We start from the raw sequence: 102,529 nt of genomic DNA, 5'->3' as shown, positions 1-102,529 counted from the left end.
AATGGGTGGTGCCTTTAGGGTGCAAATTAACATTAGTTAAGCCTAATTTGTAGGCCGTATAAAAAACGAACCGAGAGGTTCGTTTTTTAATTACAGGAAGCGAAGAGCAAATGCGAGAAGCTAGTGTGTCTGAGTTTCAAACTTTAATGTCTAGTTTCAAACATTAATATCCAGTTTCAAACATTAATATACTCGCACAAAGAGAAAACATACTTCCCCAACTATCACTCCACCGTCACACTCTTCGCCAAATTCCTAGGCTGATCAACATCTGTACCTTTGATTAAAGCAACATAATAAGACAGCAGCTGCAGCGGAATAGTGTAGACAATTGGCGCTATCGATTCCATGCAGTGCGGTACGTTGACTACGCGCATGGTTTCATCCGATTCGAAGTGGGCGTCTTTATCGGCAAACACATACATGATACCGCCACGAGCGCGCACTTCTTCAACATTTGATTTAAGCTTTTCGAGTAGCTCGTTGTTTGGCGCTACGACAATTACTGGCATGTCAGCATCAATTAAGGCTAATGGACCGTGTTTGAGCTCGCCAGAAGCGTACGCTTCGGCGTGAATGTAGGAAATTTCTTTAAGTTTCAGTGCGCCTTCCATTGCGATAGGATACTGGTCGCCTCGGCCTAAAAATAAGCTGTGGTGTTTATCTGAAAACTCTTCTGCAAGCTGGTCAATTTCGTCCGCCAAAGTCAGCGTTTCTTCTAATTTGCTAGGTAACTCTGCTAAGGCCTGTAAGATGCTTTTTTGCAGCTCTTCAGGCATCTTGTTATGCTTACCAATGGCCAGCACTAACATTAAAAATCCGGCTAGCTGCGTTGTGAATGCCTTGGTAGACGCCACACCTATTTCTGCACCAGCTCTGGTCATAAACGATAGTGATGACTCACGAACTAATGACGATCCATCTACGTTACAAATAGCTAAGCTCGACATATAACCGCTTTCTTTAGCTAATTTAAGCGCCGCTAGAGTATCGGCAGTTTCACCCGATTGAGAGATGGTAATCAACAAGCTATTAGGTTTTACTACCGATTTACGGTATCTAAACTCAGAGGCAATTTCGACATCGCACGACACTCCAGCATAAGCTTCAAGCCAATACTTGGCTGTCATTCCTGAGTGGTAACTGGTGCCGCAGGCAATGATTTTAATATGTTCGGTTTTTGCAAAAACTGCTTCAGACCCTTCGCCAAAGACATCTTCTGCAATACCGTCTGGACTAACTCGGCCAGCTAAAGTATTACGAATAACCGCTGGTTGCTCATAAATTTCTTTTAGCATGTAGTGACGATAGCCAGCTTTATCACCCGCATCATGCTCGACGTTAGATTCCACGATATCGCGTTTAGCTTCTTGTCCGTCGGCCGCAATAATTTTCACGGTAGTGCGGGTAATTTCAGCCACATCACCTTCTTCTAAAAAGATAAAGCGGCGGGTAACAGGCAACAATGCCATTTGATCAGAGGCAATAAAGTTCTCACCAATGCCTAAACCAATCACCAACGGTGAGCCCGAACGAGCCACTACCATGGTTGATGGGTCATGTTTATCAATAATGACTGTGCCGTAAGCACCATGAAACGTTGGCACTGCTTGCAATACCGCTTGTAACAGTGAATCGGTATTTTTACGGAGTTCGGCTATGGTATGGGCAATGGTTTCGGTATCTGTGTCAGAATTAAACGCGTAGCCTTTGCTAGTTAAGTCGCTGCGCAAGGTTTTGTGGTTTTCAATGATGCCGTTGTGCACCACTGCAAAGCGGTCTTCGCTGATATGTGGATGTGCATTGGCTTCAGTTACGCCGCCATGCGTGGCCCAGCGCGTGTGCGCAATGCCCGTGGCGCCAACACCATTCACATCGTTTATCGCGTCACTTAGCTCTTTGACTTTTCCAACACGACGAGTCACGTTTAGACTCTCATTATGAATGAGCGCCACGCCCGACGAATCATACCCGCGATACTCTAAGCGGCGTAAACCCTCTAATAATATCTGCACCACATTACGTTCGGCTACTGCGCCAACGATTCCACACATAGTTTACTTCCTGTCTGCGTTATTTTTTACTTGGTTTTTGCCAGTTAGATATATTGCGCTGCTTACCGCGTGCAATAGCTAGATTATCGGCCGCTACGGCTTTTGTAATAGTGCTGCCTGCACCAACGGTCGCGCCTTTTTCGATAGTCACCGGCGCAACCAAGGAGCTGTTAGAGCCAATAAACACGCCGTCTTGAATATTAGTTTTAAATTTATTCACACCATCGTAGTTACAGGTAATGGTGCCTGCACCAATGTTTACGGCTTCGCCGATTTGCGCATCACCAATGTAGCTTAAGTGGTTTACTTTGGAGCCTTTACCAATATTGGCTTTTTTGATTTCAACAAAATTGCCAACCTTCACGCCGGCACTTAAATCGCTGCCTGGGCGCAAGCGTGCATATGGGCCAATCTGGCAGTTTGCTTGGGTTTTAGCTTGTTCGATATGGGAGAAAGCTTCGATATTAGTACCGTCGCCAATTTCACAGTCTTTCAGCACGCAGTTAGGCCCAATACTCACATTGTTGCCAAGCACTACCGTACCTTCAAACACGGCATTGATGTCAACGCTTACGTCTTTACCCACCGTCAGTTGGCCGCGCACGTCGATGCGTGCAGGGTCGGCAAGACGAACACCTTGTTCCATTAATTCATCAGCAATTTTTAGTTGATAAGCGCGCTCAAGAGCAGCTAACTGCTTACGATTGTTAATCCCTTCTACTTCTTTTTGCCAATTCGGCTGAGCCGACTGAATACGTTTACCTTCAGACGCCGCCATAGCGATAACGTCGGTCAAGTAATATTCGTTTTGGGCGTTGCTGTTGGATAATTTGCCCAACCAGCGCTTGAGGTCTTGGCCTGACATGATCATCATGCCGGTATTAATTTCGGTGATTAGGCGCTGCGTATCGGTGGCGTCTTTGTGCTCCACAATCTCAACGATGTTGTCACCATTGCTTTGGTCACGAACAATACGGCCCATACCGGTAGGGTCGTCTAAATTTACGGTTAGCAAGGCTAAGTCGCAAGACTGTTTGACGGCAACTAACTGCTCGAGAGTTTGCTTAGAGATGAGCGGGGCATCGCCGACAAGAATCAGCACGTCATCGGCATCGCCTACGAATGACTCAGCCTGCATTACTGCATGGCCAGTGCCAAGCTGCTCTGCTTGCAAGCACCAATTTAGTTGATGATTCGACAAAGCCGATTTGAGTAAATCGCCTCCGTGACCGTAGACTAGGTTGATGCTGTCGCAGTCGATACTTTTAACGGTATCAATGATGTGTTCGACAATAGGTTTGTTGGCTAAAGTATGCAGGACCTTGGGTAGGTCTGACTTCATTCTAGTGCCTTTCCCTGCTGCTAAAATGATCACGGATAACGCCATGAAGCTTCCTCAAAATCAAAGAGTGCAAAGTGTAGCCAAAGCGAAGCTACTTGTCAGTATCTTTCGTGTTTTTAAGCGGAGTCAGCCGACTTTTTAACAGCCACTAAACGTTTGATTACCGACCATGCATTTGTTGCCATCATCACGCCCAATAAAATTAGACTGCCGCCAATAATTGATGCCATAGAGAGCACTTCATCTAGAATAACCACGCCCCAAAAAATCCCAAACACCGGAACTAAATACCCCACGGTCATACTGCGAGATGCTCCAATTTTAGAAATTAAGTCAAAATACAAAACGTATGCGAGGCCGGTACATACAAAAGCCAATATTAAGGCACTGCCCCACTGAGTGGCATTGGGCATCGTTGTGGGCATATGATAAATAGCCAGAGGGGCAAGCACGATAGCGGCAAATATCTGACTGCCCGCAGCGATAGCAAAGGGCTTTGCTTGTGATACATAACGTTTTAAATAAGAGGCCATTAAACCATAGCAAAAGGTAGCAACTAGCGCGGCTAGCACCGGCAATAACGAAGCAACGCCGTGGCTTTGCAAATCGGTTTGATCCATCGAAATCGCGATGACACCAGCAAAACCCAAGGCAATGCCCGCTATTCCGACCCAGCCAATCGACTCTTTGAGATATAAATAGGCGATGAGCACACCAAACATCGGCGCGGTGGCATTCAAAATCGCGGCCAGCCCTGCATCCATATGCAGTACGGCGTAATTGAATAGACAAAAAGGAACCGCCGTATTAAACACACCCACAAGCAGCAGCTTTGGCCAATGACGAATGATATCCCCTCCCTGACGCTTCAACAACACCAGTGGCAGTAAAAACAAGCTAGCACCCAATGCCCGCAGCTCAACCAAAGCGAACACGCCAAAGGCAGGAACCGCCTCTTTCATAAGCATAAAAGAAGAACCCCACACTGCGCTTAGCAGCAGCAATTGGGCAAAATCAGACGCTTTCAATAAACATTCTCTGTTGGTTAGACTCTAGGGATAATAGAAAGGATTTACGCGACATGCCGCCAGCATATCCGGTGAGCTTTCCGTTGGTGCCGATTATTCTATGACATGGCACCACAATAGCAATAGGATTTTTACCATTTGCGGCACCTACGGCTCGACATGCCTTTACGTTGCCGATCATTTTGGCGATATCTAAATATGAAGCAGTAGTGCCGTAGCTTACATCCATGAGTGCTTGCCACACAGTTTGTTGAAATTCAGTGCCGTTAGCAGCTAACGGTAAATCAAAATCCATGCGCTTTGCGTCAAAATACTCGGTGAGTTGCTGCTTACCCATCGCTGAGACATGATTTTGGTTTTCTTGAATTGGCTCATCGGCAAACTGTATGGCCGTAATCGCTTGCGCATTGGCGAATATTTGCACATATCCTACTGGCGTATTGAGTTGGCTGCGGTTTAACTGGGGAGACGTATGCGTTAATTGATTCATATTAAAAACTCTTGCAAGTGATATGGTAGAAGGCTCACGATAAATTCCACAAAGTCAGCGTAAGATAACTTCGCCATGGCGCAGCTTGCGCGTCATTAAGTGCTTGGCCGCCTTGCGCAAATGCCGCAATTTGCTGTTTGATAATTAAATCGGTATTTAGCCAAACGTCGGTATCGTCGCTTGCTCTGAGCCTAACGTAATTGACTGTCCATGGGCCAATCCCTTTTATGGCTAACCACTGCTCAAACCCGGCGTCTTCATTTTCAGCCATCATGCTGGCAAATTCGATCAGGGCCAATTTTCGGGCGGCCGGCATTTTTAAAAAAGCGAGGTCTGATTGCGCGATCAATTGCGGCGTTACAAATCTGTCAGAATCACCGCACAGCCCTTGCTGCAGACGATTCACTTGCGTAATCGCAGCTTGCACTGAAACTTGCTGACCTAAAATCGCTCGTACACCGGCTTCAAAGCGAGTACAAATACCAGGAATGCGCAATCCCGTATTTATTTGTTTAGGCGACAGCCCGGTATGTTTGAGCGCCTCGAAAATAACATAGGGGTTTGCCTGCAAATCTAAGATTTTACTGACGCTACTGATGATTTGACCGGTTAGACCAACAAACTGTGAGTCAAAGCTCACGTTAAAAGCATGTTTACTGGGCTGATGCTGCATATTCACTCTAAGGTGTTGGTTTCCAATGCTTAGCGTTTTACTTAAACTGTTATCGCTTATCATTTCATTGTTGGCAATCAGACGACGCTCAAAGAAGCCCCGAACTAAGGGCCAGTCGTAGTCGCCTTGATACGACAGCAATAGCGATATTTTGTCCTTACTTGGAGCGGCCGTTTCATTTGATTTGCGATTGGCTTTGCCACTTGCACTGCCAATCAGCTTGTCGCTATTGTGCTTTGTGGCATTTAAACCCTTGCGTATTTGTGTAGGCGTCAAGCCAGTGGTAGTTTTCATATGATGCTGAAGCTGACGGGCACTTGTAAAACTCGCGCCTTGTGCAACTTGCTCAACGCTCATGCTAGAACTCTGCAACAATCTTTTTGCGAGCAACACCTGATGGAAAATCCGAAACTGCTTGGGTGCAATTTTAAAATGCGTTTGCATGATTTTATGTAAATATCGAGGGCTCACGCCCAGACGCTTGGCGATTGATTCAACGCTGCTGCAAACATCCTCGGTAAGCAGTTTGGCCGCTCGTTTTGCGGTCGTTTCAACACCCTGCCAAGCAAACGACTGTGGCGCACTATCGGGACGACAGCGCAAGCAAGGCCTAAAGCCTTTATGCATGGCCTCTATGGCAGAGTATGCATAGTCTACATTATGCTCAAGGGGCGCTCGCACTTTACAGATCGGACGACAAAAAATACCGGTGGTATTTACCAAAACAAAAAATTTGCCGTCGAATCTCGGGTCGCGGGCCATCCGCGCTCGTTGACATTGTTCAATCGTTAACATCAGATATCATTTAGTGGTATGCTTTTGTAATGAGTCGACAGTGTACGATGATAATAAAAAAAGACACGTTGTTTTCGGAACTCATTGTTAAATTAGCCGATTAAAATTGGCATACCAATAAGAGCAAAAATTAAGCAGCCATTAAATGACCATACCTCGCATAGTTTTAATTTTGATTGCACTGAACCTGAGTCTCGGTTTTTTTGCAAAAGCTTGGGCGCAAACCCCCGACATCGATTTGCAGTGGACCCACGACTTTGCAAATAAAGTGCGGGCCGAAGCCAAAAAGCGGAATATTCCAGGCTTTACGTTTGTTGTGCTTCAGCGAGGCAAGCCTGCCACATTTTATGCCTTTGGAAAAACAGAAAGGCGCGGCACTGCGATTGACACCGATACCGTATTTCGACTCGCGTCGGTTTCCAAAACATTTACCGCTACTTTAATTGCTGCGGAAAATCCTATTGCAACAACCTTGAGTTGGCAGACACCATTAAGCGCGCTAACACCAGAGTATGACTTTAATAAATACCCAGATAAACCGCTTCTGCTAAGGCATATCATTGGCCAATCAACAGGGTTTATGCCAAACGCCTACGACAACCTCATTGAAGCCAACTATAAGCGCACGCGTGTGCTGGATGAGTTTCAAGATCTTGAACCTTTGTGCGAACCCGGCTACTGCTATACCTATCAAAATGCCTTGTTTGGAGTGATAGAAGAACACTACGCCATGCGCGACACCTCTTACGCACAGCAGTTGCAAAAACAAATATTAAGGCCTCTCAAAATGAATGCCACGATAGGCAGAGACGCACTAGAGTCATCGGCAAATTGGGCGAAACCGCATGCGGCTATTGCCCGCAACAAGTGGGCGAAGGTTAATGTCAAAGACGATTATTACCGCTTTGCGCCTGCCGCTGGTATCAACGCTAGTGCAAAAGATATGGAAATTTGGCTACGCGCAATGCTTTTAGAGTATCCCGATGTGATCACCTCCGACATGGTTACCGAAATGACGCTCCCCAGAGTGCAAACAAAAGGTGAAATGCGCAGACGAGGATGGCGACAACACTTGCGTAGCGCACATTATGGCTTAGGCTGGCGTGTTTATAATTTTGAAGGTGTGCAGTTAAATTACCATGGCGGCTGGGTACAGGGCTATCGTGCAGATGTGTCATTTTCACCTGAATTAGGCGTAGGCTATGCATTTTTGATGAATGCCGAAAGTAATTTGATCAACGAAGTTACTGCCGATTTTTGGAAACAAACCATTGACGCCTATCGCGCTAATTAATTAGTCGTCGATGCCGATAATATTGTTCATCGACAATTGTGTAAATATTTTTGCTAATATAAATATTCAGCACGTAATCCGAGCAGAAAATTGAACCTAGATCATTCATCCGATAATCATGAAAATAGCATTAGCCAACGAACCAAGGCCGATGTCATCGACTTGATGTTTTCTCAATCTAGCACCGTGCTGCTCGGGCACCTGGCAATTATCTGTCTTTATGGCCTTTGGCTTTCTCCTGCCGTAGACAGAAGCTTGTTACTGAGCTGGGTGATCATAAGTTTAGTGATCAGTGGCGCTCGATTTGGCTTATCTGTTGCCTATCAAAAATACCATCAAGAAAAGTTGTCACAAGCATTGTGGGTAAGGCTTTGGTCTGTATTGACCGTCATGATGTCACTATCATATGCATATGTGTTTATTGTGGTAACTCCGGTCGAGAGACCTGAATACCTAGTGGGCGTTACCGCTATGCTATTTCTTATTACTGGCAGTACAGCACTGAGTTACGCCGCCAGTATTTATGCTATCGCCCTTTTGATTTTGCCGGCCTCTGCCATTACCGCCATTTATATATTGGCTCTGGGCACAAGAGAAACATTAATTGCTGGCCTTGTAATTATAATGTTTGCAGCGGTCAACTTACTGCTGGTTCGCAAGGTCAATCGCGCGTTTATAAAATCTATAGAGCTTAATTATCAGAACAAGCAAGAAATTGAAAAACGCAAAGTAGTAGAACGACAACTCTATGAAATTTCCCGGCGGGATTCACTCACAGGCCTGTTTAACCGCCGCTACTTTGACGAGATGCTTGAGGTTGAGCTCGGGCGCGCCTATCGAAATCACACATCTTTATCACTGGTATTACTCGATATTGATCATTTCAAAGAATATAACGACCATTATGGTCATGTAGCGGGTGATAGCTGTTTAGTGAACATCGGGCATTTAATCGAAGCTCAAACCAATCGAAAGGGAGACTTGGTTGCCCGCTATGGTGGTGAAGAGTTTGCGGTGATTTTACCCGGAATTGATGCAAAAGGAGCGCTAGCTTTTGGGCATAGATTGCAAAATCACGTGCAAAACCAACGTATAGAGCACAAAGCCACCAAACTCACCAGTTTGAAAAGCGTGACCATTAGTCTTGGTGTAACCTCAGTGCTGCCGGTAATGAAAATAAAGCCCAGTCATATAATTGACCAAGCTGACAAAGCCCTGTATGACGCCAAAAAGGACGGCCGAAACCGCGTTAAAGCCTTTAGCCCCTTTGGCATCGATCATCAGGGATTGATTTAGTCGTCAGTATTCAGATAGGTGTACCCTGCCAAACACTGCTCATAAAAATCTGTCCACTTTACACCTTCTCTAGGCTTGATATTACCTGCCGACACTTCTTTATCTATCTGCTTTTTAATATCAATAGCCATTGAACTCGGGTGATATTGCATTACCGACAATACATGCTCCACACTTGAGCCTTTAACGAATTCTTCGATGTAAAAGTCTTGTGGATCATCATCATAACTAAAGATATGCACTTCATTTAAGCGACCGAATAAATTGTGCATGTCGCCCATTACATCTTGATAAGCGCCGGTTAAAAATAAACCAAGATAAAACGGCTCATCTGCAGAGTAATCAGGCATAGGGATTACATTGTCAATGGCTTGCTCAATTACAAATTTATCGATTTTACCGTCGCTATCGCAGGTAATATCAACCAATGAACCATTGTTAACTGGGCGAGTGTGCAGGTTCGTGATAGGCACCACCGGCAAAATTTGATCGATGGCCCAACTGTCAACCGCCGATTGAAAAATCGAGAAGTTGCAGAGGTATTGCGATGACAACGAAAAGTCCAGAGACTGCACTTCTTCCGGCACAAACGAAGCATTTCGGTAGAAATGCTGAACTTTACGCATAATCTGCCAATACAGGGTTTCAATCTTTCCAAGCTCTTCGAGGCCAATGACTCTCAGCTTAAAGGCCGCCGATGCCTGCTCTTTATATTGAGTGGCGTCGTTGTAGACTTCTTGAAAATTAAGCTCACCGTTTAAATTCTCAGATAAATCACGAATATTCTTTAGCAGTATATGGTCTTTCTCACTCGCAGTAGTATCAACTTGCGCGCCGTCTGGCTTGATTTCGCCCACGACTTCAGTAATCACGCAGCTGTGATGGGCGGTAATCGCCCGACCGCTTTCAGTGACAATATGCGGGTGAGGAACGCCCTCTAGGTCGCAGACTTCGCGCAAACCATATACCACATCAGCCACATATTCTTTTACGCTGTAATTGCGCGAAGAATCAGCCGTAGATTGGCTACCATCGTAATCAATACCTAAACCGCCGCCTACATCCACATACTCCAGCGCAAAGCCCATCTTAACGAGCTCAGCATAAATACGCGCACTTTCGTTTACCGCATCTTTAATAGCACGAATTTCAGGTAACTGTGAGCCGATGTGAAAATGCAGCAGCTTGAGTGTGTCAGCCATCCCTTCTTTTTCTAGAAGGCGGGAAGATTTGATAATTTCTGACACGCTGAGACCAAATTTGGCGCGCTCGCCACTTGAGCCCTGCCAGCGTCCTTGACCCTTAGACTGCATTTTGGCGCGAAGACCAATAATAGGCGATATGCCTAATTTTTTAGATACTTTAATTAGCATAATTAGTTCGCTGAATTTCTCTATTACCACAACCACTTTTCGGCCCAGTTTGCGGCCCAGTAATGCTAATTTGAGAAATTCTTCGTCTTTGTAGCCATTTAAAATAGTGAGGGCATCTTCATTCGTGTTATACGCTAATACCGCCAGCAGTTCAGGTTTTGAACCAGCTTCTAAGCCATAATGATAAGGTTTGCCTGCATCGACGATTTCTTCGACAACTTCGCGCATCTGGTTTACTTTGATTGGGTAAACACCGCGATAATTGCCTTGATAGCTTGCCTCTTTGATCACTTCGGCAAAGGTTTCATTTAAGGTAACTACTTGCGAGCGCAATACATCATGAAAGCGCACTACAACCGGAAATTGAATGTTTTCTTCACGAATTTCGTCAATAACGGCTTTCATGTCGATGCGGACGTCATTCAAGCGAGGCTCGGGTATTACGTGCACATTGCCGTTTTCACCGATTTCAAAGTAACCGCCGCCCCAACTCGATACACCATATACTCTTTCAGCGTCTGCAATTGTCCATTGTTCTTCTGGCTTGTCATGCTCTTGATTCATTGCCGCACCTACTATTGTATGAGGCTTTAATTTAGGTGCGTATTATAGCGATACAATATGAAGTTACCACTCGAACTGATATTAAAAGTAAACTTTTAAGTGAAATAAATATTTTGATGTATTGTTTCGATTCCAAGCATTGCCTGCGAACTGTGTAAATATTATGTAAAATTTTGATGGATTTGATTAACATCTGTATGCTTTAGCAAGCTATGAGCGCTAAACTAAGGGAAATCGAATGCGGGATGCAAAAGCTGGACGAGAAAAACATCGCTTGATGGTAGTTGATAGCGCGGAGCAGTCTGCAGATAGCTATGCAGCCCTGCTTGGCGAATACTATGAACTTATTTTAATGCCATCCTTAGATAGCGCATGGGAAGCCGTTAATAGATCACCGCTCCCAGATGCCATTTTAATCGACGCAGATAAACAAACCGAGGATGCATTAGCGTTTTGCCATCGCATCAAAGAAAACCGATACTTTCAGGACGTGCCGGTTATATTGCTCAGCCTCAATTCAAATCCCAATCTTCACTCACAAGCATTCTCAAGCGGCGCTGCCGACTGTATTGTAAAACATGCACATATTTCAGAATTGCTTGCTCGACTTAAACGCCATATCACCCAATACCATAAAACGATGCGCTTAGAATCCTTGATCTATATCGATCCCCTGACACATTTGCCCAATGCAGCGAAGTTCAAAGACGTGCTGAAACAAGAATGGGCTCGCTGTGCACGCTATTGGCATCATCTATCGCTACTACTCATTCGCGTAGACAATTTACCGAGTTTAAAGGGAGGCATTAATAGGGACGAATATTATGCCATCTCCGCCAGAATTGCCGACAATCTGTGCAAAGTAGGCGCTCGACCTGGTGATTTGCTGGCCTCAGTTAACGAAAATACCTTTGGGCTGCTGTTATCTGACTGCGGTCCACAGGGTGCTAATATGAAGTCAGCGCAGATCATGCAACAGTTAAAAACACCAAATGCGATGTCGACACATCAAACTTCAGTTGAAAACATGCGATGCACGATCGCTTATACCATTGCGGCTCCGGCTGGCGGCTCTTCGGCTCAAGAATTGATGAGCACAACTGAAAACTTGCTACTTGCCTCGCAGCAAGCGGGAGTGTTCAAAAACGATAAAATGTTAGGTGTAGAGGGTTTGTAGGGGTAATTACTGATGCATGTTTGAGTGGTTATTTGACCTTCATATCACTTACAGATATTAAATCAACTTGCGCCATAAACAATGGGGTTTGCTGATTAACAAAACCAAAACAGTCAAAGCGCTGAATGCCGCCGGGTAAATACTGCGGCTGTTTGACCAATATATTTAAGGCATCATTGCTACGCATTTCTTTTAATTGAACCTTATCTATGCTGAGATGCTGGGATGTATATATTAATGGGTTTTGCACCAAATCATAATTGGCTGCCTGCGCTCTCTCCAGCATGGCTGATGACAATAAAGACAGTGGGTACATTTGTGGAAAGGTGACTTTATTTGCAAACTCGTCGATAAAAACCGTCTGATCGGCAAAGGCGCTTAACAAAAAGTTTTTAGCGTTACCAACAATCATCCATTTGCGTTTTAAAAAATATTGATTGTCCAACACAAAACTTCTATCCGGCAAATCTTTGAGCTGCGACACTAAGATTTCAGGTAAATCCAAATTTAGCGTTGGGTATTCACCGTCACGCTTAAACCCTATCATTGCGGGTTTTCCATTCGCTTTTAAACACACACGAGTAGAAAACTGCTTGCCATTTTCGTTTTTAGATAGACGACCCTTCTTAAACTCGACATCTATTTTGTCTCCAACCATCACGCAATTTGCAAATTTTAGTTCAAAACTGCTGAACCTGAGCATATCTACGGTAACATGCGGGCTGTTTTTGGGAATATGGGTTTCAATTAAACAACCTAGTTGGAAACCAAGTGCAATGGGGCCTGTAAACGGGTTTTGCTTTATCCAGCCCCAACGAAATTGATCGTGGAATAAATTAAAGTCATCCGTTGAATTTCGTGCCATATCTATCTGCACTTGCGAAAGGGTATACATCTGGCCTCCAATTAACGTTTCTGATGTATAGGTTATCGCTCAAAAACGTATTTTTGTTAGCTCAAATTTAAAGATATTGTGCAAGTGCATTACTTGCTTGTGCGCCTAGCCTCTACCAGCTAGCAATCGCCTCTGATTCATACATTCGCCACACAAAGCCAACGCCAATGCTGTAAGTGATATCTTTTTCAAACAAAGGACTGTCTTCATTGGCTGCACCCGCATGAAATCTTGCGCTGCCGCCTAAAAAGCCCCTCATATTCTCAAATATTGGAAACGACAAACCCGCAGATAGCTGCGAGCCTAAGTAGCCGCCCGTTGCGTCAAAAGCGTTACGATTAGCGGTAACAAACTCATCATCGACCTCGTAAAAATAATCTTGTAAATCCTCTGTTGCAAACACTGCACTGAACGATAAGTTAAGCGCCGTATCAGGAAACAAGGTACCGCGCTGCTGATAAGACAATTCAGGTTCAAAAACGTAGCCTCGGTGATCAATACGTTTTATATCTGTAGAAAATACAGCTCTGGCCTGTAAACGCAGATTGAGACGACCTTCTCCGCCACTATCAAACTCAAAATCTTTCATTCGATACAGTAACTGCGGGCCAATTTCGAGCAATAAATCTAATTCAGGCATGCCTTCACGAGCGGTATTATCGTCACTGTCAGCAGAAAATGCGCCGCCCACAGAAATGTCGAGCTCAAAGGTGCTGTCTTCTACTACCACCGCGCGAGCTCCGCCGCCACCGCCGATTCGAAACACGTCTCCCCGGTAAATGACATACGGCGCTGCCAATGCAACGAAGTTACGTTCGCTTGATGCGGGATAATTTGGCACTTCAACAAACCCGCCACCCGCACCAAATTCCCACAGCGGCTGTGCTTCATCTCCGGCTTCAAAACCAGTCAGGTTACGGTCTGGAGAATCGGTTTGTTGAGCAAGTGAAATAGAGCTGAACGCTAAGACAATTGTACAAAAAACTGCTTTGCTGAAGGATGAGGCAGTATGTTGGGTGATTGGCATGTAGCCTCTTTTAATAATATTGACTAAGTTGTTTACTGACATGAGCTAAAAAAGGCACATTTTCTATTTGCCTTTTACATGAACAGCATCTCATCTACAGCAGAGATACGGTAATACTGAATTTGCCTAGCCTTTGGAATATCAACACATCATTACCAACTGCCTTTATTTTCCATCGACAACCAAGGCTCCTGCGCAGCGAGAGACTCTCCCGCTTGCAACAACTCGATGGAAATACCATCGGGCGACTTAACAAAGGCCATGTGCCCGTCACGAGGAGGGCGTAAAATGTCTACACCGCCGTCCATAAGTGCTTGGCACAAGGTATAAATATTTTCTACGCGATAAGCCAAATGCCCAAAATTTCGACCGCCATCATAGTCTTCGGTATTGTCCCAATTGTAAGTCAGTTCAAGCAAAGGCGCTTTGCGCTGTTCGGCTAACTCGATATCTTCAGGTGCACTCAAAAATACGAGGGTAAACCGCCCTTTTTCACTGTCGTAACGATTGAGCTCTACTAAGCCTAACAGTTCACAAAAAAAGTGTAGGGTTTTGTCCAAATCTTTAACTCTGATCATGCTGTGAAGATATTGCATCCTGTCTCCTTTTATTAAGTTCATTGCGCTGAGATATTTGCACTGACTTGCAGCTACTCAGTGCAGAGTAAAACAATAGCGTTTTTAGCCGACTAAACATAGACCCAAAAGATAGAAATCGGATCCTTTGCGTTCGGGTTCTGTAAAAGACAAAAAAAACGGCATCCAAAAGATGCCGCCAAATTACGCAGGGAGGTAATAAATTGAATGGCTCAAAATGAGCTTAATTAGACGCATACCAAGGCTTGCTTATTTCCTCGCTCATGAATTTCGTCTTGGTTCGTATCTTGACTAGGGCGCACACGGCCTTGCAGGCTGATAAATAAGGCTCGGTTCAATGTTTGCTGGGCACGCTGCGGACAAATCAAAATCGTGGTGGGCGTGCCAATGGTGCCATCTTCGTAAAAACGCACAATCTTATTTGGCCCACGCATAAATACACCACTAGGCATCTTTGGCGTGGCGTGGATAAGGGCTTCATTTTGATCGCGCATACCATTGTGGTTGTGATCGGCAAACAGCATTTTGGGCAAATTCCAATCGTTCACATTGCAGGTACGTAAATCGTCCGACGGACAAAGTGCCGCGATTATGTGCTGGTCGACAGCGTGATGACGGGTATATTGCAGTACGCTGCTCATATAATTAACCTGCGCAGTAATGCGATGCTTGTCAATTATACTCACCGCGCTTGGTGCGGCGAACCCAAACACTATACTCAGTAATGCCAATCCAATGAGTATTTCTACAAGCGTCAAACCCAATTGGGGGCGAGCAAATCCCTGCTTTGCTGTCATCTGATATTCCCTAATCAAATATATTCAAGATAACGCAAAGCATACAAAATCAGATTAGCGGCTGAAACTGTCCTTTAGGTGTAAATATGCATACTACTCGACTGCGTTGCGCTAACCGCACTTAATCGTTCGCTCACCGATATGATAAACATTATTTACCAACACATAGCTAGCAGACAGAATCGCAGATGTAGGTACTGAAATGAGTGCTAAGGTTTCATCGGTCCAAGCATAAAAACTTGTATCGTTTTCCAAAAGATTCACCAGTTTTAACACTTTCTTATCGCTCGATAGTTCACATTTATATTTTTGCGAGTAGTCAGTTTGCGGGACCACTACACAAGCAGAGATACTCAAAGCCATTATTATTAACACTGCTTTTTTCAAGACACAAAACCCCAAAGTAAAATTGAACGCGAGTATACAAGATTTTGGAGTGCTTGGTTATATTCGGTTATCTCCGGCTCGGCTCACTTCGCTTCTTCATCAAGCAGTAATCGAACCTCATCAATAAACTCAAAACGCGCCTTGTTTAGCTCAGGCTCGGTAGCGTTTTTCCAGTTGCCGTTAAAGGCCACAACAAGTTGTCGTTTGGGGTCGATAAAAATGGTTTGCCCAAAAATACCGCGCGCAGTAAAGCTGCCATCATCGAAAGTCCACCACTGAAACCCATATCCTCTGCCTTCGCGGCCAATGTCGGTTTGCTTACTTGTGGCCATTGCCATCCAGCCATCCGGTAAGGTCGCGCTGCCGTTTATCTTGCCATCTTCTAATACAAACAAGCCGTAGCGAGCAAAATCTCTCAGGCTGGCCTGTATGCAACACCCTGAAATGGCCAAACCGTCGGAACTCAATAGCCAGCTGGCTTTATCTGCCATACCAAAGGGCTGCCATATTTTTTCGCTTAAATATTGCGCAAGAGGGCGACCCGTCGATTCCCCCACCAAGATTCCAATGAGGTTTGTTTCTCCGGTAGAATAGTGCCATTGTTGACCCGCTGGGTGCGCCCTGGGCAGTTTACGCATATAGCTCACGATAGAGGGTAAACCGTCGCTGGCGATATGATTATTAAATTTTGCTACATCAGACTGCGGATCTGAATAGTCTTCATTCCACTTTACGCCCGAGGTCATGGTTAACAACTGGCGAATGGTCACGTCGTCATAGGCTGAACCTTTTAAGCCCTCAATATATTGTGACACTTTATCATCCAGACTACCTATGTAGCCGTCTTTTAAAGCCATGCCCACTAAACTTGAGGTAAGCGATTTTGCCACCGAAAAACTGGTCCAGCGCTTATCAGGTGAATGCCCAATGCCATAGCGTTCGAATCGAATTTGCCCCTTATGCAATATTAATGCACCAGCCAAATTCTGCTGTTCAAAGAAAAGGTCCATATTGGTGGCTAATGGAAGTGGCGCTCCTATCGGTAAATCTCGAGGTGTGTGACTTGGCTCGATAACATTAGACTTGATCAGTTGCGGCAACTTATCGGTCATCTTAAAGCCAACATCTCGCTGGCTCTGTGACCAAAATAAAACGTTGGCGTCTTGAGGTGGATCTAACAACAGAGCACGCCAGTCTGGGCCAATCGCCCACCAAGCGATGCCGGCAGCAATCATTAAACACATAGCAAGCACGCCTAGCCATTTTAAAATTGTTATCATCAATCGGTCCTATAATTTAGTAATGAGTCTTCGACTTAGTGAAGGCAAAATCAACGCCTAATGCCCTTTACTCAGATGTTTATATAGTTGCGTATAAGCTTGCAGTATCGCTTGGGATTTCTCAATGTTGCCGCCCTTATCCGGATGATTTTGATGCTGCAGCCGCCGATATGCATGTTTAAGCGTCAACACATCAACATTATCCAGCGATGGCATTTCCATGGTACGACAAGCTGCTTCAATTTCAGTTTCGCTGAGCGCAGCCCCTAAATCCGTCCCCGCCATCTTTTCCCAAAAACTGTTTAACAAATTCTCCACATCGTCTGCATCTGTCTGAGAAAAATTGGTCCAATCCAGATAGTAGTCAGCAAGCGGGTCTTTTGTCTGTATTATATTGGCTGCTGATTTTAAGGTGGGTTTTAGCACAATTTGAGTAAGTCCGATATCCAATTCACCGACGTTTTGCGCTCTCCATCGTTGCCGCAAGTGATAAAGGCTATGAAACAATACAAAATGCGTCTGAAACAGTACCAGTGGATCTTGTAGAGCTTTGTTGTCAAATAATAGGAACGGCGGCGACTGCAGCGCCCTAATCAGTTCGAATTCACTGATACCGACTATAAACTGCGAACGAAATGTCTGAAGCACGTTTATTAATAAAGATTGGAACTCATTGGAGGATAATGACAAAATACATTTCACGTAGTAAAAAGGCACTGGAAATATTACCAGCCAGTTAGACTCTGTCAAATGCACCAATAACATTGACTTATTTTGGCCACTACTTCATAACGGAGCCCTTTGAAATATTAGAAGCCCTGTTCAGGTCTATCTAATAACAAAGGCGATCCGCAAGCGCCTATTAGAATGCTGTAAATATTAATCGCCTGTGCTTGCTACAATGAACGATTTAACGATTTAACGATTTACTAAATATAGTACAAATAAATGCTGTAAATAAGGAATGTTTTAAAACATGGTACCTTTTTCGCTAGGCTCACACGCCCTAGAATCAACAAGCAATTCGGCAACAACGATAGCGCAACACAGAACCCCAGATTTACGCAGTGGCGACCTTGCTGAAAAACGCAAAGAAATAGCCCGTTATTTTATCAATACCTTTGACACCTACACGCATTTGTTTCAATGTATTGCCAGTGAAGACGGCTTTTACAAGCAGTCTATAAGCCTGCGCCACCCGCTAATATTCTACCTTGGGCATACCGCGACATTCTTTATCAACAAGTTGATCCTCGCAAAAATGATCAATCAGCGCGTCAATCCAGCATTTGAGTCTTGCTTTGCGGTGGGCGTTGATGAAATGAGCTGGGACACCATTAACGACGATGACTTTGAATGGCCAACGGTGAATGAAGTATTGAGTTACCGTAATGAAGTCAGGGCCATTGTTCTGGCGCTCATCAACAGCATTGAATTGAGTCTCCCGATTGACTGGGAAAGCCCTTGGTGGCCCATCATTATGGGAATTGAGCATGAGCGTATTCACCTTGAAACCTCTTCGGTATTGATTCGTCAACTCGATATCTCAAAGGTGAAAAGCCACCCGCAGTGGTCAGCTTGCACCGTCAGCCATACTGCGCCGGAAAACGCGTTAATCACCGTTCCAGCCGGTGATGTTAAATTAGGAAAAGCCTTTGACGCCGACCGCTATGGCTGGGATAACGAGTATGGAACCCACCAAGCACTTGTCAAAGAGTTTCAGGCTAGTCAATATTTGGTAAGTAATCAGGAGTTTCTGGGTTTTGTAGAGGCCGGTGGATACCAGCAGGCAAAATACTGGAGTGACGAAGGGTTCGCTTGGCGAGAATACAGTCAGGCGCAGCATCCGAGCTTTTGGTGCTTACACAATGATGCATGGCACTTGCGGGTGATGACTCAAGAAATACCCATGCCTTGGGATTGGCCGGCAGAGGTCAACTATCATGAAGCAAAGGCATTTTGCCAATGGAAATCAGAACACACTGATAAATCCATACGCATGCCCACCGAAGACGAGTGGTATCGCTTATGCGCAGTTGCAGGTATATCAGAGCTCAGTGAAGAGCCTGCCAATGCCAATTTGCATTTAGACCACTATGCCTCGGCATCGCCGGTGACTCAGTTTCAACACGGTCAGTGGTTTGATGTCGTGGGTAACGTCTGGCAATGGACTGAAACGCCTATTTACCCCTTTGATGATTTCAAAGTACATCCCATATACGACGATTTTACCACCCCTACTTTTGACGGCGAGCACAAGCTCATTAAAGGCGGGTCTTGGATCTCAACCGGCAATGAAACACGTCTAAGCGCGCGATATGCGTTTAGACCTCACTTTTTTCAGCACGCGGGGTTTCGATACGTCTGCGCAGAACACAAGGCTACACACACTATGGCTTATTATGAAAGCGACCAGTTGCTTGCCCAATATGCAGAGTTTCACTTTGGTGATAATTGGCACTCGGTAGAGAATTTTCCAAAAGCACTTGTAGGGCTAGCCCTGTCAGCTAAACAAGACTTAAATACCAGCAAAGCCCTAGACCTAGGATGCGCCTGCGGACGTGCAAGCTTTGAATTAGCCGATACATTTGATGCGGTAGACGGTATCGATTTTTCTAGCAACTTTATCCGCCTTGGCGTTGAAATGGCCTCTCAGGGCTTTGTAAGATATGCCCGCCCTGAAGAGGGTGAGCTCGTCAGTTATCACACTCGCAGCCTCGAGACTTTAGGGCTTGAAAAAACCGCTCAGCGTGTGTCTTTTCATCAGGGCGATGCCTGCAATCTCAAGCCAGAGTTTAGCGGCTACGATTTAGTGTTAGCCGCGAATCTCATCGATAGGCTGTATCAACCCTCAAAATTTTTACAGAGTATTGGGGAGCGTATTAATGATGGCGGCCTACTTGTCATTGCCTCACCTTATACTTGGCTCGAAGAGCACACGCCAAAAGAAGAATGGATTGGTGGCTTTAAAAAGGATGGTGAAAATTACACGACCTTAGACGGTCTAAAAGACCAGCTTTCAGGAGAGTTCAAACTGATCTCAGAACCACAAAAACTACCTTTTGTGATCCGTGAGACCCAACATAAGTTTCAACACACACTGTCTGAAGTCACTATTTGGGAGAGATTGCCGCGCTGATAAGTGCGTCAATTTCATTACCAATAGCCTCATGCTCCACAAGCTTTTCAAACCACTGACTAGCGATATCGTTAGTCAGCAAACCGAATATTGCGCCAAGCACCATGCCTCGATGAACATTGTCACCGCCTAAGTTGGTGTTTGCTAACAGTCCTTTAAATGGCTCGTTTCGGTATTTATAGGCTAAATAAAGCACAACCGGCCAGGAATCTGAAATATAGCAAGCCGATGAGAAAATGTGCCCTACTACTTGCTGATCGGGCAAGTCTCGTTTAACCAATCCTGCAACATCAAAGCTTTTATGCTGTTTGCCCGCCGCCGCCAACAGTATTTTTAAGTTGTCTTCGTCAGGGTTATCCATCAAAGAGCACAACAAAATAACGTAGCGATCACTGACTCGCATTAATTCTTCATCAGGGTGTGTCAATGCAATATGCTCGCGACAGCTTACCTGAATGTCGCTTATATCTGCGCCGCTCAGCTTCAAGCGAAAAACTAAGGGTGCTAGCGTAACCAAACCACCAATAGACGCGGTGTCATGAGTCTTCATGGCACATTTTAGCGGTGCGCGGCCCTGCACATAATTAGCAAAGAAACCGCGATGGTAAGATTCGGCATAGGTGTCGTTATGCAAAGGTGTGCCAGCGGTCATAAATGCAATGTAGTCGGCCACAAATGCTTCTTTGTCATAAGCATGCTCATTAGCAATCATCGAGCGCATCAAAACGCGCGTACACTGCGCATTTAAGGTATTTTCGCCTGCCGCCATTCCTTGATGATAGTGAACATTGGGTACGTCCCAATGTTGCGCTTTGCCTTTTAAAATAACCTCTCCCACAATTTTAGGCGCTGGTGCGTTACGTGATGACTGTCGACCGCCGCTGCTCGTTGAGTGCAAGGACATAATAGACGAAGGATGGAATTGAGGTGCTGCTTCAAACTTCTGAATACCTCCGTCAAACGCCCGCTGTATATCCATTGTGCGATAATACCAGTGCACCGGCATCGCCAAAGCATCAGCGATAAAGCTTGTTCGAAGGGAGCTTTGTGCGCGACCGATCATTTCAGAATCTACAATCATCCAATGGTTTCCTCAACAATTTACACATTCATTTGCTATTTATCATTCACAACGAGTAAGTCCAAACAGCGATAATGCCAAGATGCTAGCACATTCGTTTTTTAAGCCTTGCCTTTGCTGCACAATCAGTAACATTCTGCGCCAATAATCTTTTACAATTTACAGACATCCACAGCTACACACTCAGGTAACTTGCGGGCGATATGGGCAAAAAAAAGAGCAGATAAATCTGCTCTTTCTACTACTTAAATAGTTTGCTTGCCTTTGTCAGTTGCCCATCGGCAAGTTATTCAGCAATGTATGGCAATTATTCGCAATCGGCTACGTTACCGCCAGTCGCTTTCTTGGCTTCGATACATGCCATTTTAACTTTTTCAGCTGCGCTATCTTTTAACTCGCTCGCTTTTTCTGAAGAAGCTTCAGCCATTTCGCTAGCTGAATCTTTTGCGTCTTCAAACATTTCTGAAGCAGAATCTTTTGCGTCAGCAGCCATTTCAGACATCGCGTCTTTGCCTTCAGAAAGCATATCAGATGACTCTTCACCAGCTTTTTCTAGCTCGGTCATCATTTCTTGTTTTGCTTCTTCAACTGACTCTTCTTTGGTCTCTGAACAAGCAGCTGTGAAAAGTAATGTAGACAACAATAGTAGTGCAATTTTAGTTTTTGAAACTAACATAAATAATCCTTTTTTTTGTAAGTAAGTGGAATTCACGCGCATATTGTATCCTACTTTCTGTGCGAGCGAACACGTATTTTCTGTAAGCATGATAAACATGGCCTGCTGAAAGTTCATAAAGACTCAGGTCATAGCGAAGCGGTCCTGCATAATGATAACGCTAGCGATCCGCTGCAAACCGGCTTCAACGGCAATACGTTTTTCATCAGGGCAGTTAAACAAATTCGCGAGGGCTTGATTGGCCTTATCCATATTGTAAATTGGCTGGTCTTTTGCTGCCTGAGAGGCAAAGGTATCATGATAAAATGCCAACATAGGGTCATGTTTATCTCGCGAAGGTGGCGTGGTAAATGGATGCTTTTGACGATTATATACCTCCGGCAATAACACATCTTTGGCAGCTTCACGCAAGACATGCTTTTCACGAATACCTTTCACCTTCATGTTCACCGGTATACGGGCCGCGACTTCTGCTAGCTTATGATCAAGAAATGGTACCCTTCCCTCAATTGAATGAGCCATCTCCATGCGATCACCTAGATAATTCAGAATAAAGTTTGGCAATACGGTTTTTGCGTAAATATAAAGTGACTGATTAAGATGATCACGACCGGTAACCCTCTGTGCAATCGGCAAACGGTCTAGACCTGTTGCCACTGAGAAGCGTCCTTGCATCTGCGCATATACCTCATCTGTTAAAAATCCCGAGGCGCTGTTTTTCATTACCATGGCTACATTAAGCGTTGCAGGAGACCAACCTAAGCGGCGCTGGATCGCTTGCATTTCGTCTCCTTTTGCAAGAGCCGGCATCACAAATGAGCGTGTTGCTTCGTTTGAACCAAACATTTCATCCAAGAATGCCGCTTTTTCACTGTCACTCAAATCAGGATTGTTGTTAACCGCATCAGTTCTAAAAAACGGATACCCGCCTAACATTTCATCAGCGCCCTCACCGGTAAAAACCACCTTAATACCAGCTTTTTCGACAGCTTGACTGAGCAAAAATTTAGCCACACCATGCCCGTTGAACATTTGCGTTTCAGAATGCCAAATAGCATCGGCATAGGCATCTGCGATATCTCGACCAGTAATGGCAATAGGATGGTAGCTTGCTCCTACATGCTTAGCCGTTGCCTCGGCAATTGCAGCTTCATCAAAAAGGGGATTATCAAAAGTCAGGGTAAAGGCGCGGATGGGTTTGTCCATGCATTGCTGAGCGAGACCCAACACCGCACAAGAGTCAATCCCACCGCTAAGATAAGAGGCTACTTCAACATCCGCCACTAGCCTTTGCTGAACGGAGTCTTTGAGCGCGGCTCGGAATTCTTCGACCACTTCTTGTTCACTTCGAGTGTCCTCTCGCATTTGTGCGACTGTGGGAATTTCCCAATCCCAATAGGTATAAATGCGAACCACACCATCTTTAGCCACTGCATAGCTACCTTGAGGAATAGCATAGACACCCGCAAATTCGGTGCTTTCATGTGAACGGCCAAGGCCACCCGTGGCACCTTCTAGATCCCATTTTGCGGGCACACCTAAAGCGAGCAAGGCTTTTATTTCTGAAGCAAAATACACATTGCCATTAATCGCTGCATAGTAAAGCGGCTTGATCCCAAAACGGTCACGTATAGCAATCATCATTTGCTCTCGCTCATCTGCAATAATTACCGCAAATTCTCCGCGCAATTTTGCAGCGGCCTGCATACCCTGTTGATGATACAAATGCAGTACAATTTCGCTGTCGCTGTCGGTGGCAAAGCGATAGCCTTCATTGCGTAATTTATCGCGGATGTCACGATATCCGTAAAACTCACCATTAACCACACTATGAATGGCACCATCCGGGCTTGCCATGGGTTGTTCACCGTTGTTTAAGCCAATAATCGACAGTCGAGTGTGCCCAAGCACCCATTTACCATTGCTGGAAGTCCAGCTGTTCGCGCCATCAGGGCCCCGATGGTGAAGTGACTTAAGCGCTGCTTCGCAGAGCCCCGGGGCTAGCCCCTTGCTTGTCATTGCTGCAAAAATTCCGCACATGCAGAAGTCCTTTTATGAATGTTCTGCTCAAATCTTATTGAAATTAAACAGCATTAAAGAGAAATACGAGCATAACATTTTATTAACATGTGACAATCATTGGGTATTCAGCAGTAATAATCTCGTTTGATGAATGCATATTTTGAACAAGGATGCTCAGGATAGATTGTGTACTTGCATCATATTTGGTAGTTTCGCTTCATCAAAAATATGCAATGAGAAAGCTATCTATATGCAGCTTGCTGCTTTAATCCACTCTGACAGCCAACAACACATCGACACTTTGCACCATGCTTTTTTACAATTGAACGATTGTGAGCAATGTGTACTGAGTATTTTAGCGGTCATATATAAACCTATTGGCATTACCAAGTTAGATCAAGTAGTAAACGCGCTAGTCGAAAGTGGCTTTTTGACTGGCGAGAAAAAACACTACCGCTTATCAGTGGAACAAAGAGAATCCCTGGCCAAACAGTCATTTATTATACCCAATCGAGAGGGCATACAAATCAATGCGCTTTTAGCCAATCGCTTGGTCCTTGAAATTGATAATATGCCTAACGAGTCGGGCATGTTCTCACGCTCAGGCGACGACGTTTCAGCCAAGCATGAGGCTCATTTGCAAAGCAAGGCGCAAGCAAACTCAGGCATAGTTCAACAAATGCAGGCACCGTCAGGCAAGTTGCTCGCGATATTGCTTGCCGCAGAAGAGATAGTGCCGGTTGTTAATAGCTATAGCTGGCAAAAAAAGGACGTAGACAGGCGTCGGCTGATTCGAGACTTTTACTATTTACACCTAATGGAACAATTTGCAGCAAGCTTAGCATGCAATAAAAACCCGCAAATTATTGATCATGCTCAAAACCAAATTTTAGTTGAAATCTTCTTTGTGCCGTTTTCTTTAGAACAGTATTTAGCCCTACCTTCGTTTGTTCAATACCAAGCTTTAGCCACGCTTATTCGCGTATTTCAAAGGCAGGGAATACGCTGCGACTATCCGATTCACATACTAGAGCAAGTATGCGCCGCGCACCCCGACCCTAACACTGAGCAATACAACATCGAATGCAATCATCTGTTAGCTGAGCAGTACTTATATCAAATGCGCTTTAACGATTTTGAGCGTATTCAAAGGCCTCAGGATAATAGTTGCTATGGCCTACAATTGAAGGGCGCTTACTGCTTTTTGACTGGTCAAAACGAAGACGCTTTACAAAGCTACGAAAAAGCACTTGCCGCCAAAAATAAATTCAGTCGACGTAAAAAACAGTATTTACCAGGGTTACTTGGATATTTTTATAAACTCGCGCTGATGGTGCAGGCGAATCAAAGTGATGTCAGCTATTTTCATAACGCTTTGCAGCAAGCCGAGTTTGAAATAGGCGATCGCACCCTTAATCATGAATTTTCTTCACTCGCACATGGCCTGATAAAAAGCATTCATAGCCTCTCGACCGCTAGCGAATACACTAGCCATATCAAATATAACAGCGTCACTGAAAATATGGATTTTTTGTGTCATCAGCTCGACTATTTTAACTATTTGCTGGCGCAGGTTTGGTGTAATAAAAGCCAATTTTCTGAGCATGCTGAATTAGCGCTGCAGCGCCAAGGCAAATTTGAGCAGCTTGGCTATGCCTTGTTCACTCAATTCAGCGAACAACTGGCGGTCAGTTTTAGCGGCCGTTCACAGCAAGATAGGCAGAGCTTGCCCGCACATCTTATTGATATCACGTTACTGATAAAAACCAAATCCCAGTGGGACATCGCTTTAGACAAACTTATTGCGCTTAACCCGAGTACAGAACAAGTACCCGAAGTACTGCCACAAAAGCCATTAAAACCTATTCGACTGATTTGGGAGCTTAGCGACAGCTATGAATACAATATCCAAGGGCGAGAACAAAAGCTCAGTAAGTCAGGTTGGAGTAAAGGCCGAATCGTGTCGCTAAAGCGGCTTAAGACCGAAACCGATCTTTTTGATTATTTGAGCGATAGCGACAAGCTAATTTGCCGCAGTATTCATGCCCAACAAGGTTGGGGCTACTATGCAAAAACAGAATATTCCCTGCAGGGTTTGAGCGCATTAAGCGCAGCAGTAGGCATTGATAATTTGTATCTTGCTGAGGATTTGAGTCAGCCTATTGAACTGGTCAAACGCGAGCCTGAACTGATTGTTAGCCAGCAAGGAGACCAGCTATGCCTGAGCATTGCTGACTTACCCGAGGACATAAGCGGCAATCTTCAGGAGAATCTTAGCACTTACAAAAAACAAAGCCCTTACTCGCTAAAATGTGTGTCACATCAGCAATATCAGCTCACGGTGTTTTCGCCCGAACATATTAAAGTTGCGCAAATTATTGGCGAAGACGGCTTGCTGATCCCCATCACTGCAAAACAAAAAGCCTTAGACGGTATCTCCGCCATTGCGCCATTTTTGAATATTCAGTCGGACATTGCAGAGCTCGACACAGGCTTAGAAACCCTAGACTGCGATGCAAATTTAATGGTAAACATCGAGCCGACTAAAACGGGGCTAGCCTTTACCTGTGTAGTAATGCCTTTTGGCGAGAGAGGTCCAGCGTTTATTCCAGGGCTAGGCAATGCCAGCTTAAGCACGGATATTAACGGCAAGCGAGTGGCAACCCAGCGAGACTTAATGCGCGAGCAGGCTTTATTAGATCAGCTTGACCAAGCTTGTCCGGCATTTTTGCAAATGTCAGGCAATACCCTAGCGCTAGACGATTGGCATACCGCTCTCGGCGCGCTAGAGCAACTGGAAGCGGCCATTAGTCAAGCTGCTATCAACTTGGTTCTGCGCTGGCCAAAGGGTAAGAAAATAAGCTTAAGTAAAAAGCTCGAAAGCCAGCATTTGCAGTTAGCCCTCACCAAAAAAAGTGAATGGTTCGATATTACCGGTAATTTGCAAGTCAATAACGACCAAGTACTGGAGCTTCGCAAACTTCTTGAGTTAGTCAAAACCAGTAATGGTCGCTTTATTGAATTGGGCAGCGAACAAATACTGGCGCTCTCGGATGAGTTACGCCATAAGCTTGACCTAATTAATCAAGTCACCGATGACGGTAAGTTTCACCCTCTGGCGACCCTGCAAGTCGAAGAGGCCACCGCTGGCATGCGTATGAAAACCCTGCACGCCTGGGATGAGCAGAGCGCACGAATGCACGAAGCAAACACTATTGAGCCAAAGCTACCTTCTACTTTTCAGGCTCAACTCAGAGACTACCAATTAGCCGGTTTTGACTGGGGCATGCGGCTGGCGCATTGGGGCGCTGGAGCATGTTTAGCCGACGATATGGGCTTAGGCAAGACCTTACAAGCGCTAGCCATCTTGCTAGCAAGAGCGAATAAAGGCCCGAGTTTAGTGATTGCACCCACCTCCGTTTGCTTTAATTGGCAGCAAGAAGCCTTAAAATTTACCCCTACCCTAAATATCAAATTGTTTGCTGACTCAAGCACCACTATACAGCGCGAAGTCTTACTCAATGAATTAAGTGAATTTGATTGCGTGATCATTAGCTATGGCCTACTGCAAAGAGAAAGCGAGCTACTTAGCCAAGTGCATTGGCACACCATTGTTGCCGACGAAGCTCAAGCTCTGAAAAACCCCTTAGCGAAACGCACCAAAGCCGCCTATGCACTAAGGGGCGACTTTAAAATGATCACCACCGGTACGCCCATCGAAAATGACCTAACTGAACTATGGAGTCTATTTCGTTTTATTAACCCTGGACTGTTGGGCAATGTTAAACGTTTTGCTCAGCGATTCTCTGCGCCAATGGAAAATGCAAAAGAAGACCCGCTCGCCGCTCGCAAGGCCAGTCAGGGCCTCAAAGCACTTATCCAGCCTTTTATACTTCGCCGCATGAAAAATCAAGTGCTCACAGAATTGCCCCCGCGCACCGAAATCACGATCCCTGTTGAAATGAGTAGCAAAGAGCTGGCATTTTATGAGGCACTAAGACTTAACGCGATCGACAATATTAGCCAAAGCGGTAAACAGGCAAATGCTGGTGAGCAACGCATCCGCATGCTGGCAGAATTAGTGAAACTGCGTCAAGCATGCTGTCACCCAAAACTCGTGATCACAGAAAGTGATATCCCAAGCGCCAAACTCGCTGCACTGGATGAATTATTAGACGAACTAAAGCTAAATAAACATAAAGCGTTAATTTTTAGCCAGTTTGTAGGACACCTTCAATTAATCAAGCAACATCTTGAAGCCAAGGGTTTTAACTACCAATACTTAGATGGCTCAACGCCGCAAAAAGACCGACAAAAACGCGTAAATGCCTTTCAAAATGGTGAAGGTGATGTATTCTTAATCAGTTTAAAAGCTGGCGGCTTTGGCCTCAATTTAACTGCCGCTGATTACGTTATTCACATGGATCCATGGTGGAATCCTGCCGTAGAAGACCAAGCTTCCGATCGCGCGCACCGCATGGGTCAAATACGCCCAGTTACCATTTATCGCTTAATTACCCAAAATACCATTGAAGAAAAAATCGTGGCACTGCATCAGCATAAACGTGATTTAGCTGACACACTGTTAGCCGGCAATGAGGCAGTAACTAAACTATCGGTTGAAGATATGCTGAACTTACTAAAAGACACGTTTTAGTCATACTTTTGCTAACCTAAATATAAACGAGTCAAGAGCATTGATTTATTGCGAACTTAACCTAACATCAGCGCAGTAGTGCTAACATAAGCATGGTCAACAAATGACAATGCTTAGCGCTAGGTTTGGTGGGCTTTGTTCAGTATTGGCAGAGCAAACATCATAGCTTGAAGGCATTGTAATAATGCAAAAGTGGAGAAATGAAGCAAATGAACGAAACAAGAGCACAGTTCAGAGAGCTACTGCTGGAATGGTTCACGCAGCATCTGCCGGGTAATCCATTTTTATGGTATGACGCAGTTGTATTAGTGTGGATCAGCATATCGGCAGTGCTGCTGCATTTTCTTGTTCGTGGATTTTTTAAACAAGTCTTAAACAAGCGCTACGGCGAAGGCAGCAATGCTCAAACCCCAAGCCGCACGTCACTTTTACGGCTTAAGTTAGCCACCCGCGTTTCGTTCATGATACAAGCCTTAATCGTCCAGCTGCAGGCGAAGTTATGGGTGCCTGATGGCGTAATATTTTTGCGCGTAATTGAAGTAATGACCGACCAATGGATTATTTTGTTCGCACTGCTTTCTTTGTTTACCCTGCTAGATATCTTTCAGGCGATTTCGGACAAGCGCTCAAGCAAAGCGTCCTTTCCGCTTCGAGGCCTCTTACAAACCATTAAATTAGTCGCCAGCGTGCTCACCGTAATCCTTGCTACGGCGATGCTGATGAACAAGTCACCATTGATTTTATTCAGCGGCCTTGGCGCACTTTCAGCCGTGCTGCTGTTGGTATTTAGAGATGCAATATTAGGATTAGTGGCCGGCATTCAGCTTTCAGCTAACAATATGCTGGCGGTAGGCGATTGGCTTGAGATGCCTAAATATGGGGCTGATGGCGAAGTCATTGATATCGCGCTAACGACTGTCAAAGTGCGAAATTGGGATAAAACCATTACCACTATTCCCACCTATGCATTAATTTCTGATTCGTTTAAAAACTGGCGCGGCATGGCCGAGGCCGGTGGCAGAAGAATTAAACGAAGCGTACATATTGAAATGAGCAGCATCTCGTTTTTGAGTCATGAACAGCTCAACAGGCTAAAAAAAGCCGACTTATTAAGTCAATATATTACCGATAAAGTATCGGTAATTGAAAAAGACAACAGCGAGAAAAAAGCCGATATGAGCATTACGCTAAATGGCAGACGCTTAACCAATATAGGGACATTTAGGCACTACTTACTGGCACTGCTGAAACAACACCCGAGCATTCATCAAGGTATGACGCTGATGGTTAGGCAATTAGAGCCTGGCAGCCAGGGTTTGCCCGTGCAAATTTATGCCTTTACCAACACCACCGACTGGGGTCAATATGAAGGTATTCAATCGGACATTTTTGATCATATCTTAGCAATACTACCGGAGTTTAATTTGCGCGCCCATGAAGCACCCAGCGGCAATGATGTGCGTATGTTAAGGTTGCCTCAATAGTCGTGCCTAACGCTCTATACACCGATTTATCTAAATATTACGATTTAATGTGCAGTGACATCGACTATCGCCGGCAGAGTGAATGGGCAATGCGCGCGCATCATTTACTCGGTAATTCAAGTAAACTCCACCTTGATTTAGCATGCGGCACTGGTCAGCATATTAAGTGTTTTATTGACAACGGATATGACTGCAGGGGCCTAGATATTCATCAGGGGATGCTCGATATTGCGAAAGAGCGCTGTGGCTCTGCACATTTCGTTTTAGCTAATATGACAAACTTCATCCTCGATGAACCGGTCGACTTAATTACCTGTTTTCTCTATTCGCTGCATTACTGCCAAAGCATTGCTGACCTAAAAAGCTGTATTCAAAGCGTGCACCGAGGGCTTAATAAGGGCGGGATGTTTTGCTTTAACGCAGTGGACAAAGATACTATTTGCAATCATAGATTTGAGCACCACAGCGTACAACATGACAATAGCGAGTTTGTATTTGCCTCGGCATGGCATTACATGGCCAACGCAGAGCAGCAGTCGCTTTCTATTCGCATTCAAAAAACTCAAAACGACGAGCGGCAAGTTTGGCAAGACACCCATTCGATGGTGGCCTTTAGTTTTGAACAGTTACATGACTTGTTACGACCGTACTTTGATGTCTTAATTTTTGAGCATGACTACACGAAATTAATTGAGTGGGATAAGCACTCTGGCAACGCCACTTTCGTTTGTGTCAAAGCATAGCAACTATTTACCTCACTAGAGGAATATCAATTCATTAAAACCACTGTTTAAGGATGTCACTTCTGGTTACACTATGGGTTTTAACGCATTCATAGTTTGCAATGACCACGCCCTTTCATTATTCGACCACCTACGTATTAGACAAAAGTCACTTTAGTGAGACTTTTGATGAGTCTGTAACGACGAACAATCCTAAGACGGCTTATTTAAAATCCATCGGATTGGCCTTATTCGGTATCGCCCTATTATTGCTTACCGAACTTAGCGGCTATGCGGCATGGTTTGTTATTGTTTTAGGCATAGTCGAAGCTCTCAGCGTTTATTTTAAGAAACCTTGGTGGTTAGCCAGACAAATGATCAGCCGCGCGGCAAATGAGACGCTTACCTTAACCATCGATAACGAAGGCGTGAGCAGTTCGTCCGATTCGGTAGAAAGCAAAATACTCTGGGAAGATGTTACGCAAGTTGAAGGCACAGCACAGGGTTGGATGCTGCATCACGCAAACGGCAGAAACTATTTATCAAAAAGATGTTTATCAGATGCAGCCAATGATTTTCTGCGCCAGAAAGCTTCGCTTGAGTCTAAAACGCTATGAGCCATTTTATTATTGCGCTGGTGCCGGTGCTCGTATTGATATTTATTGGCTATGGTTTAAAGCGCATCAATTTTATCAGCAAAGACGTATGGTCCGGCATCGAAAAGCTTACCTACTACGTGATGTTTCCGGCCTTGCTGATTCAAAATATCGGCAGGCAAAATATTCACGGCACGCCGTGGCAAGACATGTTCTTAATTGTGTTTATCGTATTGGTCCTAGCCACCGCGGCGCTGCTATTATTGTACAAAGTGCAGCCAACAATGACGGCCAAGACCTTCACCTCGGTATTTCAGGGCGGCATTCGCTTTAACACCTACATCGCGTTTTCTATTTCAGCGGCATTTTACGGCAAAGAGGGTTTAGGTTTAGCCGCCATTAGTGCTGGCTTTATGATTGTGTTAGTTAACTTTTTATGTGTGGGGGTGTTCGTATTTTTTGGCAGTAATGCAGCCTCTAGCGGCAAAGCCTTTATTAAACAAATTTTGCTGAATCCACTGATCATTGGCTGTGTTGTGGGGTGGAGCTTAAGTTTATCGGGAATTGGTTTACCCGGCGTGAGCGCTGATATTCTCGAAGTATTGGGTCGAGCGGCTTTACCAATTGGTTTAATGGCGGTAGGCGCCGCTTTAAAACCACGACTGGTAGTAGGCCACTCTAAAGCAATCATCAATGCCAGCATTATGCAATTTCTGCTCAAACCGGCCTTAGTCATTGCATTGTGCAGCATCCTCGGATTGTCGACAATCGTCACTGGCGTATTGCTGATTGCTTTTATTTCGCCTACCGCGTCGAGTGCCTATATTCTTGCACGGCAGCTAGGCGGGGATGAAGAGGCTATGGCTTCTATTATTACTTTACAAACCATACTCGCATTTGTAGTGATGCCGCTGTGGGCATTTGCTTTTTTAGTTTAAGCATTTTTTACTCAGCATTGAAAAATAGCGTAAGCAGCACAACTAAACAGACTAATCTAGGTAAAAGCACCCTGAGCATAGAGTGACCAATACTTTTTTCGAGGCTACCACCGCTTTGATCATGAGCACCAGCGAGTATGATTATTAATGACACGCAAACACAAGAACAACATAAAAACAGGATGCCCCAATAAAAATGTCAGATTCTAGCGCTTCAATAAGGTTTAAAAACGGCATTGCTATGCCCAACCGCTTCATGTTAGCCCCCTTAACCAATACCCAAAGCCACGACGACGGCACATTATCAGACGATGAATATCGCTGGCTAACCATGCGCGCAGAGGGTGGCTTTGGTTTAACGATGACTTGTGCTTCTCATGTGCAGTTTGTTGGCAAAGGCTTCCCTGGGCAATTAGGTATTTATGCAGATGCGCATATTGAAGGTCATACACGCCTAGCCTCAACCATCAAGGCAAATAACAGCCTAGCGCTTATCCAACTGCATCATGCTGGCATGCGCTCCCCTGAAGATGAAATTGGTCAGCAGCCGGTGTCTGCTTCAGACATTCAGAAGCATAATGCTCGAGGCCTCACATTATCGGAAGTAGAGCAGCTTCGTGATGACTTTATTGCCGCAGCTGTTAGGGCAAAGGCATGTGGCTATGACGGCGCCGAGGTGCATGGTGCGCATGGCTATATTTTGACGCAGTTTATCAGCGCCGAAATTAACCAGCGACAAGACCGCTATGGCGGTAGCTTGCGCAACAGAGCAAGGCTATTGCTAGAAATAGTAGACGGAATTCGCAGTACCTGTGGCAACGATTTCTTATTGGGCGTGCGCCTCTCACCAGAGCGTTTTGGTATGCAGTTAAGCGAAGTCAAAGCGCTATGCGAAATATTGATAAACGAACACGACATCGACTTTTTAGATTTATCCCTGTGGGATGTGTTCAAGCAAGCGCATGATGAAACGCAGCAGCATAAAAGCTTACTCGCGCATTTTTTAGACATTGATTACAAAGATGTAAAGCTCACCGTAGCTGGCAAAATAAACTCTGGGAAAGACGTGCATGCACTGCTAAACCAAGGGGTAGATTTTGTGACTATTGGGCGAGCCGCAATTTTGCACCATGACTTTCCAAAAAGAGTTATAGCCAATCCTGATTTTGAACCTATCGCGCTGCCGGTTACCGAGGCGCATCTGTCAAACGAAGGGCTAAGCGCTAAGTTTATCAAATACATGAGAGGCTGGGATGGGTTTGTGGCTGAAGCAAACTAAATAACCTGATGTGATGGATAAGAAACAGCGTTCAGCAGTGCTAACTATAAAAACCCCCGAAGGTTCTATTAACGTTCGGGGGTTTTTATAGGGTGTAGCGCTTTATTCGAGGCTAAAACGCTTCCTCTCGTTTTAGGGCGTATTTTTAGTTACGCAGTCGAAAACGCACTATTCCAAGAGTTTTCGACCTCTTTTAATGCAGTCTTCAGAAGGGCTCCAAAACCATCCACTTGGGTCCCACGCGCGACCATGGGACAAATAGATGCAGTTGGAATACACTTTTTTAGCCAATTCTATTTCATCGAGCTCTTCCAGCGATCTAGCCTTTACCCAAAGCGCTGTTGCGACATCGTTTAAGAGATAGTTTTCTTGAATTTTTCTTTTTTCAGACGGACTAAAGTCACCCAATGGCGGCGCTTTTGCTTTTTCACCATTGAATTTTTGTTGAAGCGTTACCGCACCAGATGCCCATTGATTAAAACAGGCGTCAACATTGGCGACGGCTTCTACATATTTTTGTTCGGAAAATAAATTAAGCGAGGTATTTGCCCAAAAAGCCGAATCCCCCAGATTTGCATCAGTCGACACACAAGGATTTGCGTTATTCTGCGCGTCTTGTGCCATGGTTTGCATTGGTATGAGCAGTATACCTGCCAACATAAAAAACAGACGAATAAACAATGTTAGCTTCATCAGATGTCTCCTTTATCTCAATTCAGTCATTTTCGGCCGGCAGGAACGATTACATGCCTAACTTGCTTCGATTTGATCTTAACGTGGAGAGCACTCTATCTAGCGCACTAAAATAAGGCAATGTTTGATAGCATTTTTTTTACATTTGCAGAGAAAAAATAAGGCTGAACGGGCTGAAAAGGTACCTGAATTATACACACTAACAAGTTCAACTATTGACTCCCAAATTACACACAAATCTTATAAGACGTTTATTTATCTGTTCAGCAGAGTATTTAAAGTTGCCGTTGAATCTATTTTGGGCAGGCTTTTATTTCTACTAAGTTCATTTGAACGGCTAAAAAGTTCACTTAGTCTAGTTTATGTTGTTCACAATACCTTACCCTTTTAATATTACGATTGTGAAAATTAAGTAAAGATGCCGTAAATTCATGTTAACTTATCGCTGATTCAGTACTCTGCGTGACCAGTTTCCAAAGGCCAAAAAAAGTTTTATAGGGAAGAACAATGAAAGTTAGTACACAACCATTCAAGCTAAAAAGACTAGTGCTCATTACCGGATTGGTTTTCGGTATGTCTGCATGTAACACCGATGACTTAGCCCCACCTCCTCCTCCGCCACCGGTTAACAGTGCTCCTCAAATATTGAGTATGCCAACTACTGGGGCAAATGAAGGTCAACCGTATATTTACACGCTAACGGCTACCGATCTTGATGCCGATTCACTTAGTTATTCATTAAGTACATCAACTTGGTTATCCATAGACCCTGCGACTGGTGCGGTAAGCGGCACGCCTACAGCTGCTGACGTCGGTGATAATGAGGTGACGGTTTCCGTTTCAGACGGTACCGATACCACCACGCAGACATTTACCGTTGTAGTAGTTGCAGCACTGCCAAACAATGTTGCTCCCGTTATCACGAGTTCACCCTTGCTTATGGGTGCAGTAGATAGTTCGTATTCTTACACTATAACTGCAACCGACGGCAACTTTGATGATTTAGACTTTGCGTCAGTCACTTTGCCGGCTTGGGGGATGTTTGATACATCTACCGGCATCTTATCTGGTACGCCCGATATTCCTGGTAACTATCCGGTTGAATTAACGGTAAGTGACGGCGAAGAGACGGTTAGTCAGAGCTTCACTATCTCGGTTACCGGTCCTGACGTTATCACTACCGAACTGACCGTATTTGAAAACATGATATTGCCTGAATGGCAAGCTTGGACTGACAACGGTGGCCCATTCGAATTAGTTACAGTAGATGGCGATCCAGAGCGTGACCAAGCTACAAAATTCACATTAACTAAAGAAAGTGTTGCAGGCTTCACGGCTCGCGAATCAGGTGGCGCGGTTGGCGGTATGCCGTTTGATGCATCTGGTTTCGTTGCAAATGGTCAATTGACTTTTGAGCTGCAACTGCTTGTACCTACGACGGTTCCGGTTAACGCTTGGTTCTTAAAACTTGAAGCCGGCAGCGGCGCGAGCTTTGCAGAAGTGAGACTTTCTTCTAGCCTTGAAGGGCATGCTGCTCCACAACTAAACACTTGGCAGACCTATACCTTCCCACTCTCTAGTTTGATTTCTGGCAGCTCGTTAAACGCCAGCGCAATAGACTTGTTCATGGTTTTCCCTAGCTACAGCGATGCAGCAGGCGCGTCTTATCTTATCGATAACTTTAAGCTAGTAAGCGTGATCAGCGGCAATCCTGGCGGTGGTGATGGTGGTACCGATCCAAACGGTCCAGAGCTACTAACGAACGGTGACTTCGAAAATGGTCTTGCCAGTTGGAAAGCGGATATTGGTTCGGTTGTTATGGACGATGGCGACAACGTATTTTTCGTTGAAATTGCCGCAGCGTCCGGTAACGTGTTCGATATAAACCAAAGCCAAATCTTTGATATAGAAGAAGGCGAAACCTATGTGTTTTCTTTCCGAGCAAAAGCTTCGCAAGCACGAACCATGATTGCAGGTTTAGGGCTTAACGGAGGTGACTTCACTAATATCTCTGAAACCGTAAGCTTGACTACAGAATGGCAAACCTTTACGACCGAAGTCGAGGCCATTGGCATCGGCGGCGTTGGCAGTCGTGTATTGTTCGACATGGGTGTTGGTATAGGTGACATTTTCATTGACGATGTCAGCGTAAAAGTAAAAGACGGTGCTCCACCACCTCCTCCAGTAGATAATGGTGCTGAGCTGCTTACTAATGGTGATTTTGAAGATGGCCTTGCTAGCTGGAGACCAGATGTCGGCTCTGTAATAGTTGAAGACGGCAACAGCGTATTTGAAGCAATCATCACTAGTGCATCTGACAATGTATTCGACATCAATCAAAGCCAGATATTTGATATTGTCGAAGGTGAAACTTACGTGTTCACATACAGAGCAAGAGCATCTGAAGCACGCACTATCATCGCAGGCCTAGGTCTAAACGGCGGAGACTTCACCAATATCTCTGAAACCGTAAGCTTGACCACAGAATGGCAGACCTTTACCACCGAAGTCGTTGCAGTAGGTATCGGCGGTGTTGGCAGTCGCGTATTGTTCGATATGGGTGTTGGTGTAGGTAATGTTTATCTGGACGACGTCAGCGTTAAAGTAAAAGGCGGCGACGCTCCTGCTGGTCAATTGTTGACAAATGGCGGGTTTGACGATGGCTTAGCTAGCTGGAGAGCAGACGTTGGGTCAGTCATTATGGAAGACGGCAATAGCGTGTTCGAAGCAATTGTGAATGTAGCCACCGATAACGTGTTTGATATTAACCAAAGCCAAGTGTTCGATATTATCGAGGGTGAAACGTATCGCTTCTCTTATAGAGCAAGAGCATCTCAAGCGCGCACTATCGTGGCAGGCTTAGGCCTAAACGGCGGAGACTTCACTAATATCTCTGAAACGGTAAGTTTAACAACTGAATGGCAAACGTTTACCACTGATATTGTAGCAGTTGGCATTGGTGGTGTTGGCAGCCGTGTACTATTCGACATGGGCGTTGGCATCGGTAACGTTTACCTTGATGACGTTAGCGTAATGTTGGTTGAGGGTGAGTAAATAGGGGCATTATTTGCCAAAGGGATTGGCGGCGTTTTCGTCAGTCCCTTTCTCATACCTAGAGCTATTTAAGAGATGAGTGGCAGTATATTTTTTACCCACTCTGACGCTTAAAGGAACCGCTTAAACGCATTCATCATTAGTTTGTTAACGTTTGCGTTACAATTTAAACAAATATGTTGCATTGGAATGTTTTCCAAACATTTTAATATGGTAGAGACTCAATAAGGGAAGCAAGTTGGCGTGTAGTAAGCCATAAAAGTGTCCAGTCTTTAATTAGGCTCAAGCACTGGCACGACAACCTTGTAACGTTTTAGATTTACCACATAAAAGAAGAGTATTAAGGACACACATGAATACTAAAAGATTTAACAAAACCCCACTAGCGGCCAGCCTGTCGCTGATACTCGGAGCTAGTTTAATGGCGCCGGTTGTTGCTCAAGAAGCAACAGATAATGCAGCCGATACTGAGATCATCGAAGTAACAGGTATCCGCGGCAGTATGATCAAGTCTATGGACATCAAACGCTCTTCAAGTGGTATTGTCGATGCAATCAACGCTGAAGAAATTGGTAAATTCCCTGATACCAACCTTGCGGAATCTTTACAGCGTATTACGGGCATATCGATTGAACGTACTAACGGTGAAGGCGCGCAGGTAAGTGCTCGTGGTTTTGGTCCGGATCGTAACCTAGTAACACTAAACGGTCGTCAAATGCCAACCACCACAGGTGAGCGTAACTTCGATTTCTCAAATCTTGCAGCAGAAGGCGTGAGCGGTGTAGAAGTTTACAAAACTTCGAAAGCAGACGTCCCGACTGGTGGTATTGGTGCAACAATCAATATTCTGACGCACAGACCGCTTAATAGTCCTGGTCAGCAAGGTACGTTTGCAGTAGAAGCTTGGGATGATGCGACATCACAAATTAACGGCGCCACTCCTCAAATATCTGGCTTGTATTCAATTACTAGCGATGATGGTAAATTTGGTGTTGCACTTTCAGCCAGTTATTCAGAGCGTGACAGCGGCAGCCAACAGGCGAACGTAAACTTCTTCAGAAGTTTTCCTGGCACTCTATCTACGGGCCCGGGTGTTCCTGACGATGAGACACAAACTAATCGCTATGGCGAAAACGACATCTTTTCAGTTCCTCAAAATACCTCTTACCGCTTTGAAGAACAGCAGCGTAAAAGAACGAATGCGCAGCTTACCTTACAATACAGACCGATGGATAATCTTACCGCTACGCTAGATTACACTTATGTCAGTAAGCAAAATGATACGCAGAACAACATCATTTCTGCTTGGTACACCTATGGTGACACCATCAACATATGGTCTGACGGTCCAAACGTTTCACCATTGATTTACTCAGAGCTACACAATACTCCTACAGGCCCTGCAGATCTTGCAATTGGTGCTTCAGCGTTTAGTGTGAAAGAAGGCAGCGATTCAATAGGCCTAAATCTTGAGTATGAATATTCAGACAACCTTTCGTTTAGCTTTGATCACCACGAATCAAGCGCGGAAGCAATGCCTAACAGCCCGCTTGGCTCAGCTAACGAAATACAACTTCGTGCGCTTGTTCGCCAATCAACGGCAACTGACTTCACAGGCGAAAGACCGGTATTGTCAATCGTAGGTGCTAGCACAGCGACCGCCGAAGATTTTCAGGTTACCGGTAGTGTATTTACTAATAACCTAAATGAATCACACATCTCACAATCACAGTTTCACGGTGAATATATCCTTGAAGATGCAGGTACTATTGATTTTGGTATTGCGCTAACGCACTCTCAAAACCGCGCACGCAGCAAGGGAATCATCCGTAACAACTGGGGTGGTGAGGGTCCTACAGGATTGTTTAGTTCAGACCAGTTCACCAGCGTCAGTGTTGCTGACCGATTCGACAACATGAGCGGCGGTAATTTTGACGGTTATACCGGCGAAGTTGAAATATTAGCTAATTACTTTGAGTTTGATTTTGAGGGTGTTAGAGACATTGCTGCAGCTAATTTGGGCGTTCAATCTGCACAAGTCGGCGATTGCGGAAACTCATTCTGCCCATCAAGCGATTATGCCTCAGACAGAGACCAGTACACTAAAGAAGAAATGGCGGCAATTTACCTTCAGTACAATTATGAAGGTGAGTTTGGTGATATGTACTACGATTTCCACCTCGGTGTGCGTTATGAAAAAACCGATGTAACTGCTACTTCAGCTGTTCCTGATTTTGTGCCTTCAGCACTTTGGGTTGGCGTAACAGAGGTAGGTTTGGTAAACAGGCCTAGCAGAACTTACGGAACAAGAGATGCTAGCTACGACCACGTATTACCGAGCTTCAACTTTAACTTGTTCCCGCATGATGATGTTGTATTGCGCTTTGCATACAGTGAAACCATTGGACGTCCAAGATACGGTCAAATGATCGGTGGTCTTAACGTTAACGCGGGTGCTCGAGTGGACGGCGGTATCGGTTCTACTGGTAACCCAGGCCTATTGCCACTTGAGTCAACAAACATTGACCTGTCAGCTGAGTGGTATTACGACGAAGGCAGCTACGTGTCGTTTGGTTACTTCACCAAAGATGTAGAAAACGACATCTTAACGCTTCCAGAAGACTTCACCAACGGTATATTTAATCCGGCAGATGGTCCTTATGCAGAAGAAGCAGCACTCGCTTTAGATATAAACGGCGACCCAATCGGCGACAACCTGCAATTGCAGCGTGAGTATATCTTTGCCACCTATGGTGCAACTGACCCTAACGTTTATATGGACAATGGCAACATTGTAATTGCTGGTAATCCATTAACAGACAATTTGTTGAATTTCAAAATTGAAACACCACAAAACGTCGAAGGCAGCACTGGTTACTCAGGTTTCGAATTTGCTGTGCAGCATTTGTTCGGTGAAAGCGGCTTCGGTGGTATTATTAACTACACCGTTACCGACACTGACAACCAACACGACGACTTTTTACTTACGCCTCAGTTAGCTGAGCTAGGTATCAGTGACTCGGCGAACCTTGTCGCATTCTACGAAAAAGATGGACTATCTGTTCGTGCCGCTTACAACTGGCGGAGTAAGTACATTGTATCGCTAGTGCAAGATGGTTCAGCAGGTCCTGGTCCTCGTTATATCGAAGAGTATGCGCAAATCGATTTAACAGTGAGCTACGATATTCCGCAAGTTGAAGGTCTAAGCGTCTTCCTTAACGGTATCAACATCACTGAAGAAAATCTTCGCGTAGTGGGTCGTAACTCTAATCAGGTACTTGCCGCTATTCAGCAAGGCGCTCGTTGGGGTTTAGGCGTACGTTACTCTTTCTAATCACTGCGGTATGTGATAAGTAAGACGATACTAGCCGCATCAAATATTCCCGTTATTTGATGCGGCTTTTTTATATCTAACAATCTAACAATTACCGCATTTTTCCAAAAGCGCCTAGTGCTTGTGAACTGTTTCATTAAATTTACACAGCTTCTTTGATCGGTAGTATCTGCACAGTCGTTTAATACTGCTTACAAGAGTCATCAAAAGTGTTGTTTTATGGTATCGTCTGATGCAAACGCTAGACCCTTTTTGAAACGTGCTTGAGGTCGGGTAAAACCATGCAAAAACCCTTGAAAAAAATTGTCATTGTTGGCGGTGGCTCTGCAGGATGGCTAAGCGCTGGCATCATTGCCGCGGAGCATGCCGCAGATCAAGATTTAACGTCACAAAACAACCTTGAAGTCACCTTAATTGAATCGGCAGATGTACCGACCATTGGCGTGGGTGAAGGCACTTGGCCGTCAATGCGCACCACCTTGAAAAAAATGGGAATTTCCGAAACTGAGTTTTTGCTAGCGTGCGACGCAAGTTTCAAGCAGGGCTCAAAATTCACAAATTGGCACACCAATACCAACGAATATTACTACCATCCTTACACTTTACCCCATGGCTTTAACGAAACGAATCTTGCGCCATTTTGGCAAGCATACCGAGACCAAATAAGTTTTGCTGATGCGGTATGCACGCAGAGCCACTTGGGTGAACGCGACCTGGCGCCTAAACAAATTTCTACGGCCGAATATGATTTTAACGCCAACTACGGCTATCACCTCGACGCCGGTAAGTTTGCTACGCTTTTAAAAAACCACTGCATACAAAAGCTTGGGGTCAAACATATTGTTGACCACGTAACAAAGGTCAATAGTGCCGAGAATGGCGACATTGATTCTATATCGAGTAAAAGCCATGGCGACATCTCAGGCGATTTGTTTATAGATTGCACCGGCACATCGTCTCTATTGCTGGGCAAGCATTTTGGCATTCCTTTTGTTAGTCAAAAACATGTTTTATTTAACGACTCTGCACTCGCTGTTCATGTGCCCCATCAAAGCCCCGACAGCCCGATAGGCTCGTTTACTTGCGCAACGGCACAAAGCGCTGGATGGATATGGGATATCGCACTGCCCTCACGCAGAGGAGTCGGCTATGCCTACTCTAGCGCATATATTAGCGACGAAAGCGCCGAACAAGAGCTGCGTGCCTACATCGCCCCCATCATGGGCGACAAAGAAGCACACAACATTGCTATTAGAAAAATCAGTTTTGATCCGGGCCACCGTGAAAAGTTTTGGCATAAAAACTGTGTAGCTATTGGTTTATCAGCAGGTTTTATAGAGCCCCTAGAGGCCACTGCCTTAGCCTTAATAGAGCTCTCTGCGAAAATGGTCAGTGAACAACTACCAGCCAATCGTCTAGCGATGGATATTGTGGCAAAACGTTTTAACTCTAAATTCTTGCATCGCTGGCAAAATATCGTCGATTTTCTTAAATTACACTATGTATTAAGTAAGAGAAGTGATTCTGACTACTGGCGAGACATCAGTGACAATTCACAACTGCCTGAGAGCCTGCAAGAGCAACTAACCCTATGGAAGACTCAAGCACCGTACTATTACGACGCAACACATACCGAAGAAATGTTTCCTTCGGCGAGTTATCAATATATCTTGTATGGGATGGGCTTTGTAACGGAGGAGCCTCGCAAGAAACGGCTAGATTTGACTAAAAGAGCCGAACGCCTATTTAATGATAACGCGAAACACACTAAACACCTTTTGGCGACCTTACCGACCAATCGAGACTTACTCAACAAAATAAAACAATTTGGTTTACCTAAGATTTAACGATGACTTGGCTTTAAGGCAAAAGAAAACGTTCAACAACAAGGAAATTAGGACAAGATGGCAAACAACGTATTACTCAACAGTATCGACCATAAAGATGTAAAAGTGATCACCGAGCGCTCGCCCAAATACGGTGACAACTTATGGTATAGCCTAACTTTTCCTGCAGAGTTTAGAAGTGCACAAGCCTATTATCCAATTTTCTTTAACAAAGACCCAAATACCGGGCAGTTTTTTGCAGTCGCCATGTTTGGTTTTCAAGACCAAGAGAACTTGTTTTTACAAAATGGAAAATGGGATGCGGCCTATATTCCGCTTACTGTTGCTCGTCAACCATTTTTGATTGGCAAGCAAACCGTAAATGAAGACGGACAACAAAAAGAGCAGCGCGTACTGCACATCGATATGGACCACCCTAGAGTTAATCTAGAACACGGTGAAGCTTTGTTCTTGGAGTTCGGTAGCAATACACCCTATTTAGACGCAATCGCCGATATGCTCGAGGCGATCCATCACGGCATAGTTGATAGCAAAACGTTTATCGACTTGTTGCTTGAGCATGAGCTGCTTGAGCCCTTCACCTTAGATTTAGAGCTAAACGACGCGAGCAAGCACCAAATGAGCGGGTTTTACACCATATGCGAAGAGAAACTAAATGAGTTAGACGCACAAACCCTTGCCTCTTTGCACGCCAGAGGTTACTTGCAGGCCATCTACATGGCGATAGCGTCACAGTCTAATATCCGCGGCTTGTTGAATCGCAAAAACCAGCAGCTTGGTCTGTAGCGTTGTAAAGCATAGGCTAAGGGGATTCTGGTGTTAACAATAGACAAAAAAGTAAAAGAAATTAATCACTGCAAACCTGGTGACATTCCTGATTTTGTCTTCAACTCAAGCCAGCCCCTGATTCTTAGAGGCTTTGCTAACGATTGGCCCATAGTGTCAGCAGGTAAAGAGTCTGCAACTAAGGCGGCCGATTATCTGCGCGGTTTTTATTCAGGCAATCCTGTCAATGTAAGTTTTAGTGAGCCTGAAAATAAAGGTCGAGTGTTTTACGACAGCAATATGACGGGTTTCAATTTTAGTAGCGCCAAAGTAAATTTGAACGAGGTCTTAGACAAACTTCTTTCTCATGTTAACGATCCTGCGCCGCCAACAGTGTATGTAGGTTCAACAGAGATAAATGGATGTTTACCGGGCTACACTGCGCAAAATAATGCGTCAATAGACCATCTTCATCCACTCACCACTATATGGATAGGCAACCGCAGTAAAATAGCCGCACACTACGACTTTCCGAATAACTTAGCGTGCTGCGCTGTAGGACGACGAAAATTCACATTATTTCCGCCTGAGCAAGTCGCCAATTTGTATGTAGGCCCAATGGGCTTCGCGCCCGGCGGACAAGACATCAGCGTAGTTGATTTTGATGCGCCAGACTTTGAAAAATTCCCAAAATTCAAAGAAGCGTTAGCCTCTGCTCAAGTCGCTGAACTCGAACCCGGAGACGCACTATTTTTACCCGGCATGTGGTGGCATCATGTACAGAGCTTTGAGGCCTTTAATGTATTGGTTACCCACTGGTGGCGAGATAGCCCAGCTTTTATGGGAAGTCCCAATAATGCATTAATGCTGGCGATGCTCAGTTTACGTGATTTATCTAAAGAGCAACGACAGGCATGGAAAGCGCATTTTGACCACTATGTATTTGATCATGACGATAACGATATGGATTATATTCCTGACGAAGCAAAAGGAATATTGTCAAAACCACTTGATGAAATGGCTGCAAGAAAACTAAGAGCCTACCTGTTAAATAGGTTAAAACAATGAGCCTAAAGTAAGTTTGATGATTCGCTTGCAGGCACGATGAGTACTGAGGTTGTATTTTGAACAAACAAGACAGAAAAATTAAAAAGGTAGTGATAGCAGGTGGTGGAACTGCCGGGTGGATGGCGGCAGCTGCATTTTCAAAGCTGATCGGTAAACATCTTGAGGTCGTGCTGATTGAATCTGACGACATTCCTACCGTGGGCGTGGGTGAAGCCACCATCCCGACCCTACATATTTTTCATCAGCTCTTGGGTATTAACGAACAAGAGTTTATGGCGGCCACCAACGCCACCTTTAAACTCGGCATTGCGTTTGAAAACTGGCGTGATGTTAAACAAGACTACTTGCATTCTTTCGGCTTTTTAGGCCAAGGTTGCTGGGCCGCCGGCTTTCAGCATTTTTGGTTAAAAGGCAAACAGCGCGGGATTGCTTCTGAACTTGGCGATTATGTGCCTGAGCATTTAGGTGCAAGACAAGGCAGATTTGCCGTACAGCAAGGACAAGAACTAAACCATGCTTATCATCTAGATGCCGGCCTTTACGCTAAATATCTAAGAAACCTTGCCGCAAAGTATGGCGGTAAAAGGCTTGAAGGCAAAATCTCCAAGGTTAACTTAGATGACGAAAGTGGTTTTATTGATTCACTGACACTAGCTTCCGGCGAGGTGGTAGACGGTGACTTATTTATTGACTGTACAGGCTTCAGAGGCTTGTTAATTGAAGAAGCTTTACATACCGGCTATGACGACTGGAGCCATTTGCTGCCTTGCGACAGCGCAATAGCAGTGCAAACCAAAACCGTTAGCGCTCCAATTCCCTATACCCGAGCCATCGCTAGAGATGCTGGTTGGCAGTGGCGCATTCCGCTGCAAAACCGCACCGGAAATGGCCTAGTATTTTGTAGTAAATACCTGTCTGATGACGAAGCCACCCAAATTTTACTTAACAATATTGACGGCGAGCGTCTCAACGAACCGAGGGTAATCAAATTTAAAACCGGTCAGCGCAGAAAGTACTGGAACAAAAACTGTATTGCGATGGGCCTATCGTCGGGTTTTATTGAGCCATTAGAGTCCACCGGTATTCACCTATTTCAGCGTGCCATTGTGCGCTTATTGCAGATGTTCCCCTCTCAAGGGATAAATAAATCGGATGTAGAGGAATATAACGCGCAAACAAAAGAAGAAGCCGAAAATATAAAAGATTTTATTATTCTGCATTATCACTTAACCGAGCGCGCCGACACTCCGTTTTGGCGTTACTGCAAAAATATGGATGTGCCAGACTCTCTGAAACACCGCATGAAGCTTTTTAAAGAAAGCGGGCAGGTATTTAAAAAAGACGAGGAGCTATTTGGTGAAACTTCTTGGATACAGGTAATGATGGGCCAAGGCCTCATGCCAGAGCAATATCATCCAATTGTGGATATGATGGAAGATGATGAGCTAAAACGCTTCTTAGACACCATTAGCGGCGCAGTTAAAAAGAGAGTTCAGTCATGGCCTGATCATAATGATTTTATTAAGCGATACTGCCCGTCAACAGTCAGCACATTAGGCAAATAGTATTGAGACCTTGAAGGCCCAGCTTATTCTCAGTGAGTAAGCTGTAGTTCAGGACCTGTCTTAACGAAACAAGCATTCTGATAGAAAACTTGCTTACTGTTTTTACCTGAATCTATGTGCAATGTAACTTTAATCCCCCCCCGAACAACGAACGTACGCCACACCATGCATTTCTTTGCAAGACTTCAAAAGGTATTTACTACGTGCCTAATTATGACGATGATAGCTATATTGGTGTGAATGAAAATGGGCTGTTTTCTATTAACATTTTTGATGATGATGTTACTGGAAATATACAAACATGGGTACACGATGAGGGCGACACTTTTCGCAAACAGCGTGCGGATGGTACCTTGGCTGAGCCAATTAGCTTCGAGCGCGATGCAACGGGCAAAATTGTGTCTGTTGTACAATATGGTTATCGTTCTTTGAAGCGCCAATAGTCGGCGTTTGCGTCTACTAAACATTCATACTGCCGCAAGCAATGCGGCAGTATAATCTGCACTTCACTCTTCTGAAAAACTCAAGCCTGCGTTGGCCTCTAAGCGCTCTATGATCGTATGGCCAAAAACACTCGCCGGTGTCCAAAAGCCGCCGGCTTTGTCCGTTTTACTAATATCTTTAACCAAACAAACTGCCGATTCGCCAAGCATTTTAGCCGTCGAGCCATAGCCTGGATCACGGTCGCCGTTGACTTTACAACGTATGGTTTGTCCATCGTGAGTTTTGCCAACAAAACGTAAATCGTAATAACCGGCTAACTGCGCTTTAGGACTAGGCCCTTCACCTGGCTTCGGCAGTATAGTTTTTTCCATCAACCAACGGCTAGGAGGAATAGCGGCTGCCAGCATAAAACCACCCATTCCCGCAGAAAACGCAGTTGCACCAACGCCTCCCAATATACTTTTGCCGGTGATCATGGCTTCATCATAACGAAAGTCTTCGCCATATTGATTTGCCAACAAGGAGTTTGTACGGTGCACGATCCGAATGTTAATCGCCGCCATTACAAACGGGGCGACCCACGCCTGCATATCGTTATCATAGGCAGGGGTTTTTAAGTCAATTTGCTTGGTTTTAAAGGGATGATCAGGCGGGCAAAGCGCATAAGGGTTTACTAGGAGTTTGCGTAACTCTCTATCTTTGGTTGCCTCTTTGATCATATTCATCATGCTGGCTACTGTGCCCCCAGAAGCAGCGCCTTTCATAGTTTTTACGCGCATTTTAACGGTCGAACAATATTGACCAAAGCGTTCCTTGGCAATTTCTTGCAAGAAGTACACGCCCAAATCTGAGGGTATGGAGTCAAAACCACAGCTGTGTACAATACGTGCGCCAGAGATTTTAGCGGCATCTTCATACCGGTCGACCATTTTTTTAATCCATTGGGGCTCACCCGTCAAATCACAATAATCAGTGCCCTGCGTGACACATGATTTAACCACCGGCTCACCATATAAGGCGTAAGGACCAACGGTAGAAATGATCACTTTTGTTGAGCCGACCATTGCATCAACACTTGCTTGGTCGCTGGTATCGGCAACAATAGCGGTGAGCGCCTCTGCCGCGCTGCCAAAAGAGGCTTTCAGCGTTGACAACTTACTTTCTGAGCGACCAGCAATGGCCCATGTTAGGTCACCACCCACTGGATATTTTTCAAGCATGTAGCCAGTTAAAATCTCTCCGACGAAGCTGGTCGCGCCAAATAATATAATGTCGTATTGCTGCATGAATGAATCCTTGTAAGGTATTGCGTAAGGTATTGCGAAAAATTCTGCTAAAAATCGAAATCGTGCAAAGGGCTATGCCAATACGCGTTTGATATTGCCCAAATATGTGTCGACCATGCCCGAAAATTCCATTTTGACCACGGGGCTAATGGCTAATTTCAGCAGCCCAGGTAGAGGTAGCGTAAGCTCTGCTTTGGTTGTAAAGGCAACATCGGTGCCATTCGCCTGCTCAGCCAAGGCCCACTGACCCGATACAATGCCATTTCCCTCGCCTTTAATAGGCGTCCAGGTTACGGTTTTTGCGGTGCTGTCGGCTATATATTGGCATGCATAGCTTGTTTGTACTGAACTTGCCCCTAAATTGACCTTTTCCATCTCCCACTTATACACGTTTTCTGACAACTCGGTTATCGCATGCACTTTTGGAAAGTTTGCTGCGGATGCCGGAACATCAGATAAAAGAGAAAATACCGTTTCAATATCAGCAGCAACAGTAAAATTCCGCGTTAAATCAATAGTTACTTTTACAGTCATGGTGTGTCCTTAGGTAGAGTCGCAATTACCGCGCCTATCAGTAAATAATATATGAAAACGTCCTATTTGAGCAGTCTATCAGACTGTTCGGCTGAATATAGATAAAACGACGGTAACATAAGTGCTAAACAGAATGTTATTGGAATATGCGTGCTTGTAATGTAATGATTTCTAACTAGCATATTGCTGGCTCGCGTTTAACGTTAGACCTGCTTGTTTTCAGATGGCTAGTCATCGAGGGATATTCATTTTGCATGCCCAAGAAAAATAGGATAACAAATTTAAGGTGGAAAAATAGATGCGGTTACCGGGCGCTTAGCACCATTGATTGCGCTGTTGAGAAATATTGGAGTATTTAATAGGAAAATTGGGCACGCATGATTGGTTAAACCAGATACGCAGACCAAAAAATAGTATTTAAGTAAAGTTTAGTTAAGTGACATAAAGCGGTATTTTCTTATTAGCTAAAATGTATTAGCTAATTTACTTTATAAGGATATTACAATGATTGATAGAAATGAATTAACACAAGACGAAATAGAACTTGTCTCTAGTGGAAGTGTTTCAAACGATGCCAGATATGGCGGTGCATTAGCGAGTTCGATCTTCTTTACTGGTTTACTGTTTGTACCAGGAATCCGCACATCTGTTGCACTTGCAGCTTTTGGCGCATCGCTTTTCTCAAGCGGCATTGCAATGTCAATTGCCGGGAAGTAATTAATCTGACTACCTTCGTTTTAGGAAGTAGTCTTTAACTAAGGATATAACCACAATGGTATCAACTTTTTTACGACTACACGGCAGTGTCTTACTATTAGCAATATTATTCGCAACCCTACTATTCATTTTTGATCAGATTGATCATATCGGTTTAGCCATATGCACGATTATTAATTTTATTTTTGGTGAACTCGTAATCAAAATTGCCCGTCACCTTAACTAACTTAAGAAACTAACTTAAGACTTTTTATTGCAAGTAATTATTTATTGCGAGTAATAATATGCACTAGACAAGGAAGCAACGCATGGATGGACCTGTATACACCTTTTCGAATGAAGATTCGGAAACTGAACTGAATTTATTGGGTATGAATAGCGAGAATATTGCCGTAATTGCTGGCAGTGGTGCGCGGGTGATCCTGTCATATATCCGATAGCGATGGACAAAACACCATTTTATAAAACAGATGTGTTACTTGTAGATTAAATGCGAGTACCGCAAACCGCAGGGTAATATTGCGCTGCTATCAACACATTGGTGTAGAGGGATGTCGTTTATGTTTTCGGATTGTTGTGCTGCTAAGAGTTCCAGTATTTTGCTGGTTGAGTTAAGCCTTCACAATAAGACTGAGTTGTCGCTGTCTGGCCCGTTATCATCCGACAGTTGGGGCAAAGTAATTCGCGCCACCATTTAAGATTGGCGAGCATACATAAGCTAATAGCAACATCATCCTCATCATTGATCTTAGCGTGCTTAAGAGAGTAAAAATAGTAAGCCAAAGAGAGAACGATTTGAAAACACTAAATAGCGCCCCACCGCAATGTGAAAAACCCAGTTTGCTAAGCATATTGCTTGAGGCTAGGGCACCATTAGAATTTGCCTCTCTAGGCTTATGTGTTCATGCGCTATCAAAAGCTCCTAAAGGCGACGGTAGGCCGATTCTATTAGTGCCTGGTTATATGGCTAGCGACACGTCGATGCGCCCTTTAGGCAGCTATCTAAGTTATTTGGGTTACAGCGTGTATTACTCTGAAATGGGTCGCAATAAAGGCAGAGTGAATACCGATATGCTCCGGCTTGGTGCGAGGGCTGAGTCAATCCAAGCTGCCTTAGATGGACAAAAAGTTACCTTAATCGGCTGGAGTTTAGGCGGAATAATCACGCGTGAGGCCGCTAGGTTATTTCCTAACACTGTTAGAGAAGTCATTACCCTAGGCTCCCCAATCATTGGCGGGCCAAAATTCACCTCCATAGGCAAACGATATGTAGCCGCCAATGATATCGACATAGACGCCTTTGAAATTGATGTGCACCTGCGCAACAGCATTGGATTTACACAAGCAGTCACCTCAATTTATAGCAAAACTGACGGTGTCGTTGGCTGGCAAGCATCTGTCGATATTTACAACAAACACGCTAAAAATATCGAAGTAAAGAGCTCACACTTGGGTTTGGGCGTTAACCCCCAAGTTTGGAAGATTATTGCGCAAACGCTTTCTGCCGATAAGTAATACAAATTGTAAATACCTCATTATTGGCATGTCTCAAAATTGAACGAATAGGTTTTATAAGTGTAGGGATATTTTGGATTTGGCTTAAATCGGTGCCAGTCTTCGTAACGTAATAAAACAGCCGTTTTTGGGGTATTCAAAGCAGGTGAACTAGCCATGTCTGGCCAACCTATTTTGGCCCTCATCCCTGTCGCGATATTGCTTTTTGGAATTATATTCTACATTCGTATGAGAGATAGAAAGGGCTAAAACCGTACTATTAATTCGGTTTTATTAGCGAATTTTTATTGAAGGATTTTTATTGGAGGATTTTTATTGGAGGATAATGCCTCAATAATTCAGATACAATTTCAAGGCAGGGCAATAAGTTCATGCGGGCAAACAGGAAATAAGTGGTTTGACTATCAGGTCAACTGCCACTATTGACTAGCCTTTGTGACAGCTAAATTTGAAGATAGCTTTGTGTTTATTCATTTATGAATACTAGAAAAAATTAGCAAATATCACTGTCTGTCCTATAGCCTCATTCAGAAATGCGCTGTTGTTGGCGGTGATGGCTTATCTTTAATTGCCTAAATACGACAAGATCTTCTTGTCGATGGCAGTATTTATCCGCTTACCGGCATTGATACATATAATTGTCGTCACATTTTACAATTGAGCCATTAGGAAAAAACCCTCCGCATCGCGCTCTCTATTTTTCTATGGCACAGCTCTTGGGCCAATGGTTGCTTTACATATCGATTAGCGTTATTTTGGTGGCATCGTAAATTTTACTTTGCATGCTTGAACACAGTGTTTGTAGAAGCCTATCGCAAAGTGCACCCGCTAAACCGCAGTGCAACAACCCAAAGAGTACCGGAATGGATCACCTAAGCGGCTCAGACGCAGCCTTTTTACATTTGGAATCGCCCGAGACACCCATGCATGTTGGCAGTCTTGCCATTTTAGAATTACCTGCCGATTATTCGGGAGATTTCATGCTCGATGTGCGAACGCATATTCAAGAGCGCATGCACATGGCCGCCATCTTCCAAAGAAAGCTTGTGAATATGCCCTTTGATATCGCCAATCCTATTTGGGTATTGGATGAAGACATTGATATTGAATATCACATCAGGCACGTGATTGTGCCGCCACCCGCGACCCGCAACACTGTCGATAAGCTGATTGCAAGATTACACTCAAGCTTGCTTGATCGTAGCCGCCCGCTATGGGAAATGCATATACTCGATGGCTTGCCTGTACCTAAAGATTTACCTGAGGGCACACGCTACGTTGGACTGTACTCAAAAATGCACCACGCAGCACTCGACGGCATGGGTGGACAAGTTCTAATGGAAGCAATCATGGACGTAACGGCCGTGCCGCGCGAACCTAAAAAACGAATGCGTCGCAGAGAGTCCAGTAAAGGTGATAACTATGGCATCGCCGAATTAGCCGCATCAGGCGTGATGCATAACATTAGTCAATCGGTCAAATTAACCAAAAATTTGCCGAAGTGGTCTAAAAAAGCCTACAGCATGCTTAAACCTAGCATTAATCCAGATGGCAGCAAAGCCGAGAGAATGAATTGGCTGGCGCCTAAAACACCACTTAACGCGACGATCACCAATCAGCGCAGTTTTGCCCGTTTTTCGGTTCCGCATGCCGATTCTAAAAAGATTGCGAAACTGAACAATGTCAGTCTTAACGACGTGGTAATGGCGATATCAGGCGAAGGTATGCTGCGCTATTTTGCAGACGAAGGCTTCAGTTTAGAAGACCCCATGCTAGCCGCAATACCGGTGAGCGTGCGTCCTGAGGGCAATACCGAACTTAGTAATCAAGTATCCATCGTGCGCATGAGCCTGGCAACGACAGTAAAAGATCCCCTCGCCCGATTAAAAGCAATCAACATCTCGTCGACGCATGCGAAAACGCTTATGTCAGACGTAAAGTCGATAGTACCGACCGATTTTCCATCGATAGGCGCACCTTGGCTGGTTAGCAGCATTGCTTCAACATTGACCCGAGCCAGAGTCGCAAACTCTTTGCCGCCTTTTGCCAACGTATTGATCTCAAACGTACCGGGGCCGAATGTGACTTTATACTTTGCGGGAGCGAAGCAAGTGAGCATATACCCAGTCTCCATTCCCTATCACGGCATGGCACTGAATATTACTTTACAGAGTTACAACGGCTGGCTCGATTTTGGAATAATTTCATGTCAAAAGCTGATGCCCGATATCCACGAATTGGCGCAGCATATGACCGATGCATACAAAGATTTGCTAGAGCTAAGTCTAAATGCATATGGCGAGACGCCTGCGGTGCTCAGCAAGTAGCAACATTTGTGCTCAGGCTATCCTAAATGAGGGTCGCAGGATATATAAATATATTGATAGAGAACTTGTTAAATATTTGTTATTTTCATTGTTTTACTTCAACTTAACTGTGTATATTAATGACTCGTTAAGAACGAAGCGGATGTCTTGCTTTAAATGGATCAAGACAAAAACCACAATATAGGACCAAATAAAATGAGCAACGATATGCGCATTCCACGCAACGCAGAAAACGACCATACCGATGAAATGGCCAAAATTCGCAGAGATTTCATTAAAGAAAAAACCGGCGCAGATTTGGTGCATACTGGACAATACAGCATTGATACCAGCGTCTTACCTGGCAACGTAGAAAATTTTATCGGTATTGTACAGATGCCTGTTGGTGTTGCCGGTCCGGTGCATATTGATGGTGAACATGCTCAAGGTCATTTTTATGTGCCTATGGCAACCACTGAAGGTACTTTGGTGGCCAGTTATAGCAGAGGCATGCGCGTAATAAATGAATGCGGCGGCGTTAAAACGACTGTCGTTGAGGGATGGATGCAACGCGCTCCAGCCTTCATTTTTGACGATGCCCGACAAGCCCGGGACTTTGGGATTTGGGTAGAAGAGAACTTTGACCAAATAAAAGCCGTTTCAGAAACCACTACCCGTGTTGGCAAATTGGAGCACATTCAACAGTGGTCGGTTTCAAAAACCAAGTACTTACGCTTTAACTACACCACCGGCGATGCTGCGGGTCAAAACATGGTTGGTAAAGCAACCTTAGTTGCCTGCGAATGGATCAAGGCTAATTCCCCCATTCCGTGTTTTTATATGCTCTCGGGCAATATGGACACCGACAAGAAGCACTCACATTTGAATATGCTTCATTCTCGCGGTAAGCGTGTAATTGCTGAAATTATATTGAAAAAAGATGTCCTCGCCAAAGTCATGAAAGTCGATACCAAAATGCTTGCCGGTGCAACAACCTTAGCAAATACCGGCGCGCTAATGGCCGGTGCGGCTTATAATGGACCGCACTCCGCTAACGGAATTGCCTCAGTGTACATCGCAACCGGGCAAGATGAAGCCAATGTGGTTGAATCTCACGCCGGTATGCTTTCTCATCAATTGCTTGATAATGGCGATTTGTATATGTCGGTCACGCTACCGTCACTTATTGTCGCAACCTTTGGTGGCGGTACTGGTTTACCTACGCAAAATGAGTGTTTACAAATGCTCGGATGTGTAGGTAAAGGTAAAGCAAACAAGTTTGCTGAAATTGTGGCGGCCACGGTACTTGCCGGAGATATCTCTTTGGGCTGCGCAGTTATTGCGGGGCATTGGGTAAGCAGCCATGACCAAATGGGTCGAAACCGCTAAAAAGAATTAAGCTGTATTAGCCCGGTATTTTCCGGGCTTTTTTAACTCACAAAAATACAATGTAAATACTTACTATGTCGAAAACGCTAGATAACATTATACTTCACCTGCAAGAAACCGAACGAATGCACCAACACATCGCTCAACAGAATTTGAGTCACAATGTTCGACAGTTACAAGCATGGCAAACAAAACGACTGTTGGTAAGCCATCAAGATTTATGGGAATCAAAGCGCTTTAAACCTGCAATGAAGTTTTTCGTTGATGAAATATATGGCCCAAAGGACTTTAGTCAGCGTGACAAAGAGCTCGCACGTGTTGTACCCAAAATGGCCAAAATAATACCCGATAAAGCCATGCTCTCGCTGGAGGCTGCGCTCAGGCTAAATTGCCTTTCACTTGAACTTGATATGACACTTTTGCACGAGCTAAAAAATCAACCGCTCAACCGTGATAGTTACTTTGCATGCTATCGGCAATCTAATAACCAGTCAAAACGAGAAGAACAAATTAGTCTGTTAGAAATGCTTGGGCTCGATTTGGCGCAAGTAGTCAAAATCTCAGGTATTTCAGCAATCTTAATGTTGTCTCGAAAACCAGCGAAAGTTGCTGGCGTGCAAAGCTTGCACGAATTTTTAGAAACGGGATTCAAAGCGTTCAAAAAACTAGGCAATGTGCACGACTTTATCGATCCGATAGTGAATAAAGAAAGGCAGATGATGCAAGCACTGTTTGCCGCCAGCACAGATAATGAAAACCCACTGCCCGAAATACCTGATTTGGAGCTACCTTAATCCAGAGCACACCTCTTATTGCGTCACAATACAATTTTGGGCGCTATTCTCCTAACTTTTCTACTACGCTGAGTCAGGCCTAATAAGGGTCTTATTGATGATCGCCGATTTTATTTTGGCGGTTTGACTGTTTTCTTGATAGTAAGGCTGCAAACTGAAGTAAATAGTCATCAAGGTTCTATAGACGATATCTGGGTTGCTCAATGAAAGCCCCTGCATTTGATAATAATTCAAACTCTGAAACATCGTTAAACTAATAATATCGAGCAATAAATCAATATCGGCGTCTTTTCCAATTAAGGTGCCGTCCTGCTGTTGCTCACACAAGCACTTGCGCAAATACTGGCGCTGAAATTTGGCCAATCGGTGAAGTTTTGTATTGATGGCTGGATATTGTGCTGAAATCTCAGCGATGTTCTGAAAAAGAAATCGAAACAAATACATCGTATCCAAACAATAGAATAAATATTTATAAAAATCTTCATTGTTGCCTGAGGACTGGGGAATATCATTTATCTTCGCCACATATCTATCGACTAAGGCATTTATAATGTCGTCTTTGCCTTTGTAATGGTAATAGAGGTTGCCTGGGCTGATATCTAATTCGTTGGCGATATCGACACTAGTGATATTGCGCTCGCCTTGGCTATTAAATAAATCGAGACTAATTAATAATATTTTGTCAGCGGTCTTCAAGGTCCACAGGCTCCAATACACGTCACCCCAACATCGGAATAACAAACAAAATTTAAATAAACGAATTTTTCTGTGTTTTTAGTATGCGCTTTCTAATCGATTTGTCTATATTCGCACCATCAGGCAATCGCCCCAAGCTTATTTACCATTTTGGAGAGTACATATGACGAATTTAGAAAGAATAAACAACACCAAAGAAACTGCAGAAGAAATTGCTCGCAAAATTTGGTTGGCTGGTTTAGGCGCATACGGAAAAAGTTTTGAAGAAATACAAAGCCAGTATGAAAAGCTTAACACGGAAACGACTCGTTTGTTTGAAGAGTTAGTGTCTAAAGGCCAAAAGCTAGAAGCAGACACTAAAGTTAAAATCAAAGAAAAAACGACCGTAGAAAAACGTGTAGAAGAAGTACGCAAAAAGCTTGGTCTTGATAATTCAGAAACTGAAACCAAGATTGACGAATTGACACAAAAAGTTGATGCCTTAACTCAAGCGGTTAGCAAACTTTCTTAATCGACATTCTAGCGAGTACCCTCATCACTGGGTTATACGCAAAACGCAATATACAGGAGACACAAACATGTCAACTAAAGAAACCTTAGAAAATATGGCTCGCAATACATGGTTAGCAGGCTTAGGCTCTATTGATAACAGCAAAGAAGCACTTGCAAAATCAATTGATGCTGCACAAGAAAAATCAAACAGCCTTTACAGCGAGTTAGTTTCGCGCGGCGAAGAAATCCAGTCTAAGATTAATGAGACCAAAGATGCACTACAGGCAAAAGGTAAGAGCTTGTTAGGTATGGGCTCGGATTCTTCTGACGAAGAAAAGTTAGCGTTGTTAACGACCAAAGTTGATCAGCTCACTACTGTCGTGGTTGCCTTGATTGAAAAACGCAATGCCGATGCTGCAAAACCGAAGGCTCCTGCAAAGCGTAAAGCAGCCGCCAAGCCTAAAGCTGAAGTAGCGCCTAAGAGCACTGCAAAATTGGCACCTAAAGCCGCAGCGAAGCCAAAAACAGCAACTAAAGCAGCACCTAAGGTAGCAACAAAGCCTAAAGCATCAGCAGCAACTGCTCCGAAAGCTGCGGCTGCGCCTAAAACAGCTGGAACAAAAGCGCCTAAAGCAGCAAGCACGCCTGCAGTTGAAGCGAAAAAAGACGCTGACACTAGTAAAGGTGAGTAAACTGTAGTTAGATGTAAGTCACTACAGCCAGATAAATGTACACATAAAACGGGCCAATAGGCCCGTTTTTTCACGTAAAAAGCACACACAATTCGCAGTCATTAAGATTACAAGGCTAGACAATGCAAAAATATAAAACAGTAATGATCACCGGCGCATCTGAAGGGATTGGCAGAAGCTTTGCAGAAACCTTCGCTAAGAACGGTCATGATTTAGTCCTCGTGGCGAGAAACGGCCTAAAACTGCAAGAATTAGCCTTAGAGCTCAAAACAAAATTTGCGATTGAAGTACACGTATTTCCAGTTGATCTGATTCCAGTTGATGCCGCCAAAATACTTTTTGAAGACATCAAAAAAGCCGGGCTCCAAATCGACATCTTGGTAAATAACGCGGGTATGATGCAAGTTGAAAAACTTCACCATTGCGATATAGATGGTTTAAATCGCCTGATCCAGCTCAATATTCAAAGCTTAGTAAACATGACCTATGAATTTATTGGTCCTATGATCATACGCGGCAAGGGTAAAATTCTGAATGTAGGGTCTATCGCTAGTTTTATGCCAACACCAAATTTTGCGACTTATGGCGCCAGTAAAGCCTTTGTATTGTCATTTACAGAGGGCATTGCCGAAGAGCTAAGAGGAACCGGCGTAAGCGTTACCTGCGTGTGCCCCGGTATGACCAATACTAAAATGCTTGATCACGCTGAAGGATTTGAAAAATATATTCCTAGTTTCCTCAAAGCCGATCCGATTGAACTTACTAGCCAAGCCTATAAAGCATGTATGAAAGGCGACGTTGTGTTTTTAGACAAATTGGCAAATAAAGTTTTGGTGCAATGGGCAACCCACTACCCAAGATGGATGGTACGCGGCGTAAACGGTATATTTGCACGCTTTAAATAAGCGTGTATTTTACATGGACCAATGATAGTCAAATGCAATAGTAGTGTCGTATCAATACGAGCTTATTTGAGTACCTTGGCATACGGTTGCATGGTCGGGTTAATCAAAGGCGTATTACCTTTAGACAACTCGCCTTTCACTAATAGTAGTTCTGAGAGCTTCTTTGGGAAAATGCTGAACAGTTTTGCAGGTGCATTTTTGCATATTGACCTACAGAAAAAATAATCAATTAGACTTGATGTTAAGCGTAACAAATGCTTACATTTGTGAAATCTCAAATGTTCTTGGAGATGGTATATTTTGAATTTGTATTAAACAAAATATCATGGAACTGAATGAAACTTTTCTCATTGTTTAAGGCTGGTTTTCACATGAAATCACTATTCAAAAACACTTTTACATTATTCCTGCTTGCTGTGTTATCTCCATCTATCACTATTGCCAACCCACAATTGGCCTATGTACCAAACGCAAGAGCCAACATGGAAATACTGGATACACGTCTTTATCAATCATCACAATTTGAATACCCACATGCTGTAACCATTGCATTACCCGCCTCTTATAAACAGTTGCCAGACAAGTCTTATCCTGTTTTATGGGTGTTAGACGACCCTCTTATGACGCGCACAGCTATCGCTACTGTTGATTTACTGGTAGCGGGTAACTTTATACCAGAGCTGATTGTAATTGGTGTCGGAAGCCCTTCGGAAGCAGGCCTAGCTGGCGTTGGGCGAAGAATCATTGAATTCTCGCCGCCAGGAGAGGGCTTTGCTGCCCCTGGGCTACATTCTCAAGTTTTTAAGGAGGCGGTTCCACTTCCAGAATATCCGCATCGGGCGGCAGATTTTCTAGCATTTTTGGCAGACGAACTACGCCTTGAGCTCGCACAAGAACTGCGTTTTGCAGATGATCACATTTTGCATGGTCACTCTCTTGGGGGATTGCTTGCAGGCTATACATTGTTTTCACGTCCTAGCGCATTTGATCGTATGATAATTGGCTCACCGGCTATGGCAAATGTAGACGACTCTGTTTTCAAACTAGAAGCAGCATACGCGCGAGAAAATAGCGAGCTCCCCACTCAACTTTATGTTGGAGCTGGAGGTGCAGAAGGTAACGAGTGGTTCCTAAATGTGGGTGGCATTTTAAGTGGGACTGCACGTTTTATTGAACGCCTATCATTAAGAAATTACACTGGCCTGCAATTACATAGCAAAATATACTCAGACGAAAACCACTACACAGTCGCACCAAGAATCATCAGCGATGGGCTTCGTCATTTTTATCGAGAAGAGGCAGAGAAAATTGGCTCAAGTTGGCCTCAGCAACCAAAAAGAACTGAAGACAAAGATTAGTTTATCCTTTGCCTGCTTTTGCAACTTGGCAAATATCATCGACTATTTGCGGCCACAACTGCATCGGCAGGGTGTGCCCCATGCCCTTGAGTATCTTTAAGGTCGCATTTGGTATCGCTTCAGCAGTGGCAATACCGCACTCAACAGGCACCAATACATCAGCATCGCCATGAATCACTAAGCTAGGTACTTGTAGCTTCTTAAGCGCTTCAGTTCGGTCGGGTGAATCAATAATCGCACTTAATTGGCGAGCAACGCCCTCTGGGTTAAATCCGCGCTCACGTGATTCACGTAAGACTTTTTCAACTCGAACTTTGTCAAATGAATAATGCTCACCATGCAGTACTTTCCAAACATCTAAACTTTGCGCAACATAAGCTTCAACATCTTTAGCAAGGGGCTTTAGCAGCTTAGCGCTTACCTTTGTCTTCGCTTTTGGTAAAGACCGATTGCCTGTAGTTGACATAATTGAAGTCAGACTGCTCACTCTTTCAGGACATTTTAAAGCGACACACTGCGCTATCATTCCGCCCATTGAAGCACCTACCAAATGCGCGCGGTCAATGTCTAATGCATCCATTAAGGCCAAGGTGTCATCTGCCATATCATCAAGCAAGTAGGGTGCGTTAACCTTTTTGTTGAACAAGGCATTGCCGATAAAATGCCATACGCTGGGCACTGGGTAATCTGTCAGCCAGCTGCTTTTTCCAATATCACGGTTATCAAAGCGAATGACCCTGAAGTTTTTGCGCGCTAATAATTGGCAGAAATCATCGTTCCAATGGATCATCTGGGTACCCAAGCCCATAATTAAAACAATAACCGGGTTGTCCAGCTCACCAAAACTATCATAAGTTATCTGTAAACCATTCGCTTCTACTTGCTGAGCCACATGGTGGCTTACATCATTCGTCATTCTTTAAATTGACCTTATTTTTTGGTTTTACTGTTAGAAAATAGTTTACTCATGCTTCTGCGATTTCTTTTGATAGGGCTCCCATGTGCCTTCACTTTGCGACAATCTATTTGCAACAATCCAAATGACTTCATGATTATGTCCAAGCCCTAAATGACTACCTCGCACCTCAATATTTTCAGCCTGATCCTCAGGGTTAATCTGCATGTTTGTGCAGGCCTTCCAATGGGCTACGCCATCGCTGCGAGAATAAATGGCAGATGAAGGCACGGGAGGCGGTTTTAACATGTTAGTCAATACCTGTGGGTTGGTGGTAACGATGTCTCCGTTAATCATATCGAATAATTTTGACACCATCGGTGCTGAGCCGCCTGGGCCATTGAACGGGCTTCCAAGGGTAATCACTTGGCGTACATGATCCGGCAGCAAGCGAGCGAGCTCTCTGGCTAATATACCGCCTAAACTCCAGCCTACTAAGCTGACTTTTCTGTCGTGCTTCAACGACAGTGTAATAACACGATCGATTAGTGCATCACTTAATACATGAGCGCCACCCACAATTTCAGTGCCTAAGTTTCTTCCAAGACCCCAACCATAGGTGCAATATCCTTTAAATTTTAAAAATGCACGTAAAGGTTTAGTGCTGACATCACTGGCCATAAAGCCCGGCAACACCATAACCGGATGGTTATCGCCTTTTGGTGCTAACGACAAATAAGGCATTAACATGCCCGTTACGCCTAATTCAAAAAGGCCTCGCCCCTCTGTCATCATGTTAAACAAAGATGGTTTTGGTAACTCTAATATTGGTGCATCTACACTCATAGTACTTCCTAAAAGATGAGTTAATCTTGCTCTAAAAACTTTTTGAGAACGTCGGTTTCGTTGAATTTTTTTTGTGCTGCTTGTTCCAATTCGTTAGCGCTTTCACGAATATATCGAGTGAAACTGTCTAAATCTGGCATTAAGTTGACCGCACTAGTTGGGCTAATTGAAATCGTACCGTTGTAACTACAAATGGGCATAATCAGGCCCATCCCATCGAAGATTGGCGCTGTGCCCATATTCACAATTAATTTATGTCCGGCCATATGCAAAGGAATTTGTGGGCCCGGCACATTGGTAATCACAACATTAAAAAACGGATTATGCCGCTTCGCGACCGCCGCACGAGAATAAAATCGCGCAGCCACACCGGCTAATCCAAATGGAATTAACTCGGCGTAACCCATTAAACTTTTCGCATCAATGGCGTCTTGATACAGCTTACCAATCACCGTATTTTGATGGATTTTTTCTAAGCGCTTAATTGGATCTTCAAGATCAGTAGCTAACTGCACGTACATCGCTGACACCTGATTGCCCATGGCGTTTTTTTCTTCATCGGTTCTTGTTGAAACCGGCACCATGGCCACTAACGGTTTGTCTGGTAATTCGTCTTTTTCGAGTAAATATCGACGCAGCGCACCGGCGCAAATAGCAAGGATCACATCGTTTAATGTCGCGCCTTTTACCACCTGCCGTAAGGCCTTAACTCGGCCAATGTCCAATATTGCAGAATTCCATACTCGTGCTGCTTCAACCGTGTCATTAAAACGCGTCTTTGGCGCCCTGAATGGCAAGGTTGGTAGCGTTACACCGGGGCTGCGGGTTAAATACCCGGCTTTCAAGGTGGATTTTCCCGTATCCCACAATAAACCCGGCAGCTTTGTCGGACGGGTAATAAAGTTATATGCACTTTTTGCCATAAGGCCAACTGCACCTGGTATTTCTTCGACCACTTTATCAGGCGGCGGCGGAACTTTGCGGGGTGTCGGCGAGACGTCGTAAAGCATTGTCATTAGGTCTGCGCCCGACTTTCCGTCAAAGCCCGCATGATGGACCTTACTGATAAGGGCTACGGAGCCTTTTGGAACTTGAGGGATCGAATCTAAGCCTTCTACAAAGATAAATTCCCATAGGGGTCGGTCCCGATCAAGCTGTTGAGAGAACAAACGCGACGCCAAATAGCGTAGCTCTTTCCATCCACCTGGGCGAGGCAGAGAGGTGCGGTGCAAATGCTGGTTTAAATCAAAATCGGGATCATCCACCCAATAGGGCCGATCTAAACTCATGGGCACCGTGACCAATTTTTGCGTGAGCTTATCAACGGTATGCAGCCTTTCTTGAATAAATTGACGAAAATCATCAAACTTTAATGAGCCTTCAATAATCGCAACACCGCCTATATGCATAGGCACTTTTGGTGTTTCTAGATACAAGAAGGAAGCATCTAAACCCGATAATTCTTCCATTTTTTCTCCCTTGAAATGCGCACACGCATGGCTCGTTTACTGATTATTTAAATCACCCTCATCATTGTGCTAAGGGCGACGCTAACTAGTGCTATTTGTCTCTTAGTTCTCGACGTAAAATTTTGCCAACATTACTCTTTGGAAGCTCGTCTATAAACTCTACTTTTCGAGGAATTTTATAAGCGGTTAGGTGTATGCGACAGTGCTCAATTAACAGCTCTGGCGTCAACTCTTCGCTTTTACGCACCACGACTAATTTGACAATTTCGCCTGAAGACTCGTGAGGTATGCCAATTGCAGCGGCCTCAAGCACGTGTTCGTGCATTGCCGCAACCTCTTCAATTTCGTTTGGAAACACATTAAAGCCAGATACCAAAATCATATCTTTTTTGCGATCCACGATATAAAAATAACCGTCCTCGTCACAGGTAGCAATGTCGCCGGTTGCTAACCAACCGTCTACAATCATTTCGTCGGTAGCATCTGGACGATTGAGATACCCTTTCATGACCTGCGGGCCTCTCACCAGCATTTCACCGGCTTCACCCATGGCAACTTCGTTACCGCTGTCGTCGACCAGTTTAATCTCAGTAGATGGTACAGGCATGCCTATAGAGCCTTTATAGGCTTTTAACTGCGGCGGATTTACCGTTACGGTTGGGCAACACTCGGTTAAGCCATAACCCTCTAATAACACAAGCCCTGTTGTTTGCTGCCAGCGCTCGGCAACCGGTCGCTGCACTGCAGCCCCGCCGCCTAAAGCAAACTTTAATTTGCTGAAATCTAAATCCGAAAATCCTGGGGTGTTCAATAAACCGTTAAACAAGGTATTTACCCCGGTTATGACGGTAAAAGGATACTTGGCTAACTCAGCCACAAAACCGGGCATGTCTCTAGGGTTGGTGATCAATAAATTAGGGCTGCCAAACTTCATATAAGTCAAGCAGTTACCTTGCAATGCAAAAATATGATAGAGCGGTAAAGCGGTAACAACTAGCTCTTTGCCAGGTTCAACGAAGCCTTCTAATATGGTGGAAGTTTGCTCTAAGTTTGCAACAATGTTTTGGTGGCTGAGCATAGCGCCTTTGGAGAGACCTGTAGTGCCCCCTGTGTATTGCAAAAACGCGAGATCCTCACCGGTAATTTCAGGGCGCTCATAGCTAAGCTTGCGGCCTTGCTTTAATGCTCCTAAGAATGTTCTCGCAGAAGGCAAGTCGTAGGCCGGAACCATTTTTTTAATATGTTTAACGGCAAAATTCGTTACTAATTTTTTGAGCGGCGACAGCATATCCCCAAGCGATGTTAGCAACACCGTTTCAATGGCCGTATTTTTGATCACCTCACTCAAAGTACAGGCAAAGTTTTCAATGATCACAATGGCTTTTGCATTTGAGTCGATTAACTGGTGCTGCAGCTCTCTTGGCGTATAAAGAGGGTTTACATTCACAACTGTCATACCGGCGCGCAGAATACCAAACAGCGCAACAGGATACTGGATCAGGTTGGGCATCATAATCGCAATCGCATCGCCTTTTTTTAACCCTGAATGTTGTAAATATGCGGCAAAATCTCGTGAAAGCCCATCTAGCTCAGCAAAGGTGATGCTTTTCCCCATATTGATATAGCTAACGTTAGCCGAATAGTTTGCAATAGACTGCTCAAAAATATCGACTATCGATGAATAACGTTGAGGGTTGATTTCTGCGGGAACCCGAGGGTCGTAATTCTTTAACCAGATTTTTTCCACTGTGCCTCCAAACAGTCGACTTTAAGCAATAACCTTAGGTAAGGCACAGCAGCAGACTTATTATTTTTATTAAGTTAAAAACCTTATCTGAGTCTACCTAAAAACCATGGGAAATTATATCAACAATTTATTAACAATTGGCAGAGACCTAAACAAGCTGTATATGAGTTGGAGTACCGTCAGCATTTGAGGGCTATGCAACGCGGTTTTTCACTAATACGGAGACAAAAAAAGAGAGTCATAAGACTCTCTTTTTGTGCTAAATGCAGTAAAACTTACGCTTTAGTTGCCGGCGCAGCTGATAATTTAGCCACTGCTGCGGTCAATGCGTCAATTTTAGCGCTTAGCTCTTCAATTTTTTGATCGTTGTCTTGATTGTTCAAACCAAGCTTACCGCGCACTGATTGAATGCGTGATTCAAAATCAGTCTTCGCAACAACGTCGTTTTTCACTTCGCCTACTTTGACTTTACCTTCAGCTTCAAGCTTTTCGCCTTTTGCTACTAGCTCATCAAAGAATTTGTTTGAATCAGTTGAAAGTGCTTCGATGCGACCTGTTAATTCTTCATAGCCCTTACCGTAAGCGCCTAAGCCAGCTAACCATACTTTACGAGCCATCTCTTCTGCAGTAGTCGCTGTTTCTTTAATTCTGTCAATGTTAGTCATAATGTTCATCCTGTAATTGTTAAATAAAATAGTTTTGCCTTGATAGGATGAATACTAGAGATATAAATTAGAAATCGCATACTAATTACATATTATTTTTAATTTATTTTTTTTAATTTGCGATCACCTTAAATTTAGGGGCCTACAGACCCCATTCGCTGTAAATTACTTAGCGTTTTTTTGCTCGAGCATTAAATCGCGTAAATAAATTCCACCTTTAATTCCCTCAATAGCCTCTTCAATATAATCCGCAATGACTTGCACATCCCCAATGGTATCTCGACACGCCATTAAGCCAAAACCGATAGAATCACAATAGCTAACCACGGTGATGTTTAGCGATTGACCGTCAATTAATACCGACAAAGGATAGGTAGCTTTAAGCTTAGCTTGGCCAAAGTAAAGAGGCTGACGCGGTCCTGGTACATTTGAAATCGTGACGTTCGCCGCCGGTGGAGTAATGCTCGATAAGTTCAACTGATTCAGAACTGCCACAACCCCTTGGGCCATTACTGCAAAGTTCGTAGCGGCATCGGTAGAGACGTTTACCAGTTCACTTTTGGCATCTTGAGTCGACTGGCCAATCAAATTAAGACGAGTCATGGTGTCGGGTTCGTTGGTTGCTAAATTAGCAATTACGTAGGTAATTTGATTACCGCTGCGATTCACTTGCCGCACAGAAACCGGCACTGAAGCAATCAACGATTTTTTGGGTAGCGCGCCTTTATCCATCATATATTTTCTCAGTGCGCCGGAACAAAGCGCCAGCACAATATCGTTTACCGTCGCGTTGGCTTGCTTCCCTAGTGCTTTTAATTCTGCCAGGGAGAGATTTTTAACGGCAAAGCGGCGAGCACCGGTAATTGGCACATTAAACAAAGATTTTGGCGCACTAAACGGCACTGGGGAGGTATTTTTATCAATCCCTACCGCTTTAAGACCTTGCCCCATAAACATCTTCGATAAGTCTTGGACCATCTTACTGCTAGAACTTACTTTCTCGACAAATTTGGTGGTTTTTTCTTTTAAGCCTAAAGACTCTTGTGTGGCCATTTTTTGGTACTTTGGAACCCCGACCCAAGGTGCTTTCACTTCATCTTGTGCAACCAAGCTCAAACAGTTTTCCATCAGCTCAATTCCGCCCATGCCGTCTATCGCAGCATGATGCATTTTCATATACAAAGCGAATTGATTGTTTTCTACACCCTCAATCAAATGGAATTCCCACAAAGGCCGCTCGCGATCTAGCAGTCGGCTATGCAGACGCGATGCTAACTCAAGTAAATCCTCCATTTTGCCGGGTTTTGGCAACGCCGAGTGGCGCACATGATAGTGAATATCAAAATTTTCATCAATTTCCCAACTCGGTAATGCGGCGCTGCGCACTGAGCTTAGCTTCTGATTAAACGGTGCACCTGGTGGCTGGCTCTCAAGCTTCGTTAATAAATCTTTGGGGAAATTGCCTTTGTAGTTTTTTGGAATTTCAAAGATAGCCAAGCTGGCCACATTGACCGGCGTGCTTTGCTTTTCCAAAGACAAAAACGCCAGATCCAACGCGTTTAATTTGTTTGACATGATATTTCGCTCAATACACTAAAGTTGGGATGCCTTAGTGTATGCATAGCAAGACGGCTTTTTCAATTTTATTCGCTAAATTAGATTCTGGCGAGTTGGAGTAAACATATTCAACATGTACCGAACATTTTGCTGCGTTGACCCTTATCGAGATATTTAATCCGCAGCAAACCTAAATCTGCAATGCAACGCCACTGCAGCAATATGTCTTAATCAGCATACTGTTGTTTAATTAAATCAGCGGCTCGCTCAGCAATCATTATGGTCGGCGCGTTGGTATTGCCACCAACCAAACTTGGCATTACCGAAGCATCGATAACCCTCAGGCGCTCTACACCTTTGACTCTCAATTGTGAATCAACCACTGTCGTGGCATCTTCAATCTTGCCCATTTTGCATGTGCCGATGGGATGATAAATAGTTTCCGAACGCTGCTTAATAAACTCCAGTATTTGTTCGTCACTTTGTACTTCAGGGCCAGGGCCAATCTCTCGAGATTGATATTGTTCAAATCCCTTTGCGCTTAAAATTTTGCGTGCTTTTCTGAGGCCAGCAATCATCACTTTGCGGTCGTCTTCGTGCTCAAGATATTTAGGATCAATTTGCGCTGGAACCTTAGGATCAGGCGATTTTAATGTGATGCTGCCTCGGCTTTTTGGATACAAACAGCATACGTGCAGGCCATAGCCATACCCAAAGGCAGTTTTGCGTCCATGATCGAGTAAAATAGCCGGTAAAAAATGATATTGGATGTCGGGGATGTCTTTCGCATACTGAGTTTTTACAAACCCTCCCGCCTCTGCAATATTAGAGGACAGTATTCCCTTGCGCTTAAACAAATACTGATAAGCTGCCTTTACGTATCTTGGTAAAGCACTAAACGCGACCGCATATCCTTCTCTGGCTTTGCAGCGATGCTGAACCAATACATCGAGATGGTCTTGTAAATTTTGCCCGACACCGGGAAGGTCAACCTTGCACTCAATGCCATGCTCGCTCAAATGTTGTTTTGGGCCAATACCCGACAACATCAACACTTGAGGGCTATTGATTGCGCCGCTTGATAAAATGACTTCTTTGTTTGCACTTAGGGTCTGAGATTGCCCGCCTATAGATACATTTACACCTGTTGCCACCCTGCCTTCTATTATCACTTTTTCAACTAAGGCTTGAGTAATAACGGTCAAGTTAGGTCTCAATAAAGCATCTGTTAAATAGGCTTTGGCAGAGGAGCATCTTTGCCCATCACGCTGGGTTACCTGGTAAAATCCTAGGCCTTCTCTTTGAACACTGTTGAAGTCATCAACGGTTTTTTCGCCTACCTCTGCGGCTGCTTCAACAAAGGTTTGTGAAAGCACATCTTTATGGCGCAAATCGCTAACACTCAGTGGGCCACTTGCACCATGGTCTGCGCTAGCACCCCGCTGTTGATTTTCTGACTTTAAGAAATAAGGTAGCACTGAATCCCAGCCCCAACCGTCTGCACCTTGTGATTGCCAGTTTTCGTAATCTTCCTTAACGCCTCTAATATAAATCATCGCATTGACAGAGCTAGACCCTCCTAAAGTCTTACCTCTCGGCCAATGCAGCTCTCTGTTGTTCAAATGGGTTTGCGGAGCAGTAGCATATCCCCAACCAATCCCCTTCACTCTAGACAACAGGGACAAACCAAAAGGAATATGTATCAGTGGATTTTTATCTTTTGTACCAGCTTCGATTAAGCAGACAGAATGCTGTAGATTTTCAGATAACCTAGCCGCCAAGGTAGCACCCGCGGAGCCGCCGCCGACGATGATAAAATCAAACTGGTTTTGAGATAATGTTTGCATGAATAGTGTTCACTGCCTAATTTTAATACTGCCACCGTAATGCACATCACTGCCAGTGCTTGCTAATGACTTGGTAAGGATGAATTAACAGCGAATATAAGCGCCCTCAACTCATCAGATGTCTTACCAGTGACAATATCAAAAAAGTCAGCAAATTGTTACTTTTCTGTTCAGAAAACTTATCAAACTATGTGAATTTTATCTCAGAATGCTTTACACCCTTGACTAAAAATACCGGAGCTTCACAATGCTAGCAGTGCTGTAACCTTAGAATGTTTGCTATGAAGCCAGAATGGCGTTTAAAACTGCGATTATTTGCTGCCAAATTAATGATTAAATTCGGCAAGCTAAAGCATGCTGAGTACTCTAGTGCCGAACTAAAAGAAATCATCGACAAATATCTTCCGATAGGGTTTAAAATAGATGTGCCGGTAGGTAAGGGCGACCTCACCTTACTAGAGGCGCAAATCAGCATGCCTAAAAACTGCAATGTCATTAACATCGAGATACTTGGCAGCATCATTATCGGACCGGTGGGCTCACCAATATACCGAGCACATTTAATTGTAAAACTTGAAGCTCACCCTATTTATGAGCCTGCAACTAATACAGTGTCAGTAGACAAAGTGTTAGTTGCAGACATGCAACTGGTAAACGATGAATATGCCATTATTGAAGACAGTCGTGATCTGCTTTCGCTATTATTTCCAAGACCTTTACAAAACTTGCTAAGTGGCACAGTGAAATCTGCGTTTGGCTTGATGACTGGCGGCGTATCAGATGTCGCTTCCAATTACTTAAAGCTCTATTTATCTGGCAGCAAACAGCGAGTGTTTGACTACCACAGGCCACAAATAGAAACCTTGGTGAATGATTTTGCCAAAACCGATGCACTGCGCTATGAGTTAGATCCGGCAAACTTTGAAGAGCAACTTTTTTGCTTATACGGAAAGGAAGTCGCCGTTGAAGATGGGCTGTTACGGTTTAAGTTTTAATTAAACTCAGTGGCTTAAATTCGAATTCGTCAGTTACCCGGTTTGCATCGACTCAACGCGCTATTTCGCGTCAAAAGATTCTTTCCAACGCTGTTGGGACACATGCTGCTTAACGAGCTCTAAACACTCATTCACAATCAATAGTACTTCTTGATCGAGCACATGATCTTCGCTAGAGAAACGCCCTAAGCCATGCTCAACAAAGTCATCAATTTTCTCTGGTGTGATATCTTTTAGTAAATTGATAATCGACTGTGTCACGATATCGGTAATCGATTGCTCTAGCGTATTTTCAATCGTGCGGCCTAGCACTGGCACGAGTTTTAGAGACGAAACCTGTGAGTTGCTGCGCACCGCTTTACCCACACTTTTCTTGACGTGGTTACGCACAGATTCAGCATCTTGATTATGCTCGATGGATTCGCCAACATGCACCATTACCGATGACAGCCATTGCGTTAAAATCGGCAGGCGTGTGGCGATAACCTGTTGACCAATATCTTCGATTAAGGGTGAGCCAGCCGCAATATCTTTTTGTGCATCAGACAGGACTTTTACGACAATACGATCACTTAGCTCCTCTACAAATACATCGTAATAAAAGATAACAAAGCGATATACTGCAGTGTTGCGTAAGTCGATAATTTCATATTTTTGTAAACGGTATAAAATTGAAAATATGCGTAAAAAGCGGAATATTCTCGCGCCGCCCAGCGGAATACAGCCCACCAAATCATACCAATGAATAAACGGAAAGAAATACCAGCGCATATAGGTTTTGCGAACAACCGCCGCCACCCAACGCACGCAAAACTCTGCTAAAAAAACCGCAATAAACGCCAAATCATAGAGGATAAAATTATCATGAATGGGTGCATAAGCCGTCACAATATCTGGCGACATTGAGGCTAAAATGGCTTTAAAACCTTGAGTAGCAAACAAACCGTCAAATAACAGCCAAATCAAGTTAACAAATAGCAAACTCAGCATCACAAGGTCGAGAATTAGCCAAGGCCCCTCGTGGCTAGATTTAAGCTTGGAATAACTGAAGTTAACCATCTTAAGCAAATTTCTTTTCGTGGTTCTGCAGGGTTTTTTCTGCACGCTGCAGGGCAGTCATGATCATCGCTGCAATTGATGGCGATTGGTTTTTAACCGTCAATGTATTTGAATGAGCTGCGCATAGCACTTGCGCATCTTGCCACTGCTCAGCAATTTCGGCGACCCAGAGCCTGAAGTCATCCGCAGCACCTTGGCGGCGCTCTAAGGTTTTCGAAAGCGTCATATGAAACGCTACTTCAGGACGTTTCAAAGCACCCAACACACCCGGCAGTTTTAGAAACATCAGGGTATCATCAACATGTATCGTTTTTGACGCCAGATGGTAAGCGAGTACCGACGAAAAATGCAAATGCTCATTCTTAGAAATAAAATCAACGCCGCGCGGCACTGAAAACTCAAAATCTTCAGCAAACAAACTCGCAAACTCAGCAGAATTGCTCAGTTCAGCTTGCCACGGCAGGTTTGGAAACTTATCCATATGACGCTGCGTGCCATACAACTTCGCGTGCGGATAGTCTGCATGCGTCCTTTCGACATGTATGGTATGAAACGGGTGCAGATTAATGATCGCCTCAATATCAAGGCCATTGTTGGTTAGTTCATCTACCCGCTGCTTAACGTCACCTTGCAAAGTGTAAGCATCTAATAACACAAACTTGCCGTTATGGCGTTTCACTAAAGACGCTTGTGTACCGATATTTAATACACCAAAGACTCTAAACTCGCCGCGGATATTCCAAAAATCATCGGCAATTTTAATTATTTTATCAGTCATCACGTCTCGCTATGTTCGCAAACATTATGCGCATGCTTGTTAGTAAAAAAGGTCTCAACTATTTACGACCTTCAGTCCATGGTGTTTTCCTAACAATAGCGCTTCTCGTTCTTTTAAGCGCTTTAGATAACTGCGCAAAGTTTTACTGATCATCGTGTTGCGTTTAATCAAATCTAGTTGCGGCCAAGATGAGCGCTCTCCGTGCTTGAATAATTCTTCCAAACTTTTCTTGCTCGGGTTAGACACGATATGAAGCAGATTAGCCAGAGTAGGATCAGGCAAAATATTAATATCCCCTACATATTGCTGCTCAATAACAGAGCGGACCTTATGGATCCCTAGTTTTGTCGCTCTATGGCTAATTGCGCTCTCAAGCACATCAAAGGCGTAGATACTGTTAATTTTCACAATTTTAGCAACATGGCGTAAGCTCAGACCTACCAAACCTGTGGCGTCGCGTTTGTCACGGGTCCGAAACAAGGTAGATATAGGGTTAGTTTGGCTCACGATGCTGTGGTTCACACCATATAGGCGAGCCAGGCGTTTAAACGGTAAATCAGCCATGATAGAGCCATCTGCAAATCGGCGGTTGGGAATATAAGGAACAATTTCACCCTGCTGATTCTTAGCTTTTAACTGCACCGCTGAAAAGACAATCGGAATTGCGCAAGAGGCCCTAACGGCCTGCGAAATGATGGCATTCGGTGAAGTCTTGGCGTTTAACAGACGCGAAAATTGATGCAGATCCGCGGCCGAAACGGTGATCGTTACATGCCGCCCCGTCTTTTTATAGGCCTCTTCAAAAGTCATTAAATCAAATAATTCGATGAGTGCGTTTTCAAGGTTGGTGCTGTCAAACAGACCATTCTTGTTAAAGCCATTCCAAATACGCCAAGTCTTAAATTGGTCGTAAATTGCGTCGGGCGTCAGCATGGTTTTTAGTTCTTCGTTGGTTCTTGTGCCAACCAAACCCGCAATGATGGAGCCTGCGCTTGCACCAGAAATCACCTCAGGGAGCAAGTCATGCTCTACTAGCGATTTGATTACGCCACCATGAAAGAAGCCCAGACCAGCGCCGCCGCTTAGCATCAAACAGCTGCGTCCAAATGCATGTGCAGTTTCATCAAAAAAGGAGAGTTTTTCGAAAAAATCGATTTCATTTTCGTCGGCCTGATAGATGAAATCTAAGGATTCGCAGACCTCGGTAATAAATTCTTCGATTAAATGCTTTGTGCCAATTTTGGCATGACCATTGAGCGACGATGTTGCAATATTGCCAAGATTACCGTGGAGGCCCTCATGTAAAATATACATCAAACCGGGGGCATCGTTTCTCGATTTAGCTTCTTTTATCCGCTGCACGCGCTTGCGGATGGCACGGTAGTCGTAATCTTTGCATGCATCTTTCGCTTTCCACTGTGACGCACCCGAGAGCTCATCATGAGCTTGGGCGGCTTCCTTATATTCGGCATAAGAATCAGCAGTATTCATGACATTCTCTAATTCAGAAAGTCTTTTATTGGCCATATTTTTCTTCTCTTTCTTCGGTAATACTCAAATTTAAGCGTAAATAATTAGAATACTCCACCTAAATTAAATAATATCGGTGGTTTATGTTGACCATCCTGATTCCGATGGTAGCCTGATAGCTCATGACTGGGCACTCACAATGTATTTATAACCGGCGCATCCCTAATTTATGGATTTAGTTTTTAATTTTGCAACGCTAAGCTTATTGTCTATCCCACTGATCAGCGCGATTGTGGGCTGGTGCACAAATTACTTTGCATTAAAGATGATGTTTTATCCTATTGAGTTTGTTGGCATCAGACCTATTTTTGGCTGGCAGGGGCTGATCCCCGCTAAACGTCAAGAAATGGCTGAAATTGCTGTCGAACTGGTCTTAGGCAAACTTCTTAGCATCGAAGAGCTTGCTGCACGAATTGATCCTAAATTACTCACCGTGGCGATTGAGCGGCGGCTAAAACAAGTATTAAAAAGAATCGTCAACGAAGTAATGCGCGAATGCGCCCCGCAGCTTTGGGCTTCGCTGCCAGTACAGGGCAAAAACCTTGTGTATGCGCGAATAGAAGCCGATATTCCAAATGTTGTTAACAAAGTAGTTAATGACTTCCAGCACAATGTCACTGAAATTGTCGATATCAAAGAGCTAGTCGTTAACAAACTGGTGGAAACCCCCGAGCTAATCAATGAAATTTTTCTTAAATCGGGTGAAAAAGAATACCCCTTTATTGAGCGCTCTGGGTTTTGGTTTGGCTTGTTGTTTGGCTTGCCGACCATGGTCGTGTGGATATATATGCCGCAGTGGTGGGTATTGCCCTTAGGCGGCCTATTAGTGGGTTATTTAACAAACTGGATCGCCCTAAAAATTATATTTGAACCGAAGCAACCGATAAAAGTTTTAGGCTTTACTATTCAGGGCATGTTTCTGAAGCGTCAACACGATGTATCGCGCGTTTATGCTGACATTATTGAAGCGAAGCTTATGACATCGGCAAATATCACTGAATTCGCTTTGCATGGCTCTGGGTCCGACCAATTGTTAGAACTCATGGAATTGCATGTTAACGACGCCATTGAGCGCTACATCGCCTTTGCACAGCCATACTTTGCGGTAGGCGTTGGCTCTGAGTCCTTCTACAAAATGAAAGAGCTCGCAAGCAAGCGCATCTTTGAAGATTCCGACAAATACCTGCCTTATGCATTCGAGTATTCAGACAAGGCTTTAGGCATAGGCGATGACCTGTGTGAGCGCATGAGAGCGTTAACGCCTGAGGAATTTGAAGGCGTATTGCGCCCCGCTTATGAGGCCGATGAATGGAAATTAATTGTCACCGGCGCCTTGCTTGGAATGGGAGCGGGATTCTTGCAGTTGTACTTGGTGTTTATGTAAAAGGCATCCATTGGACGCGCTGCTCTGATAAAACCTCCTGAGGAGTTTTGTGCCTCAATACGAAGTCACAGCGAGCTTACATCCTAATAAATATAGTCAACGACTCAGCCCATAGTCTTTGCTCACATCAATAACCCGCAGACCAAGCTCGAGAGCTTTCATGGTGTCAACCGAATCAAATTGTATTCTACACTCTGCTTTTATCATTTCACGCCACACATAGCGCATACCGTCAGGACGTCTGCCGGTCCAAAATTGTTCGCTTTTGTCGATGTAGGCAAGCACAGGAGCATCGTGGCCATCGGCATACATTTGACGCACTAAATCAAAGTCTGGACCAAACGAGCTAAGTACCGCTGAGCCGCTTACCTCAATCGATTTCAATAACTCGTCAAAAGCGAGTTCGTGCTCGCCCTGTCTATATGCAATCCACGCTCGAGCTATACCGACCGCATGGGTTTCACTGCTAAAGCTATCGAGCACCAAGCCGGCTATGTGTTGCTCTGCGGTCAGATCATCGGCATGCTCAAAAATGCGCTCAATCTTAGCGTTAACCACATCGATAGGTTCAAATTGCGCGCTATATCTCAGATGTCTACTTAAATCACCGATAACCTGATAGGGATTATCGCTATTTGCCAAGCTTCGTTGATAATCATTTAAAGTATCAATAAGTAATCGTTGATTCTTTGATTCAAAGTGAGCAAAACGCTGTTCTATGTATTGATGATACGCAGGATCTTTACATCCAAGCGCATAATCAGCGCGCGAGCTTGAATGAAATATTATGCTTACACACAGCATGATTACCGCTAGAGCCTTTATCATATAAAACACTTTAAAACTGAACGATAATCTTTTTACTAAAAACACTAACAGATTGATCGTTAAACACGTGTTTTTACGTTTACTCGGTCAAAATACATGTGTGGCATTGAGCTTATAATCTTGGAAACTAAAGTGCGCTAAACCTTAGCAAACGAGCTAATGGCAGCTAGCTACTGACAATAATCAGCGGCTTTGGCGTGTTAGGCATTTTCATTCGTAAACCGTCTTAAGCAAACACCGCCTAATGCGAGGATCACTAGCCACAAAGATGCACCACCTGAGTAACCATCTTTATGCTCAACTGTTGCGATTTTTTCTTCTTTTACTCTGGTTTCGAAACGCGCTAATTCTGACTCTAAATTTACAACCATATCATCTACAGCAAGCGAAAAACCGAGCGCGGTTTGTTCATCAGTCACTTTATCAACGCTAATTGCAGTGCTGCGGTCTTTTGTTTTACTCAAGCCTGGCGCTCTGAATAGTAAGCTTCGGCTTTTAACATCAAACACAGCGGTGTCGACAAAAGTCTGCACGTTTGTATCTGTTGCAGGAACAACCTACATCCCAACAATTGTCCAATACAGTAATGCCGCATTGTTATCGTTGTTACGCGCTAATTGGTCGTACGATACCAAGGCCATCACATCAACGTTATACAAACGCGCTACCTGATCAAGGGTACTAAATCCCTCTCCGTTTTTTAAATAAGTGCTTGGAATGACGTCTATCCGATTAATATATTCGTATTTTGCGAATTGCGTTTTAACTTTTTCCAATAATGCAATTTGTTCCGCCTGAGTAGGACCTGCACGCAAGTATCCTTCTGAAGGTATAAAGGCAATACCTACATTAAGTGGCAGTTGTAATACTGGTATTTGAGGCGTTTTCGCCTGTCTATCTTCACCTTTTGGGTATAAAAAATCGACCAAACTGCTTGAAGCCGTAACCCTTTGCTGGCCGTCACTCACAAGTGCACTGCATCCCGACAACAATGCGGTGACAACAGCAGTCATAATTAAAATGGTATATAGCTTACGCATTGTATTTCCTTTCGTTAAGTTAAATTACTTGGCTCGAAAAAAAACTAAAAGCCATTCCGGAGATCTTATTTCAAGACTGATTGGGCAAAGTCAGCTATTCATTTCGCGCCTTTTCCATGCTCTAATAAATTGAAAATAGCCACCAGAGAGACCGTTAACTTATGCTTTGGCGCCATAGTGATCAGCGGTTTTTTCGCTTGATGCGATTCGCGCATTTTCACCGACTGACTGATATATTCACCTAACACCGGATAGCCTTCGTCGATTAACTCATCAATTATTTGCTTAGGCAGATTCGCATTACCCATGAACTGATTAGCGATAATCCCTTCTATTTCCAATTTAGGATTATGGTCCTCTTTAATTTCGGCAATTTTTTGTTGAAGACTATATAGGCCTTGTCTGGCAAAGTCGTCACAATCTATGGGAATGAGACAGCGGTCTGCCGCAATCAACGCCGACAAGCTATAAAAATTCAGCGCAGGCGCAGTATCAATATAAATGTGATCAAATTCGTCACTTAACGATTCGAGTGCTTCACGCAGTTTGTATATTTTATGGCGGCTATGTAATTCACTCTCTAACTCAGTTAATGCAGGTGAGCCTGGAATAATAAACAAATTCTCTACTTGCGTGGGCTGACAATATTCTATTGCCGGTCGACGGCGCAAATGAAAGGTAATAGTCTGCTCAAAAAGGTCTGCGATGGTACTATCTTTCGCCACGCTTAGGGCGTCCAAATAGGCGGTGCTGTTGCATTGCGTGTCTAAGTCTAACACTAGCGTTCGAAAGCCTTTACTGGCTGAGATAGCCGCCAAGTTGACAGTTAGACTAGATTTGCCTACGCCTCCTTTCTTATTGAACAGTACTCTTATCACGCTTCTACTCTCCGCTACGCTTTATTTTCAATTGCTTGTAATATCGAATGATACTACTCTGGAGGCAAAGGTGTAGACAATATTTTATTAGGGATATATTCGTGAGCAAAAAGATTTCATTTCTAGACAGGATGTTCTGGATAACTGAGTCTCAAGCGAACCCTAAACATGTAGCCGCATTACAAGTACTCGAAATCCCGCAAGACGCGCCCGGCGATTATGTCGAAAAGCTATTTTTAGAACTACAAAGTTTTAGTCACGCCGTTTCTCCCTTCGATTGCAAAGTAAGTTCCTTCTTAAGGTATCCAATTAAATTAACGCCCATCAAGCAAATAGATATGCATTACCATGTTCAAATGCACGAGCTCGATGATATTAAAGACAAATCCGCCTTGCACTCATTTGTGGCCAAGCTTCATGAAACCTGGCTAGACCGAGACAAGCCGCTTTGGCAATACCACGTGATCAAAGATAAAACCAATCAAGGGTTTGCCGTTTATATAAAAGTACATCATATGTGCGGGGATGGCGCGTCGCTGGTGCGCATGTTTCTTAAAGGATACTCTGAACAAGCCAATGGGCACGATTTCGTCCCGGTCTGGGCTTCGGCTAACCCGCCTCGCGAGCGAAGTAAACAAAGTATATTTAAGCAAATATTACTGGGCGTATGGGGCTTCGTAATTACTATAAAAGATCTTGTATGGATTTTATTTCGATTGCTACTCAAGCTGTTCAGAATTAATCAAGACTACATGCCGGTGCCGTTTTCAGGCACAAAAACGATGCTTACCGGCCAGGTCAAAAAAGGCCGAGTGGTCGCAACCTTAGATATCGACTTTGTAAGAGTACAAACACTCAGTAAGCGCTTACGAGCATCAGCCAATGAAATATTGCTCTGTGCTTTTGATATTGGCACTCATCGTTTTTTGAAAGACTATGGTCACAGTTTTAAAAAAGCGCTTTACACCAATATGCCAATCAATCTGCGCAAGCCGGGGGAAATCACTGCCGGCAATAAGATAGCGATTGTACCGGTGCAACTCGCCTTTGGTGAGAAAGACCCTTATCTCAGATTACGACAAATTATTGAAAATCATCGCGTCGTAAAAAAAGCGGCAAAAGCCTCTCATCCATCAGCTTTCAGCTATTACACATTGCTCATACAGTCGTTTTCAACCCTGTTTGAAGTCTTGCACATTTCAGATTGGGTCAGACCAATCGGCAATATTTTAGTATCTAACATGCCCGGTCCGCCGAGTACTTTATTCTTTAAAGATGCAAAGCTACTTTCCAGCTATCCAATTTCAACCATGACGCCAGGCGGAGGGATAAATATCACCATATTTACTTACAACAACACCGCGAATATCGGCATCGTGTGTTGTGACAGCAATATCACCCGCTTAGAGCCTCTTGCTGTTTACTTTCAAGAAGCATTCGATATGTTAGAACAATCTGTGGACGATACGTCGCTGAGTGTTGATGATATCGGTGAGAAGGTGTTGGAGGAAGATAATTGTGCACTGTAAAGTAGATACACTTTTCCTTGTAGCGCCGATAATTATTACTCGCTAATTAAGTCTTACTGCTGCGCACCGCGATAGGAGTACGGTTATTCCACCGCTTAAAAGCCCGGCGAAAATTGGCTGCATCGCTGAAGCCTAGCAGCGCGGCTATTTCATTGATACTTAATTGAGTGCCGGTTAAATATTCGTGAGCAAGACTATTTCTGAGTTGGTCGAGCAGTGCTTGAAACTTATGACCCTCTGCTGCTAATCGTCGCTGTAAAGTGCTTTCACTCATATGCAACTGCTTGGCAACCTGCCCACTGTTTGGGAACTCGGTACCCGACTGCAAGAGCACTTCTTGCACTCTTTCACTTACCATTCCTGTGCGCGTGCCGCGAGACAGCAAGCGATCGCACTGTCTTCTGAAAATATCTCTTGCTACTAGGTTGGCCGTTGCAATACCAAGGTCTAAGCCTGCTTCATCAAAACTCAGTACACTGCGCGCCCCGTTAAATTTTACTTTTGCACCAAACAGCTGTTGATAAGGGGTTTTATCGTATGGTGCATCATAATCAAACTCGACATGCACCGAGGTTCTGCCTTTTGGGATCAAGGTTCTGCCACTTCGCATGATGGCCGCATACAGCAGCTCAATGTAAAACCGTTCTAAACTACTGGGTAAATGCGGCGCTTTGATAAGCACCTCAACACGCCCTGCTCGTGACAGCATCTTTACATCCACACTGGGCATCAAGGCTTTGTTATAGCGCACCATTAGCTTAAGCGCGTCGCCAATAGTGGTGCTGGTAATAATCGCATAGCCAAAAATACCTTGAGATGAAATATCCATGCTCGCACCAAGCTGCAAACCAAGCTGGGGATCGTGACTCATTTTAATGGCATTGGTAGAAATAGTATCAAGCTGTTGAGCTGTCAAACTGAGTTCTTTTGTCAGATCATCTTGTTGAATGCCTGAGTTATTAAACAATGGGGTAACGTCGGCTTGCCTTGCTTTGAGCACGTTAGTTAAGGTTTTTATATAATATGAATGCATACCCGCTCTGGAAAAAGATACTTGTGCAGTAGAATTATGATGGTATTTGACACCCTTATTGATGGCATTTAACCCCTTATTTAAGCTTAGGTCAATTATAATCGTTGCTCAGTTCGACCACGCTAACTTTTACAAAAAGGTAAACCGCATGCCAGCATATAAAGCACCTTTAAGAGACATCAAATTTTTAATGAGAGACGTACTGGATTATTTTCCTCATTATGAATCTTTGTCGAATGGTGCGGATGCCACACCTGAAATGATCGACGCGATCTTAGAAGGGATTGCCAGCCTAGGTGAACAAGTTCTGGCACCAATCAATTTATCGGGAGACAAAGAAGGCTGTCACTTTGACGATGGCGTGGTGACAACGCCAGCAGGATTCAAAGAAGCGTATCAAGAGTATGTTGCTGGAGGATGGCAGGGCTTGTCGTTTCCTGAAGAGTTTGGCGGTCAGAATCTCCCCACCTCTATCAATGTTATAAAGGCAGAAGTCATCGGCAGTGCCAACTGGTCATTTGCTATGTATCCAGGGCTGAGCATGGGTTGCATCAACACTATATTAGAATACGGCTCTGCACTTCAAAAGAAGCAATTTATGGCGCCACTGGTGAGTGGCGAATGGAGCGGCACGATGTGCCTTACCGAGCCTCAGTGCGGCACCGATCTGGCCCAAATAAAAACCAAAGCTGAGCTGAATGAGAGCGACGATAGCTACCGATTGACAGGCACCAAAATATTCATCTCTGCTGGCGAACATGACTTAGCCGAAAACATTATCCATATTGTGTTGGCACGCATTCCTGGCGCACCAAAGGGTATCAAAGGTATCTCATTGTTCATCGTCCCTAAAGTCAATATCGACGGTGATGGAAGGATGGGCGAAAGGAATGCCGTGCACTGTGGTTCAATTGAACACAAGATGGGAATTCGCGCCTCGGCGACATCGGTTTTAAATTTTGATGGCGCAACCGGCTACTTAATAGGCCAAGAAAATAGAGGCTTAGAAGCAATGTTCACCTTTATGAATACCGCCAGAATTGGCACCGCCTTGCAAGGTGTCTGCCATGCAGAAGCTTCATTCCAAGGCGCGCTTGCTTATGCCAAAGATCGTCAGTCAATGCGCGCACTCTCTGGTAAAAAGCAGCCTAACTGTGCTGCTGACGCGATAATTTGGCACCCAGATGTGCGACGCATGCTGTTAACGCAGCGCGCCATAGCAGAGGGGGGCAGAGCGATGATTTTTCATGCCGCCAAAATCGCCGACAAAATGTTCAACGCCACTGTTGAAGGTGATACACAAAAACAGCAAGCCTATGATGATGAGCTTGGATTTTATACTCCAATTTTGAAAGGTTTTATCACTGAGTTAGGCTTAGAGTCTGCCAACTTAGGGATCCAGATTTTTGGTGGTCATGGCTATATTCATGAACATGGCATGGAACAAATCGCACGGGACGCCAGAATAGCCACGCTCTATGAGGGCACCACCGGTATTCAAAGCTTAGATTTATTGGGGCGCAAAGTGCTGCTGACAAACAAAGGCAAGTCGGTTCGCGATTTTAGCAAAGTCATGCTGTCATTCGCCAAACCCCATTTATTGTCTCGTGGCCCTATAGGTAGCATGGCTCGTAGCTTAAGTAAGCGCGCCGCTGAATGGAATATTATGACCTTGCGGATCATGCTCGGCGCATCAAAAAACCGAGAGCTAGTGGGCTCTGCGTCAGTGGATTACCTGATGTATTCTGGGTACGTAATGATGGCTTATTTTTGGGCGCTGCAGGCAGAAAAGTCAGCGGCACTGCTCGAAAGTGGTGAAGGCGAGGAATCAACAGAATTTTATACATCAAAAATACAAACCGCAGAATTTTACTTTGACCGTTTGCTGCCCCGAGCGACAGCGCACAAACGCGCAGCAGTATCGTCGACCAAGTCACTGATGCAGATGGATAATGAACACTTTAATTTTCTGTAAGCTAAAATTCAAAGCCCATTAAATATTTAAGGGTATTATTGATTAAAGAGTTTAATATGGCTTTTTGCATTCTTTAGCTTGGAATTGTCATTTGGGAAGCGGATGCACACATCCGTTCTATGCGGAAGATGATACCTTAGCACTTAGCCTTTCGAAAGCTATTAAATTGCTGGAATAACCGCAAAGCCCACGCAAGCCGATATAGATATTTTCTAAATGTCAGCTGTCATTTTTACTATCAATGAAGTTTTTATCTCTGAGATTGAGAGACAAGTAAACGTTAATCGCAGCCCTTGAGCAACTCTTAGATACCTGTAATTGCAAAATCTAGAGCATTTATTACAAGGTCTCTTTGCATTTCAATTGTACCAACAGAATCTTTCAATAAATGAGCGGGAATTGACGTCAACTGCGGAGTTAGTAACAAGTATTGCTGGTCGTCAAATGCAATAAATGGTGTCAGTCGCTTAATATTTTTATCAGAAAAAGTGTCGAATTTACCCATTGGAATAACTAAGCGCGTAGCTAAATCACTTATTATTTGGTGTTGAATGTCTACTAAATATGGAAAATCGGTTTTTGTATTTTTGTTATTATTTTTATATACATCAAATTGCGGCATTAAAACGTCCTATACTCGTCGCCAAAACATCCGTTTTCTGAAACATATTGATTATACTTTTCTATCGCGAGTTTATTCTCTTGTTTCCATTTAGCAGCTTCAATTTCTTTTAATTTATCATTAAGAGCCTGCTCCAATGTTGCTGACAAATTAATATTTAGGCTTTTGGAACGTCTCAATAAATCGCTATTTACGCTCAGATTAGTTGGTTTTTTTTGCGCGTTAACATCGTATAGTGAATTCATGTGATTGCTCTGAAAGTAACCTTTTGTTAATTATGCGCATAACAATGCGCATTGTAAAGTATCGGTTAAAAAGAACTAATAGGTATTTAGCTTTAAACGCGTTTGAATTAGTGCCAGTTGCACAGCGCGGATAATAGCTAAAAGCACCCTATTGCCATGGGACCTCAGCAAGGCCAGAAAGTATTTACACTCCAAACGATACAGGCTAGCAATGAAGGCGAGTTTGATCAGATATCCAATACAAGTGGGTTTTCTTTGCATGCAGGCATTTCGTGTCGAGGTATTTTGCCAATGCCGACGAACCAGAGAAACAAGAAAGGCTATGCCGCTTTACTCAGAATAGATGGAACTAGTGATTATTGCGCAGGATCGTGTTCTTCTATTGATAGTGACTAAGGACCATTTGGCAATTTACCTTATAGCTGCAAAGGCTCTCTGTAAGGTCATCCCGTTCACTAAATTTGCAAATATTTGTTTAAAAGGGTTTTATGATCCAAATCAGTTGTGAATTCCAAGTATAAAATGGTAAGCAGAGGTAAAGTTGAATAATGAAGTGATATATCGATTTAGTACACGATTTTTAAAAACTCAATTATTTCTAACTTTTTTTGTTGGCGTTTTTATTATTTGGTTGCTTATCGATAGGTGGGGAAGTTTAAGTTTATCAAAAGTTATATTGTTCGTTTCTGGCACTCTGTATGCGTTTTGGTGGCTTGTAGCAAAGATAAGAAAGTATCAAACGACCGATAGATTTTCATATATTCATATAGACAATAATAAAATAATTTTTAAGATTAAAGGCAATACCTTTAGATATGAGATACACGAGCTTTATAATATAGAGATGACACGATTCTATCCCTATTTGGGCCGCATCGCTTTGTTGTTCGAATTTAAAGGGAAAGAAAGCCATATGGTTTGGCTAAAAGAATATGATATAGATTATCAGCAGGCCGAAGAACTTGTCGAAAGATTAACCTCAAGAAAAAGTTAGAAATTACTTTTAAAATTTTAGGAACCAAGGCGTCACTAAAGTGATGTTTTTTGGAGCAAATATAGGCCCCCTTTGGGCGCTCAAGAGACATAGCCGAACATCATCTGCAAGGCCAAGTTACCGGCAAGAGGAACCGTACGCTACTAAAATTTGTAGGGGAAAAATATACCAATCACAGCACAAAAAATACGATAAACTTTAAATAGCAACAGTCTCCTAACCTTTCAAAACGGGCTGCCACCCATTGATATTAGCTTGCTGGGTTGAATGGAACTCAACTCGCCATTCGAGCAATAATAAAAAGATCTGGACGAATGGATCGAAACCTACAACAATGAACTCAAGCATAAGGGCAAAATGCACTGAAGCAGAACGCCACTATAAAAAAATAAAAACAAGAGGTTGTTCATGATTAATCGCATCCACAGTGTTCCACTATTACTCTTAGTCGCAATTGCGGCTAGCTTGGCCATCGGCTTTTGGGCTCTCGGCGCAGGTTTTTTAGTTGCCGATATCAAAATGGGTGATGTAACGATAGCAAAGTCTTTCGCTGCGCTGGCAAAAGACGCCCTGTTTGTTCCTTTAGCACCTTTAATGTACGCCTTAATCATAATGAGTATTGCCAGTTCGGTCGCCATTTCTCGGGGTGGTATGGGGGCTAAATTTATTCGCGTGTTGGCATTTTTTATCAGCTTTTCATTGATGGGTATGATGCTTGCTATCGCTGCCTATTACACGTTTCAAGGTTTAAGCATCCTTCCTTCGCCGTCTTCGGTTGGCGGGGGCTCCGGCTCGATGCTGGAAATGCCGTTTGCATTAAAAATCTACGGCGTAATTACCTCTCCATTGATGATCTCAATCTACGCAGGTTTAATCTTTGGGGCCGCCCTAAAGCAAATAAATATGGGTGAAGCTGCAGATGCAATGTCAGATTTATTTATTAAAGGCTTCCGTAAATTTTTACAGTTTGCCATCCCATTAGCGGTTTTCGGCTCCATCACCTTGGCACTAAACAAGCCCGGCGGCGTGCAAACATTAGCTAATTTATTCCCCATATTACTGCCTTATATCAGTTCAATGTTAATCATTTGGATAGTAATGGTATTGGTCACTTCATCTATTCAAGGCAAAGGCGTGGGCTTTGTATTGCGCGCAGTACTGCCTCAAGCGTTGGTTGCATTTTCTACCTCCAGTTCAGTAGCTACTCTGCCAGCAACCAAAACCGCATGCGATCAATTAGGCGCCGACGGCGATGAATCCACTCCGTTTTTTACAATTGGTGCAACCATTAACATGGTCGGCACGGTAGTAGGTTTGTTATTACTTTCACTATATACAATGAAAGCCTATGGCATCGATATCAGTTTTACCGACATGTTAGTGGTTGGTCTGCAGTCATTAATTTTTGCCACTGCGGCTGCAGGGACTCCGTCAGCCTCAGTAGTATTGTTACAAGACATACTCGTGAGTCAGGGCGTTTCGGCAGAATACGCCACTTACGTAACAGGCCTTATTATTACCATTGATACGCTTATTCTCGATAGGCTGCGCACGGTAATGAATACACAGTCCGATTCAATGAGCACGGCGAACGGTTTAAAGCTTTATTACAAACAGCCAAAAGTACTCGGCGGCTAATAGAGGCTCTTGGCGTACCAGCCTGCTCATCAGCGCTAGTGCTTAGTTGGCAGGCGCTGATAAATTTGCGAGAGCTAAGCTTTGTGAATGAATCTGTTGTCGAGGAGGTATCAAATTAGTAATCCAAGATATTAGCGATTTATTTTAAATAAACCTTGAATGCACATATTGTTATAATATAACATCACTGCTATAACAGAGCATCAAGGAAGTAATATGCTTAATAGCGAAGACAAATCCTACATCTTAGAAGCAAAATCGTTAAACGTTAACATTAACCATTCAAGTATTTTAAAATCTCTGAGCTTCCACGTCGCCGAAGGCGAAATTTATGCTTTGCTTGGGGGCAACGGCGCGGGCAAATCAACCACCCTAAAAACCTTCCTCGGTTTTAACACCGCAACGAGTGGTGCAATATTTATTGACGGTCTCGAAGTTGCCTCATCCCTTACCCAAGTGAGAAGAAGAACCGCATACCTGCCGGAAAACGCTACGCTGTATCCGCATTTAAGCGCCAGAGAAAACGTGGAATACTTTTTGTCCCTTGCCGAGATTAGAAAGTCACACGCCGATATCGATCAAGCTTTCGAACGCGTCGCATTGCAAAGTGACGCGTGGGATCGACAGCTCCAAACCTTCTCTAAGGGCATGCGACAGAAGACCGCCATCGCGCTTGCATTGCTTCGCGAAGCACCGATCTTTTTGCTAGACGAACCTACCTCTGGTTTAGATCCTGTTGCCATCGATGAGTTTAATAAACTCGTTAAAGAGTTGGCGTCATCTGGCGCCACTATCTTAATGGTCACTCACGATGTGTATGGCGCGTGTCAGGTTGCCAATCGAATCGGCTTGCTCCGCAACGGTGAGTTGGTAGGCGAATTTGAAGCGGCCAAAAACGAACGAATTGACACCGAGCTTGTGCATGCGGCTTTTGCACAAAGACAAACCAGTGACTCGTGAGCGCCATGAATAAGCCAATTGAACAATCAAGCACATCGAATATATCGCCAGTATTGACGGTGTTGAAAGACGAATGGCGCTATTGGTTGCGCTCTAAGCTGGCAGTTTCGGTGTTGGTGATTGGCGTATTACTCACTCTATCGTCGGTGATTGTTACCGGTTTTAGTATGAGCGCCTTGGTGCATGAGCGTGAAGGTATGCAAAACACCTCTGAACAAACCTTCATGGAACAACCCGATAGGCACCCACATCGTATGGTTCATTACGGACACTACGCATTTAGAACGCCTTCGCCATTAAGCATGCTAGATCCGGGGGTGGATGCTTACACCGGCAACTCCATCTTTTTGGAAGGCCATCGACAAAATAGCGCGATGTTTGCAGAGCAAAAGCAAAGTACCGGTTTAACTAAGTTGGGCAGCTTATCTCCTGCGTTTATTGTTCAAGTGCTCGCTCCCTTAATGCTTATTTTGATTGGCTACAGCAGTATCACCCGCGAAAAAGAATCACAAACTCTTACCTTTTTACTCGCTCAGGGCACCTCTATCTATACCCTTTTGTGTGGAAAGGCCTTGGCGCTTATATCGGTTGTTCTACTGATAATTCTGCCACTTTTGATTACCGGCATATTTGCGTGGTTGATGGGCGAGAACATATTGCTTGTTGCTTACTTTTTGATGTCGTACGCGCTCTACTTAAGCATCTGGGCACTTATCGTGCTATTGCTTTCGACTTTGGCCGCTAAAAATAGTAACAGCTTTACGGCTCTGAGCTTTGCATGGATATTGCTTTGCATAGTAATGCCGCGCATCGCTAGCACTAGTGCGTCAATCGCAGTCCCCGCTGCTGGTAAACTCGAAACTGATTTTGCCGTAATTGCTGAATTGCGCAAGCTAGGCGATGGTCACAATGCTAACGACCCTGCATTTAATCAACTCAAGCAGTCTTTGCTCAAAAAATATAACGTAGATACCCTTGAGGAACTGCCTATCAACTTCCGAGGTGCGGTTGCACAAGCATCTGAAGGAGAGTTAAGTAAGGTACTCAATCGATTTGCTGAGCAGCGGATGCAAAAAGAGCTGGCCCAAACCCAAGTGGCCCGAACATTTGGCTGGTTTTCACCGCAAATTGCCATTCGTACTTTGTCGATGATCAATGCAGGAACCAGTATCGAGACACACCACCGCTTTTTGCGAGAAACCGAAAGGTTACGCTTAGACTTTGTACAATCATTGAATCAAACCCATATTGAAAAGCTTAGCTACATCGACGATCTGAATCGCAATAACGGTGAAGAGGCATCAGCAAAAGCTCGCGTCAGCGCTGAAAATTGGCAAATGATTCAGGGCTTCCAATTTAGTACTGAGTCTGCAAATGTGCGCTTACTCAGCAGTTTAAGCACACTTGCTCAACTCATATTTTGGGCGGGGCTTCTCGTTTACTTGCTTTATTTAGCCTCATCCAACCTGGCTAGGAGAGCTTCATTATGATCAAACATATCATAAGAGAATGGCGTTTTATGCTTACTCAACGCTACGTGCTTGTGCTGTTATGCTGTGCGTTTATGGTCTCTGGTTTTTCTGTTTTTACTGGGCTTTCTGAAGTAAACAATCAACGGCAAACCATTGAACGCCTGAAAATCGCTGATCAAACAGACCGTGCAGAGGCGCAAGCTAAGTATGACGACCCAGGATCACTGGCTTACTACAGCTACCATCTGACCTACTCATATCCTTCAAACCTTGCGTTTGCTGCATTGGGCGACCGAGATATATACCCGTGGAAACATCGCATCAAGATGTTAGCCCTAGAGGGACAAATTTATGAAAGCGACGCACAAAATGCAGAGCTCGCGCAGGCGGGTAAAATCGATTTTGCGTTTGTAATAAGCGCACTATCTCCTCTGTTCTTAATACTACTATTTCATGATTTGTTAGCCAGCGAACGCTCTAGTGGCAGGCATGATCTGCTTTTGACCACTGCGCGTTCATCTTTTGCACTATGGGGTGCGCGGATCATTGTACGATTGCTCGCTATTTTTATTTGTTTGTTAGTTCCTTTTTATATCGGTGCGGTGTTGAGCGACACTGGCCTGAGCGCGCTCATATCAGTATCACTTTGGTGTTTAATTTACTTCATTTTTTGGACAGGATTAAGCGTTTACTTTGGCAAAAAATCGAGCAGTGCACCAAGAATTGCATCGGGCTTGATTGCCGCTTGGGTACTGTTTGTCTTTATTATTCCTATTCTAGGTGACTTAGCTATCAAGCGAAGCGTCGAATCACCGAAAGGCGCGGAAATTTTGCTCACGCAGCGAGAAGCCGTTAACGACGCTTGGGACCTACCCGCAAAAACTACCATGGATGCCTTTGTTGTTACGCACCCTGAATATGCAGCTTACACCGAATTTGAAGGTGGTTTTGACTGGAAATGGTATTACGCATTTCAACAAGTAGGCGACCAAACTGCTGCGTCCCTTTCTATTGCATACCGTGACGCGTCTTATAGAAAATATGAGCTTGCCAGCTATGTGGCAGCATTGTCACCGCCAATGATGATTCAGCGAAAAATGACACGCCTCGCTCAGAGCGACGCCATCGCCGCATTTGAATACGAACAAGCAATAAGGGCATTTCATCAGTCGCTGAGAGAATTTTATTATCCATGGCTATTCATCAATAGCGATTTTGATAAAAAATTCCTAAACGAATTACCCCATTATGAACAACAACATTCAACTTCAAACAAGGTCAATTTCGATGCAAAATAACCGCGGATACAAAAAACGCTACTTGGCCGCCTTTGTTGCCAGTGCAATTACTCTTCCTATATTGACATCGACTGCTGTGCAGGCTCAAAGCGCAAGTTCTGCTAAAACAGATAGCGATGTTGAAAAAGTAATTGTAATAGGCGCTCGTCAGGCCTACCGAGGAAATTTCACTGATTTAGAAACTCCGCAATCTGAGCTTATTATCAGTAGCGAGCTGCTCGAAATTGCTGGCGCCTTAGACTTGTCCCAAGCACTCGATTTATCAAGCTCCATCGCGCGCCAAAACAATTTTGGGGGCTTATGGAATAGCTTTGCCGTGCGTGGCTTTGTGGGTGATGAAAACTTACCAAGTAACTACCTTGTGAATGGATTTAATGCCGGTAGAGGCTTTGGTGGCGCGCGAGATCTATCTGGCATCGAGTCGGTAGAAGTACTAAAAGGCCCGCGGGCTGCCTTGTTCGGTCGGGGTGAGCCTGGCGGCACAGTTAACCTTGTTACCAAACGCCCTACCTTTGACACCGAAGGACAAATTCGTGTGCTTGCAGGTAGTTTTGCAACTTACCGCATGGATGTTGATTACACCACGCCAATGTCAGATGCCGTAGCCCTTCGATTTGTTGGTTTTTATGAAGATGCAGAAAGCTTCAGAGACACCATCGAAACAACCCGCCAGGGTATGAGTCCTTCTATTGCATGGCAAATTAGCGACCAGAGTCAATTAGTATACGAATTAGAATACAGCCATCAAGAAGTCCCCTTTGACAGAGGGGTCATTGCTATAGATGGCGAGTTAGGTCTTATTCCCGAAAGTCGCTTTTTAGGCGAGCCTAGAGATGGCCCGATGCAAGCCGATGTGCTGGGTCATCAAATTGAGTTTATGCATGATTTTAGCCAAGACTGGAGTGCACTTGTGGGCTTCAATTTCCGCGATACTTCACTTGAAGGTGTAGCTACCGAAACCGGCTTCGGTGCTGTGATTGACGGAGAAATCAATCGCTTTCGTCGTTCGCGCGATTATGATGCAAGCTATCAAGTATTTCGTGCCGAATTAACCGGGGAGTTTGAACTGGGGGGCTTACAACACAGAATCATTATGGGCCTTGATTCCGATAAGTTTGAAAATGATCAAATCTTTTTGCGAGTACGCGGCGATCAATTTATTAACGTCTTTAATCCAGTCTATGGTGCCTTCCCTGTTCCCGAGCTTGGCCCAAATACCGATAGAGTGGAAACTCAAGAGTCAGTTGGTGTATTTATCCAAGACCAAATTAGCATTACTGATAAATTAGATATCCGAATAGGCGCAAGATATGACGATTACGAGCAAGAGCTCAATAACCGACGTTCAAGCAGTATCGCTACACAAACAGAGAGCCGCATTAGCCCGCAGTTTGGCGTGGTGTATCAAAGCTCCGATACACTATCATTTTATGCTGCTTATGGTGAGAACTTCCGTCCACTTTCTGGCAACGATGCAGAAGGCAACGGTTTTGAGCCTAACCAATCCACTTCAGTAGAAGCGGGTGTAAAGTTTGTATTAAATGACGGTAACTTGTTCGGCACAGTAACGGTATTCCAAGTACAGCAAGATAATATTCTAGTGGTTGATGACCCAGAAGCATTTACCAGTGCCGCCATCGGCGAGGCACAAAGCCAGGGCATAGAAATTGATATCAATGGCGAACTGAGCGACGATCTATATCTTTGGGCGTCCTATACCTATGTTGATGCGCAAACCGAGAATGCGTTCTTTGATGCTAACTTTGGTTTTACTGTAGATGCTGGTAGCTCGCTTTTGAATATTCCAGAGCATCAGCTCAATGTGCAGTTAGTTAAATCTACCGAGATTTCCGGTAAAGCGTTTGAATACGGCGGGAGCGTATTGTACGTGGGAGACAGAAACGGTTTCTTCGGTACTGACTTTGAGCTACCAAGCTATACTCTCGCGAGGGCATTTGTGAACTATGATGTTACTCCAGCCATTTCAGTACGCGGCGAAATCGATAACCTGTTTGACGAAACCTATTACCTAAATTCGTTTGCCGATGTGTGGATCCAGCCAGGAATGCCACGAAATTTTAGAATTTCTGCTACCTATAGTTTTTAGAAAGTGACAAAGCATCAACCTTAAAAGGAAGGTTAGGGCTTATTGCTAGTGCACATTGAAGGCTATTTATGCGTCCGCTTGAAGGCGTCTAGTTTACATTGCGGGCGCTTAACCCATTGCTCTATGCACGTTTAAAGTGTCTATATGCTGCTGAAACTTTACAATTTTACCGTTTTCTAAGGTCCAAACATGCACGGCTTGAGGATTCATTTCTAGACCGCTATTTTTATTTTTACCCGCATATCTACCCGTAGCAATGATATGATCACCCGCATCAAATAATGTGGTCATGTGCGCAGCAAATCCTTCCCAGTCAGTCAAACAGCGCGCAAATACACCTTCGACAACAGCCTGAGGTCCGATATAGGGGTTACCATCTGCATAGGGAAAGTTTTCCGCTTCATTCCAAACCATGCTTTCGTGCATATTTGCAATCACACCAGGCACGTTACCGGTTGCGAAGTCCTGATATAGCTGTTCTATAATGGCTAAGTTAGTCATGAATATATCCTTATTTTTTGCAATTAATATCTCAGATATAAACTACAGGCAACAACGTGTCTTAACAACAGTCTCTATTAAATTTTAACGACTTTTTAACGCTCAACATGACAAATTGCCCTCTACCGAATAGTGCAAGGTTATCAGTAGCATCTCGTATTCATTATTTTCAAAAAATCGGTTAGCATAAGTAAGTTTGCAGGCAAAATTTAGTAATTACAGGCGCAATGAGGGCCTCTTTGAATAAGCAACGCAACAACTATAAAAAAGCCTCTAAACCATTTAGTCTAGAGGCTTTAATAGCTTTCACATTGTAAGTTTAGGCAATGCTATGGTTGATGATTTAACCATGCAAAGAGACTTTTACTTTGGCGTATGACACAGCATTGTCCTGACTAAGTAACGCCTATCACGATATTCTAGACACATACACTCCAATAGAGTGAAAACAGGTTACACTTAGTTGTATACCTTCAATTTCCTGTAGTTTTCTTCATAAGAATTACTGAATATCGATGATTGAATCGAAGTCTTGAGCGAACTGCTCAAGTGCACTTAGCAACTCTGTAGGCTCAATTGAGTCTGCAAAATCATTCACAAGTCTGTTTAGGCGTATATCAGTTAAAGTTTGTAAGCGAGTAATACCGCTGCTTAAAATGCGTGCTGCAAATCCTGGGTTTCGAACAGCGAATCGGTCAGCGCGCGCTCGTAAGTTATCAACCTCAGATGACGCTAACACAAGCAAATTAGAAAGCTCTAACTGAAACTCTTGCAAAGCCGCTGGATCAAATTCGTCGATAGGGGGTTCTGGAATTGGAGTAGGCTCTGGATCAGGCGTTGGTCCAACTTGGCTTACACCATTACAGCCATTGATGGTCTGGTCTGTTCGAGTTGCGCTAAAGCTGCCATTTGTGGTCGAACATCTAAAGACGCCTGTTACATTCGCTACATCACCTTCCTGAAGAGGTATGGTGCGAACTAAGTTTCCAGAAAAATCAATTTGTTCGAAAGTTTCAATACCATTTACGTTAAGCTTTTCGTCATATGAACAGCTAGCTGCTGCGCCAAAATTTGCAGTGAGTTCAAATTGATTGTTACTGCAAGAAGATGTGACGTTACTCGTTTGAGCGAATGCGCTTGATGCAGCAAATGCTAGTGAACTGATGATAAGCAATTTCTTCATTTTTAATAATCCTTAAGTATATCCAACATGATAAGTAGGTAGCTCAACACAAGCGTTTAGTTACTTTGTAAATTGAATATCAAGCGTAATTAAATTCGGAACGTAAGGCATCACAAAAGTATAACGATTCATTAACGTTATGATACTGTTACTTAAGATCAGATATCGCTATCATTTGTGCTAGAAAACAAAATGGAACAGGCTATTGGGTTTGTGTTAGAAGGTGCCTGGGCGGATGACAATAAGACTTGACACAATTTAGGGCTTATATCTACTGCTGGTTTTCTATAGACGATTTTTCTGTTCAGGCACAAGTCCGCGATGAGCCAGCAACGTTCGATTGATGTAACCGGCATAGCCTTTCCAATTTTTTCTGGCTCCACCGAACTAACAAACTATTTTAACTCGGAGTGATAGCATGTACAGAAAATCCATTTATAGACAACATCACTCGTAAACCAAAACCAATTAAAAAAGCCTCTAGACCATGCAGTCTAGAGGCTTTAATAGCTTTCGCATTGCAAGCTTATGCAATGCTATGGTTGGTGATGGATTACATCATGCCGCCCATTCCACCCATGCCGCCCATATCAGGCATTGCAGGGCCGTCTTCCTTTGGTACTTCAGCCACCATCGCTTCAGTGGTGATCATTAAGCTAGCGATTGAAGCTGCGAACTGCAGTGCAGAGCGCGTTACTTTAGTTGGGTCTAAGATACCCATTTCAATCATGTCGCCATAGGTGTCGTTACCCGCGTTATAACCAAAGTTACCTGAGCCATTTTTAACCGCATTAGTCACGACCGATGCTTCAGCACCTGCGTTCGTTGCGATTTGACGCAGTGGCGCTTCCATCGCGCGAAGGGCCATCACGATACCGTGAGTTTGGTCTTCGTTGTCGCCAGTCATGTCAGCTAATTTAGCTGCAGCACGCACTAATGCCACACCGCCGCCAGGGACAACACCCTCTTCAACCGCTGCGCGCGTTGCGTGCAATGCATCTTCAACGCGGGCTTTTTTCTCTTTCATTTCAATTTCAGTGGCTGCGCCAACTTTGATTACCGCTACACCGCCGCTCAACTTAGCCAAGCGCTCTTGTAGTTTTTCTTTGTCGTAATCAGAAGAAGATTCTTCAACTTGAGCGCGAATTTGGTTACAACGACCTTCAATCGCCGACTGCTCGCCTGCACCATCAACCAAAGTAGTATTATCTTTAGTGATAACCACACGCTTAGCCGTACCTAAATCTTCAAGTTGAACTTTTTCAAGCTCTAAACCAATTTCTTCAGAAATCACGGTACCACCGGTCAATATTGCAATATCTTGCAGCATTGCTTTACGTCGGTCACCGAATCCAGGTGCTTTTACCGCGGCGACTTTAACAATCCCACGCATATTGTTTATTACCAATGTTGCTAATGCTTCGCCTTCAACATCTTCTGCAATTATCAGTAATGGCTTAGACGATTTTGCCACTGCTTCTAAGGTAGGAAGCATTTCGCGGATGTTAGAAATCTTCTTGTCGACTAATAAAATGTATGGGCTATCTAGTTCAATTGAGCCTGCTTCTTGATTATTAATAAAGTAGGGAGATAAATAACCACGGTCGAACTGCATGCCTTCAACCACTTCTAATTCATTTTGAAGTGCTTGACCTTCTTCTACGGTAATTACGCCTTCTTTACCAACTTTCTCCATTGCTTCAGCGATAATGTCGCCAACCACGTTGTCAGAGTTTGCAGAAATCGTACCTACTTGAGCAATTGATTTGCTGTCGGCACAATCAGTAGAAAGTTTTTTAAGTTCTTCGACCGCAGCGATAACCGCTTTGTCGATACCGCGCTTAAGGTCCATCGGGTTCATGCCCGCAGCAACCGCTTTTAAGCCTTCAGTTACGATAGCTTGTGCAAGTACTGTTGCTGTAGTGGTGCCGTCACCAGCTTCGTCATTTGCTTTCGACGCCACTTCTTTGACCATTTGGGCGCCCATATTCTCGAATTTATCTTCTAATTCGATTTCTTTAGCCACCGATACACCATCTTTAGTGATGGTTGGTGCGCCAAACGATTTGTCTAAAATCACGTGACGACCTTTAGGGCCTAGGGTTACTTTTACTGCGTTAGCTAATACATTAACGCCTTTTAACATTCTTGCGCGAGCGTCATCGCCAAAACGAACTTCTTTAGCTGCCATGTGTAATTTCCTCTAAATCTTTAAATTGTTAAATGCAATGGACTGATGATGAAATTATTCAACAATCGCTAGAATATCGCCTTCACTAAGGATAAGGACTTCTTCGCCGTCTAGCTTTTCAGTTTTTACGCCGTAGCCGTCGTTAAAAATTACTGAATCGCCAACTTTTACGTCTAGGGCTTTAACATCACCGTTTTCAAGCACGCGGCCATTACCGACTGCGATAACTTTTCCACGTGTTGATTTTTCGGCTGCTGAGCCGGTAAGAACGATACCACCAGCTGATTTACTTTCTATTTCTTCGCGCTTTATGATGACGCGGTCGTGTAACGGACGAATTGCCATTTTCAAATCTCCTGAAAATTCCAATAAAATTAAGTTTTGTTGTGTAAAGACTCAATCTGAGTGGGTTACCACACCAAAGGCGGTGTGAATTCTTTAACTGGAGAGGTAAGTGGGGTTAGTCTATATAAACTCAAGGCTCGATTTGAAAAAAAATCTAAATTTATGCGTGTTTATCTCCTTAACGCAAAAATCCTAGGACTTTTCGCGCAGACGGCAAAAGAAAAAGCCCATGGATTACTGAGCAAATCGGCTAGATTTGCTCAGGCTTTTATATCAATACTTGGTCTGGATTTATCATAGCGCCGGTCTCTGCCCGAACGAGTATCTAACAACGGTTTAATTTGACGTTTGCGGCGGTCTTCACCTTCACGCTTTTCGTAAAGGATGACATGAGCGTTTAGCATTTGCGTGGCGCTATCGGGATTACTTTCGGCTTTGTCGAATCTAACCGCCCCTCGCTTAACAGGTTTTGGTTTGTTGGTATTCACTGGAAGATACTGCGTTGGGATATACATTTCTTCTCTCCTTTTTTATGAATTATTATATACTAAACAAGCAAAAAAACTTCTATCCGTAATCTGTAACGGCCGGCGATTTGCTTTCTTTAGTTAAATATTTAAAAAATTCGAAAAATATATTTTTTTTTCAAAAAGTTTTGTTCAGCGCGGCTGCATCCTAACAGGATTGAGCCTAACTATAATGAATCATCGCTAACTAATTAAGTCGATCTTTTTCGTCCGCGGGGGTCTTGTCTTTATATTCCCCATCAATCACTTCACCGCCTTGCGGATCATTGTCTGGTCCTTGCTGTGATTGTTGATGCTGAGTATGTTGGTAAAAATGAAACTGCGCACCGCCTTGCGCTCCCTGCCGAGCTTGATGAGCCATGAATCGCTTAACTAGTGCAGCCGCTATCGGGCCACGCGTAAACGGCAAAGTAAACAATAAACCTATAATGTCGGTTATAAATCCAGGTGTAACTAACAATACTCCTGCAACGAGCAGTAACAAGCCCTCGCTAATTTCTTTGCCCGGCACTTCGCCTCTGGCAGACTTCGCTTGCACTTGATGAAGGGTATTTAGCCCTTCTCGCTTCACAAAAAAAGCACCTAAAAATGCGCTAAAAATGACGATGAAAAATGTATTCCATCCGCCGATGGTGCCAGACACGTTGATTAGCAACATGATTTCAGCAATCGGCAATACAGCAAACAGTAAAAATAAAATAAGCACGGCTTCGACCTGTAAAAAGATTGGCTATTTATGTCGCCTTTCTAAGGATTATTCTAAGGTGCATAACTATCTACGACACTTTATAACTTAATTATGCGCTATCATAGTATAGTTGTGGGGCCAAATAGTGAATATTCAAACTAAACACGGTCAAATCCAGTAAATACTGACGCAGGGCGCAACATTATAAAAACTCTGAAATGTTTTTGGTTTTTGAGCGGTCATGTTGCGCGTAATACTAAATATCTAAGGTTGTTGTGAATGTTGTTGAGTAACAAAAGTATAAGTTTCAGAAATACTGTTTCGCAGTTAATGCTCTATTGTCTTTTATCGTTGGTGGCTTCGGCCGGCTATGCGCAGCAGACACCCGAGTCATTATTTGCCGACGCACCTACATTTTTGAAAGTTGATGAAGCCTTTGGTTTCGATTTTGAGCAACGAGATGGCGAGCTGATCATCAAGTGGGATATTGCCGAAGGGTATTATCTTTACAAAAAGCAATTTCAAACCGTTACCAGAAACGCCACCTTGGGCGAACCTGTTTATCCTGCCCATGAAACCATAGAAGACGAGTTCTTTGGCCTTTCAGATGTCTTTTTCCAAGACATGCAAATGACTTACTCTATCCTTGAAAGCGCACAAGATGGCCAAGTCAAAATCCGTTTTCAAGGCTGTGCTGAAGCCGGTTTATGCTACCCACCTACCACCAAAGTTATATTTTTAGATGCCTACCAGCCAAACGGTGCTGCAACTGCTGACACTGCGCTTTCGTCAGGCTCAGCAGTATCTGAGCAATTCACCTTGGCCGAGCGGCTTTTATCAGATGAAAGTTTGGCTATTAGTTTAGGTATCTTGTTGTTACTCGGCATTGGTTTAGCGTTTACACCCTGTGTGTATCCGATGTACCCCATTCTATCAAGTATCGTAATGGGCAAAAACAAAAGCGAAATGAAGCTCTCTCAAGCCTTTATTCTTTCATTTGTATATGTGCAAGGTATGGCAATTACCTACAGCATTTTAGGCTTAATTGTGGCCTCTGCTGGCGTGCAGTTTCAAGCAGCTCTGCAGCACCCAGTATTATTGGGCATATTTATTATCTTATTTGTCGCCCTTGCCCTAGCAATGTTTGGGCTATACGAAATACAGTTACCCTCAAAATGGCAAGAAAAGCTGAGTAGCCTCAGCAATAATCAAAAATCCGGTAATTTAGTGGGCGTGTTTATTATGGGGGTGATTTCTGGCTTAGTCGCCTCGCCATGCACAACTGCGCCGCTTACCGCGATTTTATTAGTCGTCGCGCAAAGCGAATCTCTGATTTTTGGTTTCTCTGCACTCTATGCATTGAGTTTAGGCATGGGCATACCGTTGATTTTATTCGGCATGACGGGTGGTAAATTGCTTCCTAAAGCTGGGAATTGGATGAATGTTATCAAAGCAACCTTTGGCTTTATGATGCTGACCGTTGCCATCCTGTTTGTAGAGCGCATTTATGTGGCACCATGGACGGAGTTGCTCTGGGCAATCTTAGGTTTAAGCCTTTTTGCTTATTTGTTCACCATGAATCAAGATACCAAAACAAGTTTTGCCAAAGGCGTTCGCAGCTTAGTGGTAATGACAGGCTTTGTGGCGTCAGTCTTATATAGCGTGCAGGCATTACAGGTGAATAATTTACTGCCGAGTTCATCCTTTTCTATAGGCACTGGCGGCGCTCAAACGTCAGCAGAAAAAGCCTCTCATCCAGAATTTATGATGATCCGCGATTTAGACGATTTTGATATCAAACTTGCCGCAGCCAATGCTGAAGGCAAAAGTGTGATGGTCGATTTGTATGCCGATTGGTGCGTTGCGTGCAAAGAATTTGAAAAATATACTTTTCCTGATCCGGCAGTAATTAGCGCCTTAGAAAACACCGTTTGGATGCAGATAGACCTCACAGACAACACGCCTGTAAACTTGTCTTTTCAGGAGGAATTCCAAGTGCTCGGATTACCAACTATTCTGTTTTTTGATGCGCAGGGCAATGAATTAGAGCAGTCAAGAGTAACAGGCTTTATGAAAGCCGATGCTTTTGCCAGCCATATTAATCGAAGCTTGAATAACTAAGCCTAACAACTTCTTAGCTAAAGTCAGCCACTAGCAGCTCTGCGCGTTACTATTGGCTGAGCTCAGCACAAAATGACCGTTGGTTAAATCCAATTAACTTGGCAATCGTGTTGAACGACACTCCTCACTGGTATAATTCATAAGATATGGATTTTCTCTAAACTTTTCTCAGAAACATACGATAACTCTTACACAGAACCCGCTTCTTTTTGTTCAGATATTACGAGCGTAGTGTGACGTGGTTTGGGATCTAGTGCCATTTGCATCGATTCCCAATTACTTTAAACAAAGCTTGTGGACAGAAGACGCATTTTCACGGCACTAAAGTTGAGAGCGTATGACTGTATTAACACCCAAAGTATGGCTGAGCGTAGCCGCCAGTATAACCATTTCTGTTGCCGTATCGGCCGTCGGGTATCCGCTTATCGGCCTTGTGCTGATGGCTGCAAGCCTTATTGGCGCCGTGCTTTGGATGAGTAAAATGTCCGATAATGCACTTAGCACAGAGCGCCTTGCTGCAGCAAATCAAGCCAAGGTAAACGAGTCGTGCGAATTTGATATGCTCAGAGAAGAATTTGTACCCACCTTGCAAGAGAGTGAAGCCAACCTAGCCGGTATTAAAAGCACCCAAGATGACGCAGTGGCAACCTTAAGCGACAGCTTTGCTCGGCTGCAAGAATTGGTCAATGTCCAGTCCCATACAATTCAAACCTTAATCAGGGGTGACTCAGAGAACGAAATTTTATACAGCAAACAGATGAGCATATTTGCAGACAACACCGCCATCACGCTCGATAAGTTTATCAAATCTACAGTCGATATGTCAGCTTCATCAATGGCGCTTCTTGACCAAGTCACCAGTATTTATGAGTCAGTGCCGCAAGTACTCAAAGCGGTTAAAGATATCGACAGCATTGCTGACCAAACCAATTTATTAGCATTGAACGCGGCGATTGAAGCGGCGCGAGCTGGGGAACACGGTCGAGGCTTTGCGGTAGTAGCAGACGAAGTGCGCTCATTATCCAACCGGTCTTCACAGTTCAGCGATGCGATTCAGGCGCAGTTAAAAACTATGTCAGAACAAATTGAAGGACTCACTGGAGAGGTGGGAAGCTTGGCGAGCTACGATGTGAGTTATGTGATTGATGCAAAGAAAGAAATCAACCAAGCCTTAGTTAGCATAATCAAAAAAGCCGAATCTGACGCAAGCGTTACACAGGGACTCGAGCAGGTCAGCCGAGATCTAGAAGATGCACTTTCAAAAGCTATCAGAGGCCTGCAGTTTGGTGACATAAATGGTCAAAACATTACCTTTACGCATGACACAATCAAGTTTGTAAGGGAGCAGTTACAGCACCTTACACCCGCAAACATCGAAGCAATAAGAAACGAGATCCATGCATTTCTTGAAGCCGCACAAAGTCGTAAACGTGACGCCAATAACCCCGTCTCAGCCACCAGTATGGCTGCCGGCGAAATAGACTTATTTTAAGTAATCAAAAGGAACATATTATGAGCGAAAGATCTTTACAAGTGCCTGAGCGCTTCGATTTTGGCTATCACAAAGAGTTTACTCAACAATATCAGAGTCTGCTCGAGCAAGCTGGCACTACTAATATTGCTTTAGATTTTAGTCGAGTGAGCTATTTAGACAGTTCTGCTCTGGGCATGATGGTGCTGTTTCAAAAGAAAGCGAAGTCAAAAAATATCAATGTACGCATACGCGGCGCAAAAGAAAGCGCGCGGGAAATTCTGACGATTGCGAACTTCGACAGGTTATTTGAAATTTCATAGCTAAGGGATAGCGAATGCGTGTAATTATTATTGAAGACGACGCCCTTTTTGGCGAAATCTTGCAAACATTTTTAGAAGATAACAATTGCACAACAATTGTTGCCGAGACAATCGCTGCGGCGAAGCTGCAGCTAAAAACTTCGCAGTTTGACTTTGTTTTACTCGACAATCACCTCCCAGATGGCAACGGCATTCATTTTATCGAGCATATTAAAACAGGAATACCTTTTGACCGCCCCCCGCCGGTCATGATGATCACCGCTGACGAGAACCAAAACGTTATGCTCGAGGCTTTTGAACAAGGTGCTGATGACTTTTTAGTCAAGCCTTTATCGTTAGATCTACTTTGGCAAAAAATGCTGAGAGTAAAAAGCCTGTATGAAAAAGAAGCCAAGCTCAAAGAGCAGGCGCAGCACTTATCAAGCATGCTTAACAAGCAAGAACAAGAAGAACAATTGGCTCGCTATGTTTATGAGCATGTTGCTTCTACACTCTCAAAAGATATCAAAGGCGTTGACACCTATTTGCAGTCTTCAAGCTCATTTAATGGCGATGTGTTTGTTTCTGATCACGCACCTAACGGCAATCTATTTGTCATGTTAGCGGATGCCACGGGGCATGGTTTGTCCGCTGCGATCAGCATTATTCCGCTAGTAGCTACCATCAAAGCGATGATTCGCAAAGGGCTGTCACTTGCTCATATCGTCCATGAAGCCAACACAAAACTGTGTAAAGAACTACCCGATGACAAGTTTGTGGCGCTAATTGGGATTGAATTCAAATTTAATAGCCGAAACATCGACTTATACAACGGCGGAATGCCAGACATCATTGCACTGCAGCACGATAAGTCGATTGTCCGTTACCCGTCTACCAGCATGGCCTTGGGCATACTAGATCCAGAAGACTTTGAACCTAGCATCACCACCATTGAAACGCACTCTGTCAAAAATTTGTTCTACTTTAGCGATGGCCTAATTGAACAACAAAACTCTCAAAATGAAGAATTTGGCATGGATAGGGTGATTGCCCTAATAGAAAGTAGCGATGATAGAGAGCCTTTGCTAAGTCGCGTGGTCAATCACTTTACGGTATTTAATGAAATGCTCGAATTGCAAGATGACCTATCCATTTGCGATTTACAGGTTGAGGTGCTCATGGATGCATACTTGTGTGAGAGCAACAGACCCAAACCTACTAACTCTGGCAAAGTTATTGCATCAATAAAGCTTAGCGGCGGCTTGATTGGCTCATCAGATGTTGTTGGCTGTTTTGATAATTTGATGCGCTGCCTAGATGTACCCGGCGATATTCGCCAGCGTGCATTTACCATTTTTGCTGAGCTAATTAGCAATGCGCTGGACCATGGAATACTCAATTTAGGCTCAAATCTCAAAAATGATTATTCCGGCTTTGCTGATTATTTGATGCTCAAAGAAGAGCGTCTCGGCAAAATTGACGATAGCGAAGAATTAGATATGACTTTTACTTATGCGCCGTCGAGCAACGAAATTGGCTTTAGCATTACCGACTCTGGCAGTGGTTATGAGTTTAATGTGCAATCAAAAATGGAGGATGGGGCGCTTTCAGGAAGAGGTCTATCACTCATTAAGCAGTTATGTAAATCAGTGGAGGTCAGCCCTCCTGGCAATCAAACATCTGTAGTTATAAAGAGAGAGTTTTAATCAATGAGCAAACATATATTGGTAGTCGACGATTCACCATCGATTCGTCAAATGGTTCAGGTCACGCTGAAATCAGCCAGTTATCAAGTCACAACGGCTGATGATGGGCAAGCCGCGCTAGATTTATGCAAGCGCATGCAATACGACTTTGTAATTACTGACCAAAACATGCCTCGCATGGACGGGTTAACCTTAATTAAGTCGTTACGTGGACTGAGTTCATATCGAGCAACACCTATTGTTGTGCTAACCACAGAGGCAAGCGACAGCATGAAGGCACAGGGCCGAGCGGCAGGAGCAACGGGCTGGATGGTAAAACCATTTGACCCACAAAAACTGCTCGCGGTTGCCTCAAAAGTGTTGCCATAAAAGCATTGTAATAAAAGGATAAGGGTCTATGTCTGTAGACATGAGTCAGTTCTTTGGCGTTTTTTTTGAAGAAAGCCAAGAGCATTTAGATGAAATGGAACATCTTCTGATGGAGCTGTCGTTAGACAATCCAGACATTGAAGATCTCAACAGCATATTTAGAGCCGCTCACTCAATAAAAGGTGGTAGCGGTGTGTTTGGTTTTGATGCTTTAACAGGCCTGACTCACGTCATGGAAAACATTCTCGATCTTGCTCGCAAAGACGACATTGTTATGACCAAGGTGATTGTCGATCGGCTGTTAATCACTGTGGACACTCTCAAAAGTATACTTGAATGTTATCAAAACGAAACCGAGATTGATTGGCAAGCCATCGAGATTGGTACTGTTGCGCTAGAGAACTTACTAAAAACAGATGCTAAAGGTTCTGCAGAGTCAGCGGGTAACAACAATGACGACATTGAAGGTTTTGGCATTTTTGACAATCCCGTCACAAATGAAGATGAGGACTTTGGGTTTTTTGATCCTGTAAATCAAGAAACTGAAGAAACTGCCTATGGATTCTACGAAGACGACACACAAACCAGTGAAGCGACTCAATCAGCACAAAGCTCGGC

Annotated in this window: 84 protein-coding genes and 1 pseudogene (1 of these 85 cut by a window edge); 43 read left to right on the top strand and 42 right to left on the bottom strand. The window is 44.0% G+C overall.

Annotation, left to right across the window (positions count from 1 at the left end; all coding sequences use genetic code 11):
• Positions 1 to 224 precede the first annotated feature (224 nt).
• The 5 genes from glmS to AB9H30_RS09600 all read right to left on the bottom strand — a co-directional run bounded on the left by glmS (position 225) and on the right by AB9H30_RS09600 (position 6,382).
• Entirely contained in the window at positions 225 to 2,054 is a 1,830-nt protein-coding gene (gene glmS / locus AB9H30_RS09620; RefSeq protein WP_371194452.1) for a glutamine--fructose-6-phosphate transaminase (isomerizing), read from the bottom strand.
• Between the two features lie 19 nt (positions 2,055 to 2,073).
• The gene (gene glmU / locus AB9H30_RS09615; protein WP_371194451.1) at positions 2,074 to 3,441 is read right to left on the bottom strand and encodes a bifunctional UDP-N-acetylglucosamine diphosphorylase/glucosamine-1-phosphate N-acetyltransferase GlmU; all 1,368 of its coding nucleotides are present in this window, start codon (positions 3,439 to 3,441) and stop codon (positions 2,074 to 2,076) included.
• Positions 3,442 to 3,512: 71 nt separating this feature from the next.
• A complete protein-coding gene (locus AB9H30_RS09610; RefSeq protein ID WP_371194450.1) occupies positions 3,513 to 4,424 on the bottom strand; it encodes a DMT family transporter in 912 nt (303 codons plus the stop codon).
• Entirely contained in the window at positions 4,411 to 4,914 is a 504-nt protein-coding gene (locus tag AB9H30_RS09605) for a methylated-DNA--[protein]-cysteine S-methyltransferase (protein WP_371194449.1), read from the bottom strand. The genes AB9H30_RS09610 and AB9H30_RS09605 overlap by 14 nt, the downstream gene beginning before the upstream one ends.
• A 34-nt stretch (positions 4,915 to 4,948) precedes the next feature.
• Complete coding sequence (locus AB9H30_RS09600; protein ID WP_371194448.1) at positions 4,949 to 6,382, bottom strand: Ada metal-binding domain-containing protein; 1,434 nt, start codon at positions 6,380 to 6,382, stop codon at positions 4,949 to 4,951.
• 145 nt (positions 6,383 to 6,527) lie between these two features.
• Between AB9H30_RS09600 and AB9H30_RS09595 the strand changes: the two genes are divergently transcribed.
• Both AB9H30_RS09595 and AB9H30_RS09590 read left to right on the top strand, forming a co-directional pair.
• Positions 6,528 to 7,676, top strand: a complete 1,149-nt coding sequence (locus AB9H30_RS09595; RefSeq protein WP_371194447.1) for a serine hydrolase domain-containing protein — start codon at positions 6,528 to 6,530, stop codon at positions 7,674 to 7,676.
• 90 nt (positions 7,677 to 7,766) lie between these two features.
• Positions 7,767 to 8,972: a GGDEF domain-containing protein gene (locus tag AB9H30_RS09590; RefSeq protein WP_371194446.1), complete on the top strand. Its 1,206-nt coding sequence runs from the start codon at positions 7,767 to 7,769 to the stop codon at positions 8,970 to 8,972.
• Here the strand turns inward: AB9H30_RS09590 and speA are convergent.
• On the bottom strand, positions 8,969 to 10,909 hold the full coding sequence (speA, locus tag AB9H30_RS09585; protein ID WP_371194445.1) for a biosynthetic arginine decarboxylase: 1,941 nt from the start codon (positions 10,907 to 10,909) through the stop codon (positions 8,969 to 8,971). The genes AB9H30_RS09590 and speA overlap by 4 nt on opposite strands.
• 238 nt (positions 10,910 to 11,147) lie before the next feature.
• Between speA and AB9H30_RS09580 the strand changes: the two genes are divergently transcribed.
• On the top strand, positions 11,148 to 12,086 hold the full coding sequence (locus AB9H30_RS09580) for a diguanylate cyclase domain-containing protein (RefSeq protein ID WP_371194444.1): 939 nt from the start codon (positions 11,148 to 11,150) through the stop codon (positions 12,084 to 12,086).
• Between the two features lie 28 nt (positions 12,087 to 12,114).
• Here the strand turns inward: AB9H30_RS09580 and AB9H30_RS09575 are convergent, their stop codons facing one another.
• From AB9H30_RS09575 to AB9H30_RS09545, 7 genes are all read right to left on the bottom strand, one after another.
• On the bottom strand, positions 12,115 to 12,981 hold the full coding sequence (locus AB9H30_RS09575; RefSeq protein ID WP_371194443.1) for a hypothetical protein: 867 nt from the start codon (positions 12,979 to 12,981) through the stop codon (positions 12,115 to 12,117).
• Positions 12,982 to 13,093: 112 nt separating this feature from the next.
• On the bottom strand, positions 13,094 to 14,008 hold the full coding sequence (locus AB9H30_RS09570; RefSeq protein WP_371194442.1) for a MipA/OmpV family protein: 915 nt from the start codon (positions 14,006 to 14,008) through the stop codon (positions 13,094 to 13,096).
• A gap of 152 nt (positions 14,009 to 14,160) precedes the next feature.
• A complete protein-coding gene (locus AB9H30_RS09565; protein WP_371194441.1) occupies positions 14,161 to 14,604 on the bottom strand; it encodes a VOC family protein in 444 nt (147 codons plus the stop codon).
• Between the two features lie 227 nt (positions 14,605 to 14,831).
• A complete protein-coding gene (locus AB9H30_RS09560) occupies positions 14,832 to 15,401 on the bottom strand; it encodes a GspH/FimT family pseudopilin (protein ID WP_371194440.1) in 570 nt (189 codons plus the stop codon).
• A gap of 111 nt (positions 15,402 to 15,512) precedes the next feature.
• The gene (locus tag AB9H30_RS09555; protein WP_371194439.1) at positions 15,513 to 15,764 is read right to left on the bottom strand and encodes a hypothetical protein; all 252 of its coding nucleotides are present in this window, start codon (positions 15,762 to 15,764) and stop codon (positions 15,513 to 15,515) included.
• A 107-nt stretch (positions 15,765 to 15,871) separates the two neighbouring features.
• Positions 15,872 to 17,068, bottom strand: a complete 1,197-nt coding sequence (locus tag AB9H30_RS09550; RefSeq protein ID WP_371194438.1) for a serine hydrolase domain-containing protein — start codon at positions 17,066 to 17,068, stop codon at positions 15,872 to 15,874.
• Between the two features lie 57 nt (positions 17,069 to 17,125).
• Positions 17,126 to 17,818 carry a DNA-J related domain-containing protein gene (locus tag AB9H30_RS09545; protein ID WP_371194437.1) on the bottom strand — a complete coding sequence of 231 codons (693 nt, stop codon included), beginning with the start codon at positions 17,816 to 17,818 and terminating at the stop codon, positions 17,126 to 17,128.
• 226 nt (positions 17,819 to 18,044) lie between these two features.
• On the opposite strand from AB9H30_RS09545, the gene ovoA reads away from it, so the two are divergent.
• A complete protein-coding gene (gene ovoA, locus AB9H30_RS09540; RefSeq protein WP_371194436.1) occupies positions 18,045 to 20,207 on the top strand; it encodes a 5-histidylcysteine sulfoxide synthase in 2,163 nt (720 codons plus the stop codon).
• On the opposite strand, the gene AB9H30_RS09535 is transcribed toward ovoA, so the two are convergent.
• From AB9H30_RS09535 to asnB, 3 genes are all read right to left on the bottom strand, one after another.
• Positions 20,182 to 21,288, bottom strand: a complete 1,107-nt coding sequence (locus tag AB9H30_RS09535) for an ADP-ribosylglycohydrolase family protein (protein WP_371194435.1) — start codon at positions 21,286 to 21,288, stop codon at positions 20,182 to 20,184. The genes ovoA and AB9H30_RS09535 overlap by 26 nt on opposite strands.
• A gap of 307 nt (positions 21,289 to 21,595) precedes the next feature.
• A complete protein-coding gene (locus AB9H30_RS09530; RefSeq protein ID WP_371194434.1) occupies positions 21,596 to 21,964 on the bottom strand; it encodes a hypothetical protein in 369 nt (122 codons plus the stop codon).
• Positions 21,965 to 22,087: 123 nt separating this feature from the next.
• On the bottom strand, positions 22,088 to 24,004 hold the full coding sequence (gene asnB / locus AB9H30_RS09525; protein ID WP_371194433.1) for an asparagine synthase (glutamine-hydrolyzing): 1,917 nt from the start codon (positions 24,002 to 24,004) through the stop codon (positions 22,088 to 22,090).
• A gap of 232 nt (positions 24,005 to 24,236) precedes the next feature.
• Here asnB and AB9H30_RS09520 point away from each other — a divergent pair, with 232 nt between their 5' ends.
• The 6 genes from AB9H30_RS09520 (at position 24,237) to AB9H30_RS09495 (ending at position 33,662) form a co-directional block, all read left to right on the top strand.
• Positions 24,237 to 28,643 carry a DEAD/DEAH box helicase gene (locus AB9H30_RS09520; protein ID WP_371194432.1) on the top strand — a complete coding sequence of 1,469 codons (4,407 nt, stop codon included), beginning with the start codon at positions 24,237 to 24,239 and terminating at the stop codon, positions 28,641 to 28,643.
• Between the two features lie 209 nt (positions 28,644 to 28,852).
• On the top strand, positions 28,853 to 30,127 hold the full coding sequence (locus AB9H30_RS09515; RefSeq protein WP_371194431.1) for a mechanosensitive ion channel family protein: 1,275 nt from the start codon (positions 28,853 to 28,855) through the stop codon (positions 30,125 to 30,127).
• A 2-nt stretch (positions 30,128 to 30,129) separates the two neighbouring features.
• Positions 30,130 to 30,870, top strand: a complete 741-nt coding sequence (locus AB9H30_RS09510) for a class I SAM-dependent methyltransferase (RefSeq protein WP_371194430.1) — start codon at positions 30,130 to 30,132, stop codon at positions 30,868 to 30,870.
• 101 nt (positions 30,871 to 30,971) lie between these two features.
• Complete coding sequence (locus AB9H30_RS09505) at positions 30,972 to 31,466, top strand: YcxB family protein (protein WP_371194429.1); 495 nt, start codon at positions 30,972 to 30,974, stop codon at positions 31,464 to 31,466.
• Positions 31,463 to 32,383, top strand: a complete 921-nt coding sequence (locus AB9H30_RS09500; protein WP_371194428.1) for an AEC family transporter — start codon at positions 31,463 to 31,465, stop codon at positions 32,381 to 32,383. The genes AB9H30_RS09505 and AB9H30_RS09500 overlap by 4 nt, the downstream gene beginning before the upstream one ends.
• 196 nt (positions 32,384 to 32,579) lie before the next feature.
• On the top strand, positions 32,580 to 33,662 hold the full coding sequence (locus tag AB9H30_RS09495; RefSeq protein WP_371194427.1) for an NADH:flavin oxidoreductase: 1,083 nt from the start codon (positions 32,580 to 32,582) through the stop codon (positions 33,660 to 33,662).
• 168 nt (positions 33,663 to 33,830) lie between these two features.
• On the opposite strand, the gene AB9H30_RS09490 is transcribed toward AB9H30_RS09495, so the two are convergent.
• The gene (locus AB9H30_RS09490; RefSeq protein WP_371194426.1) at positions 33,831 to 34,355 is read right to left on the bottom strand and encodes a hypothetical protein; all 525 of its coding nucleotides are present in this window, start codon (positions 34,353 to 34,355) and stop codon (positions 33,831 to 33,833) included.
• A 507-nt stretch (positions 34,356 to 34,862) separates the two neighbouring features.
• On the opposite strand from AB9H30_RS09490, the gene AB9H30_RS09485 reads away from it, so the two are divergent.
• The 7 genes from AB9H30_RS09485 to AB9H30_RS09455 all read left to right on the top strand — a co-directional run bounded on the left by AB9H30_RS09485 (position 34,863) and on the right by AB9H30_RS09455 (position 46,431).
• Positions 34,863 to 37,409: a carbohydrate binding domain-containing protein gene (locus AB9H30_RS09485; RefSeq protein ID WP_371194425.1), complete on the top strand. Its 2,547-nt coding sequence runs from the start codon at positions 34,863 to 34,865 to the stop codon at positions 37,407 to 37,409.
• A gap of 352 nt (positions 37,410 to 37,761) precedes the next feature.
• Positions 37,762 to 40,743 (top strand): TonB-dependent receptor, encoded by a 2,982-nt coding sequence (locus tag AB9H30_RS09480; protein ID WP_371194424.1) that lies wholly within the window; start codon positions 37,762 to 37,764, stop codon positions 40,741 to 40,743.
• 281 nt (positions 40,744 to 41,024) lie between these two features.
• Complete coding sequence (locus AB9H30_RS09475) at positions 41,025 to 42,590, top strand: tryptophan halogenase family protein (protein WP_371194423.1); 1,566 nt, start codon at positions 41,025 to 41,027, stop codon at positions 42,588 to 42,590.
• A 57-nt stretch (positions 42,591 to 42,647) separates the two neighbouring features.
• Complete coding sequence (locus tag AB9H30_RS09470) at positions 42,648 to 43,376, top strand: SapC family protein (RefSeq protein ID WP_371194422.1); 729 nt, start codon at positions 42,648 to 42,650, stop codon at positions 43,374 to 43,376.
• A gap of 30 nt (positions 43,377 to 43,406) precedes the next feature.
• Entirely contained in the window at positions 43,407 to 44,423 is a 1,017-nt protein-coding gene (locus AB9H30_RS09465; RefSeq protein ID WP_371194421.1) for a cupin-like domain-containing protein, read from the top strand.
• 56 nt (positions 44,424 to 44,479) lie between these two features.
• Positions 44,480 to 45,988: a tryptophan halogenase family protein gene (locus AB9H30_RS09460; RefSeq protein ID WP_371194420.1), complete on the top strand. Its 1,509-nt coding sequence runs from the start codon at positions 44,480 to 44,482 to the stop codon at positions 45,986 to 45,988.
• Positions 45,989 to 46,191: 203 nt separating this feature from the next.
• Positions 46,192 to 46,431, top strand: a complete 240-nt coding sequence (locus AB9H30_RS09455; protein WP_371194419.1) for a hypothetical protein — start codon at positions 46,192 to 46,194, stop codon at positions 46,429 to 46,431.
• A 63-nt stretch (positions 46,432 to 46,494) separates the two neighbouring features.
• On the opposite strand, the gene AB9H30_RS09450 is transcribed toward AB9H30_RS09455, so the two are convergent.
• Both AB9H30_RS09450 and AB9H30_RS09445 read right to left on the bottom strand, forming a co-directional pair.
• On the bottom strand, positions 46,495 to 47,718 hold the full coding sequence (locus AB9H30_RS09450) for a trans-acting enoyl reductase family protein (protein WP_371194418.1): 1,224 nt from the start codon (positions 47,716 to 47,718) through the stop codon (positions 46,495 to 46,497).
• A gap of 72 nt (positions 47,719 to 47,790) precedes the next feature.
• Positions 47,791 to 48,252, bottom strand: a complete 462-nt coding sequence (locus AB9H30_RS09445) for an SRPBCC family protein (protein WP_371194417.1) — start codon at positions 48,250 to 48,252, stop codon at positions 47,791 to 47,793.
• Positions 48,253 to 48,756: 504 nt separating this feature from the next.
• Between AB9H30_RS09445 and AB9H30_RS09440 the strand changes: the two genes are divergently transcribed.
• The 6 genes from AB9H30_RS09440 (at position 48,757) to AB9H30_RS09415 (ending at position 54,973) form a co-directional block, all read left to right on the top strand.
• Positions 48,757 to 48,969: a hypothetical protein gene (locus AB9H30_RS09440; protein ID WP_371194416.1), complete on the top strand. Its 213-nt coding sequence runs from the start codon at positions 48,757 to 48,759 to the stop codon at positions 48,967 to 48,969.
• Positions 48,970 to 49,277: 308 nt separating this feature from the next.
• On the top strand, positions 49,278 to 49,409 hold the full coding sequence (locus AB9H30_RS09435; protein WP_371194415.1) for a hypothetical protein: 132 nt from the start codon (positions 49,278 to 49,280) through the stop codon (positions 49,407 to 49,409).
• A 355-nt stretch (positions 49,410 to 49,764) separates the two neighbouring features.
• Positions 49,765 to 50,484, top strand: a complete 720-nt coding sequence (locus AB9H30_RS09430) for an esterase/lipase family protein (RefSeq protein ID WP_371194414.1) — start codon at positions 49,765 to 49,767, stop codon at positions 50,482 to 50,484.
• 863 nt (positions 50,485 to 51,347) lie between these two features.
• A complete protein-coding gene (locus tag AB9H30_RS09425) occupies positions 51,348 to 52,811 on the top strand; it encodes a wax ester/triacylglycerol synthase family O-acyltransferase (RefSeq protein ID WP_371194413.1) in 1,464 nt (487 codons plus the stop codon).
• A 195-nt stretch (positions 52,812 to 53,006) separates the two neighbouring features.
• Complete coding sequence (locus AB9H30_RS09420) at positions 53,007 to 54,179, top strand: hydroxymethylglutaryl-CoA reductase (protein WP_371194412.1); 1,173 nt, start codon at positions 53,007 to 53,009, stop codon at positions 54,177 to 54,179.
• A 125-nt stretch (positions 54,180 to 54,304) separates the two neighbouring features.
• Complete coding sequence (locus AB9H30_RS09415; protein ID WP_371194411.1) at positions 54,305 to 54,973, top strand: hypothetical protein; 669 nt, start codon at positions 54,305 to 54,307, stop codon at positions 54,971 to 54,973.
• Between the two features lie 63 nt (positions 54,974 to 55,036).
• Here the strand turns inward: AB9H30_RS09415 and AB9H30_RS09410 are convergent, their stop codons facing one another.
• Positions 55,037 to 55,669, bottom strand: a complete 633-nt coding sequence (locus AB9H30_RS09410) for a TetR/AcrR family transcriptional regulator (protein WP_371194410.1) — start codon at positions 55,667 to 55,669, stop codon at positions 55,037 to 55,039.
• A 163-nt stretch (positions 55,670 to 55,832) separates the two neighbouring features.
• Here AB9H30_RS09410 and AB9H30_RS09405 point away from each other — a divergent pair, with 163 nt between their 5' ends.
• The 4 genes from AB9H30_RS09405 (at position 55,833) to AB9H30_RS09390 (ending at position 59,116) form a co-directional block, all read left to right on the top strand.
• On the top strand, positions 55,833 to 56,180 hold the full coding sequence (locus AB9H30_RS09405; RefSeq protein WP_371194409.1) for a phasin family protein: 348 nt from the start codon (positions 55,833 to 55,835) through the stop codon (positions 56,178 to 56,180).
• A gap of 67 nt (positions 56,181 to 56,247) precedes the next feature.
• Positions 56,248 to 56,853, top strand: coding sequence for a hypothetical protein (locus tag AB9H30_RS09400; RefSeq protein ID WP_371194408.1), 606 nt, complete (start codon positions 56,248 to 56,250; stop codon positions 56,851 to 56,853).
• Between the two features lie 122 nt (positions 56,854 to 56,975).
• Complete coding sequence (locus AB9H30_RS09395; protein ID WP_371194407.1) at positions 56,976 to 57,758, top strand: SDR family NAD(P)-dependent oxidoreductase; 783 nt, start codon at positions 56,976 to 56,978, stop codon at positions 57,756 to 57,758.
• A 371-nt stretch (positions 57,759 to 58,129) separates the two neighbouring features.
• Positions 58,130 to 59,116 (top strand): alpha/beta hydrolase, encoded by a 987-nt coding sequence (locus tag AB9H30_RS09390; protein ID WP_371194406.1) that lies wholly within the window; start codon positions 58,130 to 58,132, stop codon positions 59,114 to 59,116.
• A gap of 1 nt (position 59,117) precedes the next feature.
• Here the strand turns inward: AB9H30_RS09390 and AB9H30_RS09385 are convergent, their stop codons facing one another.
• The 7 genes from AB9H30_RS09385 to AB9H30_RS09355 all read right to left on the bottom strand — a co-directional run bounded on the left by AB9H30_RS09385 (position 59,118) and on the right by AB9H30_RS09355 (position 68,142).
• Positions 59,118 to 60,032, bottom strand: coding sequence for an alpha/beta fold hydrolase (locus AB9H30_RS09385; RefSeq protein ID WP_371194405.1), 915 nt, complete (start codon positions 60,030 to 60,032; stop codon positions 59,118 to 59,120).
• Positions 60,033 to 60,077: 45 nt separating this feature from the next.
• The gene (locus AB9H30_RS09380) at positions 60,078 to 60,857 is read right to left on the bottom strand and encodes an esterase/lipase family protein (protein ID WP_371194404.1); all 780 of its coding nucleotides are present in this window, start codon (positions 60,855 to 60,857) and stop codon (positions 60,078 to 60,080) included.
• A gap of 20 nt (positions 60,858 to 60,877) precedes the next feature.
• Positions 60,878 to 62,326: a wax ester/triacylglycerol synthase family O-acyltransferase gene (locus AB9H30_RS09375; protein WP_371194403.1), complete on the bottom strand. Its 1,449-nt coding sequence runs from the start codon at positions 62,324 to 62,326 to the stop codon at positions 60,878 to 60,880.
• 91 nt (positions 62,327 to 62,417) lie between these two features.
• Positions 62,418 to 64,073, bottom strand: coding sequence for a long-chain-fatty-acid--CoA ligase FadD (gene fadD, locus AB9H30_RS09370; protein WP_371194402.1), 1,656 nt, complete (start codon positions 64,071 to 64,073; stop codon positions 62,418 to 62,420).
• A 275-nt stretch (positions 64,074 to 64,348) separates the two neighbouring features.
• The gene (locus AB9H30_RS09365) at positions 64,349 to 64,738 is read right to left on the bottom strand and encodes a phasin family protein (protein ID WP_371194401.1); all 390 of its coding nucleotides are present in this window, start codon (positions 64,736 to 64,738) and stop codon (positions 64,349 to 64,351) included.
• A gap of 165 nt (positions 64,739 to 64,903) precedes the next feature.
• Positions 64,904 to 66,313 (bottom strand): wax ester/triacylglycerol synthase family O-acyltransferase, encoded by a 1,410-nt coding sequence (locus tag AB9H30_RS09360; protein ID WP_371194400.1) that lies wholly within the window; start codon positions 66,311 to 66,313, stop codon positions 64,904 to 64,906.
• A 209-nt stretch (positions 66,314 to 66,522) separates the two neighbouring features.
• On the bottom strand, positions 66,523 to 68,142 hold the full coding sequence (locus tag AB9H30_RS09355) for a GMC family oxidoreductase (protein ID WP_371194399.1): 1,620 nt from the start codon (positions 68,140 to 68,142) through the stop codon (positions 66,523 to 66,525).
• 281 nt (positions 68,143 to 68,423) lie between these two features.
• Here AB9H30_RS09355 and AB9H30_RS09350 point away from each other — a divergent pair, with 281 nt between their 5' ends.
• Positions 68,424 to 69,137 carry a hypothetical protein gene (locus tag AB9H30_RS09350; protein ID WP_371194398.1) on the top strand — a complete coding sequence of 238 codons (714 nt, stop codon included), beginning with the start codon at positions 68,424 to 68,426 and terminating at the stop codon, positions 69,135 to 69,137.
• Between the two features lie 60 nt (positions 69,138 to 69,197).
• Here the strand turns inward: AB9H30_RS09350 and AB9H30_RS09345 are convergent, their stop codons facing one another.
• From AB9H30_RS09345 to AB9H30_RS09335, 3 genes are read right to left on the bottom strand one after another with little or no spacing between them, the layout of a single operon-like run.
• Positions 69,198 to 70,196: an ion transporter gene (locus AB9H30_RS09345; RefSeq protein WP_371194397.1), complete on the bottom strand. Its 999-nt coding sequence runs from the start codon at positions 70,194 to 70,196 to the stop codon at positions 69,198 to 69,200.
• Between the two features lies 1 nt (position 70,197).
• Positions 70,198 to 70,974, bottom strand: a complete 777-nt coding sequence (locus AB9H30_RS09340; RefSeq protein ID WP_371194396.1) for a hypothetical protein — start codon at positions 70,972 to 70,974, stop codon at positions 70,198 to 70,200.
• Positions 70,975 to 71,028: 54 nt separating this feature from the next.
• Entirely contained in the window at positions 71,029 to 72,501 is a 1,473-nt protein-coding gene (locus AB9H30_RS09335; RefSeq protein WP_371194395.1) for a DUF3336 domain-containing protein, read from the bottom strand.
• Positions 72,502 to 72,673: 172 nt separating this feature from the next.
• Between AB9H30_RS09335 and AB9H30_RS09330 the strand changes: the two genes are divergently transcribed.
• On the top strand, positions 72,674 to 73,888 hold the full coding sequence (locus AB9H30_RS09330) for a DUF445 domain-containing protein (RefSeq protein ID WP_371194394.1): 1,215 nt from the start codon (positions 72,674 to 72,676) through the stop codon (positions 73,886 to 73,888).
• A 96-nt stretch (positions 73,889 to 73,984) separates the two neighbouring features.
• Here AB9H30_RS09330 and AB9H30_RS09325 read toward each other — a convergent pair whose 3' ends face one another.
• The 3 genes and pseudogenes from AB9H30_RS09325 to AB9H30_RS09315 form a co-directional block, all read right to left on the bottom strand.
• Positions 73,985 to 74,716, bottom strand: a complete 732-nt coding sequence (locus AB9H30_RS09325; protein ID WP_371194393.1) for a hypothetical protein — start codon at positions 74,714 to 74,716, stop codon at positions 73,985 to 73,987.
• Positions 74,717 to 74,916: 200 nt separating this feature from the next.
• A pseudogene (rhlP, locus tag AB9H30_RS09320) lies at positions 74,917 to 75,756 on the bottom strand (rhombotarget lipoprotein).
• A 98-nt stretch (positions 75,757 to 75,854) separates the two neighbouring features.
• Positions 75,855 to 76,634 (bottom strand): ParA family protein, encoded by a 780-nt coding sequence (locus AB9H30_RS09315; protein ID WP_371194392.1) that lies wholly within the window; start codon positions 76,632 to 76,634, stop codon positions 75,855 to 75,857.
• Positions 76,635 to 76,735: 101 nt separating this feature from the next.
• Between AB9H30_RS09315 and AB9H30_RS09310 the strand changes: the two genes are divergently transcribed.
• The gene (locus tag AB9H30_RS09310; RefSeq protein WP_371194391.1) at positions 76,736 to 78,163 is read left to right on the top strand and encodes a wax ester/triacylglycerol synthase domain-containing protein; all 1,428 of its coding nucleotides are present in this window, start codon (positions 76,736 to 76,738) and stop codon (positions 78,161 to 78,163) included.
• Positions 78,164 to 78,209: 46 nt separating this feature from the next.
• Here AB9H30_RS09310 and AB9H30_RS09305 read toward each other — a convergent pair whose 3' ends face one another.
• Complete coding sequence (locus AB9H30_RS09305; protein WP_371194390.1) at positions 78,210 to 79,196, bottom strand: AraC family transcriptional regulator; 987 nt, start codon at positions 79,194 to 79,196, stop codon at positions 78,210 to 78,212.
• 148 nt (positions 79,197 to 79,344) lie between these two features.
• On the opposite strand from AB9H30_RS09305, the gene AB9H30_RS09300 reads away from it, so the two are divergent.
• Positions 79,345 to 81,171 carry an acyl-CoA dehydrogenase C-terminal domain-containing protein gene (locus tag AB9H30_RS09300; protein ID WP_371194389.1) on the top strand — a complete coding sequence of 609 codons (1,827 nt, stop codon included), beginning with the start codon at positions 79,345 to 79,347 and terminating at the stop codon, positions 81,169 to 81,171.
• Positions 81,172 to 81,475: 304 nt separating this feature from the next.
• On the opposite strand, the gene AB9H30_RS09295 is transcribed toward AB9H30_RS09300, so the two are convergent.
• On the bottom strand, positions 81,476 to 81,793 hold the full coding sequence (locus tag AB9H30_RS09295) for a CcdB family protein (RefSeq protein WP_371194388.1): 318 nt from the start codon (positions 81,791 to 81,793) through the stop codon (positions 81,476 to 81,478).
• On the bottom strand, positions 81,793 to 82,038 hold the full coding sequence (locus AB9H30_RS09290; protein ID WP_371194387.1) for a type II toxin-antitoxin system CcdA family antitoxin: 246 nt from the start codon (positions 82,036 to 82,038) through the stop codon (positions 81,793 to 81,795). The genes AB9H30_RS09295 and AB9H30_RS09290 overlap by 1 nt, the downstream gene beginning before the upstream one ends.
• Before the next feature lie 541 nt (positions 82,039 to 82,579).
• Here AB9H30_RS09290 and AB9H30_RS09285 point away from each other — a divergent pair.
• The 6 genes from AB9H30_RS09285 to AB9H30_RS09260 all read left to right on the top strand — a co-directional run bounded on the left by AB9H30_RS09285 (position 82,580) and on the right by AB9H30_RS09260 (position 90,507).
• Positions 82,580 to 83,032, top strand: a complete 453-nt coding sequence (locus tag AB9H30_RS09285; protein ID WP_371194386.1) for a hypothetical protein — start codon at positions 82,580 to 82,582, stop codon at positions 83,030 to 83,032.
• A gap of 408 nt (positions 83,033 to 83,440) precedes the next feature.
• Positions 83,441 to 84,670 (top strand): dicarboxylate/amino acid:cation symporter, encoded by a 1,230-nt coding sequence (locus AB9H30_RS09280; RefSeq protein WP_371194385.1) that lies wholly within the window; start codon positions 83,441 to 83,443, stop codon positions 84,668 to 84,670.
• A 216-nt stretch (positions 84,671 to 84,886) separates the two neighbouring features.
• The gene (locus tag AB9H30_RS09275; RefSeq protein ID WP_371194384.1) at positions 84,887 to 85,630 is read left to right on the top strand and encodes an ABC transporter ATP-binding protein; all 744 of its coding nucleotides are present in this window, start codon (positions 84,887 to 84,889) and stop codon (positions 85,628 to 85,630) included.
• Positions 85,631 to 85,635: 5 nt separating this feature from the next.
• Positions 85,636 to 87,120 (top strand): ABC transporter permease, encoded by a 1,485-nt coding sequence (locus tag AB9H30_RS09270; RefSeq protein WP_371194383.1) that lies wholly within the window; start codon positions 85,636 to 85,638, stop codon positions 87,118 to 87,120.
• Positions 87,117 to 88,400 (top strand): DUF3526 domain-containing protein, encoded by a 1,284-nt coding sequence (locus AB9H30_RS09265; RefSeq protein WP_371194382.1) that lies wholly within the window; start codon positions 87,117 to 87,119, stop codon positions 88,398 to 88,400. Before AB9H30_RS09270 ends, AB9H30_RS09265 begins: the two co-directional genes overlap by 4 nt.
• Positions 88,390 to 90,507, top strand: coding sequence for a TonB-dependent siderophore receptor (locus tag AB9H30_RS09260; protein WP_371194381.1), 2,118 nt, complete (start codon positions 88,390 to 88,392; stop codon positions 90,505 to 90,507). Before AB9H30_RS09265 ends, AB9H30_RS09260 begins: the two co-directional genes overlap by 11 nt.
• 108 nt (positions 90,508 to 90,615) lie before the next feature.
• Here AB9H30_RS09260 and AB9H30_RS09255 read toward each other — a convergent pair whose 3' ends face one another.
• The 6 genes from AB9H30_RS09255 to AB9H30_RS09230 form a co-directional block, all read right to left on the bottom strand.
• Positions 90,616 to 91,008, bottom strand: coding sequence for a nuclear transport factor 2 family protein (locus tag AB9H30_RS09255; RefSeq protein ID WP_371194380.1), 393 nt, complete (start codon positions 91,006 to 91,008; stop codon positions 90,616 to 90,618).
• 502 nt (positions 91,009 to 91,510) lie between these two features.
• Positions 91,511 to 92,191 carry a hypothetical protein gene (locus AB9H30_RS09250; RefSeq protein ID WP_371194379.1) on the bottom strand — a complete coding sequence of 227 codons (681 nt, stop codon included), beginning with the start codon at positions 92,189 to 92,191 and terminating at the stop codon, positions 91,511 to 91,513.
• Positions 92,192 to 92,744: 553 nt separating this feature from the next.
• Positions 92,745 to 94,382 (bottom strand): chaperonin GroEL, encoded by a 1,638-nt coding sequence (gene groL / locus AB9H30_RS09245; RefSeq protein WP_371194378.1) that lies wholly within the window; start codon positions 94,380 to 94,382, stop codon positions 92,745 to 92,747.
• Between the two features lie 54 nt (positions 94,383 to 94,436).
• On the bottom strand, positions 94,437 to 94,727 hold the full coding sequence (locus AB9H30_RS09240) for a co-chaperone GroES (protein ID WP_371194377.1): 291 nt from the start codon (positions 94,725 to 94,727) through the stop codon (positions 94,437 to 94,439).
• A 260-nt stretch (positions 94,728 to 94,987) separates the two neighbouring features.
• On the bottom strand, positions 94,988 to 95,242 hold the full coding sequence (locus AB9H30_RS09235; protein WP_371194376.1) for a hypothetical protein: 255 nt from the start codon (positions 95,240 to 95,242) through the stop codon (positions 94,988 to 94,990).
• A gap of 199 nt (positions 95,243 to 95,441) precedes the next feature.
• Positions 95,442 to 95,960 (bottom strand): FxsA family protein, encoded by a 519-nt coding sequence (locus tag AB9H30_RS09230; RefSeq protein WP_371194375.1) that lies wholly within the window; start codon positions 95,958 to 95,960, stop codon positions 95,442 to 95,444.
• Positions 95,961 to 96,221: 261 nt separating this feature from the next.
• Here AB9H30_RS09230 and AB9H30_RS09225 point away from each other — a divergent pair, with 261 nt between their 5' ends.
• The 6 genes from AB9H30_RS09225 to AB9H30_RS09200 all read left to right on the top strand — a co-directional run.
• Positions 96,222 to 98,063: a protein-disulfide reductase DsbD gene (locus AB9H30_RS09225; RefSeq protein ID WP_371194374.1), complete on the top strand. Its 1,842-nt coding sequence runs from the start codon at positions 96,222 to 96,224 to the stop codon at positions 98,061 to 98,063.
• A gap of 337 nt (positions 98,064 to 98,400) precedes the next feature.
• Positions 98,401 to 99,555, top strand: coding sequence for a methyl-accepting chemotaxis protein (locus AB9H30_RS09220; RefSeq protein WP_371194373.1), 1,155 nt, complete (start codon positions 98,401 to 98,403; stop codon positions 99,553 to 99,555).
• 20 nt (positions 99,556 to 99,575) lie between these two features.
• Positions 99,576 to 99,857: an STAS domain-containing protein gene (locus AB9H30_RS09215; RefSeq protein ID WP_371194372.1), complete on the top strand. Its 282-nt coding sequence runs from the start codon at positions 99,576 to 99,578 to the stop codon at positions 99,855 to 99,857.
• Positions 99,858 to 99,871: 14 nt separating this feature from the next.
• Positions 99,872 to 101,542 (top strand): SpoIIE family protein phosphatase, encoded by a 1,671-nt coding sequence (locus tag AB9H30_RS09210; RefSeq protein ID WP_371194371.1) that lies wholly within the window; start codon positions 99,872 to 99,874, stop codon positions 101,540 to 101,542.
• 3 nt (positions 101,543 to 101,545) lie between these two features.
• Positions 101,546 to 101,911 (top strand): response regulator, encoded by a 366-nt coding sequence (locus AB9H30_RS09205; protein WP_371194370.1) that lies wholly within the window; start codon positions 101,546 to 101,548, stop codon positions 101,909 to 101,911.
• A 28-nt stretch (positions 101,912 to 101,939) separates the two neighbouring features.
• A protein-coding gene (locus AB9H30_RS09200) for a chemotaxis protein CheA (protein WP_371194369.1) crosses the window boundary here: on the top strand, positions 101,940 to 102,529 show its 5' end (the start). The gene runs 1,378 nt beyond the window's last position; 590 of the gene's 1,968 nt are visible here — the first part of the coding sequence; the start codon lies at positions 101,940 to 101,942; the stop codon falls past the right edge of the window.

It is taken from the genome of Glaciecola sp. SC05, assembly GCF_041380235.1.
Lineage (GTDB): Bacteria > Pseudomonadota > Gammaproteobacteria > Enterobacterales > Alteromonadaceae > Glaciecola.
This window is presented reverse-complemented; position numbering and strand designations above follow the sequence as displayed.

Coding starts and splice junctions, on each gene's coding strand:
- glmS (WP_371194452.1), bottom strand. CDS start 2,054: ATGTGTGGAATCGTTGGCGCAGTAGCCGAACGTAATGTGGTGCAGATA.
- glmU (WP_371194451.1), bottom strand. CDS start 3,441: ATGGCGTTATCCGTGATCATTTTAGCAGCAGGGAAAGGCACTAGAATG.
- AB9H30_RS09605 (WP_371194449.1), bottom strand. CDS start 4,914: ATGAATCAATTAACGCATACGTCTCCCCAGTTAAACCGCAGCCAACTC.
- AB9H30_RS09600 (WP_371194448.1), bottom strand. CDS start 6,382: ATGTTAACGATTGAACAATGTCAACGAGCGCGGATGGCCCGCGACCCG.
- AB9H30_RS09595 (WP_371194447.1), top strand. CDS start 6,528: ATGACCATACCTCGCATAGTTTTAATTTTGATTGCACTGAACCTGAGT.
- speA (WP_371194445.1), bottom strand. CDS start 10,909: ATGAATCAAGAGCATGACAAGCCAGAAGAACAATGGACAATTGCAGAC.
- AB9H30_RS09580 (WP_371194444.1), top strand. CDS start 11,148: ATGCGGGATGCAAAAGCTGGACGAGAAAAACATCGCTTGATGGTAGTT.
- AB9H30_RS09575 (WP_371194443.1), bottom strand. CDS start 12,981: ATGTATACCCTTTCGCAAGTGCAGATAGATATGGCACGAAATTCAACG.
- AB9H30_RS09570 (WP_371194442.1), bottom strand. CDS start 14,008: ATGCCAATCACCCAACATACTGCCTCATCCTTCAGCAAAGCAGTTTTT.
- AB9H30_RS09565 (WP_371194441.1), bottom strand. CDS start 14,604: ATGCAATATCTTCACAGCATGATCAGAGTTAAAGATTTGGACAAAACC.
- AB9H30_RS09560 (WP_371194440.1), bottom strand. CDS start 15,401: ATGACAGCAAAGCAGGGATTTGCTCGCCCCCAATTGGGTTTGACGCTT.
- AB9H30_RS09555 (WP_371194439.1), bottom strand. CDS start 15,764: ATGGCTTTGAGTATCTCTGCTTGTGTAGTGGTCCCGCAAACTGACTAC.
- AB9H30_RS09550 (WP_371194438.1), bottom strand. CDS start 17,068: ATGATAACAATTTTAAAATGGCTAGGCGTGCTTGCTATGTGTTTAATG.
- ovoA (WP_371194436.1), top strand. CDS start 18,045: ATGGTACCTTTTTCGCTAGGCTCACACGCCCTAGAATCAACAAGCAAT.
- AB9H30_RS09535 (WP_371194435.1), bottom strand. CDS start 21,288: ATGATTGTAGATTCTGAAATGATCGGTCGCGCACAAAGCTCCCTTCGA.
- AB9H30_RS09530 (WP_371194434.1), bottom strand. CDS start 21,964: ATGTTAGTTTCAAAAACTAAAATTGCACTACTATTGTTGTCTACATTA.
- asnB (WP_371194433.1), bottom strand. CDS start 24,004: ATGTGCGGAATTTTTGCAGCAATGACAAGCAAGGGGCTAGCCCCGGGG.
- AB9H30_RS09520 (WP_371194432.1), top strand. CDS start 24,237: ATGCAGCTTGCTGCTTTAATCCACTCTGACAGCCAACAACACATCGAC.
- AB9H30_RS09515 (WP_371194431.1), top strand. CDS start 28,853: ATGAACGAAACAAGAGCACAGTTCAGAGAGCTACTGCTGGAATGGTTC.
- AB9H30_RS09505 (WP_371194429.1), top strand. CDS start 30,972: ATGACCACGCCCTTTCATTATTCGACCACCTACGTATTAGACAAAAGT.
- AB9H30_RS09500 (WP_371194428.1), top strand. CDS start 31,463: ATGAGCCATTTTATTATTGCGCTGGTGCCGGTGCTCGTATTGATATTT.
- AB9H30_RS09495 (WP_371194427.1), top strand. CDS start 32,580: ATGTCAGATTCTAGCGCTTCAATAAGGTTTAAAAACGGCATTGCTATG.
- AB9H30_RS09490 (WP_371194426.1), bottom strand. CDS start 34,355: ATGAAGCTAACATTGTTTATTCGTCTGTTTTTTATGTTGGCAGGTATA.
- AB9H30_RS09485 (WP_371194425.1), top strand. CDS start 34,863: ATGAAAGTTAGTACACAACCATTCAAGCTAAAAAGACTAGTGCTCATT.
- AB9H30_RS09480 (WP_371194424.1), top strand. CDS start 37,762: ATGAATACTAAAAGATTTAACAAAACCCCACTAGCGGCCAGCCTGTCG.
- AB9H30_RS09475 (WP_371194423.1), top strand. CDS start 41,025: ATGCAAAAACCCTTGAAAAAAATTGTCATTGTTGGCGGTGGCTCTGCA.
- AB9H30_RS09470 (WP_371194422.1), top strand. CDS start 42,648: ATGGCAAACAACGTATTACTCAACAGTATCGACCATAAAGATGTAAAA.
- AB9H30_RS09450 (WP_371194418.1), bottom strand. CDS start 47,718: ATGCAGCAATACGACATTATATTATTTGGCGCGACCAGCTTCGTCGGA.
- AB9H30_RS09445 (WP_371194417.1), bottom strand. CDS start 48,252: ATGACTGTAAAAGTAACTATTGATTTAACGCGGAATTTTACTGTTGCT.
- AB9H30_RS09440 (WP_371194416.1), top strand. CDS start 48,757: ATGATTGATAGAAATGAATTAACACAAGACGAAATAGAACTTGTCTCT.
- AB9H30_RS09435 (WP_371194415.1), top strand. CDS start 49,278: ATGGATGGACCTGTATACACCTTTTCGAATGAAGATTCGGAAACTGAA.
- AB9H30_RS09425 (WP_371194413.1), top strand. CDS start 51,348: ATGGATCACCTAAGCGGCTCAGACGCAGCCTTTTTACATTTGGAATCG.
- AB9H30_RS09420 (WP_371194412.1), top strand. CDS start 53,007: ATGAGCAACGATATGCGCATTCCACGCAACGCAGAAAACGACCATACC.
- AB9H30_RS09415 (WP_371194411.1), top strand. CDS start 54,305: ATGCACCAACACATCGCTCAACAGAATTTGAGTCACAATGTTCGACAG.
- AB9H30_RS09405 (WP_371194409.1), top strand. CDS start 55,833: ATGACGAATTTAGAAAGAATAAACAACACCAAAGAAACTGCAGAAGAA.
- AB9H30_RS09400 (WP_371194408.1), top strand. CDS start 56,248: ATGTCAACTAAAGAAACCTTAGAAAATATGGCTCGCAATACATGGTTA.
- AB9H30_RS09395 (WP_371194407.1), top strand. CDS start 56,976: ATGCAAAAATATAAAACAGTAATGATCACCGGCGCATCTGAAGGGATT.
- AB9H30_RS09390 (WP_371194406.1), top strand. CDS start 58,130: ATGAAATCACTATTCAAAAACACTTTTACATTATTCCTGCTTGCTGTG.
- AB9H30_RS09385 (WP_371194405.1), bottom strand. CDS start 60,032: ATGACGAATGATGTAAGCCACCATGTGGCTCAGCAAGTAGAAGCGAAT.
- AB9H30_RS09380 (WP_371194404.1), bottom strand. CDS start 60,857: ATGAGTGTAGATGCACCAATATTAGAGTTACCAAAACCATCTTTGTTT.
- AB9H30_RS09375 (WP_371194403.1), bottom strand. CDS start 62,326: ATGGAAGAATTATCGGGTTTAGATGCTTCCTTCTTGTATCTAGAAACA.
- AB9H30_RS09365 (WP_371194401.1), bottom strand. CDS start 64,738: ATGACTAACATTGACAGAATTAAAGAAACAGCGACTACTGCAGAAGAG.
- AB9H30_RS09360 (WP_371194400.1), bottom strand. CDS start 66,313: ATGTCAAACAAATTAAACGCGTTGGATCTGGCGTTTTTGTCTTTGGAA.
- AB9H30_RS09355 (WP_371194399.1), bottom strand. CDS start 68,142: ATGCAAACATTATCTCAAAACCAGTTTGATTTTATCATCGTCGGCGGC.
- AB9H30_RS09350 (WP_371194398.1), top strand. CDS start 68,424: ATGAAGCCAGAATGGCGTTTAAAACTGCGATTATTTGCTGCCAAATTA.
- AB9H30_RS09345 (WP_371194397.1), bottom strand. CDS start 70,196: ATGGTTAACTTCAGTTATTCCAAGCTTAAATCTAGCCACGAGGGGCCT.
- AB9H30_RS09340 (WP_371194396.1), bottom strand. CDS start 70,974: ATGACTGATAAAATAATTAAAATTGCCGATGATTTTTGGAATATCCGC.
- AB9H30_RS09335 (WP_371194395.1), bottom strand. CDS start 72,501: ATGGCCAATAAAAGACTTTCTGAATTAGAGAATGTCATGAATACTGCT.
- AB9H30_RS09330 (WP_371194394.1), top strand. CDS start 72,674: ATGGATTTAGTTTTTAATTTTGCAACGCTAAGCTTATTGTCTATCCCA.
- AB9H30_RS09325 (WP_371194393.1), bottom strand. CDS start 74,716: ATGATAAAGGCTCTAGCGGTAATCATGCTGTGTGTAAGCATAATATTT.
- AB9H30_RS09305 (WP_371194390.1), bottom strand. CDS start 79,196: ATGCATTCATATTATATAAAAACCTTAACTAACGTGCTCAAAGCAAGG.
- AB9H30_RS09300 (WP_371194389.1), top strand. CDS start 79,345: ATGCCAGCATATAAAGCACCTTTAAGAGACATCAAATTTTTAATGAGA.
- AB9H30_RS09295 (WP_371194388.1), bottom strand. CDS start 81,793: ATGCCGCAATTTGATGTATATAAAAATAATAACAAAAATACAAAAACC.
- AB9H30_RS09290 (WP_371194387.1), bottom strand. CDS start 82,038: ATGAATTCACTATACGATGTTAACGCGCAAAAAAAACCAACTAATCTG.
- AB9H30_RS09280 (WP_371194385.1), top strand. CDS start 83,441: ATGATTAATCGCATCCACAGTGTTCCACTATTACTCTTAGTCGCAATT.
- AB9H30_RS09275 (WP_371194384.1), top strand. CDS start 84,887: ATGCTTAATAGCGAAGACAAATCCTACATCTTAGAAGCAAAATCGTTA.
- AB9H30_RS09270 (WP_371194383.1), top strand. CDS start 85,636: ATGAATAAGCCAATTGAACAATCAAGCACATCGAATATATCGCCAGTA.
- AB9H30_RS09265 (WP_371194382.1), top strand. CDS start 87,117: ATGATCAAACATATCATAAGAGAATGGCGTTTTATGCTTACTCAACGC.
- AB9H30_RS09260 (WP_371194381.1), top strand. CDS start 88,390: ATGCAAAATAACCGCGGATACAAAAAACGCTACTTGGCCGCCTTTGTT.
- AB9H30_RS09255 (WP_371194380.1), bottom strand. CDS start 91,008: ATGACTAACTTAGCCATTATAGAACAGCTATATCAGGACTTCGCAACC.
- AB9H30_RS09250 (WP_371194379.1), bottom strand. CDS start 92,191: ATGAAGAAATTGCTTATCATCAGTTCACTAGCATTTGCTGCATCAAGC.
- groL (WP_371194378.1), bottom strand. CDS start 94,382: ATGGCAGCTAAAGAAGTTCGTTTTGGCGATGACGCTCGCGCAAGAATG.
- AB9H30_RS09240 (WP_371194377.1), bottom strand. CDS start 94,727: ATGGCAATTCGTCCGTTACACGACCGCGTCATCATAAAGCGCGAAGAA.
- AB9H30_RS09235 (WP_371194376.1), bottom strand. CDS start 95,242: ATGTATATCCCAACGCAGTATCTTCCAGTGAATACCAACAAACCAAAA.
- AB9H30_RS09225 (WP_371194374.1), top strand. CDS start 96,222: ATGTTGTTGAGTAACAAAAGTATAAGTTTCAGAAATACTGTTTCGCAG.
- AB9H30_RS09220 (WP_371194373.1), top strand. CDS start 98,401: ATGACTGTATTAACACCCAAAGTATGGCTGAGCGTAGCCGCCAGTATA.
- AB9H30_RS09215 (WP_371194372.1), top strand. CDS start 99,576: ATGAGCGAAAGATCTTTACAAGTGCCTGAGCGCTTCGATTTTGGCTAT.
- AB9H30_RS09210 (WP_371194371.1), top strand. CDS start 99,872: ATGCGTGTAATTATTATTGAAGACGACGCCCTTTTTGGCGAAATCTTG.
- AB9H30_RS09205 (WP_371194370.1), top strand. CDS start 101,546: ATGAGCAAACATATATTGGTAGTCGACGATTCACCATCGATTCGTCAA.